This is a genomic window from Pseudomonas sp. Marseille-QA0892, from assembly GCF_054950135.1.
Genome location: NZ_CM143104.1, coordinates 1597630 through 1709451 on the forward strand (window position 1 = coordinate 1597630; position 111822 = coordinate 1709451).

Genomic DNA, 111822 nt, shown 5'->3' on the forward strand with positions numbered 1-111822 from the left:
CGCAGGCGCTTCAGCCACGATTGGCTGCTTCTCCCCTCTGTAGTGAGGCCATACATGACAGAAGACGTCACATTCCCCTACGGGGACGAACCCTTGTCTCCAGTTGAGATCCGAGTGCTGGGATGCTTGATCGAGAAGCAGCTGACGACACCTGAAAGCTACCCGTTGACGCTCAATGCTGTACTCCTGGCTGCCAACCAGAAGACGAGCCGTGACCCAATCATGACCGTCCAGCAGGGAGAAGCCGGAAAGGCGCTTAGACGGCTCGAAGAACGGGGCTTGGTTCGCCTCGTCATGGGCAGTCGCGCCGACCGCTGGGAGCAGCGGACCGACAAGGTGCTCGAATTGGTTGCCTCGCAGGTTGTGCTGCTGGGACTTCTGTTGCTACGGGGCCCGCAGACGACGGGTGAGCTATTGACGCGCAGCAGCCGCATGCACGCCTTCGACGATACTGACGAAGTAAAGCATCAGCTTGAGCGTCTGGCAGCACGCGGGCTGGTACAGCAGTTGCCCCGTCAGGTGGGCCAGCGTGAAGAACGCTACATGCATCAGATGGGCAATGCAGCGGATCGCGAGGCAATGGTCCAGGCCGCAGCAAACCGTACCAGCGGATCAGAGCAGCCCGTCGAGTCGGAGCGGATCGGTCATCTGGAAGAAAGGATAGCAACGCTCGAAGCCAGGCTGACCGCGCTTGAGCGGGCGCTTGGTGCGGACGCGAATGAATAAACAGCGCATTCGTGACCTGGATGTCGCGCTTCGGACTGGTGCTGAACGATGCGGGGTGTAGCGAGTGAAGAAGGAAAGGCGGGTGTAGCGGAGGGCAGGGCAGCCAGCGCGGAAGCGCTGGCGCTTAAGCGTTCAGCGACTTCCGAGCACGATCGATGATCTGCTCCAGACGACCATTACCCATGTACTGATCCGGGTAAACACGCTGGGTGTGGCAGGCAACGCCGTGTTGATTGACGATGGTGAAGCTGAAGCTTCCCTTGTTACCAGGTGCCTGGATGAAGCAGTTCAGCGGTGCAAACGCGCTGGACAGTGCGCTCATGGCGGCTTGTGCTTGATGTTGGATGGACATGTATCGATTACTCACTTCTGTGTGGCCCTTGCCACGGTACTGACAAAACGCTGATAGGCAACGTGTTGATTTGTCTATCGGACCGAGCGTAACTAACTTTAGTTCCGTCAGTCGATTGACCTGCTTTTCTCTGGATGCTATGGGGCTGACATGACAACCATGTGACGGAAGCCAAGGGAGCGCCCAGTGGCGCTCCCGTCAATCTCACGTCATCTGTGCTTGTATCAAAACGGCGTAGCCAACTGAAAGCAGGAACCATGCCAACACAGGTCCAAAGAGGATTCGCCAAACGCGGCCTCTCGGATCGAATCCCACGCCGTGAACGAAGCCGCCAGCGATGCCAAGCATGACGGACATGAGTTGGCTATGGTTGTAGTGGCCTCCGCCATCGAGCATCAGGGCCGGATAAATCAACAACACCAGCGCAAGTGGCGAGGCGAGCAGCAGCGAGAAACTCCGTGCCCAACCATTGGAAAGCCAGCTTCCCATCACTGTGGTACTCATGGGACTTCGTCCAGATTCTGCGTAGCTTCCAACCACATGGCATTGACGATAGCAAACGAACAGGCCAGCAGCACACCGAGTATCCAGGCGAAATACCACATTTCAATTCTCCCGTTGCGATCAGTAGAGGCCATGCGGATCGGCCGCGATGGTCTTGTGTGTCAGTTTTCCCCACATCCGGACATAGCCCCACAGCGTGTATGCCAGGATGATGGGTACGAAGATGCAAGCGACCACGAACATGATGCCGAGCGTGCGGTGGCTCGATACCGCGTCCCAAACCGTCAGGCTGGCTGCCGGATCGATGCTCGAAGGCAGAACGAAGGGGAAGAGTGCGAAACCCGCAGTGCAGATGGTTCCGACGATCGCGAGCGAGCTGCCGACGAATGTTGCGGCGGAGCGTCCGAGCGTCGCACTGGCCAGCGCAATCAGGCCACCCAGCAGACCGATGATCGGGGCCAGTATGGTCAAGGGGTATGTGCTGTAGTTGGCCAGCCAGCCCAGATTGTCGCGAGCCACTTCCTTGTGCAACGGATTGAGCATGGCCCCCGCATCGACATCGCTGACCATGCGGTACCCTTCGATACCGAGCACCAGCCAGGCGCCTGCACCCATGAAACCCAGGAGATAGACCAGGCCGCAGAGCTGTGAGGCACGGCGAGAGCGCTCGGCAAGATCGGCATCGGTTCGCATCATCAGCCAGGCACCGCCATGCAGGCTAAGCAGCGCCACGCTGATTACGCCGGCCAGAAGGGCGAATGGGTTGAGCAGGCCGAAGAACGAGCCGGTGTAGGTGGAGCGCATCATGCCATCGAGTTCGAACGGCACGCCCTGGAAAAGGTTGCCGAACGCGACACCGAATACGAGTGCCGGTACGAACCCACCAACGAAGAGTGCCCAGTCCCAGGACATCCTCCAGCGTTTGTCCTCGATCTTGCTGCGATAGTCGAAACCGACCGGCCGGCAGAACAGCGCGAACAGCACCAGCAGCATGGCCCAGTAGAACCCCGAGAACGCAGTTGCGTACACCATCGGCCAGGCGGCGAACAACGCGCCACCCGCGGTGATAAACCAGACCTGATTGCCGTCCCAGTGTGGCGCGATGGTATTGATCGCTACGCGGCGCTCCGTATCGGTGCGGCCCACGAATGGCATGAGAATCATCGCGCCCATGTCAAAACCGTCGGTGAGTGCAAAGCCAATCAGCAATACGCCGATCAACACCCACCAGATCATCTTGAGTACTTCATAGTCGAGCATGATCGGATCCTCAGCTAGGTTCGAGTTCGCGTGGGCGTGGCGTGACGAGGCTCTTGACCGACGCGGGCAGTTCGACTTTCTCGAAGTGGTAGCGGCCGGTGTGAAGGCTGCTTGGCCCAAGGCGCGCGAACTTGATCATCAGGTACATCTCGATAACCAGCAGCAGGGTGTAGAAGGCTACGAGCGCCAGAAGCGAGCCCATCACATCGCCCGCTGTCAGGCTTGAGGCTGACAGGTGGGTCGGCAGCACTTCGCCGACGGTCCAGGGCTGGCGGCCATGTTCAGCGACGTACCAGCCGGTTTGCGTGGCAATCCATGGCAGTGGAAGCGAGAACAGCGCAAACTTGAGCAGCCAGGGTTTCTTGTCTTCATTCTTGCGAGCCGAAGCCCAGAAGGCGCAAGCGAAAAGCACCAGCATCAGGAAGCCGCAGGCAACCATGGCCCGGAAGGTAAAGAAAAGGCTGGCGACGCCCGGCACGCTGTCCTTCACGGCCATGGCGATCTGCGCTTCGGTGGCGCTCGGAACGTCCTCAGTGTATTTGCGCAGCAGCAGCCCGTAGCCCAGGTCGCGCTTCACGTCGTTGAACGCATCGATCGTGGCCGGGGATTTGTCGCCGGCACGCAGCTGTTCGAGCAGCGCGTAGGCGGTCATGCCATTGCGCACCCGGCCCTCGTGCTCGGCCATCAATTCCTTGATGCCCTTTACCTCTTCAGTCACCGAACGGGTCGCAATCAGGCCAAGCAGATAGGGGATCTTGATGGCATAGTCGGTCCGCATTTCTTCCTGATTCGGAATGCCGAACAGCGTGAAGCTTGCGGGTGCCGGTGAGGTTTCCCATTCGGCCTCAATGGCGGCGAGTTTGGTCTTCTGAACATCGCCAATCTCATAGCCGGACTCGTCCCCCAGGACAATAACCGAGAGGATTGAAGCCAGGCCGAAAGCCGACGCGATGGCGAACGACCGGCGGGCGAACCCAATGTCGCGGCCCTTGAGCAGATACCAGCTGGATATAGCCAGAACGAAGACGGCACCTGTTACGTAGCCCGAGGCTACGGTGTGGACGAACTTGACCTGGGCAACCGGGTTGAAGAGGAGGGCGCCGAAATCCGTGAGCTCCATGCGCATGGTTTCGAAATTGAATTCACCGCCGACCGGGTTCTGCATCCAGCCATTGGCGACCAGGATCCACAGGGCGGACAGGTTCGAACCCAGGGCAACCAGCCACGTGACCGCCAGATGCTGGACCTTGCTTAGGCGATCCCAGCCGAAGAAGAACAGGCCAATGAAGGTCGACTCGAGGAAGAACGCCATCAGACCTTCGATCGCCAACGGTGCACCAAAGATGTCGCCGACGTAGTGGCTGTAGTAGGACCAGTTCGTACCGAATTGGAATTCCATCGTCAGCCCGGTGGTGACGCCCAGGGCGAAGTTGATGCCAAACAGCTTCCCCCAGAACTTGACCATGTCCTTGTAGACCTGTTTACCGGTCAGGACGTAGACCGACTCCATGATCGCAAGCAGGAAGGCCATGCCCAGGGTCAGCGGCACGAACAGGAAGTGGTACAACGCAGTCATCGCGAACTGAAGTCGCGATAAATCGACAACGCTTTCCGAGATCATCTCGGTGACTCCTCATCAGGTTTCAATCGGGTAGTAGCGGGGCGGAACAGGTGCTCGCTGACGAGTGCGGTACCGTTCTTCGGAACGGTGGGAGCGTCGAACCAGATCGCCTTGATGGTGAGGAGGATCGCCAGCTTGATGACCAGAATGACGGCAATCTCCCGAACGAGCGGAATGCGCCAGAGAGAAGGGGACGGGGTAGCCATTCGGGCGCCCTCCAGAAAGATGGAGGGAGCCTACGCGCGGCCATCTGGGCACTGTTGACGCGCGTCAATTAACGAAGCGGCGACAAGTGCGGCAGGGTGTCACAGGGCGATAGTGGAATTTGAAAGGGAGGACAATGTCGCCCAAGGTGTGCCCTGTCTCGCGGATGGCGTCAGCGGGAAGCTGGTCGCTCACGCGGGAGCTGGTTTTGGTGGCGACGGCCCTTTAGATAGCGATGATCTGTAGAAGGCTAATTCGCCAGGCGCACGATTGCCGCCCGGTTATCGTTTACACGCGCGGGAACGGCTCAATGTGGGGAAATCGATCAGATTGCGCGCGGACGATGCCGCGCGCATGGCATGAGGAAGGTGCGATCAGCGCTCGGACAGCGCGAAGGAGACCAGGCTATAGGTAGGAATCCCAGCATCGTTAAGCCGCTGCGAACCGCCAAGCTCGGGCAGGTCGACGATCGCTGCTGCTTCATGAACCTGTGCGCCCATGCGGCGTACCAGGTTGGCGGCAGCCATCAACGTGCCACCCGTGGCGATCAGGTCGTCCACGAGCAGTACCGAATCACCGTCGCACAGGGTGTCCTTGTGGACTTCGATAACCGAATCGCCGTACTCCGTCTGGTACACCTCCATCAGCGCTTCAGCCGGCAGTTTGCCTTTCTTGCGGAACAGGACCAATGGTTTGTTCAAGGCGTACGCGAGCATAGGCCCGATGAGAAACCCGCGCGCGTCCAGTGCAGCGATGTGCGTTACGTCTGCCTCCACATAGCGCTGGACAAGGCTGTCCACGACCATTCGAAACGCACGAGGCGATTGGAACAGCGGCGTGATATCCCGAAACACCACGCCCGGCTTGGGGAAGTCCGGTACGGCACGGATGTAGGGCTTGAGGGCGATTTCATCGAAGATCATGGTGAGGCCTGAAGTTTTACACGTTTGCCAATTGTGCCTGTCGCGCCGGCATCCCTCCAGTCTTGACGCCGCTTGAAGTATGAGCGGTGGGGGCAGGGGGACGCGAAGCAGGTTTTTTTGGACACGACCAGGGCGTGTATCGCCTTTTCTTCACCCGTTGGCCATCAAAAAACGCATCCGGGTGCACCGCCAAGCGCTTCGATTGACCCATTGATGTTTCAGCTGGCTAGACGGCCAGGCAATACATGCTTGCCGAGTGCCTGCTCAGTCCGGCCCTGCATCAGAGCATGGGCCGCGCCGTTACCTACCGGTGTTCCACTTGGGCCTACAACCGATGCCGTCAGCTGCCTTAGCGTCGTGTACGCGCAGGCATCAATACCCCGGCTGGCCTGGCTTACAGGCCGCTCTTTATCTTGGTCCAAGCCCGTGTCCGTGCACGCTCGGCGGCAGGCGGAAGCACCTCCAGCGTATAGAGCGTTTGCTTGCTGGCTTCGGTCGGCGTCAGGTTCGGATTATCGCGAATCTCGGCACTGACCAGGGGCGTGGCGTCCTTGTTGGGGTTCGGGTAGCCCAGGAAGTCGCTGTTCTGCGCGATCACCTTTGGGTCGAGCAGGTAGTTGATGAAGGCGTGTGCCTCATCGACATTCTTCGCGTCTGCCGGTATGGCGAGCAGATCGAACCATATTTGCGCACCTTCCTTCGGCTGGCGCCAGTCGACGACTACACCATTGCCCGCCTCTTTGGCACGGTTGCCAAACTGGAAAAAGCTACCCGAATAGCCGATCGCAACGCAGATATCGCCGTTGGCAATGTCATTCATGTAACGCGACGAGTGAAAGTAGGCGATGTTGGGCCGAATCTTCAGCATCAGCTCTGTTGCTTTGTCATAGTCGGATGGTTTGGTGCTGTTTGGCGGTAAACCCAGGTAATGGAGTGCAATCGGCAGAATGTCCGCAGGCGAGTCCAGCATCGCTACACCGCAAGACTTCAGCTTCTCGATGTTTTCCGGTTTGAAAATCAGATCCCAGCTGTCTACCGGGGCGTCCTCACCCAGCGCGGCCTTGACCTTGTCCGGGTTGAAGCCGATTAGAACCGTTCCATACATGTAGGGTATGGCGTGTTCGTTACCGGGGTCGTTCGACTCGAGCAGCTTCATGAGCTGCGGGTCCAGATGCTTGAAGTTGGGCAGCTTGGTTCTATCCAGTTTCTGAAAGACACCGGCCTGGATCTGTTTCGCAAGAAACATGTTGGATGGCACGACCACGTCGTAGCCGGAGTTCCCCGTGAGCAGCTTCGCTTCCAGCGTCTCGTTCGCATCGAAGACGTCGTAAATAAGTTTGATGCCGCTGTCCTTGCTGAAATCGGACAACGTCTGCGGCGTGACATAGTCGGACCAATTGAAGACCCTGACTTCCGCTGCGCTTGCCGACGTGGCGCTCAGAACACCAAGGCCGAGCAGCGCGGCCGCGGCAAGTGACTGGAACGGCTTCATGCGGGTTGCTCCTTTCATGCGCGTGCTCCTTCGAACCCTTCCAGTACGTTTACGGCGTTGATGCCAATTTCCGCCACGGCATAACCGCCTTCCATGACGAACAGTGTCGGTTTGCCCAATCGTGCGATGCGCTCGCCCATGCGCAGGTAGTCCGGGCTGTCCAGCTTGAACTGTGATATCGGGTCTTCCTTGAACGTGTCGACACCCAGCGAGACCACGATTACATCCGCGCCGAGGCGGGCGACGGCTTGGCAGGCTTTTTCAAGCGCATCGCTCCAGGTATCCCAATAGCTTCCCGCTGCCAGTGGAAGGTTAAGGTTGTAGCCTTCGCCGACCCCCGCGCCCGTCTCGTCGGCGTAACCCAGGAAGAACGGGAATTCGAAGCGTGGGTCGCCATGGATGGAGGTGACGAGAACATCGTCGCGCTCGTAGAAGATCGACTGGGTGCCGTTGCCGTGGTGATAGTCGACATCGAGAATGGCCACACGCTTGGCGCCGCCATCCAGGAATGCCTGAGTCGCGATAGCGGCGTTATTGAGGTAGCAGTATCCGCCCATGAGGTCCGCTGCCGCATGGTGACCCGGCGGCCGGCAGAGCGCGAAGGCGCTGTTCGCCCCGGCGGCGACGGTACCCTGGGCTGTCAAAGCCACTTGGGCAGCACTCCAGGCGGCCTGCCAGGTGCCAGCGGTGATAGGTGCACCGCCATCGAAGCTGTAATAACCCAGCTGCCCATGAAGATTGTCAGGGCGGACGCTACGTAGCGTTCGTGCTGGCCAGGTGAACGGAAGGAGGTCCGCGGTGTTACCCTTTTCCGCCCAGCGCGCCCACGCGCCCTCGAAAAAATCCAGGTAATCCTGAGTATGGATCCGGGCGATGGGTCCGCGTCCGAAGTCTTGCGGTTCGATGACCTGTCCGAGATCGCGTTGGCGCACGCGGTCGAGTACATGATCCGCGCGCGAGGGCATTTCAAAGCATGGCTTGAGTTCGCCATCGATGAGCTCACAGCGCCCGTGGTGAAGGCGATGGTCGTCGCTGTATACGGTCAGCATGGGGCAGTCTCTGCGTGGGTGGTTGCCCTCATTCTTGGACAGTCCGGCGGCCAGCGAAACGACCGATCCGGCCAATAGGGGATAGATGTGGCCAGAATGTATGGCCCGCGCGCTACCCCGCGCGCGGGTATCGGAAATGACGGGGACTCATCCCGCTCCAGCGTCTGAATGCGTGACGAAAGCTCGCGGTCTCGCTATAGCCCATGACTTCCGCCACATGACTGATCGGCAAATGCTCCTGGTGGAGTAGGGCGCGTGCCTGCTCGTAACGGACTTCATCGAGCAGCGCCTGATAATGAGTGCCCGCTTCCTGAAAACGGCGGCGCAGGCTTCGACTGGAGCAGCCGAGGGCCTGCGCGAGGTCCTTTAGCCCGAGCGCGCCTGGTAAGGTAGCTGAAATGATGCCACGCGCCCTGGTTATCAGGTCCTGACGCTGGACGAACTCGAGGTTCAGCCGATCGATGCGTTCCAGCATGTCGCGGTGCGTGACGGCGTCCGCCAGCGGTAAGCGTTCAGCCAGCAAAGACGCGTCGAATCCAAAGGCGTTTTCTGCGGTGCTGAAACGCGTCGGGCATCCGAAGGTATCTGCATAGCGCGCTCCATACGCGGGCTGCGTGTGCCGAAAGTGTGCAGCGCGTAGTGTGACGGCACGGCTAAGCAGATCGCCGCAGATCAGCTTCAGGGAAGTGAGGCAGAACTCAGTGTTGAATACCTCGAGCATTTCGGATTCTCGATAGCCCCGAGCCTCGATCCAGCCCGTGTCGCCATCAACCCGCAGACGGAGTTCGAACAGAGTTCCTAGTAGGGCGGGGTAGGCAAAGGCGATGCGCAATGCGTCACCCAAGGTAGCGGCGGACAACAGTGTGTAACCCAGCAATCCATAGGATGTGACATGCATGCGCGAGCCAATATCGAGACCGAGGTCTGGGTAGCGTGCGGTCGCATTGAGGAAGACCTGACGCTCCTGAGCCACCGTAATCCGCATGTCCGGGTACCTCAGTTGCGTGGGCTGAATACCGCTATTGGCCAGCAATAGATCAGGGTTTGGCATACCCCGTTCGCTTGCAAGTTCGAGCCCAAGGGCGACGGCATGCAGCGTGGTGAGATGAGAATGCGACATGAGGAAACGCTCTGCTAGGTCATGAGCGTTCCGAAGCAAGGCCCGTGCCTCGGTGACCCGTTATTAGCTTAAAATCAATAGGAATAAGCAGCTAGCTGACCAATAGCTATGAGATCTGTAAAATAGCTGACAGTTTTACTGGGTTATTTCAAGGTGCTTCGATGAGTGTATCCATTCCTTCGGCTGTTCCGGCGAACCCGTCCGGCTCGCCGCTCGTTGCTGGTCTACTGCTTATTGCAGGCGCGTTGGCGTTGACGCTGGCGGTGGACGGTCGCCAGGCGGCCTTGTTCGTCGTCGGCGGCGCGCTGGGCCTCGTTCTCTATCACGCGGCTTTCGGTTTCACCTCAGCGTGGCGAGTTTTCATTAACGAACGACGCGGTGCAGGCTTGCGTGCCCAGATGGTCATGCTTGCTATAGCTGTTGCACTGTTCTTCCCGGCACTCGCCTCTGGGACGCTGTTTGGCGAACCGGTCCGTGGTCTCGTCGCGCCAGCGGGCACTTCTGTCGTCGTGGGCGCGTTCATCTTTGGCATCGGGATGCAGCTTGGTGGCGGCTGTGCATCAGGTACGCTATTTACCGTTGGCGGCGGCAACGCACGAATGCTGGTGACGCTGCTCTTCTTCATTATTGGTGGCACGATCGCGACACACCACCTGCATTGGTGGTCGTCGCTGCCGAGCCTTCCAGCAACGTCCATCATCGACACGATGGGCCTATGGCCAGCGCTCGCGTTCAGTCTGGCCCTATTTGCGGCAATAGCAGCGGTGAGCGCGCGGCTGGAGCTACGTCGTCACGGTAGCCTAGAGGGCTCGAAGGCGAGCGATCGACAGGGTTGGCAGCGTTTTCTCCGCGGTCCTTGGCCGCTGGTGTGGGGCGCAGTTTTGCTGGCTTTGCTCAACTACGCGACGCTGGCGCTGGCGGGCCGTCCGTGGGGTATCACCTCAGCTTTCGCGCTCTGGGGGGCGAAAACGCTACAAGGCGTCGGCGTGGATGTCGGCAGCTGGCCGTTCTGGCAGCAGGCGGCGAATGCGAAAGCGCTTGCTGCGCCCGTTTGGGAGGACGTTACCACGGTCATGGACATCGGCATCATGATCGGCGCCTTGCTGGCGGCGGGCCTCGCGGGCCGTTTCGCGCCGAATCTGAACATACCGCTGCGTTCGCTCGTGGCGGCAGTCGTCGGTGGCTTGCTGCTAGGTTACGGGTCGCGTCTGGCCTACGGCTGCAACATTGGCGCCTACTTCAGCGGCATTGCGTCTGGCAGTCTGCACGGATGGCTGTGGCTCGTGGCGGCTTTCTTCGGTAACGCCGTCGGCGTGCGTTTGCGTCCCGTATTCTTTCCGGGCGAGCGCCGCGAAGCGAAGCTGACAGGCTGTTAAGTCTTCAGCAATAAAAAGCCGGGCTGTTCATGACAGTCCGGCTTTTTTATCACCGCTGATGCTGAAGATAGGCTGACTCGGCCCAGGTATCATGCTGACCAACGCGGCCTGCCGCTCGTCCACGCGTTGCAGCGGACGCCCGGCGTGCGGCGCGGTGCTCTGCGCGCTTAATGAGCGAATAGGTTGCCAACAGCGCGGCTACATTTGCCAGACCAATAGTAACCAGTACAGCCGTGGCAGGGTGACTCCACAACGAAACGAATAGCGCGGTCATCAGTTCCGGGCTCCTGCTCGTCCATGCTGCAGCGAAGTGCTGCGTAGTGACATCATCATTGGATAGCCCTGGCGTGTACGCAACTTCGCTTTGTGAAGGCAGGCGATGCGACTTGGCGCGAGAAGTGCGAATGCCGTCTCGTTTCAGGGCTGTTACAAAATCATTGAAGAATTTCCGACTGAGGCCTAAAAGTTTCTAGAAAAGCTTCCGATGTTTAAGGGAGCTGGATCACATCTTGAGGCAATACCTGATGTACATACGGAAACTGAACTTGCGGGCCCGGTCGGTCCTGTGCTTCGGAGCGCTGTGCGCACTTATGGTGCTGCTCGGGTTGTTCGCGCTACGCCAAGCTGCTGTGCTGAATGAGGCTGAGTCCTATCTGGAAACAAACGTGTTGCCCAGCGTCAATGCGCTCAATGCAATGGCTCTGGATCTCACGGCCATCCGGGGTAACAACGCTCGGTTGCGAAACCCCAACGAGTCGGCCGCGTTCCGGCAATCAGTGCGCGCAGACGTTGATGTGCTGGCCGCCGCTATGGTCGAAAACGGCAAGACGCTGTCTTCGCTGATCGTGACGCCCAGGGGCAAGGCACTTTTCGCTGAGTTTCAGAGCAAGCACGATAGCTTCCGCGCGTCCCAGGCTCGATTCCTGGCGCTGATTGATAAAGAGGATTATGTCAGTGCCATGGCGTATGCCGGGCAGGACCATCGTAAAGCAGCAGATGAGCTAGGCCAGACACTGAAAGCGCTCATAAGCGTCAACGATGAAAAGGCCCGCAACGCAGGCATTACGGCGCGGGCGGCGTATAGCTCGACGGTATTGTGGGTCTCGGTCTTGCTTCTCGCTGCGTTTGTGGCGGCAGTGGTTCTCGGCCTGATATATACACGCAGCGTGGCCCAGCCAATGAACGAGGCGTTGCATATCGCCGAACGGATTGCTGCGAACGACTTCACTCAGCGCATCGATGTGTCCGGAACCGACGAGGCTGCGCGTCTGGTAGCGGCAATGGCAAGAATGCAGGCAAGTTTGCGGGATGCCCTGACTGTCATTGCCGACTCGTCTACACAGCTGGCCACCACATCTGAAGAAATGCACGCCGTAACCGAGGATTCGGCCAAGGGTATGCAGCGTCAGAATGATGAAATCGAAATGGCGGCGACTGCCGTGAATGAGATGAGCGCTGCCGTGGATGAGGTCGCATCGAATGCTGCGTCGGCGTCCCAAGCGGCCGCCACATCCAGCACGACGGCATTCTCGGGTCGTAGCCGCGTGGAAGAAACCGTTACGGCCATCAATGAGATGGTCGCCAGCGTAGGTTCGACCTCGAACGAAGTAAAAGGATTGGCCGAGCGTGCAACGGGCATCAGCAAGGTGCTGGACGTGATTCGTGCTATTGCCGAACAGACCAATCTGTTGGCGTTGAACGCGGCGATTGAAGCCGCGCGAGCAGGTGAGGCGGGACGTGGCTTCGCAGTTGTGGCTGATGAGGTGAGGGCGCTGGCGCATCGCACCCAGGAGTCGACGCGCGAGATCGAGCAAATGATCAACGCGATTCAGTCTGGAACTGAAAGCGCAGTTTCGTCGATGCTTCACACCAGCGGTCAGGCACAGCGGACACTTGACCTGGCGCAGGCCGCTGGGCAGGCGCTTGCCGAAATTACCGACTCCATCGCGCAGATCAACGAGCGCAACCTGCTCATCGCTACGGCGGCTGAAGAGCAGGCACAGGTAGCCCGTGAAGTGGACCGTAGTCTGACGAGTATTCGGGATCTTGCTGTGCAATCTGCTGCCGGGTCACACCAGACATCGGTGGCCAGTGGGGAGCTCTCAAGCCTCGCCGTGGATCTGAACCGCCTGGTCAAGCGCTTTTCGTTCTGATCAGCGCACCTACCGATGGACCTTCTGCAGTTTCGTCGGCAGTACGCTCGCTAAGTGGGATCAGGCAGCCTGGTCCCGCTTAGCGAGCGAGTCGGCGCGAGGGACGGAATTGTTCTTGCGTAGGTCCTGGCGGCTGAATGGCTCTGAATTTCCTGCGATATAGGCACCAATGCGTTGCAGGATTCCATGTGTGGGTGCATGCACGCCATGGAACAACACGATGGGTGCGAGAAGCACCGCGGCCATCGCGAGCCGTTGCATGGACTTTTGGCTAACCCTAGGCCCGCGATAGAGGTAGTACGCTGATGCACTGAGGCCTATCAGCGAACCTGTCACCGCCTCCCAAGGCGAATGGTAGCCAAGGTGCACGCGAGACCAGGCCACCATGATCGCCAACACGGCGCCCAAAGCGGCGCCCGCCCGGCTCAGTCGCTCGGAGGGCTGGAACAATAGCCATCCCAGGACCGGCATCACGGCGGCGCCGAGCATCGAGTGGCCGCTGAAACCCGTGAAGTCCAACGCCCGTATCCCAACGCCCCAACCGAAGAAGGCAATCTTCGAAGCCGCCACGAGCAAACTCGCGGCAGCGAAGCATAGGTACCAACGTACAGCCTGCTGCCAGGACACGGTAAGCAATAGCCAGATGCCCATGAGCATGGCGCAAGGCAACATGATTGCTGAATCGCCGAGATTGGTAACGAAGTGCCAGAAGGCCATGGATGTCCTTTACATGGAAGGGAGGCGCGCTACTGTGAAGATCGGCCAACGACCGACGCACGCGTAATGCCAACAGGGGATAGCGCTTTGTCCTGAAAAAAACGCTCCGGTTCGATCCTGGCGGCGAATGTTTGTAACAGGCCGTCCGACGGTGCGTGTTGTTTGGATCGGTCAGAGCGGACGCTGCGGTAGAATCGACAACCCATTGAAGGGCTGCGAAGGGCCATCATTCTTTTGCGGAATGACCTGTCAGTCCGCTGCAACGGTCACGGACGCGGTTGGGCAGCAATCCACTCTACCAGTGCGCGAACCTTGGGAAGCTCATGCGCCTGCTCACCATGCGCCATGTAATACGCTCCGTCCGTGCGCAGCGCGAATGCGCTGGCTAGCACCAAGTTGCCTTGAGCCAGCTCTGCGTCTGCCATGAAGCGTGGTACGAGGGCGATACCGCAGCCCGCGACCGCCGCGTGAATGCACATGTAGAAGGTGTCGAAACGTGGCCCATGGTAGCTCTGGTCTGTCGTGTGTCCCTGCGCGGAGAACCAGTCATGCCATGCCTCAGGCCGCGAGGCGCATTGCAGCAGCGTATGGCCTTCCAGGCGTGCCGGGTCCTCCGATAGCCCGTCGAAGCGTATTTCAGGTGAACAGACAGCCACGACGCTTTCGCCGAACAGGGCATGGCACTGCGCGCCCGGCCAACTGCCCTGACCGTAGAAAAAGATCACGTCGGCCTTGCCTTGCAACAGATCGAAGGGTTCCAGCTCGTTATGGATATCCAGATGGATGTTCGGGTGCGCGGCTCCAAACCCTTTCAAACCGGGGATCAGCCAGCGCGCTCCGAAGGTTGGCTGCGTGGCCACGCGCAGCACTTGCGTTTCGCCACCGTAAGACAGGATGTAGCGGCTGGACATCTCGACTTGTGTGAGGATCTTCCCGACCTCAGCCAAGTACAACATGCCGGCGGGCGTGAGCTGGAGGCGTCGCCTCACCCGGTGAAATAGCAGGTGCTGGAGCATTTCTTCAAGCTGTGCAACTTGCTTGCTGACTGCGCTTTGCGTGAGGTGAAGCTCCTCTGCAGCTCGGGTGAAGCTCAGATGCCGCGCGGTCGATTCGAAACACTGCAACGCTGCCATCGAGGGCATGAGTCGCCTGGACATCAATACCGCCTCCTGGAAATCAGCCGAGCGGTAAGGGTCGGCTCGCTTATGGATGCGTAGAGCTTACTTCATGAGCAGGTGGAATGATGTAGTGAATAAAGGTCGTTTGTTGCCGCCAGGTCCCGTCATGAGAATGCGAGGCATCCATTTTCATTGCTGACGAACGGGAAGACGATCATGGTCGAGACGCTGTTGAAGAACCTTGGGGTCGATATCGCCCTGCGTGCAGGCGGTCATCCGGTCTATTCGCCCATCGATGGCAGCTGCATCGCGGAGCTGGCGCTCGAGCGTGGCGACGACGTGCGCACCATGATTGGCAACGCTCATGCAGCGTTCCTCGATTGGCGGGACGTTCCGGCACCGCGCCGCGGTGAGTTGATCCGGTTGTTCGGCGAAGTACTGCGCAAGCACAAGGCTCAGCTGGGCGAGCTCGTCTCGATCGAGGCCGGCAAGATCACCCAGGAAGGCCTCGGCGAGGTGCAGGAGATGATCGATATCTGCGACTTTGCGGTCGGTCTATCCCGCCAGCTCTATGGTCTCACCATTGCCTCCGAGCGCCCTGGGCATCACATGCGTGAGACCTGGCACCCGCTTGGCGTGGTCGGGGTCATCAGTGCGTTCAATTTCCCGGTCGCCGTCTGGGCGTGGAATACGGCGTTGGCGGTGGTATGCGGCAACGCGGTCGTATGGAAACCTTCGGAAAAGACGCCGTTGACAGCACTCGCGTGCATGGCGCTGTTTACCCGCGCGATGCAAGAGTTCGGCTCGGACGCACCGCAGGGGCTGGCACAGGTGGTCGTAGGCGCGCGTGAGGCAGGTGAAGCGCTGGTCGACGATCCACGTGTTGCGCTTGTCAGTGCAACCGGCAGCACGCGCATGGGGCGCGAGGTGGCGCCTCGCGTCGCTGCGCGGTTTGGACGGAGCATCCTCGAATTGGGCGGAAACAATGCGATGATCCTGGCTCCCAGCGCGGATCTGGATCTGGCAGTGCGCGGCATTCTCTTCGCCGCGGTCGGGACGGCCGGCCAGCGCTGCACGACGTTACGCCGGCTCATCGTGCATCGTTCCATTCAGTCCGAGATCGTCAACCGCCTAAAGGCTGCCTATGCGAAGGTTCGCATCGGCGACCCACGCAAGGACAACCTGGTCGGGCCACTGATCGACAAGGCCTCTTTCGATGCCATGCAGGGTGCGCTGAGCCAGGCCCGAGAACAGGGAGGAAAGGTGTTCGGTGGTGAACGGCAGTTGGCCGATACGTACCCCAACGCCTACTACGTGATGCCGGCGATCGCGGAGATGCCGGACCAGACAGAGGTCGTTCGCCACGAGACGTTCGCACCGATTCTCTACGTTATTCCGTATGACGAGTTCGACGATGCGCTGCGCCTGAACAACGAGGTGCCGCAAGGTCTGTCGTCCTGCATCTTCACAACCGATCTTCGCGAGGCCGAGCGTTTTCAGAGCGCATCCGGCAGTGACTGTGGCATTGCCAACGTCAACATCGGCACGAGTGGTGCAGAGATTGGCGGCGCCTTTGGCGGTGAAAAGGAAACGGGCGGTGGGCGTGAGTCCGGATCCGACGCGTGGAAGGCGTACATGCGCCGCCAGACCAACACCGTCAACTACTCACGCGAACTGCCGCTGGCGCAGGGCATCGTTTTCGATTGATCCGGGCGCCGCGACCGACGCGGCGAACCCCTGCTGTTTTCGTCGCGGCCCATAAGATCCAGGGCAAAAGGGGGCGGGAATGATCGAGTTGCGCAAGGCTTGTCTCTGGGAGGAAACGGCGCCTGTTACGTTTTCGACGCCGACACTCATGGAAGAGGTGAAGGCCGATGTGTGCGTGATTGGCGGCGGCATCACGGGACTATCGACGGCCCTGCATTTGCGCGAGCGGGGGCTCAGTGTCGTTGTGCTCGAAGCCTTCCTGTTTGGTACGGGCGGTTCGGGCCGTAATGTAGGGCTCGTGAACGCGGGGACCTGGATTCCACCCGATGAGGTGGAGGCAACGCTTGGAGAGGTCCATGGGCGCAAACTGAATACCTTCCTTGGCGATGCGCCGAATGTCGTATTCGACCTCATCCGACGCTATGGTCTGGACTGTGAAGCCCATCCCGAGGGCACCTTGCACATGGCACATAACCGCACGGGGGCGACAGACCTCGAGTCACGCTGCGCGCAGTGGCAGCGGCGCGGTGCCCCCATCGAACTGCTGACTGGCGCCCGCTGTCGCGAGTACTGTGGCACTGACAAGATCGAAGCGGCCTTGCTCGACCATCGTGCCGGCACTATCAACCCCATGGGTTATACGCTTGGATTGGCGCGCACGGTCGTGAATGTCGGCGGTGCGTTGTACCAGCATTCGCCCGTGACCTCGCTCACGCGCACAGACAACCAGTGGAGCGTGCAGACCCGGACCGGAACTGTCACGGCGGAGAAGGTGGTCATTTCGACTGGCGCTTACACGGCAGGCGAATGGGAAGGCTTGCAGCGCAATTACTTTCGCGGCTATTACTACAATGTGGCCTCGACGCCACTCGAGTCGGATGCGGCCCAGACGATCCTGCCGCATGCAAAGGGCTCCTGGGACACGCGGACGGTTCTCAGCAGCATCCGCCGCGACGACGCCGGCCGGCTGATTCTCGGCAGCCTGGGCGGTATGGATGCCAAGCCGGCCTGGTTCGTCAGGCGTTGGGCGGATCGGATCCAACAGCATTACTTTCCGGCACTCGGTCGCGTCGACTGGGAAATGCACTGGACGGGCTGTATCGACTTCACGCCCGACCATCTTATGCGGCTCTTCGAGCCGGCGCCGGGCTTGATCGCCGCGAACGGCTACAACGGGCGCGGAAATACGACAGGCACGGTCGTCGGCAAGGCGTTCGCGGATTATCTCGTGGGCGGCCGACGCGATGCATTGCCGCTTCCCTTTTCCGAAGAGCGTTCGCTGCGTACCGCGGCCATACGCAGCGCGCTGTATGAAAGCGGCTTCAGTCTTTACCACGCCGGGCAATGCCTGAAGGTCGTTCTGTAGCCTGCCTGAAAACACCTTGAGCTCGGCAGGCGCTCTGTTGGGTATGATGCGTCGAGGTAGGGTTTCGAGGTCACTTCATGAGTAAGTCCGGGCAGCGCGTACTGGCAGCACTTCGGCAGATGATCGCCAGCGGTGAGCTTGCCGCAGGCGAGCGCATTGCAGAGATTCCAACCGCCGAGCGTTTACAGGTGTCGCGTACGCCCATTCGCATTGCCTTTCGAACGCTCGAACAGGAAGGGTTATTGCGCAAGGCCGATGGGCGCGGTTACCTCGTCCGCGAGGTCACCGAAGCTGACATTGCCGGTGCCGTCGAAGTACGCGGCGTGCTGGAAGGACTGGCGGCGCGTCAGGCCGCTGAGCGAGGCCTCAGCGAAACGCAACGACGTGCGCTATGGGAGTGCCTGGAAGAGGGCGATGCACTGTTCGGTAAGGGGTACGTGACCATGGAAGAGCTGGAGACCTATCACGATCTGAACATGCGTTTCCATGCGGTCATCATCGAGGCCAGTGCCAACCCGGCCATCGCCATCGCGCTGGCACGGAACGACCATCTTCCATTTGCTTCGGTCAGCTCATTGGCGGTCGATGGCGCGATGATGGACCGTGAATATCGGCGTTTTAACTTCGCACATCTTCAGCATCACGCCGTATACGATGCATTGCTGAACCGCCAAGGCGCGCGGGCTGAAGGCATCATGCGCGAGCACGCGAACGCTACTTTGCGGTATGCGCATTTCGATGCGAGCGGTGGGTTGATGCATGAGGCCATGACGGTAATACGTCCTGACCGACGATAAAAAAAGGCGACCTTGTAGTCGCCTTTTTGCTTACAAGTCCAGCACGAGTCTGGGGCTCTTCGAGCGAGAACAACAAGGGGTGAACTGGTCGTTCGCGGCCTGCTCGTCCTCGGTCAGGAACAGGTCCCGGTGATCCGGTTCGCCTTCCAAGACTCGGGTAAGGCAAGTTCCGCAGATGCCCTGTTCGCATGAAACGGGTACCTCGACACCGACCTCGCGTAGCACGTCGATAACGGTCACGCCTTCAGGTACTGGCAGGACCTGCCCCGTGCTGGCCAGCTGGATTTCAAAGCCCTCCTGCGAGCCTTCGGCCTGGGGCTCGGCGGAAAAGTATTCGCGGTGCAATTGGCCGCTGTTCCAGCCCTGCGAGGCGGCAGTATCCAGGACGAAGGTCATGAATCCTGTGGGGCCACAGACGTACAGGTGATCGCCGGCAGTCGGTGCTGCGAGCAATGCAGGCACGTCGGCGCGAGGCTCCGTGTCGTCAAAATGCAGGTGTACGCGTGCTGCGAACGGCGATTGCTCGAGTCGATCAACAAAAGCCGCATGTGCCTTAGAACGGGCGAAGTAATGCAGTTCGAAATCCGCACCCGTGTGTGCAAGGCGTTCGGCCATGCAAAGGATTGGGGTGATGCCAATCCCGCCGGCGAACAGCACGCTGCGATTCGCGCCGTTTTCCAGCGGGAAGAGGTTGCGCGGCTCACTGATACGGACGGTCTGGCCGGCTGCCAGCCCGTGCATGCCGCGGGAGCCGCCGCGGCCTTCGGGCGCGAGGAGGACAGCGATCTGGTATCGCTCGCGTTCTTCGGGATGGTTGCACAGCGAGTACTGGCGGATGGCGCCGTCTGGCAAGTGCACATCGATGTGGGCACCTGCGCTGAATGGCGGAAGGGGCGCTCCGTCCGAGCGGGCAAGCTCGAAGCTGAGAATGTCACGGGCTTCGGGGTGAACGGCTTTGACGATGACGTCGATCACGATAGGAACCTCTGGTATCGACAGCACGCCCCGGTCGTCATTGGCACGCCGGGGCTGTCTGAGATGAGCATGGAAGGGCTATGTGCCGTGTCGGTCAACCGACCTGGCGCGCCTCGATGACGTTTCCACCTTCGCGCTCGGCGGCGATCAGACGGTCCAGAATGCGGCGAGATTGGACGCCGCCCGCATCGATATTGAGTTTCAGTAGCTGGCGCTCGGGCTGCCACAGCAGGTTCTTCTGCTGTTGTTCCAGCATGTCGAGATCTTCCGCGAAGATCTTGCCTTGCCCCTCGCGAATCGACGCCGTAAGTTCAGCGTCGCCAGGCTTGAAGTTGCGCGCCATTCCCCAGAAATACCAAATGGACGTTTCGGTTTCCGGTGTGATGAAGTCCACCACGATGGAAGACGCTTTCACTTCCGGCGGCGCCTCGTAACCGCCATGGCCAGCATGCGCAACGCCTACCTCGATCATGACGTGGCTCGGTGGTGTGAAGCGACAGATCTGCCAGCGATCCACTGGGACATCATCGGCCAGGCCGTTGCCCTTTAGTGCCATGCGCCAGAAGGGGGGCGCCATGATGTTTTCCATGTGCCGTGCGGTAATGACTTCGTCGCCTTCGACCGTAGTCTTCGGGGCCGCTTCGTCGATTTCCTTCTGCCCAATACTGGACGCGTGGACATAGGTCTCATGGGTAAGGTCCATGAGGTTGTCGATCATCAGGCGATAGTCGCAGGCAATGTGATAGAGCCCACCACCATAGGCCCAGTCCGGGCTCTCAGCCCATTCCAGATGATGGATCGTCGCAGGGTCAGCGGCATTCTGGTCGCCCGGCCACACCCAGATGAATCCATAGCGCTCGACTGCAGCGAACTGCCGGATGCATGGGAAGCCCCGGACGCGCTGGCCCGGCATCGACACGGTCTTCCCATCACACCCCATTTCGAGGCCGTGGTACCCGCATACGAGGTTGCCGTTCTGGACATAACCCAGTGAAAGGGGGGCGCCACGGTGGGGACAGAAGTCTTCGAGTGCGACTACCTGACCTTCGGGGCCACGGTAGAAAACCATCTTCTCGCCGCAGATTTGCCGGCCAAGTGGTTTCTCGACGATATCGTCAGGAGTGCACGCGACGTACCAGGCGTTTTTCGGGAACATGGATCAGGCCTCATTGTTGTTGTCGTATTGGATCCAATAATGGGCGGCTTGATTTGGAGCTGTCAACGCGGTCCCGCTAATCGTTAATAAAATAAAGAGTTCGATAAGCGAACAGGAAAAGTACGTTATATGCCTGGTCTGCAGCCCGCGCCGCAGCTGGGTTGGCCGGTGTCGTCAGCGGCTCGGTGTCCTGATACGCCGTCTATTCCGTTGGTTATGCCCGCCTGGAGCTCTTGCCGTTTGGATCCCAAAATGACAGCGTGCGCTCGTCTTCTGACAACAATAACGATAGGACCTCGACCATGATCGACCTGCATCTGGCGGGCCATTTGCCTGCGGCCCCATGTTTTCCTGGACCCTCTGCGGAGATAGCCTCCGAGCGTTTCGGAGGTCGCAATGAGTGACCTTAGAGCCGTACTCGACGAGACAGCCATGCGGCCATTTCAATACCTGGCTGTAGGCGTCTGCATTTGCCTCAATATGATCGATGGATTTGACGTGCTGGTGATGGCATTCACCGCCTCTTCGGTATCGCGCGACTGGGGGCTTACTGGAGGGGAGATTGGAATGCTGCTCAGTGCCGGCCTCCTGGGCATGGCAGCGGGCTCGCTGTTCATTGCGCCTTGGGCTGATCGATTCGGGCGGCGCCCCCTGATACTTTTCTGTTTGCTGGTATCCGGCATTGGCATGCTCCTGTCTGCCGCCTCGCAAACGCCGACTCAGCTTGCATTGCTGCGCGGGATCACCGGTCTAGGCATAGGCGGTATCCTTGCGAGCAGCAACGTCATTGCCAGTGAATACGCCTCAAAACGTTGGCGGAGCCTGGCCGTCAGCCTTCAGTCCACAGGCTATGCGCTGGGCGCTACGCTAGGCGGCCTGCTTGCCGTATGGCTGCTCACACAGTGGGGATGGCGGTCGGTGTTTCTGGCCGGCGGCTTGGCCACATTGGCGATGATCCCGGTGGTGATGCTTTGGCTACCGGAATCGCTGGACTTCTTGCTGGCAAAACAGCCAACCAAAGCCCTTGAACGCGTAAACACGCTGGCCGGCAAATTAGGACAGGCCCCTTTGCCGGTGCTGCCAGCCGTACCGGCGAAACCCGCAGTGGCAGGTGGCGCAGTAGGGCAACTCTTCGCACCGTCCATGCGTCGTACCACGCTGCTGGTCTGGCTGTTGTTCTTCCTCGTGATGTTCGGTTTCTACTTCATCATGAGTTGGACGCCGAAGCTGCTGACCTCAGCCGGGCTTTCCGAGCAGCAGGGTGTCACAGGCGGTGTGCTTCTAAGTATCGGTGGCATCTTCGGCGCTGCCTTCGTTGGTCTTCTTTCCGCGCGGTTTCCGCTCACTCGCGTCCTCGCCGGCTTCATGCTCGTCACGGCACTGCTGCTCATCATTTTCATGAACGTTGGCGGCTCCTATACCGTTGCACTCGGTATGGGCCTGCTGATCGGCATGTTCTCGAACGGCTGCGTTGCAGGTCTCTATGCGCTGTCGCCATCGGTCTACGGCGCGGGCATTCGCGCCACGGGTGTGGGCTGGGGAATCGGCATCGGCCGCGGCGGCGCGATTCTCTCGCCCACCGTCGCAGGGTTCATGCTAGACCAGGGCTGGGCGCCGCTGCAGTTGTACGGACTGTTCGCGCTAGTGTTCGTCGCAGCGGCGATCTTCGTGCTTTTCATGCGGCTCGGTGCGCAGCCGGTACAAGGCCTCAAGCCGGCGCATGCGTAAGGCTGTGCTTCCTGCATGCTGCTCTTCGGCACGATCAAGATTGGCAATGCGCTCGTCTGGTACTTGGTCAAACGAGGCGTCAACACGCGGCGCCTTGTTTCGCGCTTGGGTACGCAGGTGGTTGGCTGCGACCTGCTGTGGGGATGCTCGAGGGATGGCAAAAGCGTCACGTCGGCTCCTGAACCAAAAGCAACGGTCAGGCATCAACACGGGCCCATGCCCAGCCTTCTGCGCAATGCGCTGCGCTGCGCTACGTGTCGGCAAGTTCTAGCAAGATTCAACACAGCTGGCGGGTGTGTTTAGGTGCGTCAGCAGATAGGCGAACTGATCGCCGAACGGCATCTGCAGCATCTGTTCACACGCTTTTTGGCTGCGCCCCGTCAAGCAAAATGCTGTAGAGGTGCGAAGGGAAAGAGTCCGACCTTGCTGCCGCCGCCTTCTGCACAAGCGCTGTCTACTTAGCGCTTGTGCAGAGTGCCCCCAGCGGGCGCTAGGACAGCGCGCTGGGAAGGTGAGTCATCCGTGACTCGATTCGCTCATTTGGCGCCAGCGAACAGCGTCACCGTCCGGGGATGGCCCACGGCACTGCCTTTTAGCTTCGGTCCATTGAGGTAGACCGACATGTTGTTGCCGACGCTATAGACCGAGCCGACCTGGTAAACCTGACCATTGGCCATTTTCACCGAGGAGCCGACCTTGAACGCGTTCACGTTGGCGGTCGTTTTCGGGATCGAAAAGCCTGCCATGTTCTTGGCGATACCCTTGTCCCAGTTTTTGTCCGTGAAGTTGTTGATCGGTGCTTCGACGGTTTTGGTCGCAGGTTTGGGGGCAGGCGCTGGGGTTTTCACCGGCGTCGTTGTAGCTGGATTGTTTCCGGTGTTGGTATTCGAGCCGCTGCTTGGCTTGGTCGTATTCGAGTTGTTCGAACCAGACGACGGTTGCGGGCTGGCTGGCTTCCCAGTATTGGTAGCGGTGGCCAGTTTCAGCGTGTTCGGGTACCCCAGCTTCTTGCCATCAAGCGTGCCAGTGTCGAAGAACACCGACATGTTGTTGCCTACGATCTGAACGTGACGGATGTTGACGACCTTGCCGTCGCTAAGCACCACACCCTGGCCCGCAGTGAACGCCTTGATGTTGTTCGAGGTTGCAGGAATGGAAACACCCGCAGCCGTTCGGTAGACGCCTTTTTCCCAGTTCTTGTCGGTGAAGTTGTTGATCGTCGCAGTCGTTTCTTCCAGTGCAGGCTTGGCCGGCATCGTTGGTGCGACTGTCTGGACAGGCGCAGGCGCAGGCGCAGGCTTAGGTGTAGCGGCGGTCGACTTCGGACCGATGGCCGAGCAGCTGGTGTTATCAATGTACTTCTTGAGCACCGACCACTGCGGGCGGTCCGCGCCGTTTTTGGGTTCGATTGCCAGACGATAGTTGCCCCACGAGCGGCCTGCAGCCCAGTAGGTTGCTGGGATGCAGTTCTCTTTCAGGTAGGCGAGCATGCCTTCCATGATCGGGAACCAGCGCGGATCGTCGCCAGGCACACCAAACTCACCGATGAAACCCTTCTTGTTATTGTCCTTGAGCCACTGGACGAAAGGTTTGACACGTTCCACACCGTAATTGGCGTTTACGGTCGTCACGTCGAATTTCTTGTAGCTGCCGCCATCGTTTCCGTCGAAGTACAGGTGCGCCTGGAAGATCAGGTTGTCGGCCGGGTCTTTGAGATTAAGCAGCGATTTATTCCACCACGGCCAGTTGGCAGCACTCGCCCAGGCGTTGCCCTCGATCATGATCGGCTTCACGCGATCGATTTCGCGGATAGCGTCGATGCCATGCTGAGCGGCGATCGGCCATTGAGCATCGGCGTCATGCGGCTCATTCATGATGTCGTACGCGTAAAGCGACTTTTTGGAACTCCAGCGAAGTGCGATCTTGCGGATCAGATCCCGGTAGCTCGCATAGCTCACCTTGCCGGTGCCGATGACTTCGTTCCGGTAACGCATGTAGTTGTGCACGTCCAGGACGAGCTGAACGTTGTACTTATCGGCGAGCGCGAACGTCTGGTCGATATAACCGGCATAAGTCGCATCGAATGGCCCGTTCAGAACGGGCTGCAGACGCTCCCACAGAATGGGGAAGCGGATTAGCCGAATGCCCTTTGACGTCCATTGCTGGAAGTTGGCTTCCGTGGGGAAGAAATAGTTGGTGCCTTCCTTGCCCGGCAGAATCCCGGACGTGAACTCAGCACCCGCGAGGTTAATGCCAAGAAGCTCGACACCCGCAGCGTTGGCTTCGTTGGTCGGAAGCCAGGCCAGACCACAGGTGAGGGCGGCAGCCGCGATAAGGGAAGTGAAACTATGCTTGCTGCGTCCGTTGCGTCCTTTAATGCGTCGTCCAGACACATTGACTTCAAATAAGGACATATCAAACCACTATAAAAAAAGTTTAGAGAAACCCGTGCCAGTCGACCCCGGGTGGTAAAAACGGCCAGCAGCTTTAATTACTGACGCAACTAAGCGAATCCAACTTTGGCGCACCAAGCTCGGCTCACAGCATCGTTGTTGCGGTGCGAGACTCTAATGCAGTCAGCGCGCCAAAGTTCAGGCATGGCGATGAGCGGTATAAAAAAGATGGCGATATAGTGGCGAATTTCGGTATTGGCGGGATGTATTAGCTGGAATAACGGCGGAAACGTAACATATTATGCAATGATGATGGCAATTTGCGATTAATTGCTACGTCAAGAAATCGTTCTTTCCGTTAGTTGGTGCCTGGTATGTCAAAACTTCGGGGTGACAAATTTTGTCCAAAACCTGACGCTATGTAACCAACCCGTAGGCATACAACTAATACAGGCGCTGTCAGCGCGTAGGCGTACGAGTTCGTACCGCCCTCAACTGAGAGAAGCATGTCGGCACGTTTGCAGTTTTGCTTAGTTTTTGTGGCAACTAATGAGAGATATCGGTTAAGGAGGTAGAGCTACAGCCCGCCATTGCGGTGGGTCCCAGGCTAAGGAATGCAGGAGACTGTCAGTTCAGTTGGGACTAAGAGGAAGTAGGGCAGCGTAACCGACGATACACCCCAGGCGCATCGTCGGCGCGTGATGGGCTACCAGAGGGCGAGCGTATAGTCGATGTGCAACCGCAGTTGGTTTTCGTCGCGGAACGCCGCACCGCCTGGGAAATCGTTTCGGTAGATGGACTGGCGGGCCTTCAAACCGACCCCTCTGAGCGGGCCGCCTTGAACCACGTAGCCGATTTCCATTTGAAGCTCCCTTTCCTTCAGACCGTCAGCGTCGAACGCAGCGAGTTCGATGTTATCGCCACGGACGTAACGCAGGCGCGCTTTTAAACCCGGCAGCCCGGCGTTGAGGAAGTCATAGTCATAGATGGCCTGCCACACGCGTTCTTTTGCGTTCAGAAAGTCCGAGCTCATTGTGAACTCACCAATGACGCCAAGCTCGGTACCCGAGATATACGGCGTCGCCGTGTCGCCGCTCAGGTGCATGTAGCCGACGGTGAGCTTGTGGCCGCCCAGCGCATAGGCGAACTGGGCCGAGAGGTTTCGGTTGTCGACCTTGCCAGCCTTGGCGCTACCGATGTCGTCACTGAAGAACCCCCGGAAATCGCTTGTGAACGCCCCATCGCCAACCGGAAGGGTATGCAGGAGTGTGAACACGTTCTGTCCATACAGATCTGCTACCTCGGCACGGTAGGCACGAATCAGCCACTGGTCCGTTGGCCGGTAGTCGCCGCCGGCAAAGGTCATGTGAGACGTCGTCGCTGCAGGGTTGAACCGGCCGTTGGGCGAGGCAACGGTCATGGGTTCGTAGTCGGTCGAATTGCGCCGGTTGATACGGTCCAGGTAGCCACCGTGAAGCGTCAGGCCATCGATGTCGCGAGAGTAGGCATAGCCACCGCGAAACGTCTGGGGCAACAGGCGTGCTGGGCTGGCGATGGCGAAGGGAAGGAAGATGGCGATGTCGCCGCCCTTGATTTCGGTGTTGCCGACGCGGAGCTTCGCGGTGGGGGCGAGACGGGAGAATTCATCCGCCGCTCGGCCTGTGGTGCGTGAAACGGGAAGCAGCTCGGTGCCCGTTCGGTCTGGCGAGGAATCCAGCTTCAAGCCGACCAGGCCCATCGCATCGAAGCCGACGCCAACCGTACCTTCCGTGTAACCCGACTCGAACTTGGCGATAAATCCCTGGGCCCACTCGCGCGCAGCAGATTTGGCACCGTCATCCTTGAAGTCGCGGTCCATGTAGTAGTTGCGTAGCGTCAGCGACGCCTTGCTGTCATCCACGAAGCCTGCTGCGCCCGCAGCCAGGGGTAGCGACAATAATCCCCCAAGCATGAGCCTTAGCGATATTGGCGTAAGCGAAAGGGTAAAAGCGGACGAACGCGTGGCGTGTTCCATGAGGCGAATCCTTTTTGTTGTTGTTCTGTCACGATTGATCGAGCGGTCTCGATTGTCGCGGAGCATGGAAACGCGGCCATTAATGGTCAACGCGATTTGATCGATAATCGAACGTTAATTCTGTTAACGAATTAGACCGCTCTCGGCATGCATGTGCTATCTCATTGATCTCGATAGCAAAACCGTGATTAGGGCATTTTCCGCGGTTTTTCGCGCCGTTTGATTATGTTTGTTAATCTTCTGGTGCGCTCTGGTGAATCGGCTGAAACGAACCGGCGCGGGACACAACAACAATAAAAGCGAGGTCTACATGGATACGCATGCACGTCGCTCGACCCTCACGGTCGCGCTCTGTTTCATCGTCGCACTCATCGAAGGGCTCGATCTGCAATCCGCTGGAATTGCGGCTGCCGGCTTGCGGCAGGCCTATTCGCTCGACGCCGGGATGATGGGCTGGATGTTCAGCGCCAGTATTATCGGCCTGTTGCCTGGCGCCTTCTTTGGTGGTTGGGTTGCCGACCGGATTGGCCGCAAGAAAGTGCTCATCGGTGCGGTCATTCTCTTCGGCGTGTTCTCGCTCTGGACGGCCTATGCCGGCAACCTGACCAACCTGCTGCTGGCGCGGTTTTTGACTGGGCTCGGCCTGGGCGCAGCGTTGCCGAACCTCATCGCCCTGTGCGCCGAGGCCGTCGAGGAAAAGCGCCGCAGTACCGCGATCAGCATCATGTATTGCGGCGTACCGCTCGGAGGTGCGATCGCCGCACTCATCGGGATGGCGTCAGGCGAGCGTTGGGAAATGGTGTTCATCGTAGGCGGCGTCGCGCCGCTGGCCATCGCACCGTTGATGATGTTGCTGCTGCCGGAATCGAATGATTTCCGCGCTGCGCAGAGCCGGTCCGGCAGTCAGGACCGCATCTCCACAAGCACGGCACTGTTCGCCCAGGGCAGGGCGAGCGCAACCCTGGCCCTCTGGCTCAGCTACTTCTTCACCCTGACGGTGATGTACATGCTGCTGAACTGGCTGCCTTCGCTGCTCCTCGCCCAGGGGTTCACCAAGTCGCAGGCCGGCAGCGTGCAGATGTTGTTCAACATTGGCGGTGCAATCGGCTCGCTCTTGGGGGGGCTGCTTCTGGATCGCGCTAACCGCGGTCGTGTGGTGATCGGCGTGTATGCGGGTGTTTTGGCCTCGCTGGCTGGGCTTGGCTTCTCCAGCGGTATTGTCGCCATGGCAACGGCCGGTTTTGCTGCAGGGCTGTTCGTTGTGGCAGCTCAGCTTGTGCTCTACGCCCTGGCGCCGCCGGTCTATCCAACGGCAGTGCGAGCCACAGGGGTAGGCGCCGCGGTCGCGGTTGGCCGGCTTGGGTCCGTGTCCGGGCCGCTTGCGGCGGGGCATATTCTGGCGGCAGGGGCGGGTACCACAGGGGTTCTGCTGGCGGCGTCGCCTGGCCTCATTCTGGCGGCTGGCGCAGTCTTGCTCCTGCTACACCGGCCCGCGCCCGCTGCACTGCCGTCGACATCCGCGTGAGGAGGTGCATATGACTTACCGCGTTTATGCAGTCTTCGCGTTGCTCCTGGCGGTGGTGGTACCTACCAATGCCCGGGAGCCGCCACGTCTGGTCATGGAGCCGCTGGCGCGATTCTCCGTGGACTTGAGCGGCCCCGTCTGGGAGCTGGGGGAGGTTGGGTCGCAGGGACAGCGTCGAATCATCCCAATTACGGGCGGTCGGTTCGACGGGCCTGGGTTCAAGGGGCAGATCTTGAACAACGGAGCCGACTGGCAAATTGTCGATGGGGCGGGTACCGCTATCATCGATACGCGTTATCTGCTCCAGACTGACGATGGCGCGCTGGTCTATCTACAGACCAAAGGCTATCGGCATGGCCCAGCGGAGGTGCTTGCCCGTATCGCAAAAGGCGAAACGGTCGATCCGTCACTGTATTACTTTCGCGTCACGATGCAGTTCGAGACGAGCGATCCGAAATACACCTGGCTCAACGGCACCGTGGGTATAGGCAGTGCGGTGCGGCAAGCCAAGGCCGTGGTGTACGACGCCTATGTCGTGAAATAGCGATTCTAGATTGCGTCTTCGGCAGCCTTGCCGGCCGGGTTATCCCGCGTCGGCATGGCGAGGATCTCCGGCACCACTTCGCGCTCGAAAATCTTGTGCAGGCGACGCAATTCGGCCACCGGGTCCAGATGCTGGTCCACGCGAATATCCCAAAGCGGGTATTCCTCATTGTCGACGACGTAGACCGTTGCCGATGACTCGCCGTGACGATCGCCGCCCATTGCGTCTCCCGCGGCAATCGCTTCCATCAGGCGCTCAACCAGCGGGGCTTCGGTGTGTTCGACGAAGGCGTCCGCGACTGCCTGTAGTACCTCTACGCCAGCGAGACGATTGCCCTGGACCGAGAAACCGTCCCCCTGCAAGGCGCCGGCCCATGGCAGGCAGTCCTCGCCTGTCCAGACAGCCAGCCCGCCGCCGGAGTCAACGATGCCGACCTGACGCAGCTTCATGCAGGGGTCGATGCCATGCAGGCGCTGAAGGGCCTCGTCTGCAGAGCAGCCCTCACGCAGGAAGCGTAGGCCGTCTATGCCCAGGTAAGGGTTGATCTGGGCCTGCGTCGCCACCGCTCCGTATCCCGCGGCTGCGTGAGAAAGCAATTTACCGACAGCAGGCATCGCGGTGGCGGCTGCAACGCCGATCTGGCCAGTCCTGCCACATCGGGCAACGATCGAAAATGTCATGAAACCTCCTATGGCTATGCATTGGGCCGGATGCTCACCCCAACGTTCCCTGGGCGCCGCACCGCCTGGTCGTCTGGCGACGTCTGGACCCAAGAAAAGCGGCTCTTGCCACGCGCAAATTTGAGAAAATAGTTAATTGACATAACTAAATCCGAGGCGTAGCGTCAGGCCCATCGAGAACAACAAGAGATCACTTCGATGAGCAGCTATGAAGGTCGCTGGCAAACGGTCAAGGTGGATGTGGAAGAGGGGATCGCCTGGGTCACTCTCAACCGTCCGGAGAAGCGCAATGCAATGAGCCCGACCCTCAATCGTGAGATGGTCGACGTGCTCGAGACACTGGAGCAGGACGAAGACGCAGGTGTGCTGGTCCTGACGGGCGCAGGCGAATCGTGGACAGCAGGCATGGACCTCAAGGAATACTTCCGCGAGACCGACGCCGGCCCGGAGATCCTCCAGGAGAAAATCCGCCGCGAGGCGTCGCAATGGCAATGGAAGTTGCTGCGCATGTACGCCAAGCCAACGATCGCGATGGTCAATGGCTGGTGTTTCGGCGGTGGATTCAGTCCGCTCGTGGCATGCGACCTGGCAATCACCGCTGAGGAAGCAACGTTCGGCCTGTCCGAGATCAACTGGGGCATTCCACCGGGCAACCTGGTGAGCAAGGCCCTGGCCGACACCGTTGGCCACCGTACAGCGCTTTATTACGTCATGACAGGCAAGACCTTCACCGGGACCGAAGCGGCCGCAATGGGCCTCGTCAATCAGGCTGTGCCGCTTTCGCAGTTGCGGGAGGTCACCACAGCCCTTGCACGCGAGCTCCTCGACAAGAACCCGGTGGTCCTGCGCGCCGCCAAGATCGGGTTCAAGCGGTGCCGTGAGCTTACATGGGAGCAGAACGAGGACTACCTCTATGCCAAACTCGACCAGTCCCGGCTGCAGGATCCTGAGGGCGGTCGCGAGAAGGGCATGAAGCAGTTCCTCGACGACAGATCCATCAAGCCTGGCTTGCAGACCTACAAGCGATAACGTGCCGCGGCCAGGGAATGGCCGACCACGCGATGTACACCTGACGTATTCCGACAAAGACAAGAAAGAGGAATCATCATGCTGGACGTGCCCCTTCTTATTGGCGGCGAATCCTGCCCGGCTCGTGACGGGCGGACATTCGATCGTTGCAATCCCGTGACGGGCGAAGTCGTATCCCGCGTTGCTGCGGCGACACTCGAGGACGCCGATGCCGCTGTCGAAGCCGCACGCAAGGCGTTTCCCGCATGGGCGGCCCTGGCGCCGAACGAGCGCCGACGTCGGCTACTGGCTGCGGCAGACGCACTGCAAGCGCGAGCGCCTGAATTCATGGCGGCAACGGGCGAAACAGGCGCGATGGCGAACTGGTATGGGTTCAACGTCCATCTTGCGGCGGGCATGCTGCGCGAAGCGGCGTCCATGACAACGCAGATCAACGGAGAAGTGATTCCATCGGATGTGCCGGGCAGCTTCTCGATGGCGCTGCGGCAGCCCTGCGGCGTGGTGCTGGGAATCGCACCTTGGAACGCGCCAGTGATCCTTGGGACTCGGGCAGTGGCCATGCCATTGGCCTGCGGTAACACGGTGGTATTGAAGGCCTCAGAGCAGAGCCCGGCGGTGCACCGCCTGATCGGTCAGGTGCTGCATGAAGCAGGGCTGGGCGACGGGGTGGTCAACGTCATCAGCAATGCACCGGCAGACGCCCCCGCTATTGTCGAACGCCTGATTGCCAACCCGGCGGTGCGCCGGGTGAACTTCACCGGTTCTACGCATGTGGGCCGGATCATTGGCGAGATTTCTGCGCGGCATCTGAAACCCGCCTTGCTGGAACTCGGCGGCAAGGCGCCCTTCATCGTTCTCGACGATGCCGATCTGGACGCGGCGGTGGAAGCGGCGGCGTTCGGTGCTTACTTCAATCAGGGCCAGATCTGCATGTCGACCGAGCGGCTCATCGTCGATGAACAGGTCGCCGACGCGTTCATCGAAAAGCTCGCGGCGAAAGTTCGTACGCTCGAAGCCGGTGATCCCGCTGCTCAGAATACGGCGCTGGGTTCATTGATCGATGTCTCTGCCGGTGAGCGAATCCAGGCACTCGTCGATGACGCCGTTGGCAAGGGTGCCGTGCAGGTCACAGGTGGTGCCCGCTCCGGCAGCATCATGCAGCCAGTGCTGCTCGACCGTGTCACGCCAGACATGCGCCTGTACCGCGAGGAATCGTTCGGCCCAGTGGCCGTCGTGATGCGAGCAGGGGGAGACGACGCCCTGATCGAGCTGGCCAACGATTCAGAGTTCGGTTTGTCCTCCGCCATCTTCAGCCGCGATGTGTCACGCGCGCTCGCGCTGGCTCAACGCGTTGAGTCCGGCATCTGCCATATCAATGGCCCGACAGTCCACGACGAAGCCCAGATGCCGTTCGGCGGCGTCAAGTCCAGCGGCTACGGCAGCTTCGGCGCAAAAGCGTCGATCGAGCATTTCACGCAGCTGCGATGGGTCACGGTACAGACCGGCCCACGTCACTACCCCATCTGACATAAGCATAAGAAGAACAGCGACGCCGATCCGCTCGGCGTCGCTAGGGAGTTCGACGCCATGATCCTCGAGAATAACAGGGGGGCCGCCGCGCGTGCTCCGGCGGGCTATCGCGACGTTGCGATCGGCCGCCCGGAAGTGGAGGTCTTCGAGCAAGACGGATTGATGCACATGCGTTCGAAGGAGCCACTGGGCGAGTTACCTGAGCGCTTGCTGGATCGCTTGGTGCATTGGGCCGCCGTCAGGCCCACGCAGACCTTCATTGCGGCACGGCAACAGGGCGGTGACTGGCGACAGGTCAGCTATGCCGACATGCTCGCCAGTGTCCGCTGCGTCGCACAGCATCTCCTGAGATACGGACTTTCCGTAGACCGCCCGTTGGCGATTCTTTCCGGCAATGATATTGAGCACATTCAGGTAGCGCTGGGCGCCATGTATGCCGGAATACCCTATTGCCCGATTTCGCCTGCGTACTCGTTGCTTTCAAACGACCACGCGAAGCTTCGCCACGTCTGGGACGTACTGACGCCGGGGCTGGTTTTCGTCAACGATCCGGTGCCATTCCAGCGTGCGCTGTCTGCGGTGGTCGACCCGCAAACGCCCGTGTTATCGGTCGGTGGTGCGGTCGATGGATACCGCTGGACGCCGTTTTCCGAGGCACTCGACACCGTGCCGGGTCCTGAAGCCGAAGCTGCGTTCAAGGCGACCGGTCCCGATACCATCGCCAAGTTCCTGTTCACCTCCGGTTCGACCAAGCTGCCAAAAGCGGTCGTCACCACCCAGCGTATGCTTTGCGCGAATCAGCAGATGCTGCTGCAGACCTTTCCCGTATTCGGTGAGGAGCCGCCGGTATTGGTGGACTGGCTGCCCTGGAACCATACCTTCGGTGGCAGCCACAACGTCGGCATCGTCCTCTACAATGGCGGCACGTTCTATCTGGACGATGGAAAGCCAACGCCTCAGGGGATGGCGGAAACGCTGCGCAACCTTCGCGAGATCTCGCCTACGGCCTACCTCACCGTGCCGAAGGGCTGGGAAGAGCTCGTCAATGCGCTTGAGAAGGATGAAGCCCTCCGGACGCGCTTCTTTGCGCGGATAAAGCTGCTGTTTTTCGCCGCGGCGGGCCTTTCACAGAGCATCTGGGACCGTCTGGATCGGATCGCCGAGCAGCATTGTGGCGAGCGCATCCGCATGATGGCGGGGCTCGGCATGACGGAGGCGTCTCCCTCATGCACGTTCACAACCGGGCCGCTGTCGATGGCAGGGTACATAGGGCTGCCGGCGCCGGGCTGCGAAGTGAAGCTCGTGCCCATCGACGGCAAGCTCGAAGGCCGGTTCCGCGGGCCGCACATCATGCCGGGGTATTGGCGTGCGCCCGACCAGAACGCCGATGCATTCGACGAGGAAGGGTATTACTGCTCGGGCGATGCGCTCAAGTTGGCCGACCCTGCCGATCCGCACGTGGGCCTGATGTTCGATGGCCGCATCGCTGAAGACTTCAAGCTGTCGTCGGGTGTTTTCGTGAGTGTCGGGCCGCTGCGTAACCGCGCCGTACTCGACGGAGCCCCCTATGTACAGGACGTGGTCGTGGCCGCGCCTGATCGAGAGTGCCTGGGCCTTCTGGTCTTCCCGAGGCTTTACGATTGTCGCGCGCTCGCCGGCCTCGGTGCGGAGGCGAAAGACAGCGATGTATTGCAGCATCCGGCCGTCCGGGACTGGTTCTCCGAATGGCTCAAGCGTCTGAATCGGGAGGCCACCGGCAACGCGACGCGGGTGGAGTGGATTGCGCTGCTGGACGAGCCGCCGTCCATCGACCGTGGTGAGATCACCGACAAGGGCTCCATCAACCAGCGAGCGGTACTGAAGTGGCGCGCAGAAAAGGTCGAGGCGTTGTACCGGGGAGATGACCCTGCGCTGTTGCGGGCAGGCCCCAGGCCATGAAACCGGCCGGTCTCTATTCGACCTATGACGGCGTGGCGCTACTTGCCGCCCGCCGGACGCCATGGGCTGATCTGGGCGGCGCGCTCTCACGGGCCTCGCCCATTGACCTTGGCATTAGCGTCAGCCGTGCCGCGCTTCGTGATTGGGGGCATGAGGTTGGCGCTATCGATACAGTGATCGCGGGCTCCATGGCCCAGGCCAGTTTTGATGCGTACCTGCTCCCCAGGCACATCGGCCTGTACTGCGGGGTGCCGCAGAGTGTTCCGGCGCTGGCCGTGCAGCGCATCTGCGGGACAGGCTTCGAAGTGCTACGCCAGGCGGCCGAACACATCCGCGGCGGTGGTGATCATGCGCTCTGTGTGGGCACGGAATCGATGTCGCGAAACCCTATTGCCGCCTATACCCACCGCTCAGGTTTTCGGCTCGGCGCGCCCGTCGAGTTCAAGGACTTTCTGTGGGAGGCCCTGTTCGACCCGGCCCCGGGTATCGACATGATCGCGACGGCCGAGAATCTTGCGGTGCGCTATGGCACCGATCGCGAGCAGGCTGATGCGTTTGCGCTGATGAGCCACAACCGGGCGATGGCGTCCCAGCGAGAGGGGCGATGGATGGACGAGATCGCGCCGGTCGTTCGTGAAACTTTCGAATGCGGGACCTATCAGCCACGCGCAATCGAGCTGCCCCGTGGGATCGAGTCCGTAAGCGTCGACAGCCACCCGCGCGCGACGGACGCCGAAGCGCTTGCGCGTCTGAATCCAGTGCATCGTGGGGGTATTCAGACTGCCGGGAACAGCTGCGCCGTAGTAGATGGTGCGGCAGCAGCCGTCGTCGGGCGGGAGCGCGCGGGAGTACCTTCACTTGCACGTTTGTGTGCATCGGCCGTGGTCGGGGTCGCACCGGAGATCATGGGCATCGGCCCTGCGCCTGCGATCGAGTTATTGCTGGGGCGCAGCGGCCTGGTGTTGGACGACATTGCGATCTTCGAGATCAATGAAGCGCAATCGGCCCAGGTGCTTGCCGTTTCCCGTGCGCTTGAAATCGATCCCGAGTGTATCAACCGATGGGGCGGCTCCATTGCCCTTGGCCATCCACTGGCGGCAACCGGGCTTCGCCTCGCCATGACCGCCGCACGGCAATTGCACGCTTGCAGGGGGCGGTACGCGGTCGTAGCCGCGTGCATCGGCGGCGGGCAGGGCATGGCACTGCTCCTGGAAAACCCTGAATTCGGAAACTGAGGCAAGGCAAATGGACGTTTACAGGCCACCGCTGGACGACATGCGATTCGTGCTCGAACACTGGCTGGACGCGCCAGCTCACTGGGCACGTACCCCGGCGTTCTGCGATCTGGATGTTGCGCTCGCGGTCCAGGTGCTCGATGAGGCAGGGCGTTTCGCATCAGCCGTATTGGCACCGCTGAACGCGTCTGGAGACCGAGAAGGGTGCCGTCTTGTCGATGGTCGTGTAAAGACGCCCCGCGGTTTTCCAGAGGCTTACGCTGCATACGTCGATGCCGGCTGGCCATCGCTGGCGTGCGAGGTGGAAGATGGCGGCCAGGGGTTGCCCGGCACGCTCGACGCAGCCCTTCAGGAAATGGTCTATGGGGCAAATCATGGTTGGGCGATGTACACAGGCCTATCACACGGTGCTTATCAGTGCTTGAAGGCACACGCGCCAGCGTTCATTCGCACAGAGTATCTACCTGGCATCGTCAGCGGTGAAATCTTGCCGACGATGTGTCTCACGGAGCCTCAGGCCGGCAGCGACCTTGGTTTGCTGCGATGCCGCGCCGAGCCGGAGGGCGACGCCTATCGTCTCACCGGGACGAAGCGGTTCATCTCTGGCGGCGACCATGACCTGACAGACAATATTCTTCATTTGGTACTGGCCCGGCTGCCGGACGCACCCGCTGGTACACGGGGGCTGAGCCTGTTTGCCGTGCCGCGGTCCATCCAAGGCGCCGCTAACGGCGTAGTGTGCGAGGCCATCGAGCACAAGATGGGGATTAAGGGCAGCGCGACCTGCGAATTGGTATTCGAACAGGCATGTGGCTGGCTCGTTGGGGAGGCGAACAAGGGGCTGGCCGCCATGTTCGTGATGATGAACTCGGCACGGCTACATGTGGGGCTGCAGGGGCTGGGTCATGCAGAAAGTGCGTTGCAGGCAGCCGAGGCGTATGCCTTTGAGCGGCGGCAGATGCGCGCGCCCCATTCATTGACTGGCGAACGTCCGGCGATGCCGGATCTCATCAGCTGTCACCCGGCCATTCGACGGACCTTATTGGATTTGCGCGGGTGTACGGAAGGCATGCGTGCTGTCGGGTATTGGGCGGCCGACCTGATCGATGCCGCCGGACACGCCGAGACCACCGATATTCGTCAGCAAGCGAGTGAGCTCGCGGGCCTTCTGACACCCATGATCAAGGCGTTTTTCACCGAGAAAGGCTTCCTGCTCGCCAGCGACGCACTACAAGTATTTGGCGGTTATGGCTACACCGCGGATTATTCGATCGAGCAAACCTTGCGTGACAGTCGTATAGGCATGATCTATGAAGGTACGAACGAGATTCAGGCCATCGATCTGGTTGTCCGTAAGATCAACGGCGACGGTGGCGCTGCGTATGGGCGTCTACTCGGCATATTCGAGAGCGAAGCGGCCACAGGTTGCGAGCGCGAGCCCGATCGCCCGTTCGCAGAACGCTATTTGGCGCAGTGCGATTCGGTTCGAGCGCTCTTACGACAACTGTTGGCAACCGCTGAGTCGGATCCCGAATACCCCTACCGTATCGCACAGGATTTCCTACGGATGACGGGTATGCTGTCGCTGGGCTACGCCTGGCTGCGGACGCTTCGTTGCCTACCTGACCGGGAGAGCAGATGGGCGCATCGCAAGTACGAAAGCGCGCGTCACTTCTTCACCTATCTCTGGCCGGATGTCATCCGTTTTAGCGCACTTATCGAAGCGGGCCTGGCCCCTCTTGGGGACGTCGATCGGGATTAGGTGCGCCGTTAAAGCGGCTGGAGGCTTAGGCACCGGCCGCAGGGAGTAGGGGGGCTACTTACGTCTGCGGTTAACAGAGGGCAGGCCGTATCCAAGGATACGAGACCGGCATATTTGCCTGAAGCGCACCTAGCACGCTCACACGTTATCGAGCATCAGTGCTGGACGTGACCGACATGGCGCTCCGCTGGCTGGCAGCGCTTATGTCTGCTCAGACACTTCCGGTGTGGCTCGGTTGATCTTGTGCAATAACGCAAGCAAGTGCGCGCGTTCGTCCTCGTCAAGCGGTTCGGTTGCTTTACTGTCGCTGGCTTCTGCCAGCTTCTTGAGCTTGCGTAGCAGGGCCTTGCCTTCCTTGCTGAGGTAAAGGCCGTAGGAGCGCTTGTCCTGTTTGGCGCGCACCCGTTCGGCGAGCCCCCGGCTCTCCAGCTTATTGAGGAGAAGAACGAGCTGTGGCGGCTCTATCGCCAGCTTCCGCGCCAAATCGGCCTGCATGAGGCCTGGCTCCTGTTCAATGATGGCCATCGCGGTGAATTGCGCCGGTCGCAAGTCGTGCTGTGACAATTGGTCAACCAGATGCTGGAATACCTTCATCTGCGCGCGCCGAAGTGCGTAACCCACAAGGTTGTCCAGCCAGGGGGAGGGTGTTGCCGCACCGTCTTTGGCGGCAGCGTTCGATGAATTACGACTCATGAAAAGAGATAGTCCGATACGGCTGATGCCGTCGAATATTCGCACTTCGAAGGCCGAGCCGCCAGCGAATAGACGGGCTGCGTTGCGCGGCCTGCTTGCATCGCGCAGCATCAAAGCCCTGTTTACAAAGAAGAGGCGCGTATGCCGCTTGTAATATTTGGATTGGCGATGCTGGCTGCCAGTGCCGCTCAGGCACGTGATTATTCCAGCCTTATTGTATTTGGGGATAGCTACTCCGACAGTGGTGCCAGCCACGCCATCAGTGTCCGTCGTATTAACGAAGGGGTGTTCGGTGCAGAGCGGGTACCGAGCCCGCTCTTCTGGGAGGGTCGATGGAGCAATGGCCCGACGGCAGTCGAAGTACTTGCATCCCGGCTGGGTCTCGAACTGGAGAACCACGCTGTTGGCGGTGCGATGAGCGGTACGGGAAATGCCAACCCGTCGATGGATACATTTGGCGGCACGGGGATGCTTAGCCAAATTAACGTTTTTCGGGAAAAGAAGGGTCGCCTCGATCCTGATGCGCTTTATGTGCTGTTCGCGACAACGAACGATTTCCTTGCGGCGCCTACGTGGCCGTCCGACGATGTCGTACTTGCCACTGCAGATGCAGCCGTCGCCAACCAGCTTCAAGCTATCGAGCAACTGCGCCAGGGAGGTGCAGCACATATCGTTCTGGTTGGGCCGATCGACCTGGCTCAGGTGCCAATGGTGGTTAGGGCGGGACTTGCTGGCCAGGCGGTGTTGTTTCGGGACAGGGTCAACGACGGGCTCAAACGACTGCTGTCCGAGCGCAACGCGGGTGACATTCTGTACTTCGACCACATTGCGTTTTCGACGCCAATCATGTCGGCGCCCAACCATTACGGATTCGAAAACGTCACCCAGTCATGTATCCGGTCGACGGCGGAGGGCGACCAGCATGTCTGTCGGCGGCCGGATACGTACTATTTCTATGATGAGGTGCACCCGACGGCTCGGGTGCACCGGTTGGCCGGCGAGGCGTTGACCGAAGCCGTCCGCGGATGGCGGCGTTAGATCAGGCGCACCTTGAGGGCGCGGCCCTTTATGCGGCCCTTGTTGAGCCGTTTCAGAGCGTCCTGTGCGATGTCCCGATTCACGGCCACAAAGGCGTGGAAGTCGAAGATCGCAATCTTGCCCACCTGACTGCCGTCGATACCCGCTTCTCCCGTCAGCGCGCCCAGGATATCGCCAGGGCGCAACTTCTCCTTACGGCCTGCGCCGATTGCCAGGGTCCGCATTTGCGGCTGCAATGGTGAGCGGTCGTTGACCCTGACTTCGTCGATCTGGACCCAGGCCAGCGGGTTTTTCTGCAGGGCCTCGATAGCCTGCGCGCGGCTGGCCTCGGCAGGTGCAACCAGCGATAGCGCAAGGCCTTTTTCACCGGCGCGACCGCTGCGCCCGATCCGATGGATGTGCACCTCGGGGTCGCGGGACAGCTCGACATTGATGACGGCTTCCAGTCCCTCGATATCCAGTCCACGCGCCGCCACGTCCGTTGCAACCAGTACGGTCAGGCTACGGTTCGCGAACATCGCCAGTGTCTGGTCGCGGTCGCGCTGCTCCAGGTCGCCATGCAGCGCCTGAGCGGCGATCCCGCGGCTCGCCAGGTGCTCTACCAATTCCTGGCATTGCTGGCGCGTCTGACAGAACGCCACACACGATTGCGGGCGGAAACTCTGGAGCAACCGTTCGACGGCTTCGAACCGGGTTGCCGGTGATATCTCATAGAAACGCTGTTCGATCTGCCGGTTGTCGTGTAGTGATTCAACGCGCACTTGACTCGGTTCACGCATGAACGTCGACGACAACTCGCGGATCCCAGCGGGGTATGTCGCTGAGAACAACAGCGTTTGCCGACTGGGCGGTGTCTGGCCGATCACATCGGCGATGCTGTCGTAGAAGCCCATGTCGAGCATGCGGTCGGCTTCGTCCAGAACCAGTGTTTTCAAGCTGTCGACCACGAGCGTGCCTTTGCGTAGGTGCTCCTGGATACGGCCTGGAGTACCGACGATGACGTGTGCTCCATGCTCCAACGAGCCGACTTGCGGACCGAAGGGTACGCCACCGCAAAGCGTGAGCACCTTGATGTTGTCGGCCGCCCGCGCGAGACGGCGAAGTTCCTTGGCGACCTGGTCCGCCAGCTCGCGGGTGGGACACAGCACGAGGGCCTGACACCCGAAGTAGCGCGCGTGAACACGATGAAGCAGCGCGATGCCAAACGCGGCCGTCTTGCCGCTGCCTGTCTTGGCCTGCGCCAGGACGTCCTTGCCCTCGAGCATGATAGGAAGGCTTTGGGCCTGGATGGGGGTCATCTCGGTGTAGCCCAGCGCAGCGAGGTTGGCCTGCATGGCGGCAGAAAGAGGGAGGCGGGCGAAGGAGGACTCGGACACGGTGGTGCGCTCGGATATCAAACACAGCAGTTTAGCAGTGCCGTTCCATGCCGTCCGAAGTAATGGCAATGCTGCATGGCCTTTGGATGCATGGCGTGTGAGCGCGCCGCACCTTAGCACGCTGGATAGAGCCGGCTGGACGCAGCCCGGCTGAGCGCAGCCCGGCTGATCGCAGCCCGGCTGAATCCGAAAGGGATAGGGGCATGCTTCAGACATATTCATTTCGCAGGCCAAAAAAAACCCGTATCGCTCGATACGGGTCTTTTGCGTCACTCGCCGGTCGTTAGACCTTGGCGCGGGACTTGTACTCACCGGTGCGGGTGTCGATTTCGATGTGGTCATCGATCTCGCAGAAGTCAGCAACCTTGAGTTCAGTGCCGTTTGCCAGGCGGGCGGTCTTCATGACCTTGCCGCTGGTGTCGCCGCGAGCGGATGGCTCGGTGTACACGATCTTGCGCACGATGGTCGTCGGCAATTCGATGGAGATCACGCGATCGTTGTAGAAGATTGCTTCGCAAACGTCCTGCATGCCGTCTTCGACGTAGGCCAGCGCGTCGCCCAGGTCGTCTTTTTCGACTTCGTACTGGTTGAACTCGGTGTCCATGAAGACATACATCGGGTCAGCGAAGTAGGAGAAGGTAACTTCCTTGCGCTCGAGGATCACAGGCTCGAACTTGTCATCGGCCTTGTACACAGTCTCGGTCGCCGAACCGTTGAGCAGGTTCTTCAGCTTCATCTTGACCACGGCAGCGTTGCGGCCGGACTTGTTGAATTCGGCTTTCTGGATGACCCATGGCTCGCCGTTGATCATGGCCACTTGGCCGGCACGAAACTCTTGTGCGGTTTTCATTCGAATATCCGTTGTCTGAATTGACGGAAAAACTGGCCGCGTATCATAGCCGTTTTGCCTGCAAAGCACAGCTTTCGGTTGCCGAATGCCATGTTCTTCGACCGAAGGCGTGGCGCCAGGCCACGAGGCTCAATGGTCGGCGGTAAAACGTACCAGCTGTGCTGCCAGGTCTGCCTGCGTGCAAAGCGTGTCACACCAGGCGCGTGCGTGAAACTCGATCGTTTCCAGGTTCTGCTGCCACGCACCCCACACTGCCTGGTCCATTTGCTGGGTGTTCCAGCCCTGCCAAAGGTCACGAACACAACGTGCCACGTCCTCAGGAAGCGCATCGATATAGCGCGCAAGGAATGCGTCCAGCTTGTCGAGGTGCGCATCGTCGTCCTGCGGATAGATATGCCAGAGCATAGGGCGTCCAGCCCATTGTGCGCGGACGAACGAATCTTCGCCTCGCACGACGTTGAAATCGCACGCCCACAACAGGTAATCGAATTCCGGCTGGCTCATGAAAGGCACGACCTGAACGACAAGCGAGCCTCTTTCCAGAGTATCGCCGATCGCCAACGAGTTCCCGGCCCATTCGCAGATATCGTTGAGCGCCCGGCCTTCAGGTACCAGAACCTGCGTGGGCGAGGCACCCGCCACGAGTACGTCGAGCCACTGCGCCAATGCGGGGTTCTCGTATGTAAACAGCGAGACGAGCAAAGCGTCTTGCCGGCGCGTCACGCCGAGCCGAGCGAGAAATTCGCGCTGCGCAACCGGGCTTGCCCGAAAAATGTTCCGTCGCTCGATAAGGTCGTGCTCACGCAGGAGCCCGCCTGTGGCAGGTGTGAACCCTGGGAAGAAGAAGTACTTGGAGAGTCCGCCACCCTGGGGGGAGGGGAGCCCATGACAGGACTCGATCCACGGCTCGGCGCTGAGATATTCAAGATTGATCCAGCAGGGAGCTGGGCTCGCAGCGCGTAGTTCGTCTTCAATCGCCGCCGGCAGTTGGCAGGCGAACGCTTCGATCACGACGTCTACCAGATGACCGAGGCCGACGCCATCGACCCAGGCCCGGACTTCGACGCCCCGGCACGTTTGGCACGCCGCTTGGCCGTCCGCTTCTGGGCATAGGCGCTTGAATGCGTGCAGATCGTCGACCCACAAGCGGACCGCTTGCCCATGTTCTGCCACCAGTTGCCGAGCCAATCGCCATGTAACGCCGATGTCGCCGTAGTTGTCGACGACGCTGCAGAAGATGTCCCAGTGACGTGGCATCGGGGCCTCCTTTTTTGGCCTCCAGAAACGAAAAACCCCCGAACTGTTTAATCAGTTCAGGGGTTTTACTTAGCTGGCGGTGAGGGAGGGATTCGAACCCTCGATACGGTTTCCCGTATACACACTTTCCAGGCGTGCTCCTTCAACCGCTCGGACACCTCACCAGCGCTCTAGAAGCCGTTGGCTCCGTCGAGGCGCGCTAATGTAGTCGAACCATTTATCGAAGGCAAATTTTTTTTCAGCTGATTCATGCATTTAAGCGGCCCACTCCGTGAATGGCGTGGGCCGCTAGCGCTTTATTGGGCTGCGCCGCCGCCTACGCCGCCGCCCATTCCGCCAGTGCCGCCGGCACCCGAACCCGAGCCCATTCCGCTGCCGCCCATGCCACCGCCACCTTGACTGGAGGGGCCTGCACCGCCGGGGCTGGCTGGTGCACCGGTGCTACCGGGAGTGGTGGCCGATCCTCCCGTGCCCGGCGCGCCCATGCCGGGTAACTCGGTGCCCGGTGTACCCGGATTGGTCGAGGAACCATTGGTTGTCGGGCCGGACGGCGTTGTTGGTGCGCCCGGCATTGGCGCCTGACCGGGTGTGGTTGCGTCCGGCGTGGATGCTCCTGGAGTGGATGCTCCCGGAGTGGATGCTCCCGGAGTGGATGCTCCCGGAGTAGTCGCGCCAGACCCCCCCAGCGTGCCGGGCGCTCCGCCGACGGAGCTGCCGCCCTGTTGACGTTGCATCTCCATGTCCGCGCCGCTCTGCTGACGTTCCTGCTGCATGTTCGTGCCCGCATCTGCGAGTGCTGCCGTCGAAAACAGCATGCAAAGGGTTAGGGCAGGTATCCGTGTGTGCATGGTCGTTCTCCGCTATAGGAGCCGAAACGGCTCACTGCTTTGATATGCGAGTCTCGGCAACGGTGCAGGAACGTGACAGGTAACTCTCGACCGTTCCCAAAGCACTCTGCTTCTGTCGATCTCCACCCCTGGGGTGGGGTTTCTTCGAAAGCCCGCCGATCCGCCGCGGTTCAAGGTCTTGGGCATACGCCTTACTGGCTGGGTGCCAGCCACAGGACAAATGGCACCTTTCCAGATGTTTCATCTCGATTCTGGACGAACGGCAGCCGGGGGCCGGAGCGCGTCTGTTCCGCACGGTTCGACGTCATGAGTAACGCAGTCAGCGCCGGACACTGGTCGGCCGGATTCGGAAACACTGAACTCACCCGACACCGGTGCTCTCGATCAGAAGTGTGCAGGCGAACGCATCAAACGGCTGTTCGACGGTGAGATGGCGCGTCATGGTGCAATGGCTTGGCATTTGCTTGAACTCATTGAGTCCTGCCAGTAACGACCAATAACAAGGGCGTGGAGCGATGCGTAATTACCCAAAGAAATGGCGCCAGGCGAGCTTGGTGTTCTTTGTCATGATGATGGTCCTGATCATTCCCAATATCACCCGATTCGTTGGCTAGGCTAATGCCATTCCGTTCTCTTGGTAGACGGCTGGGGTGCGGGATGATGCGCGGGCAGAGCGTCAGACAGAATCGCGCGGCGTTCACTGTTCATACTGCGCGCGGAACTATCAGGTAACACAAACTTCCGACATCTGTATGCACGTGCAACCGGGCACGTCGAATCCTGATGACGGGAGGTTTGGATGTTTGAGTGGGACTGGTGGGTGAATCGTGGCGCGTGGGTCGATGCATGCATCGTGCTCGCCGTGGCGATGTTCAGCTATATCGTAATTCGTGCAATCGTCGGCGCGGTCCAGCGCCGGCTCGTGGCCTGGTCCAAGGGCAAGCACCAGCGCTTCTACCGCTTCGCCGCCGAAGTCGTTGGTAACACCAGCCGCCTGCTCATCCTCACCTTCTCCCTGATGATCAGCCTGAGGCTAGTCGAGCTGTCGCCCCGTTGGGAAGACTTGATGTCTCATGCCTGGTTCATCGTGCTGGCCATCCAGATTGCGCTCTGGATCGACACTGCGGTGCGGTTGTGGACAGAGAGCATGGTGTTCGGCGACAGCACCTTGCCACGTAACCCGGTGACCACCGTAATCATCGCCACCGTCATTCGCCTGATGGTGTGGTCGGTCATGCTGCTGTCGATACTGGCCAATCTGGGCGTGAACATCACGGCGCTGGTGGCAAGTCTGGGTGTCGGTGGTATTGCCGTGGCGCTCGCGGTGCAGACGCTGCTAAGCGACATCATCGCCTCGCTCTCCATCGGGATCGACAAGCCGTTCGAAACGGGCGACTTCGTCGTGTTCGGAGAGGTCGCAGGCACTATCGAACATATCGGTTTGAAGACAACACGCATCAGAAGCTTGAGCGGCGAACAGGTCGTCTGTTCGAACACCGATCTGCTCCGCCAGATCGTGCACAACTACAAACGCATGGATACGCGTCGGATCGTGTTCAAGTTTGGCGTCACCTATGACACGCCCCCGGAAAAGGTGCGCGAAATCGGGCAAGCCATGAAGCGCATCATCCAGGGCGTCGAGAAGACCCGCTTCGACCGGGCGCACTTCCTGTCATTCGACGACTGGCAGCTGACCTTCGAAGTCGTCTACATCGTGCTCAGCTCCGATTACAACGTGTACATGGACATCCAGCAAGAGATCAACTTGGGAATGCTGCGCGAATTCAACGAGATGGGCGTGTCCTTCGCATTCCCAACACGGACATTGCATGTCGGCAGCGAACTACCCGTGATCAACGTTGCGGGCGCACCCGGCCAAGACCGCGTGGAGCAAGGCGGGCAGAGCGCGGGGCCCGCCACATCGTGAGCTTGAGTGAACCGGCGCCGTACGTCGTGGCTCTAAGCCATGACGCATCAAGGCGTCGGCTCAGATGACGGAGGAATACAGTGGAACTGCCAAACAAAGACCTTGGAACCCTGTTCGAGCAGCTTGGGCTGGACTCCGAACCTGCTGCCATCGACGCATTCATCGCCCAGCACTACCCGCTGCCCGATGATGTGAAGGTGTCGGAAGCGCCGTTCTGGACCGCTGGCCAGGCAGCACTGCTGAAAGAAGAACTCCTTGAAGACGCCGAATGGGCGCCCATCGTGGATGAGCTTAACGTTCGGTTACACATGAACAAACAGTGACTGGCTCCCGGGCGCTGGCATTGCTGGCGCCTTGTTTTCTTGTTTACCGGTGGATGTGACGCGTTGCACATCGCAATGCCAATGGGCGGCATGGGGCGGACGGGCTACAATTCGGCACGCCGCTTTGCCTGAGGCTCGTTTGGACATCCATGGATGCCAGCGCCTGAAGGCAGGAAAGGAACTCAATGCGCGGGCGCCGGGTCTTTTCGCGACTCGGTGCAGCCGTCGTACCTTCTGGAGGTACCGGTAAGTTGTCTGGAGACTCGATGAGCGAAAACCTAACTTCCGGGCTGGTAAGGCGATTCGAACCGAACCTGCTTGGACGGGACTTTACAGTGGGCGATGTCCACGGACATTTCGAACTGCTGGAGGCGCTGCTTCGGCGGCTTCGCTTCAATACAAAGCGTGACCGTCTTTTCCCCGTGGGCGATCTCGTCGACCGAGGCCCGTATTCATCAGGCGTGCTGGAGTGGCTGAGCAAGAGCTGGTTCCACCCTGTGCGCGGCAATCATGAACAGATGATGATCGACAGCGTTCTGCATGATGACGACGCGCGCAGCCACCGGCGAAATGGCGGTGAATGGGCGTACGTTCTGCGTGCCGACGAGCGCCGGGAGATCGCAGAGCGTCTGAATGAGCTGCCGATCGCCATTGAAATTGCGCAGCCGGATGGCGGCGCTGTCGGCATCATTCACGCGCAAGCGCCTTTTCTGAATCGCAATGCACCATGGTCAATGGGCGTCGAGGCGCTCGAGGGTAAGCACGGCAAGGCGATCCAACAGGTGGCCGTCAACGAAGCGCTGTGGAGCCGCAGTCGGATCCAAAGCCAGGACCGTACGCCAGTAGAGGGCATACGCACGCTGTATGTGGGTCACAGCAGCGTTCGCGAGGTCATGCAGCTCGGCAATACGGCTTACATTGATACCGGTTGCGGTTACGAAGGCGGCAAGCTCAGCTTGGTCGAAATCGGCACCAACGCGGTGGCGTCGGTCGAGGTTGAATGATTGCCCGACGCGATATTCAGATATGGGTTGTGACCTCTGCGATTCTTCATCTGAAATAGCGCTGCATTGCCCGATTGTCACTCAGCTACGCTATACAGAGTCAGGGCGAGCGCGCGTACGGCACGCCTTACCTTGGGCGGCCGCGCCCGTCGCACTTTGAAGCCGTAACGAATACAACGCCTTTTTGGAGCACTACATGACTGTGACATCGGCCACTGCTGATCTGGATCTCGACGCGCGCTATGCGGCGGCGAAGGAAATTGCATCTGAGGCCGCGCAGCGCGGAATGGCCTATTACCGCCGACGCGAAGAGCTCACGGTCATGCAAAAAAGCGCCGATGCCACGGATGTAGTCAGCATCGCCGACCGTGAGCTGGAGGACTACATTCGCGCCGAGCTGAGCAAGCGTTTTCCAGGCGACGGTCTGCTGGGCGAGGAGCGTGGTGCGTCCGATCTGGATGCGCGTTGCCTCTGGGTCATCGACCCCATCGACGGTACGGCATGCTTCGTCAATGGCCTGCACAACTGGTGCGTGTCCATCGGCCTGCTGGTGGATGGCCAACCTACACTGGGCGCCATTGCGGATCCGAACCACAATGAGTTGTTCCATGCTCGTCTCGGTCACGGCGCTTTCGTGAATGACGCCCCGATGAAGGCGAGTGCGGCTACGCAGCTCAACCAGGGGGCTGTGGGCGTCGGAACGACGCATCGGCCAGGCAAGGAGCATTTCCTTCCATTCTTCGGGAAGCTGCTGGAGGCGGGCGGCATGTTCTACCGCGGTGGGTCGGGTGCGCTCACGACGGCCTACGTTGCCGCTGGCCGTTTGCTCGCCTATCACGAGACTCGCCTGTATGCCTGGGACTGCGTTGCCGGCATGGTCATGGTTCATGAAGCCGGTGGCCGGACCAACCATTTCCTTCGTGGCAACGCGCTGACTGAAGGTGGGCCGTTCCTGGCAGCGTGTCCCGGCGTATACGACGCGGTCCATGAGATGGTTGGAGCCTGGATCGACACGGAATAGCCGCGACGCACAGGCCACAACCTCGGTGTATGGCTTTTGAGCGTCTGATCCTGCTAACGCTTAACTGGCTTAGTGCGGTGGGCGCTCGCGCTCTTTCTCGTTGATCGCTTTGTCGGCGTGCTCCGTAGCGTTAGGGCCGGTCGTTTTGTTCGTTGCCGTCGTTGGGGCGTCGGAATCGGCCACCGTACGGGTCGCGCTCTTGTTGACGTCGATAGTCGGTGCATCCGACTTGTCGGACCCCAGCTTCTCCTCAATCTTCTTCTTGATGCCCACTGCTGCCTCCGCTACCAAAACGATGTGTCATATGTGACCGGCAATGCGCGCTACCGATTCATACATGAGCACGAGCCCCGACGGCCGGGGCACGTGCCGTATGGATCGACACGGCATGTGGCGATATGCGGTCGGGTGAGTCAATGGTCCTGTTTAAACTGCGCGAACAGTTGTTCGCCTGTCAGTTCTTCGGTCTGTTGGGCGAACGAGTAATATGCCGGCCGCTCTTCGACGAAGACCTGTTGGGTCATTTTCCAGTTCGCATCGCTGTCCAGCAGGCCGACCGGCACGGAATAGTGCCCGCCTGCCTTCAAGCGATAAAACAGATGGCTGCCGCAGCGCTTGCAAAACCCCCGTTCAGCCCAATCGGACGTGGCGAACACGCCCACGTCCTCTTCACTCTCGAACTGTATCGGTACATCACTTTCCGCGACCAGCAGCGGGCCGCCGCCCCAGCGTCGGCACGTCCCGCAGTGGCATGCCGCCACGCTGCGGTCACTTATTTCAAGCGTGAGATGTACGGCACCGCATACGCATGCGCCCCTGACTTCAGTATGGCCATTCATGAAGTTGCTCCTGGTTGGGTCCACTCAGCGACGCAGCGCCTCGACGGCTGCGCCCAGAAACGCATAGGTGTCCGATTCGCTTTCGTCCATCTCGGGCTCGGGCCACGCGCTCCATACCACAGCTACCATGTTTTCCTTGCGGTTGATGTAGAGAAACTGGCCAAAGATGCCCTGGGCTTCGAACGCACCGCCATCGTGGCCGCGCAATGCGGAGGCCCCGGTCGGAAATGTCCACCATTGGTAGCCATACCCGAGGGCGTATCCTTCATACAGTTTGCCTGGGGCCAGGTGGGAGCCGGGGTTGACCGCTGTCGCACGATCGATCCAGCCTGCCGGAAGGATCCGCTCACCCTCGATCACGCCGTCATTCAGGATAAATTGGCCAAAGCGTCCATAGTCGCGCAGGGTGGCTGAGAAGCCGCTGCTACCGATCTCCTGGCCGGCTTTCGAATCGAGCTGCCAGAACGCGTCGCGTTCCATGCCCATGCGGGCCCATATCCGTTCCGACAGATAGTCACTGCTGGTCATTCCGGTGACCGCATGAACCAGTTCGCTCTGCAGGTGCGATTCCCCGGTGCTGTACTTGAACGTGGAGCCAGGCGTGCTGCTGCGCTTGAGCGAGGCCATGTGCTTGAGAAGAGCACCAGGCTGATTCGCGAGTTGATATTCGAACATCTTGCGGCGATCCGACGTGGGATCACGGTAGGTCTCATTCCAGGCCACGCCCGAACTCATCTGCAGCACCTGTTCCACAGTGACGCCGTCATAGGCGCTCCTCTTGAGCTGTGGCAGGTAATGCGTGATCGGGTCCTTCACGCTATGGATTCGCCCCTGGGCGACTGCAGCACCCACGAGGGTGGACGAAATCGACTTCACGACACTGAAGGACGTCCAGCGCGTCCGATCATCATTCCCCAGGCCGTAGCGCTCGAGCACGACGCGGCCGTCTTTGATGATCAGCAGCCCGCCGACGCGGTTACGCTGCATGAAGTTCTCCACGTCGCCGCCGCTGTACTGGACCTCCAGCTCCGGGCCCTTCGGCAGTGGGCTGACCTTGGCGCCGCGATGCACATCACGCGTGAAATAGACCGAATCCATATTGCGGTAGGTACCCGGTTGATACGCTGCAGGCAGGTCATAGAGATCCTGAGCGCGCCCGATCAGGTCGTGCGGGGCAGGATCGCGTGTCGCGGTGTCCGTTGCGCATGCGGTGGTGAGCAGTGCCAGCGCGGCGATTGAGAATGATTTGGCAAGGTGCATGTTGCGTTCCTTGTTGTTGTTCGCTGTGTCGTTTGCAACCGTACCGTCGGCCCGCAAGCGTGTGTTGGCTCGAGCGGCATCCTGGTATCGACAATGGGGCAAGTGAGTGGTGCCGCGGCGCGCGAGTCGGAACGGGAAAAGGCGAGGGGAGGCGGACGAGCAAAAAAAAGCCCCGCAAGGGCGGGGCTCTTCAAGTCGGCAACCTGTCAATCAATCCTGGCGGCTGGTCACTTCGAGCAGGTGATAGCCAAACTGGGTTTTTACCGGACCCTGAACCTGATTGACCGGCGCGCTGAACACGACGGTGTCGAACTCAGGGACCATCTGGCCACGGCCGAAGCTGCCCAGATCACCGCCGCTGCGGCCGGACGGGCAGGAAGAATGCTGCTTCGCCAGTTCAGCGAAGTCCGCACCGCCTTCGATGGCGGTCTTCAGTTCGTTGCATTTCTCTTCGCTGGAAACCAGGATGTGGCGGGCGGTAGCACGTGCCATGTCATTTACCTCAGTGTGAAAACGGCCGAGCCTACAGGAACGCTCGCACGAACGAAACCGGGCCGTTCAGGGGGTGTGAAGGCTGACCGATGAGACTTATCCCGCCAGCGCCGCTTCGATGGCGAGCCCGATGGACAGCACCTTGCGATCTCGCCCGTTGGCGTCGGCCAACATCAGCCCCACCGGAGCGGTCCCAGGCGTATGGCATGGCAAGGAGAGGGAGCAGCCGTCCAGGAAGTTGATGAATGTCGGATTGCGGAGCATCAATCCGTTCATGCGGAAGTAGAGTGCCTCGTCGTCGATCAGATCCCGAATGGGTGGCGCGATCTGCGGCACGGTTGGCATCAACAAGCCGTCGAACGCAGCAATGCGTTGTTCCACTGAGGCGATCCAGGCCTTACGCGCTGCAATGAGATCAAGCAGGTGCGCCGCGGACATTTTTTCGCCCAGCGCGATGCGTGACACCACGCGCGGGTCGTATTCACTGGCGCGCTCGGCAATGTAGTGTCGATGGTAGGCCCAGGCCTCTGCCGCCGTGAAGCTGCCGTTCGCGTTCAGGGCGGGCAGGGCATCGAACTCCGGAACATCAATGTGCATGATTCGCGCCCCGGCTGTTTCCAGCGTCCGGCACGCCGCTTCGAATGCCACGGCCACGGTATCGTCGAGATCGTTCAGAACGGCGTTGCGTGGAACTGCGAACGTGCAGGTTTCGAGTGGCTTCATATCCATCGGCACGTACGCGTCACCCGCCATGACCGCGTCCAGTACGGCACAGCAACCGACCGACGCCGCGAGCGGCCCGATGGAATCCAGCGCCCTGGAAAGCGGTAGCACACCGTCCATTGGCACTCGGCTGGCAGTCGGCTTGAAGCCGGTCAGCCCGCACAAGGCAGAGGGTATACGCACGGACCCACCCGTGTCCGAGCCGATTGCAGCGAACGCCATGCCGTCAGTAACCGATACGGCTGCGCCGGAGGATGACCCGCCCGGTATGCGACCCGTATCGCGATCCCAGGGATTTTTAGGCGTGCCATAGTGCGGATTGATGCCCAGGCCCGAGTAGGCGAACTCGGTCATGTTGGTGCGGCCTACGATAACCGCACCCGCTGCACGAAGTCGGTCGACGACTAGCGCCGTGCGTTCTGCAACCGGCGCGCGGCTCAACAGCGTAGAGCCAGCCGGTGTTGGCTGGCCGGCGATGTCGAACAGATCTTTCACTGATAGGGGGACGCCCTCCAATGGCGAGCGTTGCAGCCCTGCGGCGCGAAGCTCATCCGACGCGGCCGCACTGGCCAGCGCTGCCGCTTGATCCAGGCGCGTGAATACGCGGGGCCCTTCGCCATGTGGGTCCATTGCACGCGCGAGCGCGGCCTTCGTCAGGCCTACCGATGTCACGCGTCCCGCGTCGAGCTCGGCAGAGATATCGTTGATTGTGGTGAGCATGAAGACCTCAGGCAACTTCCGGCAGGATGGTCAGTGAATAGCGATGACGAATGCTGCGCTGACGGCGTGGATCGTACAACTCCATTTCGAACACGGCGGCTGGCCGGATATTGCCAATCACCGCCACCGTGCCGCAGGTCATGCCGTCGCCATTCGCGAGCGCTGCGCCGCCGTTGTAGCGCTGAACCAGATCAGCAACCGTTCTCAGGCTGGCCAGCGTGCCATCCTGGTAAGCGACTTCCTGGCCGTTCTCGACGATTCGCGCACGGATCTGCAGCTCATCCCAGTATTCGATGACATCGTCCAGGCGCCAGGCGGTGCGGGCGACCGGCTTGATGCACAGCTGTTTGGACAGGGCAACGCTGTAGGCCTCCAGCTTCCGGTCGGTGTGATCAGAGGCGACGCTCAGGTATTGCACACCATCGACCGTGAAGACGAAGGCTTCCACCTCGCCCGAGGACTGGTCGCCCACGACCTGAACCACGTCGTCCTGCACCAGCTGGTTGCTTGCGACGCGATAGAAAAGCGGGACGGCGCTGGGGCGCGGTACGCCGATCTCGGCCAGTTCCTGGATATGGTGCTCAATGGCATCCATGTCGCGGCCGGCCCAGCCGGCAATGATCAGGTTGCGGATATCGGCCTGAAGCGTGCTGTTGCCGGTGTCAGTTTCGAGAGCGAAATCGAGTTTCATGGAAATGTCCTGAAGTAAGAAGGGCGCGTCACGCGCGGGTCATGACTGGAAAAGGGAAGGAAGCCACAAGGCGATCTGGGGGAAGAGCGCAAGCAGGCCGACCATGGCGAAAAGGCAGAGTACGAACGGCAGGCTGCCGATGATCACGGCCTGCATGGAGCCGCTTTTGCGCAGGCTCTGCACGACGAACAGGTTCAATCCCACGGGCGGGGTGATCAGTGCGGTCTCCACCAGCACGATGATCACGATGCCCAGCCAGATCGGATCGAAGCCCATGGCAATCATGATTGGCGCGACGATCGGGATCGTCGTGATCATCATCGACAGGGTTTCCATGAAGCAGCCGAGGACGACGTAGAAAATGACGATCATCAACAGCATCATCCATGGCGACAAACCAAGGCCGACGATTGTGTCCGTAAGCAGGGTCGTTAGCCCGGTGGACGACATGATGAAGTTCAGGAAGGCAGCGGCGATCACGATCAGCATGATCATTGCGCTGGCGCGCATGGAGTTCTCGATCACTTCCTTCATCATCGCAACGCTCAGCCGGCGAAAGAACGCCGCCAGGATGAGCGCGCCGACGACGCCCAGCGCAGCCGCTTCGGTCGGTGTTGCGAGGCCCGCGTAGATCGAGCCTACGACCAGAAGAAAGATGCCCAGTGGCGGAAGCAGATGGACAAGCCCGGTGACCCGGTCGCGCCAACTGGCCGTGACGCGGTGCCCGCCCCAGGAGGGTTTGAGCACACAGGCTACGACGATGACCAGCATGAATAACCCGGCGAGTAGCAGGCCCGGCACGATACCGGCCAGATACAGCTGGGGTACGGACGAGTTGGTCAGTACGCCATACAGGACAAGGTTGATCGAGGGCGGTAGAAGGATGCCAAGCGTGCCGCCTGCGGCGATGCTGCCCAGGAAAAGCGGTTCGTTGTAACCGAATCGCTTGATCTGGGGCAGGGCGACGGTACCGACGGTGGCCGCCGTGGCAACGCTGGAGCCGGACGTGGCCGAAAACAGGGTCGAGGCGCCGATATTCGCGTGCATCAGGCCGCCCGGCAACCATGACAACCACTGGCTCATTGATGCGTACATCCGCTCGGCGAAGCCCGCGCGCAACAGGATCTCGCCGAGCATGATGAACAGGGGAATGGCCACCAGCAGGAACTCGTTGTTGGAGTTCCAGGCCAGCTCGCCCATGGCCCGCGTGAGCGGCAGGAAGGAGTAGAGCGGGTCAAGTATGAGGCCGAGCAATCCGAGCGCTGCAGCGACAGGGATGCTCAATGCAATCAGCGCCAGCAACAGGATAAGGGCAACGGTGATCATGCCTGGCGCCCTCCGTTCACGAGGCGCGCACCCGTGGCGGCTTCCTCGTCAGCTTCTTCCTGGGCTGATCGAATGCCACACAGGGCCTTCAAGGTCTCGATATCGCCCGTGACGAGCGCGGTGCTCGCACGTATCAGCATCAGCGCAAGGACAACGGCGAACCACGCGAAACCTGCGACCCATAGCGTCTGCGGAATCCATAGTGGCGTGGCCAGTGGTGTGTTGGCCGCGGAGTTCTGCGACCACGACGTCATCGCGACGTCATATGCGTAATAGGTGAGGTACACCGCGAACACCGCCAGCGCGACCAGCGAAAGCAGGTCGAGCAAGGCGCTCACGCGCACCGGAAGGTACTGATAGACAACGTCGACACGCACATTCGCGCGTTCGAGCACTGTGAAGGCGAGTGCCCACGTTGTGCTAATGGCGAAGGCATAGGATGAGAGTTCATCAGCGCCGCCGACTGTAACGCCAAAAGCGCGGCGTACAACGACGTCGTAGGTGATGAGAAGAACGCTGGCGAGCGTCAGAGTGCCTGCCAGCCACACAGCGGCACGTGAGAGGGCGCGCGCAGCCGTAAGCAACCTTGCAAGCAAGGTAATACTCTGGGAATTCATGGTCGGATCTCCGGCCTGGGCAAAGCGGAACCGAGGGCCGAACCGGCCCTCGACGGCGGGTGTCACTTGTGGGCAGTGACGCCCAGCACCTTACCGACGGTGTCGTTGAAGTCAGTCACACATTGCGCCGAACAGCGGGCCGCCCACTTGTCGATCACGCTCTGGCGAATGTCAGCGAGTCGCTTCATGTCCGCGTCACTGGGCTGCACCAGCGTCATCTTGCCTTTGACAGAATTCGGGCAAGCGTCAGCGCCGGTATTGCAGTCGTAGCCCTGTTGCGTCTGCTCGGCAGCCGCGTCCCAAATCTGATCGACCAGCTCGGAGATGTTCTCCTGAAGGAAGGTCTGCACCTTCGGGTCGAGCGCGCTCCATGTCTTCTGGTTAACGGCGTGGATCTGCTGGTTCCAGTTGATAGGCAGCGCAAACAGGTGCGTCGAAACCTCGTACCACTTCGCTGAATAGCCAGACAGCGAGCCCGTGATGGCGCAATCGACAACCTTGTTTTGCAGCGCGGGCACCACTTCGCCGAACGCCATCGTCACGCTTGAACCACCAACCGCTTCGATGAACTCCGCCTGGGTACGACTGCTGGTGCGAACCTTTTTGCCTTTCAGGTCGGCCAGGCTATTGACCGGCGCGTTGCAGAACAGGACCTGTGCCGGGTAGGTGGAAATGCCCAGCACCTTGATATTGCCCGTGGTGGCGTAATGCTTGGCATAGATCGGTTCAAACGCTTCGGTCACCTTCCGAGACGAGTCGCGGTCCGGTGCGAGCCCAGCTAAATCGATAGCTTCATTGATCGGGTTGTCGCTCGCAAAGTAGGACAGGGTCGCCGTACCGAATGGCACGACCCCCTGAGTCATCAGGCGCAGCAACTCGGGCCCCTTGAGGCCCATCTCGTTGAAGCCCTTGATCTGGGCTGTAACCTGGTTATTGGAGCGTTCTGGAATGGTGTTGGTCCAGAACGGCTTTTCGTAATCCGTGAACGCAGTGAGATTACTAAGGCCCCCGACGACTTGAAGCTGCGTTTTCGGCAATTCCTGTGCTTGCGTGCTGGCGGCGAGCAGAGTGCCGAAGAGTGTGACGGCTATTTTTTTCATGGTTACCGATCCTCTAACGGTGCGGGATGTAGGAGGCAGCCAGGAACCCGCGTTTCCTGGATGCGGCAATCACCACTCGAGCGTCGGGGGCCGCCTCGGTGGATTCAAACGAATCAGCGCGGCATGTGCCGCATGCAATCTCCCTACAGTACGGCCAGGTTGCTGTTGAGCTGGTCCGTGACCAGCATGTGGCCCGGCGCATGCGTGATGCTGAACTCCGGTCTGGCGGCGGCGATGACAGATTGCGGCGTGACGCCACAGCCCCAGAAAACAGGGAGCTCCCCCTCGCGGATTTCCACAGGGTCGCCGTAGTCCGGGCGATCGAGATCGTCTATGCCAATGAGGCGAGGATCACCCAGGTGAAGCGGTGCGCCATGGACCGCAGGAAACCGCGACGTAATCTGAATGGCACGAATGGCCTCCGCTGCCCTCATCGGGCGCATTGATACGACCGTTGGCCCGGCAAAGACGCCTGCACGTTGGGTGGGGATGTTCGTGCGGTACATCGGCACGTTGCGTCCCTGGCTGATGTGGCGGACGTCTATGCCGTCGGCGACGAGAGCTTCTTCGAACGAGAATGAACAGCCGATGGCGAAGGTCACCAGGTCGTCTCGCCAATAAGGGCTGATGTCGGTGACTTCGTCTACAAGCTCGCCATGTCGCCACACACGGTAACGAGGCACATCGGTGCGGATGTCCAGATCGGCGCCAAGCGCCTCGATAGCGGTTTCCCCGGGTTCGGAGACGCCTACGAGTGGGCACGATTTCGGATTGCGCAGGCAGAACAACGTGAAGTCTGCCGCCAATGCCTTCGGCAGGATGGCGAGATTGGCCTGTACATGACCGGGCGCCAGATTGGCGGTGGGGCCCGTGAGTAATTGTTTTCGCGCTTGGTGACGTACAGCCACACTGGATGGGCTATGCATGTGCGTTCCTGGGCGTTGAGCTTGCCTGCATTTCATGCCGAAGGAAGAGGGCTGTCTATTCGGATGTTCGGATGACAGCTGATAAGCAATCCGAATCAGCTTCCCTTGAAAGGACCTCACATGGAACTTGCCTGGTGGTGGACTGACAGCCCCGCACGCAGGCGCAGTCGCAGGCGCTCGCACGGGTCGATTGCGCGTCAGAATGGACAGCTGGTTCACGCGTCACTGGCGGAACGATGCTCTGATGCGCTAGGCGGCGCCGTGGCCGTGGCTTTCTGCAATCTGGACGGCGAGCCTGGCAATCTCGGCGGCGGCGTAGCTGTCGGTTCCATTTATCCAGCTGGCGGTGAACGCAAGATCGGGCAGGGGCGCTGACTCAACCTCGACGATGCGAAGCCGGCCTTCCGCCAGCTCCTTGTCCAGGAAACCCGGCGCAATAACACTGACGCCGACGGCGTCCATGGCCATTCTCACGACCATGCTCAAGGACGCAGACCCATACATTCGGGGCGTTTTGACGCCGTGCTGGACCAGCATGTCGCGAACGACCTGATAAGGTCTACTGCTGGATGGATACGTGATCACCGGCCATCGCGCGATGTGTTCGAGCGGAATGGGTTCGGGTCCCAGGTCCAGTTGCGGGCTGGCCACCCACGCCAGCGGGTACCGACACAGTGAAAGGTTCTCTACGTTGGGTTCATTCAGGGGGCCCATGAGGAATGCGAGATCGATCTGCCGGTTCAGCAAGTGGGATCGCAGGATGGGCGTCGTTTCGACTTCGATTTCCAGTACCAGATCTGGGAACGTGTAGCTGAGTCGCTCAAGCAGCGCGGGCAACCAGGTCTGCACGATGGTTTCCGCTACACCGATGCCGAGCCTTCCGCTCACGGCGTTCTGGGCTCTGGCGATCAGGAGCATGTCGTGCTTCATCTGCACCATGCGTTCGGCATGGGCCAGTAGCGCTTGGCCCTTGGCGGTCAGCTTGAGGCCACGTTTGTCTCGGTCGAAGAGGCGAACGCCAAGCCCATTCTCGAGCTGGGCGATGCGCTGCGATACGGCTGGCTGGCTGGTGTGCATCTTGTCCGACGCCGCACGGAAGCTGCCTAGCGTGGCGATCCAGTAGAAGGTTTCGATGCCACGTAATTCGATCATGGTAGCGGCGGACTGTTGAATGGCCTCGCATTCTGTGCGGCGCCAATGCCCGGCGCAACCGGGCGCGCAGAGAGGGTTGAATCGGAGGAGGGCTGACAGATCGAACGGAGAGCCCGCCAAGCGGGCGGGCTCTGGAGCAATCAGCAGTATCGATCCAGGTAGGCGACGTGACTGCGACGTTGCGCGATCGGCCAGTGCTCCAACAGGCAGTCATATACCTTGCTGATGAACTGCTCATCCGCCGCGGCCTTGGGGCCAACGTAACCTGCACCACGATGGTAGGTCTTGAGGCGAAGGCGCATGCTGGGGCGCTGCTGGGCGAATGCTTGCGCATCCACGCCCGGCTGGACTTTGTCGATATGGACCTGACCGGTCTCACATACCCACAGCACATGATGATCGTTCTTGTCCCTCAGGCTTGCGAACAGGCGCTTTAGCTCCTCAGGGCGCGGCGTTTGCTTGAGATTCATGCTCTACCTCGGTCGATGTCGAAAGTGAACGAAAAAACCACGTAAGATCCGGAGCCAGCGCAGCGCAGGCTGCAGGTCATGCAGGCTGCGACCATCTGACTACTTGGGTAGCGGTGTGATTTCTACGCTACAAATCGGCTCGGCACGTCGCCGTTCCACTACGCCGTACCGCCGTTTTGCGGCAATCGGCATTGCGTTACGGCCCAAGAATCGCCTTTGTCTAAATCGCCGTCAATACGTTTGTAGTGAAATATTTAATTCGCTACAAACGACGATCACGTCGTGGATGGGTACGCCGAGCTAGGGCTGCCATGAGCACGGGCAAATGTTCTGAAGGTGCTAAGTGCAAGGTGAAACCGCGGGCAGCAAATATGTAACTGAATGAAACCTGTCTATTTCCGAGCTTTCGTCGAACTGTCGCGGATAAAAAGTAAGGTGGCCCGGTCATAACGCCAGCTTTAAACCTCGGTCTGGAGATATCCGTCATATGGATTGGTTGCAAATCCTCGTTTTATCCATCATTCAGGGCATCACGGAATTCCTGCCCATTTCGTCCTCCGCTCACCTCATCCTGCCGTCTCAGCTGCTGGGCTGGGATGATCAGGGTCAAGCCTTCGATGTTGCTGTCCATGTCGGTACGTTGGGTGCCGTGATCCTCGCGTTCCGTCATGAAGTTATGGCGGTCAGTCAGGGTTGGCTTCGCCAGGTCTTTCAACGTAAATCCAGTCCCGAGGCTCGCCTGGGTTGGCTCATTATTTTGGCAACCATCCCTGCCGGGCTCGCCGGGTTGTTCTTCGAGCACCTGATCGAGGAGTACACCCGCTCAATGCTTGTCATCGCCACCACGACGATTCTGTTCGGCTTTTTGCTGTGGTACGCCGATGCCAAGGGAAGCCGTAGTGTTCCAATGGAGCGAATGACCTGGACTCAGGGCCTGCTTATTGGATTGGCTCAGATGTTGGCGCTGATCCCCGGCACATCACGCTCAGGTATCACAATGACGGCCGCACTGCTGCTGGGTTTCAATCGTCAGGGTGCGGCACGGTTCTCCTTCCTGCTCTCCATCCCGCTGATTCTTGCTGCAGGGGGGCTGAAGGCAATTGACCTGGCCGCGAGCGGTGCCGATGCACATTGGGGGGACATGTTCTGGGGCATCGTGCTGTCGTTCGTATCGGCATACCTGTGCATCAAGCTGTTCCTGACCGCTCTGGACAAGATCGGCATGCTGCCTTTCGTGATCTACCGACTGGCGCTCGGCGTCTTCCTGCTGTGCGTCGCGCTCTAAGCTGATCGGAACTCGCCTGGGATGAACGCTTTGGCGGTAAGCGAAGCGTTCGTCGGGTTTTCAAAACTATCTGCCCACGTCTGCGCTCGAAACTATGAACCCGATAAAGACGTGAGGTGTTTCATGAGCAGCACAACCGACAACATCAAAGGCAAAGCGAACGAAGCTGCCGGCAAGGCCAAAGAGGGTATCGGCCGTGCTACCGACAACCATCGTCTCGAAGGCGAAGGTGACGCTCAGCAAGTCAAGGGTAAGGCGCAGCAGGTCAAGGGCGATGCCAAGGACGCCGTGAAGAAGGGCGTCGATCGCGCTTAAGCAACCTGCGATTGCGAAAGAAGGCCCGGGCTGTGCCCGGGCTTTTTTGTGTCTGGACGGTCGATCCTGGCGCGCCCTGCCGGCAAATTGCCTCCCCGGCAGGGGTTTGTCAGCATCTGCTGTTTCAGCAAGCGAGTTGCGTCAGCTATTTGTACTTCAACCCTGAGCATGGGTCATGTACCTGCTTTTAGCGCATAGGTGTACCGAGCTGCGCTTCGCAGTGGAACCGGTAATTCGCAGCGCAAGGAACCGCCCGTCACTCCTCTGAACTTCAATTTTTTGGATCTATTGTGAGCGCTGTCTCGGCGCGCGTAGAATCCGCGCCATTCACGACCGCTCGGTCTGATTGCCCACTACTACCGTCACGAAACCCGGCTGCGTGCGTTGCTGGGTTTCGTCCGTTGGTGCTGGTGGGGTAACAGGCAACCCGCAAATCCAATACGAGTGTGCGTCGCCATTCCAGACGACAAATTGCGTCTGCCTCCGTTTCGTTTGCCGGTGAGTCTCAATTCACCCGGTAAGCCGATTCATTGCGTTCGATACACACCTGCTCAAGAGATTTGCCCATGAATACGCATCCGGAAGCGCGCGAAGGCCGTTGGCTCAGCGTGATAGCGCTGGCGTTCGCCGCGTTCATCTTCAACACGACCGAGTTCGTTCCAGTGGCGATGCTCACTGACATCGGTGTGAGTTTCGCGATGTCGCCTTCGCAGGTGGGCCTCATGCTCACGATCTATGCGTGGATCGTCGCGCTGGCATCGTTGCCGATGATGCTGCTCACGCGTAACTTCGACCGACGCACGCTCTTGTTCATCGTTTTCGTCGTGTTCATCGCCAGCCATATCCTGTCCGGGATGGCGTGGAACTTCACGGTGTTAGTCATAAGCCGCATCGGTATCGCCTTGGCACACGCTGTGTTCTGGGCAATTACCGCGTCGCTTGCCGTCCGTGTAGCGCCTCTCGGTAAGCAGACGCAAGCGCTGGGGCTGCTTTCGACGGGCAGTGCACTGGCCATGGTGATGGGCATTCCGATCGGCCGAGCCATCGGTGAGATCCTGGGCTGGCGGACAACGTTCACGGTCATTGCCGTGGTGGCCGGCCTGACCGTACTGTGCCTGATGAAGACGTTGCCGCGCCTTCCGAGCCAGAACTCGGGCTCGCTCAAAAGCCTGCCGGTGTTGTTCAAGCGCCGTGCGCTGGTGACAACCTACGTACTGACCGCGCTCATCGTCACGGCTCACTTCACGGCCTACAGCTATATCGAGCCGTTTGCAAAAGCGATGGCGGGCCTTTCTGGTAGCAGCATCACTGTGCTGTTGCTTGTGTTCGGTGGAGCCGGCGTTATCGGTTCGGTTCTTTTCAGCCAGCTAAGCGGTCGGTTCCCGCGGGGGTTCGTGGTTTCGGCAATCGGCGTCCTGACGTTTTGCCTGCTGGCGCTGCTACCGGTTTCGGGCGATTTCGCCTGGTTGAGCATACTCGCTGTCATCTGGAGCGCGGCCATGATGTGCTTCGGTCTGACGATGCAGTCGCGGACACTGAACCTGGCCTCGGACGCTACCGATGTGGCCATGGCCCTCTTCTCGGGGATCTTCAACATCGGTATCGGCGGCGGGGCGTTGATGGGCAGTCTGGTGAGCGAACACCTGGGCATTGCGAATATCGGGCTTATTGGCGGGATGCTGGCGTTCGCCGGGCTGTTGCTTTGCATATTCACGACCTACAGTGTCATGCGCCCGGTGCGGGTCAAGCAGGACTGACCCGCAGCCCTAAGTCGACTTAGGCGATGTTGCGCCAGCGCGCAACATCCCGGACTGGTGGTGCGCCGAACTGGCGTGCGTATTCCCGGCTGAATTGGGATGGGCTTTCATAACCGACACGGTACCCGGCTGCTGCCGCCTCCAGACCTTCTGCGATCATGAGGCGGCGGGCTTCCTGCAAGCGCAGCTGCTTTTGATACTGCAACGGGCTCATGGCCGTCAGGGCCTTGAATCGGTGGTGCAAGGACGATGGACTCAGGTTGACGCGCCGGGCCAGGGCCTCGATGCTCAAAGGCTCGCGGAAGTTGCCATTGAGCCATTCAATGGCGCGCCCGATGCGGTGCGTCTGGCTGTCTGCGATGACGACGTCCCGTAGCAGCGCACCGTACGGGCCCCGCAACACTCGATATAGAATTTCACGAATTGCCAAGGGCGCAAGCACTGCAGCGTCCTGTGGTGAATCCAGAAGGCGCACGAGCCTTACCACGGCATCCAGCAGTGGCTCATCCAGACGATCGACGAAAAGACCTCGCGTTGGCGTGGCGCCAGGAGCACCGATGGGACTCGAAGTGTGGATGAGGTCCGCGATCAGCGCGGCGTCGATGTCCAGCTTGAGCCCCAGATAGGGTTCATCCGGTGTCGCGTCGATGACTTGCCCAGATACGGGCAGCGTGACCGAAGCGACAAGGTAGTTGAGCGGGTCGTAGTAGAACATTTCCTCGCCCAGCAGGACCTGTTTGCGACCCTGCACAATCAGGCACAGGCATGGCTGGTAGATCGCCGGCATCGGCAGACTGAGGCTCTCGCATCGCGACAGGCTGAGGGGGCCAATGGCTGTCTGATGGCTGCCATCGCTTGATGTGTTGCGTGCGATCGAGTCGGCCAGCTCGCGCCGCAGCGCTTCGACGCGTGTGACAAGGTCGGTAGGCAGGGTCACTGGATGTCCTCGATGAGTGCTTCGGTCTATACGTCAAGATGGATCAGGCAAGCGCGCTTGGCTAGTGAATTACTGTCGGAGGGTTGCCTGATCCTGCACTGATTGCCCCAGCGCGGCGCTGCTACGCCTTTGCCCGCTAAAGCCACGGTTCGTTTATATACAGAAGGAGCACTGTACGTCTCTGCAGGATCGTGCAATTCGATGGCAGGAATCGGATAACGGTGCCTGCCGCCAGCGCGTAGCCTTTCCGTATCGAATGACAATCCAGTGGGGTTAACCAGATGCAGCTCATCTCGCATGACCAGACGGGAAATGGATCGGTACGAGTACGGAAGCGCAGCGGGGTTGTCCGACCCGTCACTCGTACCTGCTTCGAGTTTCTTATCAAGGCGCGACCCACGCTGAGTGCACAGCTGGAGCGTTTCGTGGGCGAGCTCGTCGAAACACTTGCCCCGGTGCAGGGCGTTTCCCTGCATTTCAGGCCCATTGCCGGAGCGTCTTATCTCTGGCGGCTCGACCTCTTCGTAACGCAAGGATGCCCTGCGGTGCGTACGTTGCCGGAAGACCTGTTGAACCGGCTCATTCACCAGTCGGCCATTGAATCCATAGACCTACGTCATTACCGCTGTAGCGACCAGCACTCGCTACGCATTGCAGGCTGACGTATTCAGGCAATGCGTTTTCGAGGCGCGACGGGTAGGCTTGGGCTACTGCCCGCCACGGAGCCGAAGGGATGCGACACCTACCGATGACCTCATATTTCAGATGCGTCTTGGCCGCCCTTGCCCTATGCGGTGGGACCGCCTATGGCAACGATCAGACGGTCCAACTGGCCAATGGCATCAATGCGCTACGTCAGGAAGCAGGCGAGTGTGATGGCGTTCGTTTACCCCCATCCAGTGTCCTCGCGCCCGAGCCTCGCTTGGGCGCTCGCCGGGTCGAGTCGGCAAGCGATCTTGAAGCGATGCTTCGTGATCAGGGCTATCAGGCAGCCAGTGTCCAGCTCGTTGGGCTTAGTGGTATTCGCCATACCGGATCTGTCCTTGACCAGTTGAGTCAGGCGTACTGTCAGGTGATTCGCGATCCCCAGTTTTCAGAGATCGGCGTCTGGCGCCAGGGCGCGGTCTGGCAAGTCGTGCTCGCGCGGCCATTGCTCGACGCCAATATGAAGGACTGGCAGGGCGCGGGTCGCGATGTGCTCGAGGCTGTGAATCGCATTCGCCGAATCGGTGCCCAATGCGGCAGTCAGCGCTTTGATCCTGCACCCGCGCTGGCATGGAGCGATTCGCTCGCACAAGCTGCGTTGATGCATAGCGAAGATATGGCGCAGCACAACGTCTTCAGCCACACCGGCACGGACGGCTCGCTGGCAGGCGAGCGTGCAGACAGGGCCGGTTATAGCTGGCAGTTCGTCGGCGAGAACGTTGCAGCCGGCCAGGGAAGTGTAGATCAGGTGGTCGCCGGATGGTTGGCTAGCCGGGAACATTGCTTCAACATCATGAACCCCGAGTTCACCGAAATGGGAGCGGCGTACGCTGTCAATCCACGCAGCACGGCGGGCATCTACTGGACTCAGGTCTTCGGAACCCCAAGATAGTGTGCGAACTTGGCTGCAACGGCGGCCATCCCTGGCCAGCGCGGCATCACGTCGGCAGGATGCGATCCGCGCGCAAGCGGGTAAACAGGTCGAGCAGCGCAGCGCGCGTCTCACGGTATTCCATGAAGCCCAAATCGCGGCTCTTGGACATATCGTTCACGCATTCGACGGTGCGCCCCAGATCCGCGTCGGTATGCCACCAGGACACGAGCTTGTCGATGTCCGGCTCTACCAGCCCGTGCTCCTCGGCAAGTTCAGCCCAGCGGGATGCAGCATCGCCCATTCGTGCTTCCAGCGGCGATAGCTCATCCGGGCAGCCGCCGTTTTCCAAACCAAAATACTCGGCGATTTCGCCCCAGAGCCAGCGCCAGCGGAAGGTGTCGCCATTGACCGTGTTGAACGCCTGGTTCTGCGCACCGGGCGCAGTAGCCGCCCACTCCATGTGCCGGGCAAGCAGGGTCGCGTCGGTCATGTCCGTCAAGGCATTCCATTGCGTGGTCGAGCCGGGAAATACGAGGGGCTGCCCGGCCGCCTTGCAAAGCGAGGCATACACGCCAATGGTCACGCCGATATTCATGGCATTCCCGCGCGCATGGCCAATCACCGTATGCGGGCGATGGACGCTCCAGGTGATCGAGCGCTTCTGCGCCGTATCGAACAGGATGTCTTCCAGGCTGTAGTAGAAGTTTTCGCCGGGCTGGCGGGGTTCGCTTTCGCGAAACGGGGTTTCCGCACGGCCACTGCCGTAGTTTTCGAACGATCCCAGGTAATGCTTGGTGCCGGTCACCAGTGTTGCATGCTGGAGAGGAGCGTCGCTTAGCGCGCCGAACAGGTTCTGCATCATTGCGCTATTGGCTTCCACGTTTTCCCGCTCGGTGGAGCGACGTGTCCACGTGCAGAAGAACACATGGGTGATGGGCAAGCCCATGAGCGCCGGCCCCAGTGAATCCGGATCCATCAGGTCCGCAGCAAGCGGAATATAGGTGCTGTTCGCGGCAGGGCGACGGGCCAATCCATAAACGGACCAACCAGTCGCGGTGAGGTAGTTGGCCAGGTTGCCTCCGGTGATACCGGTAGCGCCGACGACGAGTGCAACGCCTTTACGCATGGAGCCTCCAGAGATATCGAGTGATACCCCTAGCGTAGAAAGGGGGCTTTGTTGTCACAATCGGCATATTCGGAAAACATTATTGCGGAGACCGAAACTTGGAGCTGATTGCGCTTCGGTTGTTCGATCACATTGCTGAGTCAGGCAGTTTCACGGCGGCTGCCACACATTTTCGTCTCGCAGTCTCTACGGTATCGCGGCAGATTGGTGCGCTCGAAGAGGAGGTCGGGCAGCGCTTGTTGTACCGGCATACCCGTGCTGTTAGCCTCACTGAGAGCGGGCGCCTGTTTCATGAAGACGTTCGTGAGGCGCTCCGGCGGCTGGATCAGGCCGCAGAAACCGTCGCCAGCCAGCAGGGTAGGATTTCTGGCCTGCTTCGCGTCAACGCCCCGGTCGCATTCGGCCGACGCCATTTCGTTCCATTCCTCACCGACTTCCAGACGACATACCCGGCGCTCAAGGTCGATCTCGTCCTGTCTGACGCTTTCATCGACCCGATCCAAGGCGGCACCGATGTCACCCTTCGCGTGGGAACACTTGCCGATTCGACCCTGGCCGCACGGCAGCTGGCGCCATTGCACTTCAAGGTGTGCGCAACGCCTGATTATCTGGATCGATTCGGCGTGCCCCGATCGCCCGCCGATCTTGCTGCACATAATTGCCTGGTCTATCGGGGTACGCGGGGGCTGCAGTATTGGTACCTGCGTGCGCGGCACACCCGGGATTGGCAGGCGGTCTCCGTCAACGGAGATCTGCACTGCAATGATGCCGACGCGCTCCTGGCGGCAGGCCTGGCGCACCGCGGGCTTATGATGTTTCCAACGTGGGTCGTTCACCGCGAACTTTGCAGCGGGGCGCTGCAGCCGGTACTTGACGAGTGGGATGCGAGTACGGAGCCGACCCGTACCGCCATCCACTTCGTATTTCCGTCGAGCCGTCTGCGATCGCCCAAAGTAGCGCTATTCATGGATGCGTTTCGCGAATACGTCGGCGAAACGCCGTATTGGGACGAGGGGTGCTGACGGCGCCTGGTGGCTAACGCTGGCGAGCGCTTAGGGCAACCAGGCGCGTGACCACCAGGGCGATGTACATCACGCCCGCGAATTGCTCGAGCATGACGACTGAACGTGCGAAGGGCTGCAAGGGGGAGATGTCGCTCAGGCCGACGCCAGAAAGCACTGCGAAACTCAGGTATAGCAGCTCGACCCAGGTACGGGCCGATTCGGGATTGATGCCTGCCGTAAAACTGTGCGGCGTGATCACCTGGCACGCGGCGTAGGTGTGCGCGAACGCCCAGGCGAGCAGCGTGAAGGTCGCACCCACGGCGAACAATTCATCGGTCGTCGCACGCAGGTCTTCAAGCATGTATCGGATCAGGCTAATGGCAGCGTAGAAGTAGAAGGCTGCGCTCAGGATCGGGAGTGTCGCCGTCAGGATGTCGCTGGACACGAACTCAGCAGCGATGGTCAATACCAGCACGAAGGCTGCCAGGATCAACGCGATCCACTGGGTGTTTGGGCTGCTTCTGACCAGGCGAATCGCGGCGACCAGCACCATGATGCCGAACGCCCCGACGATCGCTCGCCCGTGCTCCAGCGACTCCACGAACGGGTAAACGAGGATGGCGAGAAGCTGAACGAAGAGCAGGTGGGCAGAGGGGTAGCGTGCCAAATAGGGAAAGACGCCGATCATGGATCACTCGCGGGAAACGGAATGGGCGAAGCCTAACCCGGCCCAGCGCCCCTGCCTATCGCATCCTGCGTTGCGTTATAGGCGAGAGGCTTCGAGAATCATCAGTGCGGCAAGGATGAACGCGAGCAGGACCACATACCATGCGGCATCATCACTCATCGGATACACGCCGCCATCTCGCTTTACATAGATGCTGCCGGTGATGGCAATCAGGATGGTTGCGGGTGAGCAGAGCGCCAGCGTGCACAGCACGAACCAGCGGCGACGATAGAGTGGTATTTCGGCGTAGCCGGCGTCAGCCTGAAGATCGTTCGATCTCATCATCTTCCCTCCAGAGTCCGTTTCGCTCTTGTTCGGCACGGGCCTGGGCCCGACTGGATATTCGCAGTGCGTCGATGGACGGCGCATAGCATGGCGGGACAAGATTTCAATTCAGCGACGCGCCGAGGACAGACGCTGCGATTATGGCGACGAAGGGGGGCGCCAGTATGACTTCCATCAAGCGAAGCGCGGGAAAAGGGGAGGCATTGCTGGTGCCGGCTGATGGCGGCACGGTCGGGCGGGACGCCGGCACTCGGAAACTCGAGTGCCGGGGAAACGAGCCCGTGAACTCAGAGTGCGAAGACGGCTTCCAGGTGCGCCTGGTAGCGCTGGATGTCCTGTTCGATGTTCGGCACCTTCATGACATCCGTACACAGGAACGTTGGAAGCGCGCTCATCCCGAGGAACTGGTGAGCCTTGTGGAAGGGGAAATAAACCGCATCTACACCTTTGCCTTCGAAGAAATCGTCCGGATCGGTGAAGGCCTGGTCAGGCGCGTTCCAGGTCAGCGACAGCATGTACTGCTTTCCGTGGATCAGGCCGCCGCTGCCGTAACGCTGGGACGCATCGGAGCGTGTCCGACCATCGCTTGCATACAGTGAGCCATGGCCTTCGGTGAACACTTCGTCGACGTAGCGCTTGACGATCCATGGCGCTCCCATCCACCAGCCCGGCATCTGATAGATCACCGCATCAGCCCAGAGAAACTTCTGGACCTCCTCGGCAATGTCATAGCCTTCGTCGATCTGCGTAGTCTTCACCTCGAAACCCGTGCGGTCGAAGAACGCGAGCGCTGTGTCATGCAGGGTATGGTTGTAGCGTCCATTCGAATGCGCGAAGGTCTTCGCGCCATTGAGCAGCAGAATCTTTTGCATACGGGCCTCCGTTAAATCAGGGGCGCAGCGTAAAGCCGTCACTGCTTCTGAAAAAGCCAGGTACGGGCAAATGATTGTTGCTATAAAATCAACAATAGATGATCACGATGGCGTGCGACCGGAGGGACAGCCGCTCCAGTCGTGGAAAAACGCTTCGTTTTTGGCCATGCGCATTGGTTCGCGTTGGGGCTTTAACACTGTTAGGGGTTGAGCCTATAGGTTGCACGCAACGTAAGCTGCTCTACGCGCAGCCCGCGCTACCGACCTGGCCGGCTGCGGATGGTGGCCTTGAGATCGTCCGGCGAGATATGCCCGACCACTTGCGCCACGGCACTGCCGGGTTGGGGAAGGTCAAGAATATGGCCCTTGATCTTGCCCACCACGTGCATCTCGCAAGGCTTGCAATCGAACTTGAGCGTCAGGACTTCATCGCCATGCACAAGCTGCATCGGCGCGACTTTGGTCTTCACGCCCGTTACGCCCTTGGCCTGCTTCGGGCACAGGTTGAACGAGAAGCGCAGGCAGTGCTTGGTGATCATCACAGGCACGTCGCCCGTTTCTTCGTGCGCCTCGAACGCAGCGTCGATTAACTGCACACCGTGGCGGTGATAGAAGTCACGGGCTTTATGGTTGTAGACGTTGGCCAGGAAGGACAGATGCGCCTCGGGGTAGACTGGCGGCGGGGTGCTTTCAGGCTTGCGCGATCCGCGAGGATGCGCCGCGATACGTGCTGCGGTCAGCGCTTCGATCGCCTCCCGCCGTAGTGCCTTCAAACGAGAATTCGGGACGAAGTAGAGAGTTGGTGCATCGATATCGACGGACGTCGCGTGATAGTCAGTGGTGCCCAGCTGTGTCAGGAGATCCTGAAGCTGGTCGCGCGCCTGGTCGGGCTTATTGGCAACGCCGAAGGGCCCGTCGAGCGATACCGCTACACTGACGCCTTCCTCGCTCAACGCGGTGAGTGCAAGGCGCTCCCCGTTCAGCGCGACGTTCCAGCGAACGCCTACGCGGCGCTCTGCAGATGGCTTGAGCAGTGCCTGCTGCCAATCGTGATCGAGGTTACGGTTCAGCGTATGGTTCGGGCGCACGCGATGTAGCGCTTCAGGCATTTCGTTGGGCTCGATCCGGTAGCGCCAGCGGGGGGCGCCGTCCTCATCAAACTCGCCTTTCAATTCGGCGATATTGGCCCGAAAGCCTACGACCTCCCGCTTGACCAGCACGTTGAGCCCGTCGCCGTTCGAGAGCGGGGTTTCTGTCACGGCGATCAGATCCTTGCGGTTCACTTTCTCGACATGGCCGACTGCGAGCCCGGTAAAGGTCGGTGAGTCGAAGGCCCCGATGTCGACCTTGCGGTCAGTGACGAAATAGTCGGTGCTGCCGCGGTGGAACGTCTTGTCAGGGTCAGGTACGAAGAAGTGCGCCGTGCTGCCACTGGATGCGCGAGCCAGGTCGGGGCGGTCTTCGAGGATGCGATCCAGCTGCTGGCGGTAATAGGCCGTGATGTTCTTTACGTAGCCCATGTCCTTGTAGCGGCCCTCGATCTTGAACGACCGCACCCCGGCTTCGACCAGTGCACGAAGGTTCGCACTCTGATTGTTGTCTTTCATCGACAGCAAATGCTTTTCGAATGCGACGACGCGGCCCTGATCATCCTTGAGCGTATAGGGCAGGCGGCAGGCCTGAGAGCAGTCGCCGCGATTGGCACTGCGCCCGGTCTGTGCATGAGAAATGTTGCACTGGCCGGAAAAGGCCACGCAGAGAGCCCCGTGAATGAAGAACTCGATCGCGGCGTCGGTGTGATCCGCGATTTCCCGTATCTGCTGTAGATTCAGTTCACGCGCGAGCACCAGTTGCGAGAACCCGGCCTGGTCGAGAAACCGGGCGCGCTCGAGTGTGCGAATGTCCGTTTGCGTGCTGGCGTGCAGTTCGATCGGGGGAATATCCAGATCGAGAATGCCGAGATCCTGGACGATCACAGCGTCTACTCCGGCGTCGTACAGCTGATGAATCAGCGTCCGGGCTGGCTCGAGCTCATCGTCATGGAGGATTGTGTTGATCGTGACAAAAACACGTACATGAAAGCGGTGCGCAAACTCGACGAGGCGCGCAATGTCAGCGACCTCATTACAGGCATTATGCCGCGCGCCAAAGCTCGGCCCACCGATGTACACGGCGTCAGCGCCATGCAGAATGGCCTCGCGGGCGATATCAACGTCACGGGCGGGGCTGAGCAGTTCCAGATGGTGCTTCGGCAGAGACATGGCAAGGATCGGGTCGCGGCGAAAAAGGCGCACAGTTTAACGCTGTCTGAGCGCTGCGCCACGACCTTGAGTCGTATCGACGTTCGTAGCGCATTATCAAGGGTCGAAGTGATTCTGGTCACATCCGGGCCTTGCGAACCCTTGACCCGAATATCCCTCAGATGGATATGGTTTCCGATTCGATCCAATAGGAGTGCCGCATGACGATAACCATCAAGGCATGGTCGGACTTTGTCTGCCCGTTCTGCATGATCGGCGAAAAGCCGCTACTTGAAGCGGTCGAAGCGTCCGGCTTGGACGTCGACATCCAATGGATGCCGTTCGAGCTTCGTCCGTACCCGACGCCTACGCTACGTCCCGAGGACGAGTATTTGCAGAGCGTCTGGCCACAATCGGTCTATCCGGTAGCCGCCCAGTATGGTGTGGAGCTCCGTCTGCCGAGCGTGTCGCCGCAGCCATACACGGCATTGGCGTGGGAGGGGTACCAATTCGCAAGGGAGCGGGCCCTGGGAAATACCTATAACGACCGCGTTTTGAAAGCCTTCTTTCAGGAGGACCAGGACATTGGCCAGATTGACGTACTGGTCAACCTCGCAACCAAGATCGGTCTGGACGCCGCGGAATTTCGCAACGCGCTAGAAAACCGCACCTACCGTGACCAGCATCGCAAAGCGCTGGAAAGCGCACAGTCGGCCGGTATCCGCGCGGTGCCCACCTTCATGATCGGCCATCGCAAGCTGTCGGGTGTACAGACAAAGGAAACGCTATTGGCGGCGCTACATGAACTGGCAGGCCGCTGATCGACGGCGATTTTGCGTAGTTAAGGCAGAGCGATTGCGTATGCCCGTCGGTATTGCCCCACATCGCTCGTTTCAAGGCAAGGAGCGGCGACATTGACCTACAAGACATCACTGCTGTTGATAATGACAGAAGTTGTTGTCTGTAAAGTTTAGTCCGCACGCCCGGTGAGCACTGTGCTAGAGCGCTTCTCACTTTCTTCGCAGCAGCGCAGTGGTTGCGATGCATCAAATTCTTCATACGTCACGCCCGCCTGTCCTCAGCTAAGTTATCATCCTCACATTCTTCCTTTTGGAGCAATGAATACGGATGTCTAGAACTCAGGGGCCGGGTTTCGCTAGCAAGCGACACCTTAATGGGCAATTATCAGAGTTGATCGCATCAAGCATCAAGAAAGGAAGATTGAAGCCAGGTACTTTATTATTGGAAGGCGCCATAGCGGATCTTTTTGAAGTTAGCCGGTCGCCCGTTCGGCAAGCGCTTGCCCGGCTTCATGAGCAAGGGCTGATCAGTACATTTGACGGGCGGGGTTATCTCGTAGGCGATGGCTCGGTGGGCCCACTTCGTTCCAAGCTGGACGCAGGTGCTTTCGAGGCTTTGGAAGATGCTGGCCGGCCTACCAGAGTGCAATCATGGGAAAGCGTATACGACGATATTGAACGGACGCTTTTACATCATTCGCTTTTCGGTCCGAGTCGGATCAACGAACTAGAGCTTTCCCGGCATTTTGGAATTAGCCGGACGGTCTCCAATCAAGTACTGACTCGGTTACAGCTGATGGGGCTGCTGGATCGGGACGAGCGTCAGCGTTGGGTATTGCCGGAGTGGGATGAACGGCGGCTGGCGGACCTTTACGAGATCCGCCGCCGAATAGAGCCCTATGTACTCCAGCGCGCGGCTGAGTACCTGCCCGTAGCAAAGCTGGAACGTTTCATAGCCAGGCTCCATCAGGCAGTTGAGCAATACCCGGATATGGAGAGCCGCGCGTTTGACGATCTGGAAAGTGATCTGCATATACGTACTCTGGGCTATTGCCCGAACCGGCAAATGCTGGACATCCTTCAACGTACGCACTCATTGCTGCTATCCGGTAAGCACATACTCCTCGATAAGAGCTATTTCCCTGAGGATGAACCTTTCTTCAAAGAGCATCTGGAAGTTTTCGAGAGTCTGCAGCGAAAGCGACCAGATGAAGCCGCTGAGGCGATGGAACAGCATTTGATAATTGCTGAACGAAAGGTGGGGCACCGGATGATGCAATTCAAAACGAATAACCGCGTAGAACCAGTTGCCTTTCTCGAGCGGACTGAGTGAGTGATTCCATATAAGTTGAAATAAACTGACGGCGGTTATTGGAAATTCGCTTATGCCGCCGTCAGACTCAAATCAATTCAGGTAACTGCGCCTACAGGCCAAGGCACGAACTCATTGTCGCCGTAGTCATAGCTCTCACTACGGGACAGCTCTCCAGACGCTATCTGGATGATGGATTCAAATATCCGTTCACCCGCCTGCGCAATACTTTCGCGCCCTTCGACAATGCCTCCGCAATTGATGTCCATGTCTTCTTCAAGGCGTAGGAACATTTCACTATTGGTAGCCAGTTTAATACATGGAGCCGGCTTGAATCCGGACACCGAGCCTCGCCCTGTCGTAAAGCAGATGATGGTTGCGCCCGAGGCAATCTGGCCCGTGACCGAAACCGGGTCATACCCAGGACTATCCATGAAGACGAAGCCCTTTTCCGTAATAGGCTCGCCGTATTCATAGACTGCGTTCAGCGAAGTAGAGCCGCCTTTGGCAGCCGCGCCCAAGGACTTCTCCAGAATCGTAGTCAGGCCGCCTGCCTTGTTTCCAGGCGACGGATTGTTGTTGAGTTCAGCACCGTTGATAGCGGTGTAGTTCTCCCACCAGCGCAGCCGGTCGAGCAACTTCTCTGCTACTTCATGACTGATGGCTCGCTGGATTAGCAAGTGTTCGGCACCATAGATTTCTGGCGTTTCGCTCAGGATCGCCGTCCCGCCATTACGTACCAGCAAGTCCGCCGCATAACCCAACGCCGGGTTAGCGGTGATGCCGGAATAGCCGTCTGAGCCGCCACATTCCAAGCCCAGCATGATGTGCTCGACACTCTCTTCAGTGCGTTCCAGGCGTCCCACCGCCTTGGCCACGGCCTCCACTTGATCGATCGCCTTCTCGATACTTTTGCGCGTACCCCCGGCATTCTGGATGTTGAAGACGCGAAACGTATCGGTCTCCTCCAGCGAATGCTTTTTCATCAGCGACGAGATCTGATTGGTCTCGCAGCCGAGCCCGATAATCAGCGCACCTGCGATGTTGGGGTTGCGCGCATACCCCCAAATGCTCCGTTCAAGAAACTTGAACCCTTCAGAGTCGGTGTTGACGGCGCAGCCCCCACCATGGGTCAAGGCCACTACGCCATCGATGTTCAGCGAGCGGAGCAGGGGGGAATCCTTGAAGTGCGAAGCGACGGCGCGGGAAACAGTGGCTGAACAGTTCACAGTCGAAAGGATCGCGATGAAATTGCGGGTACCGACACGGCCATCGGCGCGCCGGTAGCCCATGAAGCGGCGGCGCTGCTCGGACGGCAGTACGGGAGTCCTGGGTATCGGTGGAGGCAACGCATCACTGGAGTGCGTGGCCGGCATTTCCACATTGTGCGTATGAACGTGTTCACCGGCGCGAATCGCGCGGCTGGCTATGCCGATCACTTGTCCGTATTTGAGTACCGGCGCGCCCGCAGCGATATCGCGCCGCGCGACCTTGTGCCCGCTGGGAATGTCTTCGAGCGCGGCGAGGCCAATTTCCTGGATTTCGGTGCCTTTGGCGATAGGCCGGCGTGCGACGGCGACAGCGTCGTCGTCGCTCAGGACGACAACGGATTGATGCGAAGTGATCAGTTGCATGGCGGCTGTTCTCGGTTTTGTTGTTATGACGTGGTGAGTGATCTTGGCAAAAATGAACATTGCATGCAATGTCTGCCGGTGCTAAGGTCGATTTCAATGGCGCTGACCGCCAGTCCACAAAAACAACAGGCAAAGGTCATCCCGCATGGTTACTACGCGTAGTAAAACCGCAGCTCTTATCTTGTTCAGTGGCGTCGAGCGTTTGGCCCCCGCAATTACTCGGAGGCTCGGCTGATGCAGCGAATCGTCGAAGCGTATTTCTCGCTACTGAAGCTTCTTGCTGTCCTGTGCCTGGTCACCATGGTCGTGCTGGTGTTTGGCAACGTCGTTCTGCGTTACGGCTTCAACCAGGGCATCACCGTCTCCGAAGAGCTCTCCAGATGGGCCTTCATATGGCTCACCTTCCTCGGCGGTATCGTGGTGCTGCGCGAGCGTGGCCACATGGGCGTGGATGTGCTGATAAGCCGTCTGCCCAGGCTCGGCGAGCGGATCTGCCTGATCCTCGCTCAGCTGCTGATCCTCTTTTGCTCACTGCTTTTCCTGAAGGGAAGCTGGGTGCAGATGCAGATCAACCTGAACTTTCCTTCGCCCGTCACCGGTTTCTCGATGGGATGGTTCTACGGATCAGGTGTGGTGTTTGGCGCTTCCGCGGCGCTTATAAGCCTGTACGAAATCGCCCGTCTGTTGGTGCGCAAAGACATCAAAGAACCGTCGCGCGACCTCGAAACGCATCTCTGATTTTCCTGATAACAAGAACAACGGAGTGAGGCCATGGCCATCATCGCCATATTCGTTTGCTCGCTGATCGGCACCATGGCCATTGGCGTACCCATCGCGTTCTCGCTGATCCTGTGCGGGATCGCCATGATGTATTACCTCGATCTCTTCGACGCCCAGATCATCGCCCAGAACCTGATTAACGGCGCCGACAGCTTTCCGCTCATGGCAGTCCCGTTCTTTATGCTGGCAGGCGAACTCATGAACGCCGGTGGCCTGTCGAAGCGCATCGTGAATTTGGCTGTCGCGCTGGTTGGCCACATCAAGGGTGGGCTGGGGTACGTGACCATCCTCGCGGCCTGCCTGCTCGCCAGTCTTTCTGGTTCGGCTGCGGCAGACGCTGCGGCGCTTGCCGCGCTGTTGGTACCGATGATGGTCAAGGTCGGCCATGACCGTGCCACCGCGGGCGGGCTGGTAGCGTCAGCCGGCATCATCGCGCCGGTGATTCCGCCATCGATTGGACTGATCCTGTTCGGCGTCGCTGGCAACGTCTCGATCACGAAGCTCTTTCTCGCAGGCATCGTGCCCGGCCTTTTCATGGGCGTATCGCTGTGCTTCGCCTGGTACCTGGTTTCCCGCCGCGAGACGATCCAGACAACGCCCCGTGCGTCGAAGCGTGAGGTTTTGAAAGCGCTTGTAGATGGAATCTGGGCGCTCATCCTGCCAGTCATCATTCTTGTCGGGCTGAAGGCTGGCGTTTTCACCCCGACGGAAGCGGGGGTTATCGCAGCGGTCTACGCGCTCTGCGTCTCGCTCTTCATCTACCGCGAACTGCGCATCAGCGACCTCTATGACGTGCTGCTGAGGGCCGTCACGACCACGGCAATGGTGATGTTCCTGGTGGCGTCGGCCATGGTTGCCGCGTGGGTCATTACCGTGGCAGACCTTCCGGGCGAGGTGATTGCGCTGATGGAGCCGCTCATGGACAGCCCTCGGTTGCTCATGCTGCTGATCGTCGTGCTCATCGTGCTGATCGGCATGGCCATGGATATGTCGCCAATCATCCTGATCCTCGCTCCGGTGATGCTGCCGGTGGCAGTGGAGGCCGGGATCGACCCGATCTACTTCGGTGTGCTGTTCGTCATGACGTGTGCCATCGGCCTGATAACGCCTCCGGTTGGGCTCGTGCTGAACGTGGTTGCTGGCGTCGCGCGAATCGACCTCGTCGCCTTGATCAAGGGCGTCATGCCCTTTCTCATCGCGGAGCTCCTCATTATCGGTCTGCTCATCGCCTTCCCTGACCTATTGCTTGTGCCGGCGGGCTGGCTGGGCGGCTGAACGAACAATGCCATTGGCCCATCGTTTCGCATGAGCGAAACGGGGTCAGCGACACATACCTGATCAAATGAAAGACACCAATAACAAGAGGAAGCTGTCGTGAAAATGATCCCTAAAGCGCTTACTGCACTGCTCTGTTCAGCTCTGATGTTCTCTTCTGCCAGCAACGCCGCCGAAGAGATAAACCGCCACAACTTCAAGATTGCCTTCGTGCAGGCCAAGAACCACCCGCACGGCCTGGGCGCTCAGAAGTTCTCCGAGCTGATGAAGGAGAAGAGCGACGGAAAGATGAAGGTCATGGTCTTCGCCAGTGGCACGTTGGGCGGCGATACCCAGGTCATCTCGTCACTGCAGGGCGGGACGGTCGACATGACACTGGTGACGCCCGGTCTGCTCACCGGAATTGAAAAGGGGTTTGGCCTGTACGGCATGCCGTTCCTGTTCCAGACCTCCCAGGAAGTCGATGCGGTTCTGGACGGCGAGGTAGGGCAGAAGTTGCTGGACCGCCTGCCACCGCATGGCTTGATCGGCCTTGGATATTGGGACCACGGCTTTCGCCATGTCTCCAACAACGCACGCCCGATCAAAACACTTGAAGACCTCAAGGGCCTGAAGATCCGCGTCCAACAGATCCCCACCGCCATCGAAACCTTCAAGGCACTCGGCGCCAACCCGGTACCGATGTCCTTTACCGAACTGTACACCGCGCTTGAGACCGGCACGGTCGACGGTCAGGAAAACCCCTTGGCCGCCGTCGAGACGTCGAAGTTCTACGAGGTACAGAAGTATGAGTCCCTGACGGGGCACTTCTACGACCCACTCGTTGCGATCTTCAGCAAGAAGACCTGGGACAAGCTCAATGAAACCGAGCGTCAGCTGGTGCGCGAGGCGGCGACCGAGGCGCAGGCCTACGAGCGCAAGGTGTCGCGTGAGATGGACGTCACCTCGCGTAAGGCCCTGACCGATGCCGGGATGCAGGTGAACGACGTTGCGCCCGAGGAGATCGAGCGGATGCGTGAGCACCTCAAGCCCGTTACCGAGCGTTTCACTCAAGAGTATGGCCCCGATCTGGTCGGCGAGGTGATGGCTGAGATCCAGAAGGTACGCGACAGCCAGTAATCACCTCGGCGGCCGGGCCAGCCTGGCCGCCAACCACGCGAGGACTGTTCCATGAAAGATTTGAAGGTGGGGTTTGTTGGCCTTGGGCTAATGGGGCGTGCCATGGCGGGGCATATCCTGCGTAATGGCTACCCGTTGAATGCGATCGCCAATCGCAATCGCGAACCACTCGAAGCGCTGGTCGCAGCCGGTGCGAAAGAGGCTGGCTCTGCGGCTGCGCTTGCCCGTGAATCAGACGTGATCCTGCTCTGCCTTCCGGGCTCGAAGGAAGTACTTGAGGTGCTGAATGCCGATGGCGGCCTTCTCGAAGGGCTGGGGCAGGGCAAAATCGTGGTCGACTGCAGTACAGGTGATCCGAGCCAGACAGCTGCCATCGCCGCTGCGGTAGCGGCAACGGGAGCTGGCTACCTGGATACGCCGGTCAATCGGACGCCCAAGGAAGCGGCTGAGGGGCGTCTGAACGTTCTCGCCGGTGGCGACCCTGATTTGCTGGCCCAGGTTCGTCCGATCCTGGAAACGTTTTCTGAAACCCTGCACCACCTTGGCCCCGTCGGGTCAGGCCACAAAGCCAAGGTCATCCACAATTTCATCGCGCAAGGGAACGCAGCCATTCTTGCCGAAGCGTTCACCGCGGCGGCTAAGAATCACATCGACCTGGCTGCGTTTGCCGACATTTGCAGTCTCAGCGGTGGATATAGCCGGACGTTCGAACGGATCATCCCGTTCGTGCTGAGCGGCGATGATTCCGGCCAGCGGTTCGCGATCGCCAATTGCGAAAAGGACATGCGCTACTACACCCAGCTGGCCAAAAGCTCGCCGTCTACAGGCATCGTCGCAGAGTCTGTCTACCAGACGTTCCTGCTCGCAAAGAGCCTCGGCCACGGGGACAAATATGTACCTCATCTTTTTGATGTCCTGGGCGAGATCAACCAGGTGCGCGTTCGAGCCGGGGAGGGCGACAAATGAAGTTCGTTAGATACGGCACCAAGGGCCAGGAAAAGCCTGGTGCGCTGGATGCTCAGGGAAATATTCGAGACCTTTCCAGCCTCCTGCCGGACATCACCGGGGCGGATCTGGCGACGGGGCGTCTGAGCGCCTTTGACGCGAGCAAGTTGAACACGCTTCCGATCGTCGAAGGTAACCCCCGGCTTGGAACCCCTTGGGGAGCCATCGGCAAGATCATCTGCGTCGGCCTGAATTACGCCGATCATGCCAAGGAGTCAGGCCTTCCGGTGCCCAGCGAGCCGGTCCTCTTCACGAAGGCAATCAGTGCGATCAATGGTCCGTTTGACGAGGTCATGCTGCCTCGGGATTCGCAGAAGACCGACTGGGAAGTCGAGTTGGGCATCGTGATTGGCAAGCGGGCGAGCTACGTCGATCGTGCCGCTGCGCTGGAGCACGTCTTCGGATACTGCATCGTCAACGATGTATCGGAGCGTGCCTTTCAGCTTGAAAGAGGCGGTACCTGGGACAAGGGCAAGGGCTGTGACACCTTCGCGCCGATCGGCCCCTGGTTGGTGACCGCCGACGAAATCAAGGATGTCCGGGATCTTGATCTGCAGCTATCGGTGAATGGTGAGATCTGCCAGAAGGGCAATACGCGAACCATGGTCTTCGGCGTTGACGAGATTGTGAGTTACATCAGCCAGTTCATGACGCTCGAACCGGGCGACCTGATTTGTACCGGAACCCCTCCGGGTGTGGGAGCCGGCATGCAGCCGCCCCGGTTCCTGGCAGCCGGTGACGTGATGCAGCTGTCCATCTCCAGCCTGGGCGAGCAACGTCAGCATGTTGTGACCTGGTCCCCCCGTACCTGACCAACCGGCGGCAACGCCGCCGACTCCTTTCGAGCAAAGCATGATCAAGAGAAGGCTTTATCCCGGCCGGGACTATCGTCGTGCCCAGAATATAGAAGAGCTGCGCGAGATCGCCCGACGCCGCCTCCCCAACTTTTCCTTCGAGTATCTCGAAGGCGGCGCCGATGATGAATTTACCCTCCGGCGCAACCGGTCCATTTTCGAGGCCATCACGCTGCAGCCACGAACGCTACGGTCCGTTGGGGCACGCGATCTTCGTCGCGATTTCTTCGGTGTCGAGTCGGCGCTGCCCTTCATGATCGGGCCGACTGGTTTCAATGGGTTGCTGACGCATCAGGGCGATCTGCGTCTGGCGGAGGCGGCCGCCAAGGCTGGCATTCCATTCGTATTGAGCAACGCGTCCACCATAGCCATCGAGGATATCGCGGCGGTCGAAGGCGTGCGGGCGTGGATGCAGATCTACCTCTATCGGACCCGTGACCACGTGGCCAAGCTCGTAGAGCGGGTATCCCGGCTAGGCCTCGAGGCGATCATGGTTACGACCGACAGCGCGATCTTCGGAAATCGTGAGTGGGATCGCCGCAACTATATTCGTCCGCTCAAGCTCGACTTTCGGAACCGGTTGGACACTGCCCTTCATCCGGAGTGGATCTGGGATGTTCTCGTCCCGCACGGTGTGCCGAGATTCAAAAACCTCGGGGATCTATTGAAGCCCGGCCAGGACTCTGTAAAAGGGGCTGCCAGTGCCCTTGCAGCGGAATTGGACCCGACGCTGGCGTGGGAGGATATCGCCTGGCTGCGCGACATCTGGAAAGGCAAACTCATCGTCAAGGGCATCATGCATCCAGCCGACGCACACATCGCGCTGAATTATGGCGTGGACGGGCTGGTGCTTTCGAATCATGGCGGCCGCCAGCTTGATGGCGCGGTCTCTGCCATGGAAACCCTTCCTGACGTTGCCCAGATCGCACGCGGTCGGATGCAGGTCTTCCTGGACGGAGGCTTTCGCCGCGGCAGTGATATCGCCAAGGCTTTGCTTCTTGGTGCTGACGGCGTGCTGATAGGGAGGGCAGGCCTTTACGGCCTTGCTGCAGGCAAGGGGCCGGGCGCGAGTCACGCCATAGACATACTGCGTACCGAGTTGGACCGGACCGTAGGGCTGCTCGGGTGCTCGAATCTGAGCGAACTGACGCCCGAATTGATCCACGCCCCGGCGTGGCAGGCAAAGGCGCAGGCGCTCCACGATGCAGCCGAGCCGGTACTGGAGCGGTGATCAATGCCGGGATGGCCTAGGGCGGCCATCCCGGCAAGCTTGCCTGCCGAAGCGGCTCGACACCTTGCTATAGGCGGGCCATTCGCGTGTTGCGTCTTCCCGACCCGTTCGAGCGGCTACGTTAGACGGTGCACTCAATCCCCGCATCGGTCGCTGCACCCCGTACAGCGTCGATCACGTCGTTAGGCAGTGGTATGCCTTCCTTGCGATATCGTTCCCGGCGCTGAAGACCAGCATGGCCCGGGAGGCGGACCGGCTGTCCCGGCGTTCTTGGTCGGCTGGCGCGGCAGCGCTCGACGAAATGGCTCATTTCGCCCTCGAATGCGTCCAGGCCTCCAAAGTGGCGCGGGTCAAGAACCATCACGCAAACAGCCGCACCCCAGCCGCTGGGCGCATCGCGACGGCCGAACCCACCCAGCCCCGCCGTCAGCGCTTCAACCATGGCGCCAAGCGCAAAGCCCTTGTGTCCGAACTCGAGACCGCCCAGAGGGAGGATGCTTCCCGGAGGGGTCGAAAAGAGCGCATTGGGGTCTCGGGTCAGCGCGCCCTGGTTGTCGAGCAACGTCGCATGGTCGAGCTGACCGCCGGTGGCGCGCGCCTTGTTTACCAGGCCGTTGGTGACGTTCGACATGCTCACGTCTATCAGGATCGGCTCATCACCATTAGGAATACCGATGGCGATAGGGTTTGGTGTGTACACCGGATCGAGTCCACCAAACGGTGCGACGGAGGCCACTGCGGGATCGGAGGTATAGATGATTGGCATCAGGCCTCGATCGGTATAGGGCTTCAAATAAGCGGCAAGGCACGCGATATGGTGAGAGCGACGGATATTCGCGACCCCGATTCCATAAACCTCTGCCGCGGCCGCGGCGGAGGTCAACGCGCATTCCACACTGTAGGGGCCTAACAGGTAGTTGGCGTCGTACTGCACAACGACAGGTGTCTGGCTAACGATGTGCAACGACGCTGCATCCGTCTTCGCATGGCCGCTACGGATATCCTTGAGGTAGCCCTGAGCCAGCTTCACGCCATGCGTGTGATGCCCCATCAGATCGCCTTCGAGGAGTATGCGAGTGACCGTCGACGCGACATCCTCTTCTGCCCCAGCCTCTGCGAACAAGCGGTAGATCAGGTTCTCCAGTCCAGCGGCATCTACGACAGTCATTCAGGCGTTCCCTCTATTCATGGGCTAATGGGGTGTGCCGCCGACGGTATCTCAGCCAACCGCGTGACAGTACCGGAAACAACAGGATCAGGATGACCAGCGCACCCAGGGTCGCGCTGATGGGCCGTTCGAAGAAGGCCAGGAAATTGCCATTCGACCTCATCATGGAGGTCATGAAATTGGTCTCCAGGATATTGCCGAGTACCAGACCGAGGATGGCCGGTGCGATGGGAAAGTCCGAGTTCGCCAGCAGGTACGCAACGACACCACACGCGAGCATGATCCAGATATCCGCTACCGAATTGTTGATGGCAAAGGCACCGACAATGCAGAACGCCAGGATGATCGGCATCAGTAGCTTGGCCGGGGTGACGGCGAAAACGTGTGCGCTTCGGATGGCCAGATAGCCAATCGGGATAAGAATGAGGTTGGCCACGAAGAACGCAGTGAACAGTCCGTAGGCCATCTCTGCGTTATCCAGAAAGATGGTCGGCCCAGGGTTCATTCCCTTCATGTAAAGCACACCGATCACAATGGCCGTGATCGAGTCGCCAGGAATACCGAAGACCAGTGCAGGAACCCAGGCACCGCATATCCCGGCGTTGTTCGCCGAGCTGGCATCGACGATACCTTCCATATTGCCCTTGCCATAGGTCTCGGGGGCCTTGGATCGCTTTTTGCTGATGGCATAGGAAATCCATGCCGCAATATCCGCGCCTGCGCCGGGGAGGGCGCCGATCAGGACGCCAAGCGTGCTGCCGCGGGTGAGGTTGCGCCAGTACTTCGCCAGGTTGCCTGGTACCTTCCCAAACACACTACCTGACTGCTGAAGCGTGGCGTTTTCGACAGGGTGGCGCCCGTCTTTCTGGCGACGGGCGTATAGCTTCATGACCTCATTGAGCGCGAAACAGCCGATCATTACCGGAATGAAATTGACGCCTGCCATAAGGTCCGGGATTTCGAAGGTGAAGCGCGGCGTACCGGTCACCATATCGAGGCCTACCGTGGCGAGCAGCAGCCCTAGCATCAATGACAGGAAGCCCTTGACCGGGGACCCCGGCGCGATGAACACGGCGCTACTCAACCCGAGCACGGCGAGCCAGAAGTATTCGAACGAGCTGAAGTTAAGCGCGAACTCCGCAAGCGAAGGCGCCACCATGATAAGGACGAGGGTGCCCGCAAGCCCTCCGATCACGGAGCAAATGAGATTGGTGCCAAGGCACTCGCGGACGCGACCCTGACGTGCGAGGGCATGGGCGTCGGTCACATACGCTGCAGACGCCGGCGTTCCCGGTATGTTCAGGTATGCCCCGGGTATGTCGCCGGCAAAGATGGCCATGGCGGCGGTCGTGATGATTGCCGCGATCGCAGCCGTCGGCTCCATGTAAAACGTGATCGGCACCAACAGCGCCACTGCCATCGTTGCGGAGAGACCGGGAACGGCTCCTACGAACACGCCGAATACGGCAGCGACAACTATGACCAGCATCGTTTGAAGGTTGAAGACCAGCAGCATGCCGTCCAGGATTTCTGCCATGTAAAACTCCTCAGATGCCCAGTGGGCCGAGCGGCAATGGCACCGATAGCAGTCGTGTGAAAGCGAGCGTGATGAGAATGGCAGCGGCTACGGCAAGCGACGCCGAGAGCAGCGTCTTCACGCCGCGGACGCGAAACAGTACGAACATCCCCAAGGCGAGCGTGGCGGCGGTTCCAAGCAGATCGACGACGAAGATGTAGCCCACCACAACCAGCACGGGCAGTACGACGGCGAGCGAAGGAAATTCGAAAGGTATAGCCGCCTGGCTATTGGCGTGCGTGCGGATGATCTGTCGCACCGACGTGGCGCTAAGCCATATGCCTCCGCCAACCATCCCGAAACCAATCAACGTCGGGAATAGATCGGCGCCATACTGCATACCACCAATCGCATCGAACGAACGCGCCATGACGATGACGGCGACGCCCAGCGCTGCGAACGCTAGTCCTAGAATCAGATCCTTCATGGATTCAAGCCCCGTCTTGGACGTGAAGAAAAGCGTGTCGCCAGGGTCACTTGGCGACACGGCCAGCTGCTTTATTTCTTCATGCCAATCTTCTCGATGATGCCGCCCATGTAGGCATCGTTTTCCTCGAGGAAGGTTTTGAAGTCCGTCGGGTTACGCCATTCCATTCCGAACCCTTGCTTGCTCATGTACTGCTGATACGTGTCGCTCTTGTACGCCGCTTCGAGAGCGGTACCCAGCCTTTCCACGATCGCAGGGTCCATGCCTTTGGGGCCTGCTACGCCTCGCCATTCGCCCAGCGAATATTCGCTACCGATACTTTCCTTGATGGTTGGAATATCAGGGAATGCCGGGTTGCGTTCCGGCGATAGCACGGCGAGGCCCTTCGCCTTCCCGGCGTCGATCATCGAGCGTGCTTCCGGGACGGAGGAGGGTACGATCTCCAGGTTGCCCGCCGCGAGTTCTACCATCGCTGGCGCTGCTCCTTGGCTCGGAATCCAGCGCACGTGGTCAGGGGCGATGCCCTGGTCGAGCAGCAACCCGGCGAATGCAACGTGCCAGATGCCGCCCATACCTGTGCCGGAAGCACTGAACGTACCCTTGGGCTTTTCCTTGATCGCTGCCAGTAACTCGCCCACGTTCTGGTAGGGTGCAGCCGCAGAGATTTGAACCCCGGCGTAGTCATAGTTAGTCAAGGCAAGCGGCGTGAAGTCCTCCCGGGTAATTTTCGTGAGGCCCTGCCAATGCAGCATGTTCAGCTCGCCGGTGATGAAGCCGAGCGTATAACCATCCGGCCGTGCACTGGCCATCGCCGTGTGGCCGACCACACCGCCGCCGCCAGGTCGATTGACCACGTTGATCGTCGTGCCCAGCTCTTTCTCCAGTGCCGCGGCGATGCCACGAGCAGCGGCGTCGCTTCCGCCGCCCGCTGCCCAGGGGACGATCAGCTGTATTGGTCGCTCGGGGTAGTCTGCGAATGCCAATGGAGACGTGAAGAGGGAGGAAAGCAGTAGTGCTTTCAGCGGGCGCAGAAGGAAGGGCCGACCCTTACGGTCTTTTGTATGCATCGACTGTCACCTATTGAAATTATTGTTAGTGATCCGGTCGGGCCGCGATTGAATCGCAGAGCCGGAGCTTGTCGCGTCGCGTCTTCCATGAGGGAGCGCACAGCCACACGCAACCCGAAATTAGGTGGCCGCTCCCGCCATGTCTAATGATCCTTTTTCATCGGGCTATAACATGGGGTTATTGCTATCAAGCGTTCCGGCAAGATCACGGAGAATTCGGGCGAAAGCCTCTGCGTTGGGCGACAGCGGCTGATCAATAGGGATCAGCAGCCCGTAGCCCAGGGTAGCCAACTGAAGCTCCGCGTTGAGCCTGCATAGCCGGCCACTGCTTAGCTGTTCGTCGATGATAGTCTCCGGCAAAAGGGCAATTGCCTGGCTTTTTTCAAGCACGCGCAGCGTCGTTTGCACGGACGTGGTATCCAGGCTGTTGTCGGGCAGGGCCAGCTTGTGATCGCCGAACGCCTGCTCGAGCATCCGCCGAAGGGGTGTATTCGGCGGGTAAAGAACCCATGGCCAACGACGTAGTTCGTCTGCTGAGATACCTGCCTGCCCCTGAAGCGGATGGCCTGCTGCTGCCGTCAGTACAAAGGGCTCATGGTAGAGCGGTTCGTAACTGAACAGCCTTTGCTGCAGTGGGTTCGTATATCGCCCCACCACGAGGTCCAATTCCTTGTGTTCAAGCATCGCAAGCAGGTAATCGCTGGTTTGCTCTACCAGTTCCACCGATAACAGGGGGCGCTCCTGCTTCAGCTTGAGGATAGCCTCAGGTAGTGCGCTGGCCGTTGCAGCAAAGATGGCGCCTACCCGGAGTTGGCCGAAGCCCCCGCGTCGCAGGTTCTCCAGTTCTCGGTCGAACCGGGTGCAGTCGTTGAGCGTGCGGCGTGCAAATTCGATGACCACCGCGCCGAGTTCCGTTGGCACCAACTCACGCGGCCTCCGATCGAACAGGGGCACACCCAGCAACTGTTCGATATCTCGAAGCATCTTGCTGACCGCAGGTTGACTCAGCCCCATCCGCTCCGCGGTGGAATGCATGTTGGCGGTTCGGCCCAGGGTATCGATCAGCACCAGATGCCGTAGGCGAAGCCAGTTCTGCAGCGCGGGCCGATGCACGTGGGTGCGCTTGTATCCGCTTGCATCGTCCGATAACGGATCCATATCGCTCCTTGAGGAATTGTCATTGGATGGCTGCGCCGTGCGCTGGCTATGGTCGCATAGCCCCTGGCCGATCTCTACGCACGTCCTGATTCCTGGCCAGAGGCATGTATCCGCAGATAAGGACAATAATTCAATGCCGAAGCCTCTTTCTCTCACCGTCGAAAACACACTGCCGCAGGATGGCTTCACCGGATTGCTAGTCGGCCGCGCCTGGCTCCCGGGCGCGGGACCTTCACCGATCCTGCTGAGCGAAGACGGCATCCACGACCTCACCGCGCTCGCGCCTACGCTTTCATCGCTCTTCGAGATCCCCAACCTTGCCGAAGCGCTTCGGCGTATCGAAGGTGCGACCGTCTGTAGCGTGGAAGCACTGCTGGGCAATAGTGGCGAGGAGCATGATGGGTCACTGCCGCGGCTGCTGGCGCCAGCGGACCTGCAGGTGGTCAAGGCGGCGGGTGTCACATTCGCATCCAGCATGGTCGAACGCGTCATCGAAGAACGGGCCGGCGGCGATCCCCAGAAGGCCGAAGAAATCCGTGCAAAGGTGCAGGCTGTAATCGGCGATAACCTGCGAGCCGTCAAGCCGGGCTCGGACAGTGCCAGCGCGCTCAAGCAGGTGCTTATCGATCAAGGCCTATGGTCGCAATACCTGGAAGTAGGCATTGGCCCGGACGCCGAGATCTTTACCAAAGCGCCGGTCCTTGCCTCGGTTGGCAGTGGTACGGAGATCGGCATACATCCCAAATCGGAGTGGAACAACCCGGAGCCTGAGGTGGTTCTCGTGGTGAACTCTCGAGGGGACGTGGTAGGCGCGACGCTGGGGAACGACGTCAATCTTCGCGATTTCGAGGGGAGAAGCGCGTTGTTGCTGAGCAAGGCAAAGGACAACAATGGCTCCTGCGCCATCGGGCCCTTCATTCGGCTCTTTGACGACAGCTTTGGCATGGACGACGTCCGTAATGCAGAAGTGGATCTGTGCGTTGAGGGTCAGGACGGCTTCGTCCTTAAAGGGCGTAGCTCGATGAGTCAGATCAGCCGAGATCCGCTGGATCTGGCGCGGCAAACCCTAAACGCCGACCACCAGTATCCCGACGGTTTCTTGCTCTTCCTCGGGACCCTTTTTGCCCCGACCGAGGACCGCGATCACCCTGGTGGTGGGTTCACACACAAGCTGGGCGACCACGTCAGCATATCGAATGCGTTCCTGGGCACCCTGCATAATCGTGTGAATCACAGCAACCGAGTCTCGCCATGGACGTTTGGCATCGGCGCGCTGATGGCGAATCTGGCGGGACGGGGCTTGCTTGTTGACCACCAGACGGCCCGGTAGTCCGAACGCCGAGGGAAATCAGGTGTACGAACCGAGTTCTGCCAGTTCCCGCATCAACAATTCTGCGGGTGGCGACAGTGGTACGCCGCGCCTGACGATGACACCGTAGGGTTCATTTCTGGCGGCAATCGTGAATGGCACACGTTTCACCAAGCCGAACTCGATACCGAATGTCGCCACCTTTGACGGCACGAGTGCCAGGAGCGTTGGATCTTCATTCAGCAGCGAGAGCATCGTGAATGTGGAGGCGGTCTCGATCCCGTATCGGGGTACGTCGAGGCCGGCCGCCGCAAACTCGCGCTCGAGCAATAGCCTCATGGGCATGCCGATGGGGTAGGTGACCCAGCTGTGCTCTGCCAGCGCTTCTATGGTGACATCGCCTCGAGCTGCCAGCGGATGTTCGGGATGCGCCACGATCTCTACGGCCTCGTCATGCAACGCCAGGCAATCATAGGCGTCGGGCCGACGGCTCACTGTGCTGCGGCAGATGGCGAGGTCGAGCCTGCCTTCGTCCAACAGAGCAAGGAGCCGTGCGCTTGTGTCTTCTACGATCTCGATCGAAAGGGCCGGCTGGCTCTGCCGCAGCCTTTTGACCATTTGAGTGAGCAAGGGGACGGCGCCCATGATCACACCCACCGATAGACGCCCACCCTGGCCTTCGAGAATACCGACCATTTCCTCACGCAGATGCGCAAGGTCACTGTGGATCAAGCGCGCACAGCGGATTACGCAGCGACCAAGGTCATTGGCCTGAAGGCCCTGGTTACTACGCACGAACAGGCTGGCACCAAACGCGGCTTCGATGTCGTGCAGCGCTTTGGTAGCGCCGGGTTGGCTGATGGAAACCAACTGCGCCGCTCGATGCAGCGAGCCCTGTTCGTCCAGCGCGATGAGCAGCCGAAGGTGCTTGAGCCGAAGCCGCGAAACGATAGCGTTCAGGGAGGAAAGCATGGTGATAAGGGGAGGTTATCGCTCAATCAGGAGCCGTCATTAGGCAGCAATCCGCAGGGTTTTTAAAGTGAAGGGGTACGCGGTATGCCCGCAGCCATAAGAACAAGGACTCTTTATGCGATTGGTGCAGTTTGAGAATGAGCAAGGCGAGCGTCACGTAGGCGTTGTCGACGGCGACCAGCTGGGGATCGTCAATGGGGTGGCCACGGTACGAGAACTGGCCCTGATGGCCATCCGTAGCGGGGTCGGTCTTGTTGCACAGGTCGAGTCCCTGGGTGTTGGGCCTGGGCCGCGCTACCGTGACCTGCTGGATGCCAACCGCGTATTGCCGCCACTGGATCATCCAGACCACGCGCATTGCTTGGTCAGTGGTACCGGCCTGACCCACCTGGGGAGCGCGTCTACGCGAGACAAGATGCATCAGCAAGCTGCGGTCGACGAGAACGTCACCGATACCATGCAAATGTTCCGCTGGGGGCTCGATGGCGGACGGCCCGCGGCCGGTGAGGTGGGCGCGCAGCCCGAATGGTTCTACAAGGGCGATGGCAGCATCGTGGTTCGCCCCGGCGAGGATTTCCCGGTCCCCGAGTTTGCGGAGGACTTCGGCGAAGAGCCCGAGCTGACGGGCCTGTACGTCATAGGCGATGACGGTAAGCCTTACCGCATCGGCTTCGCGCTCGGTAATGAGTTTTCGGACCATGTCACCGAGCGCAAGAACTACCTCTATCTGGCACATTCCAAACTTCGGTATTGCGCGTTCGGTCCGGAGCTACTGGTTGGCGAGTTACCGCGGCATTTGGCCGGCACCAGCCGCATCCTGCGCAACGGCGAAACGCTTTGGGAGAAAGAGTTCCTGTCAGGCGAGGACAATATGTGCCACAGCCTGGAGAACCTCGAATATCACCACTTCAAATATGCGCAGTTCCTACGTCCCGGAGACGCGCACGTACATTTCTTCGGGACGGCCACATTGTCCTTTGCCGATGGCGTGAAAGCTCAGCCTGGCGACACGTTCGAGATTTCGCTCGAGGCATTCGGCGAGCCATTGCGTAACGGTATACGGGTACATGCCGTCGCGACGCAGCCGGGCGGAGTCAAGTCGCTCTGAATGATAGGGCTGCGGCAGCGTAGGCCCAGCCCTATCAAGAAAACCGCTGCACCAACCGCTGCTTGCCCGGGCGTCTTGGTTAATGCGCACGTGCCGCTTGAACGGCACTGAAGAGAGGAAATGAAATGCCTGAGATCCTGGGCCACAACTATATTGGTGGTGCACGAAGTGCCGCCGGATCCGAAACCGTCAAGAGTTTCGACGCAACGACGGGGGAGGCACTGCCCTTTTCGTTTGCGCAAGCAACCCATGAAGAAGTCGATGCGGCGGCTAAAGCGGCTGCGTCAGCCTACGCGGTTTATCGAGCTCATCCGTCGGAGAAACGAGCAGCGTTCCTCACGGCCATTGCCGACGAACTGGATGCGCTGGGCGAAGACTTCGTCGAGCTGGTGACACGCGAAACGGCGCTCCCAGCGGCGCGCATCAAAGGCGAGCGCGCGCGAACGAGCGGGCAGATGCGACTGTTCGCGGAGGTGCTGCGTCGCGGCGATTTTTATGGCGCGCGCATAGATCGCGCGTTACCGGACCGTAAGCCACTGCCGCGGGTCGATCTGAGACAGTGCAGGCTGGGCATTGGTCCGGTCGCCGTGTTCGGCGCGTCCAACTTTCCATTGGCCTTTTCGACCGCGGGCGGAGACACCGCGGCCGCCTTGGCTGCTGGTTGCCCCGTAGTGTTCAAGGCACACAGTGGGCATATGGGTACGGCGGAGTATGTCGCGGATGCTGTCATGCGCGCTGCGAGAAAGACCGCGATGCCTGACGGCGTATTCAACATGGTGTACGGCTCCGGCGTGGGCGAGGCCCTCGTGAAACACCCGGAAATCCAAGCCGTAGGGTTCACGGGTTCGCTGAAGGGTGGACGTGCTTTATGCGACATGGCCGCCGCGCGGCCTACGCCCATCCCCGTATTCGCAGAGATGAGTTCGATCAATCCGGTCGTCCTACTGCCCGAAGCGTTGAAGGCTCGTGGGCCAAACATTGCCAATGAACTGACCGCTTCGGTCACGATGGGCTGCGGCCAGTTCTGTACGAATCCGGGCATGGTGATCGGGATTCGTTCACCCGAATTTACTGCGTTCCTTGAGCGTTTCGTGGCGACCATGGAAGAGCAACCACCGCAGACGATGCTCAACGCCGGTACGCTAAAAAGCTACCGGCGCGGGCTGGCCACGATGGAAGCGCACGCGGGGGCCCGCGGCATCGCTGGTAAAAAGGCGGAAGACGGGAACCAGGCGTCGGCTCATGTGTTTCAGGCAGACATGGCGTTACTGCTCGAGGGAGACGAACTACTTCAGGAGGAGATATTCGGACCGACCACGGTTGTCATCGAGGCGGCTGACCGTGCAGAACTCCTGCGTGGCCTAGGTGCGTTGCGGGGCCAGCTGACGGCGACCATCATTGGCGAGGAGAGTGATCTGTCCGGCGCGGGTGACCTGCTCGCGCTGCTGGAGCAAAAGGCCGGCCGTGTGCTGTTCAACGGCTACCCGACAGGCGTCGAGGTATGTGATGCGATGGTCCATGGTGGGCCGTACCCCGCAACGTCCGACCCACGGGGGACATCCGTAGGGACACTCGCTATCGACCGCTTCCTGCGACCGGTGTGCTACCAGAACTGTCCGGATGCGCTGTTACCGGACCCGCTGAAAAACGCGAATCCTCTCGGCATCCAGCGGCTGGTTGACGGAGAGGCAACCAGAGGCGCCATCTGAGCCGTCGCACGGGCGGGTGCAGGCATTCGGCGGCTTGAATCGCCTGCATTTGCCACTAACCTTCGCACTTTTAGCGCGCGAAGCCTGTCGCCATCGGCAAATGCCATGCTCGGAGGATGCATAGCCGGTTACCTCCGAGAGGCTTCGCTGGATACTGCCGCTGTACACCGTCAGCCAAACGACCAGCAGTGGTCAGTTTTCGTCAGGACTGAACATCGCCTGTGGCCCATCCTTCGTCAGCTCATCGATCAATAATTGGGCCGCGGGTGTACGGCTGACGCCGTGACGCGTAATGAGCTCATAGGGTTCGCTTGGATTGCGCAAGCATAAGGGCAGGATTGTGGTGATACCGAACCTGCTGCAAAAGCGCGCGACATCCAGAGACACCAATGCCACAAACGACGGGTTCTCCTGCAGCAAAGCGAACGTGGTAAAGGCAGAGGTCGTTTCCAGCAAATGAATGGGGAAGGGAAGCCCCGCATCGTGGAACTCCCGTTCAAGCGTGACACGCATCGGCATATTGGCCGAGTACACCACCCACCGTGAGTCGGCCAGGTCATTGAGAGCCAGCGAAGTGCGTCCGGCAAGCGGGTGCTCGCGGTTGGCGATGACCGCCAACGTTTCCTCCCGGATCGGCTGCGTGCAGTACAGGTCGGGCCGCCGACTGATGCTGGTTCTGCAAACAGCCACGTCCAGCCGACCCTGATCGAGCAGTTTCAGCAGCCTGACGCTGGTGTCTTCGACAATTTCGATCGATAACGCGGGCTGTTGTGCCAGCAACCTGCTCAGTGCATCGCTGAGGAAAGGGACCGCGCCCATTATCGTGCCCACCGCGAGGCGACCGCCTTCACCTTGCAAGATGCCGATCATCTCATCACGAAGGTGAGCCAGATCCGTACGGATCAACTTCGCGTACCGAATCGCGCAGTAGCCCAGATCGTTCGGCTCCAGGCCCCTGTTTGTTCGCTTGAACAAGGTTGCGCCGAACGTTGATTCGATTTCCTGAAGCGCCTTGGTTGCACCGGGCTGGCTGATCGCGACGTGCTCAGCCGCCTTGATCAACGACCCCTGCTCACCAAGCGCGATGAGCAATCTGAGATGTTTGAGGCGAAGGCGAGAAAAGATGGACGCAACGGATGGGAGCATTCTTGCTATAGCCTCTAGTTATATTTCTATCAGGGGCTCTCATTAGTCACCGCAGACGCCGGGCGCTAGGGTTCGTTCAGGTGCCGCACTGCCGCTTACTGCACATCCGTCGAGCGGAGCGGGCTCATTCAGTATAAGAACGATCAAGGAGTTCCCGTGGCTCTCATCAACTACCTTACCCAAGTTCAGTTCGGATTTGGTGCTGTAGATCTGCTTCAGCAGGAATGCGTACGCCTTGGCATCCACCGGCCCCTGATCGTGACGGATCAGGGCGTGCGCAATGCAGGCATTGTCGATCGAGTTCTCGCCACGCTGGACGAAGCCCGCGACGAGGCGATCTACGACCAGACGCCGTCGAACCCTAACGAAGCCGCCGTTCGCAACGCCTCCGCGATGTATCGAGAAGGCGGCTACGACGGCATCATTGCGATCGGCGGCGGCTCCTCGATTGACCTGGCGAAGGGGGTCGCGATCTGCGGCACCCATGACGGCCCGCTAAAGCAATTCGCAGTAATCGAGAATGGCATGGCGCGTATCACTTCCGCGGTCGCGCCGGTGATTGCCATTCCAACCACGGCCGGTACGGGCAGTGAAGTGGGCCGCGGCGCCATTCTGATTCTCGATGACGGGCGTAAGGTCGGCGTCCTGTCGCCGTATCTGATCCCGCGGCTCGCAATCTGCGATCCTGAACTGACCTTAGGCCTACCGCCGATGTTGACGGCAGCCACTGGCATGGACGCGGTTGCGCACTGCATGGAAACCTTCATGGCGCCCGGTTTCAACCCTCCGGCAGACGGCATCGCGCTCGATGGGCTGCGCCGCGCATGGGCCCACATCGAGCGGGCGACCCAGGACCCCTCCGACAGAGATGCCCGCCTGAACATGATGAGCGCTTCCATGCAGGGTGCCATGGCCTTCCAGAAGGGGCTCGGCTGTGTCCATAGCCTTAGCCACTCGTTGGGCGGAATCAACCCTAAGCTTCACCACGGCACGCTCAATGCCATATTCCTTCCGGCCGTTGTTGCGTTCAACGCGAGTGCGGAGACCATGGAAACGGAACAGAAGCTGCCGCGAATGGCACAAGCCATGGGCCTGGCAAGCGGCGATGATGTCATTCCGGCCTTGCGCGACATGAGGACCAGGCTCGGGCTTCCGAATGGACTCAGCCAGCTGGACGTAGACGATTCGCTATTCCCAAGGATTATCACCGGAGCGCTGGCGGACCATAGCCATAAAACGAACCCACGCGAAGCGACTAGCGAGGACTACAGGCAAATGTTGGCGTCGTCACTGTGAATGGACCCTGGCTTCGCTTCGCGGTATAGCTGGTGCTCTGACCAAAAAGGGTAATGGATATGGATCTGGGTATAGCGGGACGATGGGCGCTTGTATGCGGAGCGAGTCAGGGACTGGGCCGCGGCTGCGCTGATGCGCTCGCAGCGGAAGGCGCAAACCTCGTGATTAATGCGCGCCGCGTCGAGCCACTGGAGTCAGCCGCTGCTTGGCTGCGCGAGCGGCATCCTGACATCGAGGTAAGAACCGTCGCCGGCGACATCGCCCTCGCTGCGGTACAAGCGAGTGCGCTAAGTGCCGCGCCGCGTCTCGATATCCTCGTTACGAATGCGGGGGGACCACCCCCGGGTGACTTCCGCAGTTGGTCCCGCGACGATTGGCTCGCGGCGCTGGATGCGAACATGCTCACGCCAATCGAGCTGATCAAGGCATGCGTGGACGACATGGCAGCACGCGGCTTCGGCCGCGTCGTCAACATCACGTCGGGCGCGGTGAAGGCACCGATCGATATTCTCGGATTATCCAACGGCGCGCGCAGCGGTTTGACGGGCTTCGTTGCGGGTTTGGCGCGTCAGCCACAGCTGGCTGCCAACAACGTGACCATCAACAACCTGCTTCCTGGTGCGTTCGATACGGATCGGTTAAACAAGACCATCGCGGTATCGGCAGCTTCGAGCGGCGTGTCCGAAGAAGCGGTGCGTGCCGCGCGTGCCGATGGCATTCCGGCGCGTCGCTTCGGGTCGCCAGCCGAGTTCGGTGCATTCTGTGCATTTCTTTGCAGTAGCCATGCAGGCTATCTGACAGGACAGAACATCCTGCTCGACGGTGGCGCATACCCCGGCGTTCACTAACGCCGGAGCATGTTCAAGGAACCTACGCCGGCTCGCCGTAAAGCCGCTTCTCGCGATTGATCATCACGTTCGCCAGATACCAGTACGCCTCGCCCCATGCATCCAGAATTTCTTGTGTCGCAGCGTCGCCCAGGACGTCCTTGATGGCAGGCAGAAGGGCTTCAGCGACGGCAGGGTAGTGTTCGGCCTTGACGTGCGTCGCGACATGTCGAGCACAGATCTTGTCTACCGCGCCCTGAATGGCATCGAGGTTATCCGCGTTCTGGGCAAATGCCAGGATGGCGCCAGCAAGGCGACGGGGTTGTTCGCCAGACCGGTGAGCAGCCTCGTCGAACAGCTCTTTCACATCCGGGTGTGCGTGGAACAGGCGTTCATACATGCGGGTGGTAATGGCTACCCCATGTTCCTGCAGGGCAGGTGCAGTCGACTTGATCACGCTAATGGTCTGCGGGGAAAGGGTGTCGCTCATCAGGCTCGCTCCAGGCTAGGTAGTGGCCGGCGCCGCCGGGCTTGTCTGCCAGGTCGGCGCCTGCCGGTCTATCGGTCAGGAGTTACTGTAGCCGACACAGGGCAGGTTGGCAGCCCGCGTGGATTGACGGGCTGCCAACTGCCTTTCTCTCAAACTTCGAATTGCGCGACCTGGCGATCGAGTGACTCGGCGAGTCGCTTGATCTGCTGGGCATTGGTGGAAGCCGTATCGATGGAGTGGCTATTGATCTCGGCCATTTGTGCGATGCGCTCCACGTTGCGTGCGACGTCCTGGCTTGCGACTGTCTGCTGGCGAAGGGCAACCGAGATCTGATCCACCACCGAAATGACACGCTCCGAGCCATCGCGGATCTGTACGATCGCCTGGTTGGCCGAGCCGGCCAGTTCCAGGCCCTGGTCAACCTGCTGAACGCCCACCGACATGCTCTGTACCGCGTCATGGGTGCCGGTCTGGATCTTCTTGATCATGTCGGCGATTTCTTGCGTGGACTTGCCAGTGCGTTGGGCCAGCAGTCGAACCTCATCGGCGACAACGGCAAAACCGCGACCCTGTTCACCGGCACGCGCAGCCTCGATGGCCGCGTTGAGCGCCAGCAGGTTGGTCTGGTCCGCAATCTCGCTAATGACGCTAACAATCGAGCTGATCTGCTCAGCATGCTGGCCAAGCGCAGAGATCTGTGCGGCTGAGCCCTGCACGGTCCCTGCGATCTGCTTCATGCTGTCCAGGGTCTTCTGGATGACTGCGCCGCCATCGTCAGACTGGCGCCCGGAGTCACTGGAGATCTGGTGCGCTTCATTGGCGTTGTCCGCGACGTGGTTGATGCTAACGGTCAGTTCTTCGACCGTGGCCGCCATCATCGATGCCGAGTGCGACTGCTCCTGCGCAGCCGACGCGAGTTGCTTCGCAGTGCTCGATATCTCGTCGCCGGAACGAACAAGCTCCTGCGCTTGCTGCTTGATCTGCGTGATCATCTCGCGTAGGCGGGCCTGCATGGTCACGAATGCGGCGAGCAGGGTGCCGACCTCGTCTCCGCCCGTTTGGCTAATCGTATTATTCAAGCGGCCTGCTGCAATTGCGCGGGACAGATCGACAGCCTGTTGCAGGCGTCGCTTGATGGAACCCGCAAGCCCGGTCGCGATGAACATGGCGCAGACGGCAGCGATCAAGCCGCCAATGTTCAATGTCCAAAGCGCGCTGCGCTCCGCTGAAATCATGGTTTCGCGCCGCTGCTGCATCAGCTTTTCTTCATCTGCAGAGACGTCCGCAAGGATTTTGCGCATGGCGTCCATCTTGGCCTTGTCGCGCCCCTCGCTGATGCGTTGCACCATGGCGCCCATGGGCTGCTGGCCGTTGCTGATCGCGCGGCGAAGCGCGAGCGTGGGCTCTACGTCTTCAGCAAGCCACTGGCGCTGCAGGGCCTTGAGCGAGTCAAGCCGCTGCTGCTGGGTAGGGTTGTCGGACGTGAGGTTCTTGGCCTCATTCCAGTTTTCGTCAAAACCATCGCGCCCTGCCGTCAACGGCTCCAGGAACGCATCGCGGCCCGTCAGCGCAAACCCTCGCATGCCGGTTTCGCTGTTGATGAGGCTGGTAAGTAGATCGTTGGATGCGTCCAGGACCGAGTAGGTATGGATGTTCCATGTCACCGCATCATCTACTTTGTGGAAGCCTTGACGGGCAGCGAACACGAGCACACAGATGATGAGAACAATAATGCCGAACCCGGCATAGAGCTTCTTGGCGATACTGAGATTGGAAAACATGCCGCAGACTCCGACTCGATATTCAACGGCGTCCGTGCCAAGGGGATTGATGGATAGGCTATCGCTCGATTCTGTAACAACTTTAGTACCGGTTAGCGCCTTTGATCGTGTTGGAAAACGCACGATAGGGCTGGCAGGCGAAACGCATCTCAAGAACGCCTGATCCCCGGGGAGCGGGGTTCTCCGTGTCAGTGCAGTTGGCTTTTTAGTCGCGACAATGGAAAAATTCCGCGCCTATTTGGGGCCGTACGGCTGATTATTTCCCTAAGGGCACCCGCTACGGTGTGTTTCGTTTGGTTCGAGAGGTGTGTGTGAGAAAGAAAAAGCCCGTTGACCCAGTCCGTCAGGCACAAAAGAACCTGGCCCATCGCATTGGCTGGGCGATAGCGGCAGCCGGTATCGTCTGCGGCTTCCTGTTGGTATGGCTTGCACCGGCCTCTTGAGGCACTGGCAGGGACCGATCGGCGTGCTCATCAACACGCAGCTCGACCGCAGCCCCTTCGCAGGGAAGCGTTCGGCGCATGCGTCGGTGGGCCATTCGTCTCCGTGAAACCGCTCCGGTCGACCTCCTGAGGTCCGCGTTATGTCCTATCGCTTAACAGCACTATCTGGCAGCCGCCGGATTGCTGCCAAAAGCGAAGAGGGTAACCGTGAGATACGACGTCATTATTGTGGGAGGTAGCTTTGCCGGTTTGTCCGCTGGGCTGCCGTTGGCGCGGGCGCGGCGACGGGTGCTGGTTATCGATGCGGGCTACCGGCGTAACCGCTTCTCCGATGTTTCACATGGGTTGCTGTCCAGAGACGGCATCCCACCGGAGGTCATTGCCTCTGAGGGGCGCTCACAGCTGCTTGAATACCCGACTGTTGACTGGCACGAGGCTGAAGTCACGAATATCACACGTGATTCGGCTGGCTTCGAAGTGCTTGATGCAAACGGGCAGCGGCATTTCAGTCAACTGATGATCATCGCAACGGGTGTCCTGGACGAGCTACCGGACATTCCTGGCATCGAAGAGCGCTGGGGCCGAAGCGTCTTTCATTGCCCTTACTGCCACGGCTATGAGCTCGAGCAGGGCGCCATTGGCGTACTGGCTACATCAGCCACTGCCATGCACCAGGCGCTGATGCTGCCGGAATGGGGCGAGACGACGCTGCTGCTCAATGATGCGTTCGAGCCTGATGCAGAGCAGTTGTCGCAGCTGAAGACGCGCGGTGTGCATATCGAGCGCGGCCCCGTTGCCCGGCTTGAGGGTGATCCAGTGGAGGTCTGCCTTGCCGATGGCCGACGCTTGCCGTTCGCCGGAGTTTTCGTTTCCCCACACCTGCATCTGTCGCCTCTGGTCGCGCAACTGGGCTGCGAACTCGAAGAAAGTACGCACGGTGTTCACATCCGCACGGACGCCCACAAGGCGACCTCAATACCCGGGCTCTTTGCGTGTGGAGACGGCGCCCGGCCATCCGGCTCCGTCCCGCTGGCCGTGGGCGACGGTGCGCTGGCTGGGCTTTCTGCCCACCGGGCGCTGATGTTTGGTTGCTGAGCGTCGCCTCCCGTCGAACGGTGGGGGCGACACGAAGCAGGACGTGAACAGTGAAGTCTCAAGGATAGGGGCCACTTGCGGCTCCGAATCGAGGTGACCTATGGCAGGCGAAGGCGAAAACAGCGTAAGCACACTCTGGGCAGAACCGGATGACCGCCAGACCGAGATGAGCGCGGGCGGTACTCCAGAGGACGACGGTCAACAGGAGTCGACCCAAGCCCCGGATGACGGGGGGCTGACGGAGGAAGATATGGAAATGTTCGAGGACGACCCAAGCATTCCGACGGAGTAGGCGAGGGTTGGATACGCTCCGCCCGTTGGCACATGCGGGCGGAGCGGTATTAATGCCGGAGGTGTATCGAATATGGCTGACGGCCTCGCATCGTGAGGCGGCGCTCACCTACCGAGACATGACCAGCAGCCCCACAACCATGAAGGTTGCGGCGGCAAAGATGACCTGGTTTTTCCCGGCGGGCAGGAAACGGTAAACCTTGCCTTTGCTTTGGGCGTAGATTTCACCGGTCAACGGGATGGCGATCGTGGCCGGCAGCAAGAACAACATGGTCAGCAGTAGAAACCAGCGGCGGCGATAGAACGGCACTTCGTCGTAGCACAGGCGGGTAGGCGCAAATCGTTTCGGATCCATTCCGAGCTTTCTTCCCTATCGAAAAACGTCGCGCATTCTAAATACGCCAGCGCACAGTTACTGCGAACCTCATTCCGTTCGCCACAGCGCGGGAACACATTATGGGCAAACTACTGATCATTCTTGGCATCGTCGCAATCATCGCCGGCCTGCTTTGGCCATGGCTGAGCAAATTGCCGTTTGGCCAGATGCCTGGTGATATTGCCGTCCGGAAGGAGAACTACTCGTTCTACTTTCCGATCACGACGATGATCATCGTTAGCGCCGTGATCTCGGCGCTAATGTGGCTCTTCAATCGTTGAAGACCATTGCCGCCAGCCGCCGGGTAGATGTCAGCGGCTTCCATGCACCGTTATCAGCGCTTGCCCATCGAGCGGCGGGTGCCACGAGGCGCAGGGCCGGGACGCTTGTCGTGGCCGGAAGTATCGCCGCGCTGATGCCAGGGCTTTTCCTTCTTGTTGGCCGGCGCGTAGGCCTCGGGCGAAAACGGGAATTGAAATGAGGGCACGGCAGACGATTTTGAACCGGACGCCGTTGGCTCGGGCGTAGACGGCTCACTGGCGGATTCCGTGGCGTTTTCGGAGGCGGTATTGGGGGGCGTGAGCGTCATGATCGTCGTGGTGTAGTGAGAGGGCGGCGCATTATAGAGGCAGTCCCAGCGAACCCGTTAACACCGCCTGGCGGCTATCGGCTGCGCCCATAGTGCAAGGGTCCTCTTTGAAGCCTTGGCAGCACTCTTCCCATCGTCGATCCCAGACGTGCCAGCGGCGCGGTATCCCGCGCCGCTTAGCCTTAACCCACCAACGTTGCGCCACGGGTATTAACGAACAGCGAATAGATGCTGTGGCTGCTAGCCATGAACAGGCGGTTGCCATTGTCCCCACCGAAACAGAGGTTCGCGCAGCGCTCCGGCAAATGGATATGGCCGATGGCCTTGCCCTCCGGGTTGAAAACCCGGACTCCGTCGAGCCCTTCTGGGTTGGCTTTTGGAGACCCGCTGCTCCCCCAGCCGCACCACAGGTTTCCGGATTCGTCACACTTGATGCCGTCGAGGCCACCATAATCAAAGGCTTCGATGTGCTGGCGGCGCTCTCCTAGCGTGCCATTGTCATTAACCGAATACGCCCAGATAAGACGGTTGGGCTTGGCGCGACCCTCAACGATGTACAGCGTTTTTTCATCCGGCGAGAAGCACAGCCCGTTCGGGCCGGCTATATCGTCGATCACGCGCGTCACTGCCTGTGTGTCGCCATCGATGCGATAGACGCCGTGCGGTAACTCAGGCTTGATCTTGTGGCCTTCGTAGTAGCCGCCCGTTTGAAACGGTGGGTCTGTGAACCAGATCGAGCCGTCGCGTTTCACGACGATGTCATTCGGCGAGTTGAAGCGCGTACCTTCGTAGTTGTCGGCCAGCACGGTAATCGTGCCGTTGTGTTCGGTTCGGGTAATACGTCTGCCAACATCCTGCGTTGTCGACCCTTCACAGGCGATCAGCCGGCCCTGACGGTCACGTACGAGGCCGTTGGAGTGGTTCGAGTGTTCGCGATAGACGCCCAGCGTCTGGCTGATCTCGTCCCAACGGACAATTCGATTATTGGGGATGTCGCTGACCAGCAGATAGCGGCCATCACCAAACCAGACAGGGCCTTCCGCCCAGCGAAGCCCATCTGCGAGCTTCTCGACGCTAGCATTGAAGACCCGTAGATCAAGGAAGCTGTCGTCCAGGATTTCGATGGCGGGATCGGGATAACGGTTGTTCAAGACCTCGACGGCGCCTGCCATACGCGGCATGACCGCCGCAGCGCCCAGAGCAGCGGAGCAGAGGAGGGACGACTTGAGAAATTGACGGCGACCACCGTCCTGAGGCGTTTCTTCGTTCATGACGTGTCCTTCTTGTTGTTGTTTACCGTCCAAGCGGTAGGCGCGTTATATGACGTATGACAACATTTGAAAAGAGATTGTTCGGGCTTGCCGTAGCCTGGGACGCGACAATGGCGGGTATTTATCGCCCCCCTCCGCGCGTTATTGGGTGAAGTTGTCCGACGACACTTCGTCGATCAGGAAGATGGGCGACGGGCGCGGCGCTCCGGGTGAGTAGCGCCCCCGATTTCCTTTGGCGGCACCGAGTCAGCGAGCCGGACGCTGTTGCGACCGCCGCGCTTGGACGCGTATAGACCGATGTCGCCTTGCTCGATCAACTCGGTCAGGCCTGCTGGTGGCTGATCGAAGAGGCTGGCGCCGATGCTGAGCGTGACCGGATCCGGCGTGGTGAAGCGTACCGCGCGTTCCTGGAAGCGTTCGCGCAGGCGATTGCCGACTTCGATCACCTGCGTCGCCGACGCGTTCTGCCAGAGGACGATGAACTCGTCTCCCCCCAAACGCGCGGCAAACGCGTCGTTTGGTACCGTCGAGCGGATGAGCTCGCCGAGTAACTGCAGGAGTTCATCCCCAGCGCCATGCCCATGGAGATCGTTCACCTGCTTGAAATTGTCGACGTCGATAAGAAGCAGACCGCCGGGCTTGGACGCGGTCACGGTGTCGACCAGACGCGGCGCGAACGCTTCCAACGCACGGCGATTGAAGAGCGACGTCAATGGATCACGCGCAGCGAGCTGCTCGATACGTTGTTCCCGTCGATATCGGACCGTTCCCGTCATGGAAAGGGCAATCAGCATGAGCACCATGACGCCCTCAACCAGCGAAATCTGAATGATCTCGCCGCGAAAGGCCGTCAGGTCAATAAGCGTGCCGGGCACGATACCGGGGATTGTCTTGGTGAGATAGAAGATCCCGTGCGCCATCAGCACATACCGCAGCTGGGCGGCACCCGTCGTCACGGACCGGCCCAGTGGTCTCAACAAGACGCTTGCCTTGATGGATATCGCCGCGATGATTACCGACTGAACGACCAGCATCGTCTTCGACCAGGACGGATCGCTCGGCAGCAGTAGCATACCGAGCCAGACGCCGAAAGCGAGATACCAGCGCTTGGGCACACGCGTTTCGGTAAACCGCGCTACGCCCAGCAGGAAAAGCCAGTGCACGACGATGAGCATGCCATTGGCACCCCATACGCCAATCAATGTCATGCCACTCATGCGCAATAGCGACAGCGTGCTGCCGACGGACACCAGCGCGAACGCGGCACTCCAGAGCACAAGCGATCGGTCACGGACCGTCAGCCATTCGATCGCCAGGTAAAACGCTGCGGCTGCCGCAAGGGCAACGGTCATGACGAGGAGGGTGACTGGATCGAGCGTCATGGTGTCAGGTCAGCAGCAGAAACGAGGAGAAAGAGCCTCGGCGGGGCGGTGGGAGGCCGGCGCGGAGTGCCACGGGCGTGTTATCGGCGCGGATTATAGGGACTTGAGGCGGCTTGTCGCGGGTTGTTTGTGTCCGTGCAGTCGAGCGCTGACGCAGCAGGATCCGATAGGCGTCGGCGGGCCGCTTCTGACCTGACAGTCACGGCTAACGAATAGTCGATTTCGACGCAGGTGGGTAGGCAGCGCGGTCTACAGATTCGTTGTCTGGACCGCGTCTGGCTTGACGCCTGCACTGGTCAGTTGAGCAGTGGCACGATCTCCGGCATCGCCGATGAGTGATGGCTGGTAATCAGCCATTGCCCCTGCTCTGGGAACCACCGGTAGGTGAATGTGTAGCGCGCCTTTACCGTGTGCTGATCTTCGAAGGTAAACGTGTAGATCCCTGCATCGAGCGCAGTGTTACAGTCGATCTGCACCATGCGTTCATCGACCTTGCCAGTGGGCTTCTGCTCCAGGAAGTGGACGAAGTAGTCCTTCTTTTCATCTTCGGTGCGGCGCGGCACGTTGGAAAGCGTCGGAAGTAGGATCGATTCAGGGGCGTAGTTCTCGACAACCTTGTTCGGGTCGCCCGTACCGAGATCGTCGTTCCAGCGCTCGAACAGCCCTTCGATTTCCTGTTCAGTCGCGGCGTGACATTGCTGGGTCTGGGGCTCGGCGGCCTGTGTAGTAAGGACAAACAAGCCGCTGAACGCAAAGAGAATGGGCAGCTTACGGTTCATGTGAAGGTCCTCTGGTTGGATCATCAACGACGCGCAGCGAACCACTATCATTTTTCGGTCACGCTTCTTTAACGACTTTTGTAACCGGGGCGGGATTCGTCCGGAGAGACGAGCGGCTAACGCGCCGCATAGAACCGATAATGGCGCGTTGTATAAGCGATGCGGCTGGTCTCAAGCGCGGCGTCATTCCTCAAACCGCTCAGAGCAACCCAGGGAACTGGCATTTCCGGCGTCAGCGCCAATTGAGCCCAAGCCTTGACTCACATCGGCCGGGCCAGGCGCCGCCCCCTGTCGTCAAATGTCATGGACCTGGGACGGGCTTCGGCTATGATGCGCGCCCCTCGTTATCCAAGACCTTCCACGATGCCCGGCAATGCCCTCTATACCGATCTGTCGGGTTACTACGATCTGATGTGCGCGGATATCGACTACCGTGCTCAGAGCCACTGTGTCCATCGCCTGCACACGCTATTTGGAAACGGCGGTACACGGCATCTGGATCTGGCGTGTGGTACCGGCCCGCATATCAGACATTTACTCGACGCAGGCTATAAAAGCGCAGGGCTCGACATCAATCGGCCGATGCTGGACAAGGCAGCGGCTCGTTGCCCGGAAGCCGTATTCAGCGTAGGGGACATGTGCGCTTTCGCAACGGACGTGCCTTACGACCTGATCACGTGCTTTCTGTACTCGGTGCACTACAGCGGCACCCTGGCCAGATTGCAGGCCTGCTTTGCAAGCGTTCATGCCGCGCTGGCCGGGGGCGGGGTGTTCTGTTTCAACGCCGTCGACAAGTCAGCCATCGACAATGCGCTATTCGTTTCGCACACAGCTACGCACCCGGACGGGCTGTTCACCTTCAGTTCTGGCTGGAGTTACCCCGGCGAGGGCGAGCGGCAGTGGCTGAAGCTTCGTATCGAAAAGACGTCTGCCAGCAACGAAAAGCAGCGCTGGAGCGACGAGCATCCTATGGTGGCTGTTAGCTTCGACGCGCTGCAAGAGCTGCTGCGACCGTACTTCGATGTGCATGTGCTCGAGCACAGCTATGAAAAGCTGGTGCCGTGGGACGGCGTGTCCGGCAACGCATTGCTTGCGTGCATCAAACGCTGAGGTCAGCGATGAGCTCGGTAGGGCCCTGCACGCACCGATGGCGAAGTGGAGCGAGCGTCCGGGCGTTGTTCATACGTGACAGTGCGCCCGGGTCAATTGAAGTCAAAGTTCCTTGGCAAAACGCCCCACTGCGCTGACGACCTGTTTTGCTCCGTCCTGAATTTCCACGATTACCGCCCCGGCCTCGCTGGCCAGTTCCAACCCCTGAACCGCCTGTTCGCGGCTCGCAAACATGTTGCGCACTGCCTCGTCGGCAAGTGCCTGGTTTTGTTGCACCACGGTGACAATCTCTTCGGTCGCTGCGCTGGTACGGCCGGCCAGCTGCCGAACTTCATCCGCTACCACGGCAAATCCGCGGCCTTGCTCACCGGCGCGGGCAGCTTCGATGGCCGCGTTGAGTGCCAGCAGGTTCGTCTGCGCGGCGATGCTGCCAATTGTCTCCACCATTGAGCTGATCAGCAGGGACTGTTTGCCAAGGGCTTCGATTCCATTGGTCGCGAGTTCCACCTGCTCGGCAATTCGCTCCATGGTGACGAGCGTGTCCTTGACTACGCTCGCGCCGCGTTCGGCGCTGCCGTCGGTCTGCAGCGAAATGTCATAGGCGACGCCTGCTGCTTCTCGCACCTCCAGCTCTCGAGCGACCTGAGCCGAAACCAATGTCGCGAACTTGACGACCTTGTAGAGTTTGCCTTCGGTGTCATGCACCGGGTTGTAGGTCGCCTCGAGCCACACGTCCCGGCCATGGCGGTCGACACGCTTGAAGCGCGCCGCCACGTACTCGCCGCGATTGAGCTTTTGCCAGAACGCTTTGTAGTCCGGCGACGCTGCTTCTTCACGGGTGCAAAACATACTGTGATGCTTGCCTTTCACCTCTGGGAGCGAATAGCTCATCGTCTGCAGGAACTGATCGTTCGCTGTAACGACGGTCCCGTCCAGGTTGAACTGGATGACGGCCGTCGAGCGCAGCAGTGCGGCGATGAATGCCTCGTTTTCCTTGGCCTGATTGACCGCTTCGCTGATGTCGCTGCCGTAGCCCTGTACGTGCGAAAGCTGGCCGTTGGGCCCGGAAATCGGATACCAGTGCATCTTGATCCAGGCGAGACTGCCGTCGGCGCGTAGATAGCGGTAGTTGTCACTGACCGGCTCCAGCTTCGCCACGGCTGCGCGAAAGTTGTGGAAGCAGGGGAGCGTTTTTACATACGACGGTACGACCTCGGCGTGCGGGCGCCCTTGGATCGCGTCGCGTGAGTAACCCAGGGTCTTGATGAAGCGGTCGTTGAATGCGGCGAGGGAAAAATCCTTGTCGAGCGTGACAGTGATCATGTCACTGTCCATTTTGCTCAAGAGCTGGCGCAGGGCTGCCAATTCGGCGTCCTTCGCCTCCAGTTCACTCTTCAAGCGCTTGTTAAACATTCTTGGGCCTCACGCCTCGCTGCAATGAGTCGGTATATCGGCCGTTAGGCGCTCTACTTTAGATGTTTCAGCAATAAAAGCCGGAGTGAGTTACGTCTACAGGTGCCACGAAAAGCCTCGACTGTCGGGCGTTTGCGCATCGGATCAATGCACCCGGCTCACCGCGGCTGAGGTCTCTACGAGATGACGGGCCTGCCGGGCCAGCTGGTCAAGCAAACGGTCGCGTTTTCGTTCGGCGTCGCCCATGGCCCCGGCGCCATGTTGTTGCACAAGATAGGTATGGATTTGCCTGACTTCCTGGGATTGGAAGATGGGCTCCAGATCCTGTATGGCCAGGGCGCCGTTGGAGGGCTGGCTGCGCGTGTTCATGACGACCTGTGGCCCCCTCGCCGACAAGGGTTGAAACCCCAGCGCCTGGAAATACGGCACCTTTGCAGCCACACAGGCCGTCTCGGCATGGGGGTAGCGCGTCACGATCTGCTCGACCATGGCGCGGCCGATGCCTTGACGGCGATGGCTCGCGATTACGGCCATGTAGAGCAGAGCGCACACGTCCGGCGAATCGATGGCAGGCAGGTACAGCGCGAAGCCGAGCAAACGTGCCGGATCGTCGTCGTCGAGCGCCATGATCAGCTCGGGCTTGCCTGCCTGCGCACCGTCCATGCTGTCGATATAGCGATGCACTTCGAGACCGACGACGTACTGGTACAGCGGGTAAAGCGGATTGCTCGGCGTCAACGCCACTGCGCTGATGTCAGTGAAATAGTCCACCACCATCTGCAATACCTGGCTCTTCATGGATTCGGGCGGCGGTGTATCGAGGTGGGTGAGGGTGAACATGGGCGTTCCGGTGCAGAGGGGAGTCGCATAGTGTACCGGGCCGTGCTGGTTGGTCGGGAACTTCGACTTTGCCGATCGGGAAGCGCCCGGCCATGTTCATGAAGCTGTAGCTTAGGGTGGATACGCTTCGCCCTGTTCGCACTCTGGATAAAAGCTGGGGTTCGCCAATGGTCCACGCGGCTCCACTACAATTCGAACACGAGGCCTCATGTCCCAGACGTACTTCTTGAGTTCAGCGCAGCGGTGGTGGGTAAAACTGTCCTCGGCCAGGCGTAAATACACCTTCGCAGCGGTTCTTGGTGCTGTGTTCGGCGTCGCATTGGTTGCGTTTTTACTTCATCCACCCGAGATAGCTGACCTTTCCGAGGAAAGCCGTCACGAGCTCCCCGACCTGCTAGCGCAATGGGACAAAGGCAATGTGATCGTCCTGCTCAGGCATCTGGAACGCTGCGACAAGGAAGACTCCCCTTGTCTGGAAGGTACCGAAGGGATCACGGCGCGCTCGGTGGGTATAGGCCAGCTTCTCGCGGACAGCTACACGCGGCTAGGCCTTGCAAACACCACCATCCTGAACAGTCCCCTGACCCGTACGGCGCAAACGGAATCGATCGTCTTTGCCGACGTCGGTGCGGACATGAACTGGCTGTATGAGTGCCGCAACACGATGTTGAGCGACGCCCTGGCCCATAAGGCGCCTGGTAAAAACCTGGTACTGGTTACGCATAGCAGCTGCATCGAAGCGTTCGAGCAGGCGCTTGGCTATGACAGCGATACACCAGCCTATGGCGCCTCGCTTTTCTTTTCCGCTGACGCGCGATCTGGCTCGTTGCGGGTCCTTGGCTACCTTGATGCGGATGACTGGGACATTGCAGTGGGCCCGTCGTCGACGAGCGTGGCAAATCGCGACCGCCTGCAAACTGAAGAGGGCGGCGTCCTGTAATGGCGGGTGCCCCGCTTTGATTGTGAAGGTGCACCCCGCTGGCCGTCAGATACAGGAAAGCCACGAACCAAGGTCCGTGGCTTTCGTTTTTCACGCCTTCCTTGCGGAGCGTTACAGCGCCATATCGTTCGCTGGCGTGCTCTTCACGGGGGCGGCTTCGATGGGCTCGGCCACAGCGGCGCCGTCGATCACCGGCGGCTTGCGCAGCTGGAGCACTTCCGCGGTGTAGTTCCACTCCTTCTGTACCGCTTCCGGCGAGTCGTTCAGCTTGGTGCCATAGCTCGGTACGATCTGGCGGATCTTGTCCTGCCATTCCGGCGTAGCCACCTTCTCCTTGAACACCTTCTCAAGCACGGTCAGCATGATCGGCGCGGCGGTCGAGGCACCTGGCGATGCGCCCAGCAAGGCAGCTACGGTACGGTCTTCGGACGCGACGACCTCAGTGCCCAGCTTCAGAACGCCACCCTTGTCAGCATCACGCTTGATGATCTGGACGCGCTGGCCGGCTTGCCACAGGCGCCAGTCTTCCTTCTTGGCATGCGGGAAGTAGGTTTGCAGTGCCGCGAAGCGATCATCATCCGACTGCATCAACTGGCCGGCGAGGTATTCCACCAGCGGGTACTGGTCGATACCGACGCGCGTCATCGGCCAGATGTTGTGGGTGGTCATGCTGCTAAATAGATCAAGCAGCGAGCCGTTCTTCAGGAACTTGGTTGAGAAGGTCGCAAACGGCCCGAACAGGATGACACGCTTGCCATCGAGCACGCGGGTATCCAAGTGCGGAACGGACATGGGTGGCGCACCGGTCGAGGCGATGCCGTAGGCCTTGGCCATGTGCTGCTCGGCCACTTCGGGGTTGTCGGTCACCAGGAACGAACCGCCAACGGGGAAGCCCGCATATTCGTTGCCTTCCGGGATTCCCGTTTTCTGCAGCAGCTTCAGTGCGCCGCCACCTGCACCGATGAACACGAACTTGGCGTCCGTACCGTACTCGGTGTTGTCCTTCAGGTTCTTGTAGGTGACGCGCCAGGAGCCATCGTCATTGCGGGTGATGTCCTTCACTTCGCTGGACAGCTGAAGGTCAAAGTTTTCCTTCGACTTCAGGTTGCCAACGAGCTGGCGCGTGATTTCGCCGAAGTTCACATCGGTGCCCAGCGGCGACCAGGTGACGGCCAGCTTCTGGTTCGGGTCGCGGCCTTCCATCATCAGCGGGACCCACTTTGCGATCTGCTCGTGGTCCTCGGAATACTCCATACCAGCGAACAACGGGCTCGCCTTCAGCGCCTCGAAGCGCTTCTTCAGGAAGGCAATGTTGTCATCACCCCAGACGAAGCTCATATGTGGCGTGGAGTTGATGAAGGAGCGGGGATTCTTCAACACGCCCTGGCGTACCTGCCAGCTCCAGAACTGGCGGGAGATCTGAAACGACTCGTTGATCTCGATCGCCTTGGAGATATTGACGTTGCCGTTCTCGTCTTCCGGCGTGTAGTTCAGCTCGGCCAGCGCGGAGTGGCCGGTACCGGCATTGTTCCAGCCATTGGAGCTCTCTTCGGCGACGCCGTCGAGGCGTTCGACCATCTGCATGGTCCAGCCTGGTTCCAGCTCGTTCAGCCACGTGCCCAGGGTGGCACTCATGATGCCGCCGCCTATCAGCAGGACATCGACTTTCTTCGCCTCTTCGGCATGCACGTTCGGCAGCGCGGCTGCGCTTATTGCCAGCGCCATCAGCGCCTTGTTCATCTTCTTCAGCATTGCGTCTTCCAATAAAAAGTACGATTGCCCCCGGTGCGCGTTGTCCGCGTGTGATGCGTGCATTTGTAAGGCGAGCGACACTGCCGTGAGGCCAAAACGCAGCCACTACGGTTCGGAGGTGACGTGACCTCGCATGTACGTTCTCGCGGGATTTTTATTGGAATGCAGAAGAGGGTGCTGGCGCTACGGCGAGGCGTTTCTCACCGCGTTGGCGACGGCACCGGTACTGGCCTGAAGGCATTTCGGAGCGGTTACTCGGACAGCCTGGCCACGGCGGCGCGGATGGTACCAGTTCACAGTCTGAGGTGGAACGTCGCAGGGACAGGATGTCGCAACTTCGTATTCGCTCCAAAGTGCGGATGGGATCAGGCCGCAGAGCCTACCTGTCGGAACAGCGATTTGAGGGCTAAGGCGTGAGGCGCGGCCTACAACGGCTGGTCAGATTCGGTAGCCCGGAGAGCGGGGATTCCTTATCCTTGCCGGCTTTTCATGAAAGGCCGGACCCAATCCATGTTTGAAACAACGCTTTCCCAACTCGAACAAGCCGTCTCCCAACTGCTCGAGCAGAATCAAGCGCTCCAGAGCCGCTGCACTGAGCTGGAGTCGCAGCTGAACCAGGTTCGGGAGGAAAACGACACGCTGCAACTCGCCGCCCTTGAACAGGAAGAACAGCAGAGCGCCTCGTTGGCTCGTCTCCAGGCGTTGCTGCAGCGCACCGGAGCTGGTGAGGTCGCATGAGTGACGTTCGCGTACTGAATATCTTCGGGCGCGATTACTCCATCCGCACCACCGAGGCCGAGCAGGAAACCCTCGCCCGCGCCTCGCAGTTGCTGCAAGTGCAGCTGCAGGAAAGCCGTGAGCGCTTTCCCCGCGCGACGGCAGAAGAACTGCTCGTGCTAACCGCGCTCAACCTGTGCGTACCCGTCATCCAGCAGGATGACCGCCTGAGCGGCGCAGAGCAGCGCTTGAGCGAGACAGTAAGGCGGATAACGCAGCAGCTGGGGAATGCAGCAGAGCCGCATTAGCAGCGTACTGATCGTTCCCACGCTCCGCGTGGGAACGCAGCCTCGGACGCTCCGCGTCAAAGCTACCAGCGCCCCTCGATCAATCCCGCTTTGATCGTTCCCACGCTCCGCGTGGGAACGCAGCCCCCGACGCTCTGCGTCAAAACCACCAGCGCTCCACCTCGATCAATCCTGCTTGCCCTGCGTAGTTACCGGCACTGGAGTAGCGCCAGTGTTCCCCCAGATCGACATAGCCGCGCTTGACCCTGTAGTCGAGCTCGATCGTTCCCACGCTCCGCGTGGGAACGCAGCCCCTGACGCTCTGCGTCAAAACTACCAGCGCTCCACCTCGATCAATCCTGCTTGCCCTGCGTAGTTACGGGCACTGGAGTAGCGCCAGTGCTCCCCCAGATCCACGTAACCACGCTTGACCGGGTTGTGGTGTATGTAGTCGAGCTTCTGCCGCATCACCTCGGCGCTATAGACCAGCTCCGCATGCGATCCTTCCTGCCAGAGCTGGTAGACGCGATCGGCCTTGTGCGCCCGCTTGGCAAAGCGCAGCCGTTCCAGCACGCGTTCTGCTCCTCGCGCCTGAAGGTGATCAATGATCTTGCGTGCGGTAAACGACTTGAAGCTGCTGACGCATCTACCCAGGTCAGGCGCTTGCGCGATGAAATGCAGATGGTTTTCAAGAACGACGTAGCCATAAACGCGTAACCCCTGATTGGCCTGCTGATAACGCCAGCAATCAAACAGGATGCCGACCAGGGCAGGGCGAGTGAATAGCGGCAGCCATTCCAGCACCGTACAGGTCAGGAAGTGTGGCTTGTCTGGTTCGGTGATGACGTAACGGCTGCGGCCCATGGATTCTTCCCTGAATCGGATGGTGGTGGACTGATGTTACTCTGGATAAAAAAGGCAGATTGCGAACTCGCCCGGCCAGCTCGATACAGCGATAGCTTCCACGCTAAAGAGTGGCAGCCAACCCAGTGCTCTGCGTCATCCTAGCCTCCAACGATTAATGCCGCACACAATGGCAGGACAGATACTGACATCAGACATTTGGCGATCTTGCGCATCCGTGACTCTCGCTGGTTGAGACGTTACTAAGTGGCGAGCCAAGCGCGCCTGTATTGGCCGCTATATCGGCGGGACTTGAAGGCGCATGATCCACGGATTGGCGCAGGCTGTGCGTTGTCACGTAGACAACTGGCATGCGATCCCCATCAATGCCGCTATCGTCCGCGCGCATGATGAATACGACCACACGCGTTACACTGCTCCCTCATTAGATTAGTGTTCGCCATTGTGGGAGTAGCTGAGCAATGAGGGGCCAGCGTTGGAACCTGCAGGAGCTGAAGCTGGCTTTCTATCTGTACTGCCAGTTGCCTTTCGGCCGTCTGCATGCCCGCAATCCGGAGATCATTGACCTCGCGACCATGCTTGGGCGCACACCTTCGTCTGTAGCGATGAAGCTGGTGAACTTCGCCAGTCTCGATCCCGCCGTTACCTCAACGGGCCGAAAAGGTCTGGACGGAGCTTCACGTCTGGACCGCGAGATCTGGGATGCCTTCCATGCGGACTGGGAGGGGCTCGCCGTCGAATGCGCCGCGCTCAAGCTGGATTGGGCGGCCTCGGCTGAGCCCGCTATTGCCGAGATGCCAAGTGAATACTTCGTCGGTGAGACCCGCGCGGCCGTCGTCCAACAGCGTGTTCGCCAGCAGTTCTTCCGGCGCGCTGTGCTTAGTAGCTACCGAGGCCGTTGCTGCATGTCCGGTCTTGACGAACCTGCGCTCTTGCTTGCGAGTCACATAAAACCATGGCGTGAAGACAAGGCCAACCGACTCAATCCGGCAAACGGCCTTTGCCTTTCCGCGTTGCATGACAGGGCATTCGACCAGGGGCTGATCTCTGTGTCGCCGGAATACACGGTCATCGTCTCCCCGCGTTTGGCGATATCCGAGCAGCCATTTGTTGCTCAGGTGTTCAGCAAATTGCAATCAAGGCTGCTCGAATTACCCGAGCGATTTCTGCCTGATCCGGCGTTCCTCGCATGGCATCGAGCAAACATTTTCGAGGGATCTTTGGCCGAGTAAAGGGGCGACCCAGAGCCTGTCGAAAGTGTCATCATTGCCACGGCTGTATCGCCCGCTACGCCTATCGCATTTTCACGTAGGGCAGGAAACCGAGCAGCCTTTCCCACGCGGCGCGGACATCCAAGCTACCTCGCTTCCTTTTGGTGTGAACTCGCGGTTTCGATGTTGTTGCCGATACCGGTTCCGCTCTTACAGCGACTCACTTTTTTCAGACGCCCTAAAAGTAAGCAAAAGGTTTGGCCCCTGGCATCCTGCCCTGCGTCGCAGGGTTCCCTCGTTTCATCGTTTGATCGTTCCCACGCTCCGCGTGGGAACGCAGCCTGTGACGCTCTGCGTCAAAGCGACCAGCGCTCCATCTCGATCAATCCTGCTTGCCCTGCGTAGTTACGGGCACTGGAGTAGCGCCAGTGCTCCCCCAGATCCACATAGCCTCGCTTGACCGGGTTGTGGAGTATGTAGTCGAGCTTCTGCCGCATCACCTCGGCGCTATAGACCAGCTCCGCATGTGACCCTTCCTGCCAAAGCTGGTAAACCCGATCGGTCTTGTGCGCCCGCTTGGCAAAGCGCAGCCGTTCCAGCACGCGTTCTGCTCCTCGCGCCCGAAGGTGATCGATGATCTTGCG

105 protein-coding genes, 1 tRNA gene and 5 pseudogenes (1 of these 111 only partly in view) are annotated in these 111822 nt (G+C 60.0%); 47 read left to right on the forward strand and 64 right to left on the reverse strand.

Features of this window, described 5'->3' with window-relative positions; translation table 11 throughout:
* Window positions 1–54 precede the first annotated feature (54 nt).
* Entirely contained in the window at window positions 55–726 is a 672-nt protein-coding gene (locus tag ACY8D3_RS07380) for a YceH family protein (RefSeq protein ID WP_462382961.1), read from the forward strand.
* A 124-nt stretch (window positions 727–850) separates the two neighbouring features.
* Here ACY8D3_RS07380 and ACY8D3_RS07385 read toward each other — a convergent pair whose 3' ends face one another.
* The 10 genes from ACY8D3_RS07385 to ACY8D3_RS07430 form a co-directional block, all read right to left on the reverse strand.
* On the reverse strand, window positions 851–1078 hold the full coding sequence (locus tag ACY8D3_RS07385; RefSeq protein WP_462382963.1) for a hypothetical protein: 228 nt from the start codon (window positions 1076–1078) through the stop codon (window positions 851–853).
* Window positions 1079–1282: 204 nt separating this feature from the next.
* Window positions 1283–1582: a cyd operon YbgE family protein gene (locus ACY8D3_RS07390; RefSeq protein ID WP_462382965.1), complete on the reverse strand. Its 300-nt coding sequence runs from the start codon at window positions 1580–1582 to the stop codon at window positions 1283–1285.
* Window positions 1579–1683: a cytochrome bd-I oxidase subunit CydX gene (gene cydX / locus ACY8D3_RS07395; protein ID WP_462382967.1), complete on the reverse strand. Its 105-nt coding sequence runs from the start codon at window positions 1681–1683 to the stop codon at window positions 1579–1581. The genes ACY8D3_RS07390 and cydX overlap by 4 nt, the downstream gene beginning before the upstream one ends.
* A gap of 19 nt (window positions 1684–1702) precedes the next feature.
* Window positions 1703–2842 carry a cytochrome d ubiquinol oxidase subunit II gene (cydB, locus tag ACY8D3_RS07400; protein WP_462382968.1) on the reverse strand — a complete coding sequence of 380 codons (1140 nt, stop codon included), beginning with the start codon at window positions 2840–2842 and terminating at the stop codon, window positions 1703–1705.
* Window positions 2843–2852: 10 nt separating this feature from the next.
* Window positions 2853–4463, reverse strand: coding sequence for a cytochrome ubiquinol oxidase subunit I (locus tag ACY8D3_RS07405; RefSeq protein ID WP_462382970.1), 1611 nt, complete (start codon window positions 4461–4463; stop codon window positions 2853–2855).
* A complete protein-coding gene (cydP, locus tag ACY8D3_RS07410) occupies window positions 4460–4669 on the reverse strand; it encodes a cytochrome oxidase putative small subunit CydP (RefSeq protein WP_462382972.1) in 210 nt (69 codons plus the stop codon). The genes ACY8D3_RS07405 and cydP overlap by 4 nt, the downstream gene beginning before the upstream one ends.
* A 372-nt stretch (window positions 4670–5041) precedes the next feature.
* Window positions 5042–5590: an adenine phosphoribosyltransferase gene (locus ACY8D3_RS07415; protein WP_462382974.1), complete on the reverse strand. Its 549-nt coding sequence runs from the start codon at window positions 5588–5590 to the stop codon at window positions 5042–5044.
* A 394-nt stretch (window positions 5591–5984) separates the two neighbouring features.
* Window positions 5985–7100, reverse strand: a complete 1116-nt coding sequence (locus ACY8D3_RS07420; protein WP_462382976.1) for a polyamine ABC transporter substrate-binding protein — start codon at window positions 7098–7100, stop codon at window positions 5985–5987.
* Window positions 7097–8131 (reverse strand): histone deacetylase family protein, encoded by a 1035-nt coding sequence (locus ACY8D3_RS07425; RefSeq protein WP_462382978.1) that lies wholly within the window; start codon window positions 8129–8131, stop codon window positions 7097–7099. Before ACY8D3_RS07425 ends, ACY8D3_RS07420 begins: the two co-directional genes overlap by 4 nt.
* 112 nt (window positions 8132–8243) lie before the next feature.
* Entirely contained in the window at window positions 8244–9251 is a 1008-nt protein-coding gene (locus ACY8D3_RS07430; RefSeq protein WP_462382980.1) for an AraC family transcriptional regulator, read from the reverse strand.
* A 161-nt stretch (window positions 9252–9412) separates the two neighbouring features.
* Here ACY8D3_RS07430 and ACY8D3_RS07435 point away from each other — a divergent pair, with 161 nt between their 5' ends.
* The 3 genes and pseudogenes from ACY8D3_RS07435 to ACY8D3_RS07445 all read left to right on the forward strand — a co-directional run.
* Window positions 9413–10627 carry a YeeE/YedE family protein gene (locus ACY8D3_RS07435; protein ID WP_462382982.1) on the forward strand — a complete coding sequence of 405 codons (1215 nt, stop codon included), beginning with the start codon at window positions 9413–9415 and terminating at the stop codon, window positions 10625–10627.
* Window positions 10628–11217: 590 nt separating this feature from the next.
* Window positions 11218–11877 (forward strand): annotated as a pseudogene (locus ACY8D3_RS07440) (MCP four helix bundle domain-containing protein); the annotation flags it as partial.
* A gap of 306 nt (window positions 11878–12183) precedes the next feature.
* Window positions 12184–12780: pseudogene (locus ACY8D3_RS07445) on the forward strand (methyl-accepting chemotaxis protein); the annotation flags it as partial.
* A gap of 60 nt (window positions 12781–12840) precedes the next feature.
* Here the strand turns inward: ACY8D3_RS07445 and ACY8D3_RS07450 are convergent.
* Together ACY8D3_RS07450 and ACY8D3_RS07455 are read right to left on the reverse strand one after the other, a co-directional pair.
* Window positions 12841–13497: a phosphatase PAP2 family protein gene (locus tag ACY8D3_RS07450; RefSeq protein ID WP_462382984.1), complete on the reverse strand. Its 657-nt coding sequence runs from the start codon at window positions 13495–13497 to the stop codon at window positions 12841–12843.
* Between the two features lie 266 nt (window positions 13498–13763).
* Window positions 13764–14654 carry a LysR substrate-binding domain-containing protein gene (locus ACY8D3_RS07455; protein ID WP_462382986.1) on the reverse strand — a complete coding sequence of 297 codons (891 nt, stop codon included), beginning with the start codon at window positions 14652–14654 and terminating at the stop codon, window positions 13764–13766.
* 177 nt (window positions 14655–14831) lie between these two features.
* Between ACY8D3_RS07455 and amaB the strand changes: the two genes are divergently transcribed.
* The 3 genes from amaB (at window position 14832) to ACY8D3_RS07470 (ending at window position 18485) form a co-directional block, all read left to right on the forward strand.
* Window positions 14832–16322: an L-piperidine-6-carboxylate dehydrogenase gene (gene amaB, locus ACY8D3_RS07460; protein ID WP_462382988.1), complete on the forward strand. Its 1491-nt coding sequence runs from the start codon at window positions 14832–14834 to the stop codon at window positions 16320–16322.
* A gap of 79 nt (window positions 16323–16401) precedes the next feature.
* On the forward strand, window positions 16402–17688 hold the full coding sequence (gene amaA / locus ACY8D3_RS07465) for an L-pipecolate oxidase (RefSeq protein ID WP_462382990.1): 1287 nt from the start codon (window positions 16402–16404) through the stop codon (window positions 17686–17688).
* A 77-nt stretch (window positions 17689–17765) separates the two neighbouring features.
* Window positions 17766–18485 carry a GntR family transcriptional regulator gene (locus tag ACY8D3_RS07470; protein ID WP_462382992.1) on the forward strand — a complete coding sequence of 240 codons (720 nt, stop codon included), beginning with the start codon at window positions 17766–17768 and terminating at the stop codon, window positions 18483–18485.
* Window positions 18486–18515: 30 nt separating this feature from the next.
* Here the strand turns inward: ACY8D3_RS07470 and ACY8D3_RS07475 are convergent, their stop codons facing one another.
* On the reverse strand, window positions 18516–19460 hold the full coding sequence (locus ACY8D3_RS07475) for a PDR/VanB family oxidoreductase (RefSeq protein ID WP_462382993.1): 945 nt from the start codon (window positions 19458–19460) through the stop codon (window positions 18516–18518).
* 94 nt (window positions 19461–19554) lie between these two features.
* Complete coding sequence (locus ACY8D3_RS07480) at window positions 19555–20616, reverse strand: aromatic ring-hydroxylating dioxygenase subunit alpha (protein WP_462382994.1); 1062 nt, start codon at window positions 20614–20616, stop codon at window positions 19555–19557.
* Window positions 20617–21012: 396 nt separating this feature from the next.
* Between ACY8D3_RS07480 and ACY8D3_RS07485 the strand changes: the two genes are divergently transcribed.
* Complete coding sequence (locus ACY8D3_RS07485) at window positions 21013–22344, forward strand: MFS transporter (protein ID WP_462382996.1); 1332 nt, start codon at window positions 21013–21015, stop codon at window positions 22342–22344.
* 536 nt (window positions 22345–22880) lie between these two features.
* On the opposite strand, the gene ACY8D3_RS07490 is transcribed toward ACY8D3_RS07485, so the two are convergent.
* Together ACY8D3_RS07490 and ACY8D3_RS07495 are read right to left on the reverse strand one after the other, a co-directional pair.
* A complete protein-coding gene (locus ACY8D3_RS07490; RefSeq protein ID WP_462382998.1) occupies window positions 22881–24758 on the reverse strand; it encodes a cellulase family glycosylhydrolase in 1878 nt (625 codons plus the stop codon).
* A gap of 685 nt (window positions 24759–25443) precedes the next feature.
* Window positions 25444–26751, reverse strand: a complete 1308-nt coding sequence (locus ACY8D3_RS07495) for an OprD family porin (protein WP_462383000.1) — start codon at window positions 26749–26751, stop codon at window positions 25444–25446.
* Window positions 26752–27061: 310 nt separating this feature from the next.
* On the opposite strand from ACY8D3_RS07495, the gene mhpT reads away from it, so the two are divergent.
* Both mhpT and ACY8D3_RS07505 read left to right on the forward strand, forming a co-directional pair.
* Window positions 27062–28276 carry a 3-(3-hydroxy-phenyl)propionate transporter MhpT gene (gene mhpT / locus ACY8D3_RS07500; RefSeq protein ID WP_462384288.1) on the forward strand — a complete coding sequence of 405 codons (1215 nt, stop codon included), beginning with the start codon at window positions 27062–27064 and terminating at the stop codon, window positions 28274–28276.
* A 10-nt stretch (window positions 28277–28286) separates the two neighbouring features.
* Entirely contained in the window at window positions 28287–28820 is a 534-nt protein-coding gene (locus ACY8D3_RS07505) for a DUF3237 domain-containing protein (protein ID WP_462383002.1), read from the forward strand.
* A gap of 5 nt (window positions 28821–28825) precedes the next feature.
* Here ACY8D3_RS07505 and ACY8D3_RS07510 read toward each other — a convergent pair whose 3' ends face one another.
* The gene (locus ACY8D3_RS07510) at window positions 28826–29500 is read right to left on the reverse strand and encodes a DUF1028 domain-containing protein (RefSeq protein WP_462383004.1); all 675 of its coding nucleotides are present in this window, start codon (window positions 29498–29500) and stop codon (window positions 28826–28828) included.
* 198 nt (window positions 29501–29698) lie between these two features.
* On the opposite strand from ACY8D3_RS07510, the gene ACY8D3_RS07515 reads away from it, so the two are divergent.
* From ACY8D3_RS07515 to ACY8D3_RS07535, 5 genes are all read left to right on the forward strand, one after another.
* A complete protein-coding gene (locus tag ACY8D3_RS07515; protein ID WP_462383006.1) occupies window positions 29699–30529 on the forward strand; it encodes a p-hydroxycinnamoyl CoA hydratase/lyase in 831 nt (276 codons plus the stop codon).
* Between the two features lie 78 nt (window positions 30530–30607).
* Complete coding sequence (locus tag ACY8D3_RS07520) at window positions 30608–32056, forward strand: aldehyde dehydrogenase (protein WP_462383007.1); 1449 nt, start codon at window positions 30608–30610, stop codon at window positions 32054–32056.
* A 60-nt stretch (window positions 32057–32116) separates the two neighbouring features.
* The gene (locus tag ACY8D3_RS07525) at window positions 32117–33997 is read left to right on the forward strand and encodes a feruloyl-CoA synthase (RefSeq protein WP_462383009.1); all 1881 of its coding nucleotides are present in this window, start codon (window positions 32117–32119) and stop codon (window positions 33995–33997) included.
* Complete coding sequence (locus tag ACY8D3_RS07530) at window positions 33994–35232, forward strand: thiolase family protein (protein ID WP_462383010.1); 1239 nt, start codon at window positions 33994–33996, stop codon at window positions 35230–35232. Before ACY8D3_RS07525 ends, ACY8D3_RS07530 begins: the two co-directional genes overlap by 4 nt.
* Window positions 35233–35242: 10 nt before the next feature.
* Window positions 35243–36994, forward strand: a complete 1752-nt coding sequence (locus ACY8D3_RS07535) for an acyl-CoA dehydrogenase family protein (protein ID WP_462383012.1) — start codon at window positions 35243–35245, stop codon at window positions 36992–36994.
* Between the two features lie 201 nt (window positions 36995–37195).
* Here the strand turns inward: ACY8D3_RS07535 and ACY8D3_RS07540 are convergent, their stop codons facing one another.
* The gene (locus ACY8D3_RS07540; RefSeq protein WP_462383014.1) at window positions 37196–37687 is read right to left on the reverse strand and encodes a MarR family winged helix-turn-helix transcriptional regulator; all 492 of its coding nucleotides are present in this window, start codon (window positions 37685–37687) and stop codon (window positions 37196–37198) included.
* 141 nt (window positions 37688–37828) lie between these two features.
* Between ACY8D3_RS07540 and ACY8D3_RS07545 the strand changes: the two genes are divergently transcribed.
* Window positions 37829–38725, forward strand: a complete 897-nt coding sequence (locus ACY8D3_RS07545; RefSeq protein ID WP_462383016.1) for an SGNH/GDSL hydrolase family protein — start codon at window positions 37829–37831, stop codon at window positions 38723–38725.
* Here ACY8D3_RS07545 and dbpA read toward each other — a convergent pair.
* From dbpA to ACY8D3_RS07570, 5 genes are all read right to left on the reverse strand, one after another.
* Window positions 38722–40101: an ATP-dependent RNA helicase DbpA gene (dbpA, locus tag ACY8D3_RS07550; RefSeq protein WP_462383018.1), complete on the reverse strand. Its 1380-nt coding sequence runs from the start codon at window positions 40099–40101 to the stop codon at window positions 38722–38724. The genes ACY8D3_RS07545 and dbpA overlap by 4 nt on opposite strands.
* A 283-nt stretch (window positions 40102–40384) precedes the next feature.
* On the reverse strand, window positions 40385–40951 hold the full coding sequence (gene efp / locus ACY8D3_RS07555; protein ID WP_462383019.1) for an elongation factor P: 567 nt from the start codon (window positions 40949–40951) through the stop codon (window positions 40385–40387).
* 129 nt (window positions 40952–41080) lie between these two features.
* A complete protein-coding gene (gene earP, locus ACY8D3_RS07560; RefSeq protein WP_462383021.1) occupies window positions 41081–42208 on the reverse strand; it encodes an elongation factor P maturation arginine rhamnosyltransferase EarP in 1128 nt (375 codons plus the stop codon).
* 74 nt (window positions 42209–42282) lie between these two features.
* A tRNA-Ser gene (locus tag ACY8D3_RS07565) sits at window positions 42283–42372 on the reverse strand.
* Window positions 42373–42504: 132 nt separating this feature from the next.
* Window positions 42505–43056: a hypothetical protein gene (locus ACY8D3_RS07570; RefSeq protein WP_462383022.1), complete on the reverse strand. Its 552-nt coding sequence runs from the start codon at window positions 43054–43056 to the stop codon at window positions 42505–42507.
* A gap of 799 nt (window positions 43057–43855) precedes the next feature.
* Between ACY8D3_RS07570 and ACY8D3_RS07575 the strand changes: the two genes are divergently transcribed.
* The 4 genes from ACY8D3_RS07575 to ACY8D3_RS07590 all read left to right on the forward strand — a co-directional run bounded on the left by ACY8D3_RS07575 (window position 43856) and on the right by ACY8D3_RS07590 (window position 47331).
* Window positions 43856–44983, forward strand: a complete 1128-nt coding sequence (locus tag ACY8D3_RS07575; protein ID WP_462383024.1) for a mechanosensitive ion channel family protein — start codon at window positions 43856–43858, stop codon at window positions 44981–44983.
* Window positions 44984–45063: 80 nt separating this feature from the next.
* Complete coding sequence (locus ACY8D3_RS07580) at window positions 45064–45306, forward strand: DUF2789 domain-containing protein (protein ID WP_462383025.1); 243 nt, start codon at window positions 45064–45066, stop codon at window positions 45304–45306.
* 266 nt (window positions 45307–45572) lie between these two features.
* Window positions 45573–46310 (forward strand): metallophosphoesterase, encoded by a 738-nt coding sequence (locus ACY8D3_RS07585; RefSeq protein WP_462383026.1) that lies wholly within the window; start codon window positions 45573–45575, stop codon window positions 46308–46310.
* A gap of 196 nt (window positions 46311–46506) precedes the next feature.
* Window positions 46507–47331, forward strand: coding sequence for an inositol monophosphatase family protein (locus ACY8D3_RS07590; protein ID WP_462383027.1), 825 nt, complete (start codon window positions 46507–46509; stop codon window positions 47329–47331).
* 69 nt (window positions 47332–47400) lie between these two features.
* Here the strand turns inward: ACY8D3_RS07590 and ACY8D3_RS07595 are convergent, their stop codons facing one another.
* The 12 genes from ACY8D3_RS07595 to ACY8D3_RS07650 form a co-directional block, all read right to left on the reverse strand.
* Window positions 47401–47604, reverse strand: coding sequence for a hypothetical protein (locus ACY8D3_RS07595; protein WP_462383029.1), 204 nt, complete (start codon window positions 47602–47604; stop codon window positions 47401–47403).
* 140 nt (window positions 47605–47744) lie between these two features.
* The gene (locus ACY8D3_RS07600; protein WP_462383030.1) at window positions 47745–48170 is read right to left on the reverse strand and encodes a GFA family protein; all 426 of its coding nucleotides are present in this window, start codon (window positions 48168–48170) and stop codon (window positions 47745–47747) included.
* A 24-nt stretch (window positions 48171–48194) separates the two neighbouring features.
* Window positions 48195–49430: a serine hydrolase domain-containing protein gene (locus tag ACY8D3_RS07605; RefSeq protein ID WP_462383031.1), complete on the reverse strand. Its 1236-nt coding sequence runs from the start codon at window positions 49428–49430 to the stop codon at window positions 48195–48197.
* 210 nt (window positions 49431–49640) lie between these two features.
* Window positions 49641–49922 (reverse strand): peptidylprolyl isomerase, encoded by a 282-nt coding sequence (locus tag ACY8D3_RS07610; RefSeq protein WP_462383032.1) that lies wholly within the window; start codon window positions 49920–49922, stop codon window positions 49641–49643.
* A 96-nt stretch (window positions 49923–50018) separates the two neighbouring features.
* Window positions 50019–51365 (reverse strand): amidase, encoded by a 1347-nt coding sequence (locus ACY8D3_RS07615; protein ID WP_462383034.1) that lies wholly within the window; start codon window positions 51363–51365, stop codon window positions 50019–50021.
* A 7-nt stretch (window positions 51366–51372) separates the two neighbouring features.
* On the reverse strand, window positions 51373–52056 hold the full coding sequence (locus tag ACY8D3_RS07620; RefSeq protein ID WP_462383035.1) for a DUF2848 domain-containing protein: 684 nt from the start codon (window positions 52054–52056) through the stop codon (window positions 51373–51375).
* Window positions 52057–52095: 39 nt separating this feature from the next.
* Window positions 52096–53382: a TRAP transporter large permease gene (locus ACY8D3_RS07625; protein WP_462383037.1), complete on the reverse strand. Its 1287-nt coding sequence runs from the start codon at window positions 53380–53382 to the stop codon at window positions 52096–52098.
* On the reverse strand, window positions 53379–53999 hold the full coding sequence (locus ACY8D3_RS07630; protein WP_462383038.1) for a TRAP transporter small permease subunit: 621 nt from the start codon (window positions 53997–53999) through the stop codon (window positions 53379–53381). Before ACY8D3_RS07630 ends, ACY8D3_RS07625 begins: the two co-directional genes overlap by 4 nt.
* A gap of 62 nt (window positions 54000–54061) precedes the next feature.
* Window positions 54062–55099 carry a TRAP transporter substrate-binding protein gene (locus ACY8D3_RS07635; RefSeq protein ID WP_462383039.1) on the reverse strand — a complete coding sequence of 346 codons (1038 nt, stop codon included), beginning with the start codon at window positions 55097–55099 and terminating at the stop codon, window positions 54062–54064.
* Between the two features lie 143 nt (window positions 55100–55242).
* Window positions 55243–56025 (reverse strand): putative hydro-lyase, encoded by a 783-nt coding sequence (locus ACY8D3_RS07640; RefSeq protein ID WP_462383040.1) that lies wholly within the window; start codon window positions 56023–56025, stop codon window positions 55243–55245.
* 249 nt (window positions 56026–56274) lie between these two features.
* Entirely contained in the window at window positions 56275–57177 is a 903-nt protein-coding gene (locus ACY8D3_RS07645) for a LysR family transcriptional regulator (RefSeq protein ID WP_462383041.1), read from the reverse strand.
* A 140-nt stretch (window positions 57178–57317) separates the two neighbouring features.
* Window positions 57318–57647: a hypothetical protein gene (locus tag ACY8D3_RS07650; protein ID WP_462383042.1), complete on the reverse strand. Its 330-nt coding sequence runs from the start codon at window positions 57645–57647 to the stop codon at window positions 57318–57320.
* A gap of 487 nt (window positions 57648–58134) precedes the next feature.
* On the opposite strand from ACY8D3_RS07650, the gene ACY8D3_RS07655 reads away from it, so the two are divergent.
* The 3 genes from ACY8D3_RS07655 (at window position 58135) to ACY8D3_RS07665 (ending at window position 61004) form a co-directional block, all read left to right on the forward strand.
* On the forward strand, window positions 58135–58932 hold the full coding sequence (locus tag ACY8D3_RS07655; RefSeq protein WP_462383043.1) for an undecaprenyl-diphosphate phosphatase: 798 nt from the start codon (window positions 58135–58137) through the stop codon (window positions 58930–58932).
* 123 nt (window positions 58933–59055) lie between these two features.
* Window positions 59056–59247 (forward strand): CsbD family protein, encoded by a 192-nt coding sequence (locus ACY8D3_RS07660; protein WP_462383044.1) that lies wholly within the window; start codon window positions 59056–59058, stop codon window positions 59245–59247.
* Between the two features lie 566 nt (window positions 59248–59813).
* Window positions 59814–61004 carry a sugar transporter gene (locus ACY8D3_RS07665; protein ID WP_462383046.1) on the forward strand — a complete coding sequence of 397 codons (1191 nt, stop codon included), beginning with the start codon at window positions 59814–59816 and terminating at the stop codon, window positions 61002–61004.
* 19 nt (window positions 61005–61023) lie between these two features.
* On the opposite strand, the gene ACY8D3_RS07670 is transcribed toward ACY8D3_RS07665, so the two are convergent.
* On the reverse strand, window positions 61024–61941 hold the full coding sequence (locus tag ACY8D3_RS07670) for an AraC family transcriptional regulator (RefSeq protein WP_462383048.1): 918 nt from the start codon (window positions 61939–61941) through the stop codon (window positions 61024–61026).
* A gap of 281 nt (window positions 61942–62222) precedes the next feature.
* Here ACY8D3_RS07670 and ACY8D3_RS07675 point away from each other — a divergent pair, with 281 nt between their 5' ends.
* Window positions 62223–62603 (forward strand): hypothetical protein, encoded by a 381-nt coding sequence (locus ACY8D3_RS07675; RefSeq protein ID WP_462383050.1) that lies wholly within the window; start codon window positions 62223–62225, stop codon window positions 62601–62603.
* A gap of 110 nt (window positions 62604–62713) precedes the next feature.
* On the forward strand, window positions 62714–63538 hold the full coding sequence (locus ACY8D3_RS07680) for a CAP domain-containing protein (RefSeq protein ID WP_462383052.1): 825 nt from the start codon (window positions 62714–62716) through the stop codon (window positions 63536–63538).
* Between the two features lie 46 nt (window positions 63539–63584).
* Here the strand turns inward: ACY8D3_RS07680 and ACY8D3_RS07685 are convergent, their stop codons facing one another.
* Window positions 63585–64646 (reverse strand): SDR family oxidoreductase, encoded by a 1062-nt coding sequence (locus tag ACY8D3_RS07685; protein ID WP_462383054.1) that lies wholly within the window; start codon window positions 64644–64646, stop codon window positions 63585–63587.
* A 98-nt stretch (window positions 64647–64744) separates the two neighbouring features.
* Here ACY8D3_RS07685 and ACY8D3_RS07690 point away from each other — a divergent pair, with 98 nt between their 5' ends.
* Window positions 64745–65668 (forward strand): LysR family transcriptional regulator, encoded by a 924-nt coding sequence (locus ACY8D3_RS07690; protein ID WP_462383056.1) that lies wholly within the window; start codon window positions 64745–64747, stop codon window positions 65666–65668.
* A gap of 13 nt (window positions 65669–65681) precedes the next feature.
* On the opposite strand, the gene ACY8D3_RS07695 is transcribed toward ACY8D3_RS07690, so the two are convergent.
* From ACY8D3_RS07695 to ACY8D3_RS07710, 4 genes are all read right to left on the reverse strand, one after another.
* The gene (locus ACY8D3_RS07695; RefSeq protein ID WP_462383058.1) at window positions 65682–66338 is read right to left on the reverse strand and encodes an ion channel; all 657 of its coding nucleotides are present in this window, start codon (window positions 66336–66338) and stop codon (window positions 65682–65684) included.
* 75 nt (window positions 66339–66413) lie between these two features.
* Window positions 66414–66662, reverse strand: a complete 249-nt coding sequence (locus ACY8D3_RS07700; RefSeq protein WP_462383060.1) for a hypothetical protein — start codon at window positions 66660–66662, stop codon at window positions 66414–66416.
* A 287-nt stretch (window positions 66663–66949) separates the two neighbouring features.
* Complete coding sequence (gene mdaB / locus ACY8D3_RS07705; RefSeq protein ID WP_462383062.1) at window positions 66950–67534, reverse strand: NADPH:quinone oxidoreductase MdaB; 585 nt, start codon at window positions 67532–67534, stop codon at window positions 66950–66952.
* Between the two features lie 257 nt (window positions 67535–67791).
* Entirely contained in the window at window positions 67792–69795 is a 2004-nt protein-coding gene (locus ACY8D3_RS07710; protein ID WP_462383064.1) for a peptidase U32 family protein, read from the reverse strand.
* A gap of 200 nt (window positions 69796–69995) precedes the next feature.
* Between ACY8D3_RS07710 and ACY8D3_RS07715 the strand changes: the two genes are divergently transcribed.
* Window positions 69996–70595: a DsbA family oxidoreductase gene (locus tag ACY8D3_RS07715; RefSeq protein WP_462383066.1), complete on the forward strand. Its 600-nt coding sequence runs from the start codon at window positions 69996–69998 to the stop codon at window positions 70593–70595.
* A gap of 400 nt (window positions 70596–70995) precedes the next feature.
* The gene (locus ACY8D3_RS07720; RefSeq protein WP_462383068.1) at window positions 70996–71907 is read left to right on the forward strand and encodes a GntR family transcriptional regulator; all 912 of its coding nucleotides are present in this window, start codon (window positions 70996–70998) and stop codon (window positions 71905–71907) included.
* A gap of 77 nt (window positions 71908–71984) precedes the next feature.
* On the opposite strand, the gene ACY8D3_RS07725 is transcribed toward ACY8D3_RS07720, so the two are convergent.
* Complete coding sequence (locus ACY8D3_RS07725; protein WP_462383070.1) at window positions 71985–73520, reverse strand: UxaA family hydrolase; 1536 nt, start codon at window positions 73518–73520, stop codon at window positions 71985–71987.
* 234 nt (window positions 73521–73754) lie between these two features.
* Here ACY8D3_RS07725 and ACY8D3_RS07730 point away from each other — a divergent pair, with 234 nt between their 5' ends.
* The 6 genes from ACY8D3_RS07730 to ACY8D3_RS07755 all read left to right on the forward strand — a co-directional run bounded on the left by ACY8D3_RS07730 (window position 73755) and on the right by ACY8D3_RS07755 (window position 79784).
* Complete coding sequence (locus ACY8D3_RS07730) at window positions 73755–74258, forward strand: TRAP transporter small permease (RefSeq protein ID WP_462383072.1); 504 nt, start codon at window positions 73755–73757, stop codon at window positions 74256–74258.
* A gap of 33 nt (window positions 74259–74291) precedes the next feature.
* Window positions 74292–75575, forward strand: a complete 1284-nt coding sequence (locus ACY8D3_RS07735) for a TRAP transporter large permease subunit (protein WP_462383074.1) — start codon at window positions 74292–74294, stop codon at window positions 75573–75575.
* 105 nt (window positions 75576–75680) lie between these two features.
* A complete protein-coding gene (locus ACY8D3_RS07740; protein WP_462384290.1) occupies window positions 75681–76694 on the forward strand; it encodes a TRAP transporter substrate-binding protein in 1014 nt (337 codons plus the stop codon).
* 51 nt (window positions 76695–76745) lie between these two features.
* A complete protein-coding gene (locus tag ACY8D3_RS07745; RefSeq protein ID WP_462383076.1) occupies window positions 76746–77660 on the forward strand; it encodes an NAD(P)-dependent oxidoreductase in 915 nt (304 codons plus the stop codon).
* Complete coding sequence (locus ACY8D3_RS07750) at window positions 77657–78511, forward strand: fumarylacetoacetate hydrolase family protein (protein WP_462383078.1); 855 nt, start codon at window positions 77657–77659, stop codon at window positions 78509–78511. Before ACY8D3_RS07745 ends, ACY8D3_RS07750 begins: the two co-directional genes overlap by 4 nt.
* A 40-nt stretch (window positions 78512–78551) precedes the next feature.
* Complete coding sequence (locus tag ACY8D3_RS07755; RefSeq protein WP_462383080.1) at window positions 78552–79784, forward strand: alpha-hydroxy acid oxidase; 1233 nt, start codon at window positions 78552–78554, stop codon at window positions 79782–79784.
* Window positions 79785–79905: 121 nt separating this feature from the next.
* Here ACY8D3_RS07755 and ACY8D3_RS07760 read toward each other — a convergent pair whose 3' ends face one another.
* The 5 genes from ACY8D3_RS07760 to ACY8D3_RS07780 all read right to left on the reverse strand — a co-directional run bounded on the left by ACY8D3_RS07760 (window position 79906) and on the right by ACY8D3_RS07780 (window position 85180).
* Entirely contained in the window at window positions 79906–80952 is a 1047-nt protein-coding gene (locus ACY8D3_RS07760) for an Ldh family oxidoreductase (RefSeq protein ID WP_462383081.1), read from the reverse strand.
* 13 nt (window positions 80953–80965) lie between these two features.
* Window positions 80966–82489 carry a tripartite tricarboxylate transporter permease gene (locus ACY8D3_RS07765; RefSeq protein WP_462383083.1) on the reverse strand — a complete coding sequence of 508 codons (1524 nt, stop codon included), beginning with the start codon at window positions 82487–82489 and terminating at the stop codon, window positions 80966–80968.
* Window positions 82490–82499: 10 nt separating this feature from the next.
* A complete protein-coding gene (locus tag ACY8D3_RS07770; protein ID WP_462383084.1) occupies window positions 82500–83015 on the reverse strand; it encodes a tripartite tricarboxylate transporter TctB family protein in 516 nt (171 codons plus the stop codon).
* Window positions 83016–83026: 11 nt separating this feature from the next.
* Window positions 83027–84022: a tripartite tricarboxylate transporter substrate binding protein gene (locus tag ACY8D3_RS07775; protein WP_462383086.1), complete on the reverse strand. Its 996-nt coding sequence runs from the start codon at window positions 84020–84022 to the stop codon at window positions 83027–83029.
* Between the two features lie 165 nt (window positions 84023–84187).
* Window positions 84188–85180 (reverse strand): LysR substrate-binding domain-containing protein, encoded by a 993-nt coding sequence (locus ACY8D3_RS07780; protein WP_462383088.1) that lies wholly within the window; start codon window positions 85178–85180, stop codon window positions 84188–84190.
* Between the two features lie 133 nt (window positions 85181–85313).
* Here ACY8D3_RS07780 and ACY8D3_RS07785 point away from each other — a divergent pair, with 133 nt between their 5' ends.
* Window positions 85314–86510 carry a fumarylacetoacetate hydrolase family protein gene (locus ACY8D3_RS07785; protein WP_462383089.1) on the forward strand — a complete coding sequence of 399 codons (1197 nt, stop codon included), beginning with the start codon at window positions 85314–85316 and terminating at the stop codon, window positions 86508–86510.
* A gap of 18 nt (window positions 86511–86528) precedes the next feature.
* On the opposite strand, the gene ACY8D3_RS07790 is transcribed toward ACY8D3_RS07785, so the two are convergent.
* The gene (locus ACY8D3_RS07790; RefSeq protein WP_462383091.1) at window positions 86529–87461 is read right to left on the reverse strand and encodes a LysR family transcriptional regulator; all 933 of its coding nucleotides are present in this window, start codon (window positions 87459–87461) and stop codon (window positions 86529–86531) included.
* Window positions 87462–87576: 115 nt separating this feature from the next.
* Here ACY8D3_RS07790 and araD1 point away from each other — a divergent pair, with 115 nt between their 5' ends.
* Together araD1 and ACY8D3_RS07800 are read left to right on the forward strand one after the other, a co-directional pair.
* On the forward strand, window positions 87577–88569 hold the full coding sequence (gene araD1 / locus ACY8D3_RS07795; RefSeq protein WP_462383093.1) for an AraD1 family protein: 993 nt from the start codon (window positions 87577–87579) through the stop codon (window positions 88567–88569).
* 125 nt (window positions 88570–88694) lie between these two features.
* A complete protein-coding gene (locus ACY8D3_RS07800) occupies window positions 88695–90278 on the forward strand; it encodes an aldehyde dehydrogenase (NADP(+)) (RefSeq protein WP_462383094.1) in 1584 nt (527 codons plus the stop codon).
* 192 nt (window positions 90279–90470) lie between these two features.
* On the opposite strand, the gene ACY8D3_RS07805 is transcribed toward ACY8D3_RS07800, so the two are convergent.
* A complete protein-coding gene (locus tag ACY8D3_RS07805) occupies window positions 90471–91424 on the reverse strand; it encodes a LysR family transcriptional regulator (protein ID WP_462383096.1) in 954 nt (317 codons plus the stop codon).
* A gap of 156 nt (window positions 91425–91580) precedes the next feature.
* On the opposite strand from ACY8D3_RS07805, the gene ACY8D3_RS07810 reads away from it, so the two are divergent.
* Complete coding sequence (locus ACY8D3_RS07810) at window positions 91581–92720, forward strand: iron-containing alcohol dehydrogenase (protein ID WP_462383098.1); 1140 nt, start codon at window positions 91581–91583, stop codon at window positions 92718–92720.
* Between the two features lie 59 nt (window positions 92721–92779).
* Entirely contained in the window at window positions 92780–93568 is a 789-nt protein-coding gene (locus ACY8D3_RS07815; RefSeq protein ID WP_462383100.1) for an SDR family oxidoreductase, read from the forward strand.
* 22 nt (window positions 93569–93590) lie between these two features.
* Here the strand turns inward: ACY8D3_RS07815 and ACY8D3_RS07820 are convergent, their stop codons facing one another.
* From ACY8D3_RS07820 to ACY8D3_RS07830, 3 genes and pseudogenes are all read right to left on the reverse strand, one after another.
* Entirely contained in the window at window positions 93591–94037 is a 447-nt protein-coding gene (locus tag ACY8D3_RS07820) for a globin domain-containing protein (RefSeq protein ID WP_462383102.1), read from the reverse strand.
* A gap of 149 nt (window positions 94038–94186) precedes the next feature.
* Window positions 94187–95050, reverse strand: coding sequence for a methyl-accepting chemotaxis protein (locus tag ACY8D3_RS07825; protein ID WP_462384291.1), 864 nt, complete (start codon window positions 95048–95050; stop codon window positions 94187–94189).
* Window positions 95051–95089: 39 nt separating this feature from the next.
* Window positions 95090–95818, reverse strand: a pseudogene (locus ACY8D3_RS07830) (CHASE3 domain-containing protein); the annotation flags it as partial.
* Between the two features lie 650 nt (window positions 95819–96468).
* Here ACY8D3_RS07830 and ACY8D3_RS07835 point away from each other — a divergent pair.
* The gene (locus tag ACY8D3_RS07835; RefSeq protein WP_462383104.1) at window positions 96469–97356 is read left to right on the forward strand and encodes an NAD(P)/FAD-dependent oxidoreductase; all 888 of its coding nucleotides are present in this window, start codon (window positions 96469–96471) and stop codon (window positions 97354–97356) included.
* A gap of 100 nt (window positions 97357–97456) precedes the next feature.
* Entirely contained in the window at window positions 97457–97648 is a 192-nt protein-coding gene (locus ACY8D3_RS07840) for a hypothetical protein (RefSeq protein WP_462383106.1), read from the forward strand.
* A gap of 108 nt (window positions 97649–97756) precedes the next feature.
* Here the strand turns inward: ACY8D3_RS07840 and ACY8D3_RS07845 are convergent, their stop codons facing one another.
* Complete coding sequence (locus ACY8D3_RS07845) at window positions 97757–98002, reverse strand: hypothetical protein (RefSeq protein WP_462383107.1); 246 nt, start codon at window positions 98000–98002, stop codon at window positions 97757–97759.
* 101 nt (window positions 98003–98103) lie between these two features.
* Here ACY8D3_RS07845 and ACY8D3_RS07850 point away from each other — a divergent pair, with 101 nt between their 5' ends.
* A complete protein-coding gene (locus ACY8D3_RS07850; RefSeq protein WP_462383109.1) occupies window positions 98104–98304 on the forward strand; it encodes a DUF2905 domain-containing protein in 201 nt (66 codons plus the stop codon).
* Between the two features lie 53 nt (window positions 98305–98357).
* Here the strand turns inward: ACY8D3_RS07850 and ACY8D3_RS07855 are convergent, their stop codons facing one another.
* The 4 genes from ACY8D3_RS07855 to ACY8D3_RS07870 form a co-directional block, all read right to left on the reverse strand.
* Window positions 98358–98612: a hypothetical protein gene (locus ACY8D3_RS07855; RefSeq protein WP_462383111.1), complete on the reverse strand. Its 255-nt coding sequence runs from the start codon at window positions 98610–98612 to the stop codon at window positions 98358–98360.
* 182 nt (window positions 98613–98794) lie between these two features.
* Window positions 98795–99883, reverse strand: a complete 1089-nt coding sequence (locus ACY8D3_RS07860) for an SMP-30/gluconolactonase/LRE family protein (protein WP_462383113.1) — start codon at window positions 99881–99883, stop codon at window positions 98795–98797.
* A gap of 176 nt (window positions 99884–100059) precedes the next feature.
* Window positions 100060–101265: a GGDEF domain-containing protein gene (locus ACY8D3_RS07865; RefSeq protein ID WP_462383114.1), complete on the reverse strand. Its 1206-nt coding sequence runs from the start codon at window positions 101263–101265 to the stop codon at window positions 100060–100062.
* Between the two features lie 296 nt (window positions 101266–101561).
* Complete coding sequence (locus ACY8D3_RS07870; RefSeq protein ID WP_462383116.1) at window positions 101562–102044, reverse strand: SgcJ/EcaC family oxidoreductase; 483 nt, start codon at window positions 102042–102044, stop codon at window positions 101562–101564.
* 363 nt (window positions 102045–102407) lie between these two features.
* Here ACY8D3_RS07870 and ACY8D3_RS07875 point away from each other — a divergent pair, with 363 nt between their 5' ends.
* Entirely contained in the window at window positions 102408–103154 is a 747-nt protein-coding gene (locus ACY8D3_RS07875; protein ID WP_462383118.1) for a class I SAM-dependent DNA methyltransferase, read from the forward strand.
* 102 nt (window positions 103155–103256) lie between these two features.
* Here ACY8D3_RS07875 and ACY8D3_RS07880 read toward each other — a convergent pair whose 3' ends face one another.
* The 3 genes and pseudogenes from ACY8D3_RS07880 to ACY8D3_RS07890 form a co-directional block, all read right to left on the reverse strand.
* A complete protein-coding gene (locus ACY8D3_RS07880) occupies window positions 103257–103886 on the reverse strand; it encodes a methyl-accepting chemotaxis protein (RefSeq protein ID WP_462384293.1) in 630 nt (209 codons plus the stop codon).
* Window positions 103872–104567 (reverse strand): annotated as a pseudogene (locus ACY8D3_RS07885) (PAS domain-containing protein); the annotation flags it as partial. The pseudogene ACY8D3_RS07885 and the gene ACY8D3_RS07880, both read right to left, overlap by 15 nt.
* Window positions 104568–104711: 144 nt before the next feature.
* Window positions 104712–105407 (reverse strand): GNAT family N-acetyltransferase, encoded by a 696-nt coding sequence (locus ACY8D3_RS07890; protein ID WP_462383120.1) that lies wholly within the window; start codon window positions 105405–105407, stop codon window positions 104712–104714.
* A 208-nt stretch (window positions 105408–105615) separates the two neighbouring features.
* Here ACY8D3_RS07890 and pmrG point away from each other — a divergent pair, with 208 nt between their 5' ends.
* Entirely contained in the window at window positions 105616–106347 is a 732-nt protein-coding gene (gene pmrG, locus ACY8D3_RS07895; RefSeq protein ID WP_462383122.1) for a lipopolysaccharide core heptose(II)-phosphate phosphatase PmrG, read from the forward strand.
* Window positions 106348–106458: 111 nt separating this feature from the next.
* On the opposite strand, the gene mqo is transcribed toward pmrG, so the two are convergent.
* Complete coding sequence (gene mqo / locus ACY8D3_RS07900; RefSeq protein WP_462383124.1) at window positions 106459–108099, reverse strand: malate dehydrogenase (quinone); 1641 nt, start codon at window positions 108097–108099, stop codon at window positions 106459–106461.
* 510 nt (window positions 108100–108609) lie between these two features.
* Here mqo and ACY8D3_RS07905 point away from each other — a divergent pair.
* Window positions 108610–108837, forward strand: coding sequence for a hypothetical protein (locus tag ACY8D3_RS07905; protein WP_462383126.1), 228 nt, complete (start codon window positions 108610–108612; stop codon window positions 108835–108837).
* Window positions 108834–109124 carry a cell division protein ZapA gene (locus ACY8D3_RS07910; protein ID WP_462383128.1) on the forward strand — a complete coding sequence of 97 codons (291 nt, stop codon included), beginning with the start codon at window positions 108834–108836 and terminating at the stop codon, window positions 109122–109124. The genes ACY8D3_RS07905 and ACY8D3_RS07910 overlap by 4 nt, the downstream gene beginning before the upstream one ends.
* A 139-nt stretch (window positions 109125–109263) precedes the next feature.
* Here the strand turns inward: ACY8D3_RS07910 and ACY8D3_RS07915 are convergent, their stop codons facing one another.
* The gene (locus ACY8D3_RS07915; protein WP_462383130.1) at window positions 109264–109395 is read right to left on the reverse strand and encodes a hypothetical protein; all 132 of its coding nucleotides are present in this window, start codon (window positions 109393–109395) and stop codon (window positions 109264–109266) included.
* Between the two features lie 41 nt (window positions 109396–109436).
* Window positions 109437–109967 (reverse strand): REP-associated tyrosine transposase, encoded by a 531-nt coding sequence (locus tag ACY8D3_RS07920; protein WP_462383132.1) that lies wholly within the window; start codon window positions 109965–109967, stop codon window positions 109437–109439.
* A 461-nt stretch (window positions 109968–110428) separates the two neighbouring features.
* Between ACY8D3_RS07920 and ACY8D3_RS07925 the strand changes: the two genes are divergently transcribed.
* Window positions 110429–111199, forward strand: a complete 771-nt coding sequence (locus tag ACY8D3_RS07925; RefSeq protein ID WP_462383134.1) for an HNH endonuclease — start codon at window positions 110429–110431, stop codon at window positions 111197–111199.
* Between the two features lie 335 nt (window positions 111200–111534).
* Here ACY8D3_RS07925 and ACY8D3_RS07930 read toward each other — a convergent pair.
* Window positions 111535–111822 (reverse strand): annotated as a pseudogene (locus ACY8D3_RS07930) (REP-associated tyrosine transposase); it runs 248 nt beyond the window's last position.

Excerpts from the sequence above, each read along its gene's own strand:
- ACY8D3_RS07380 (WP_462382961.1), top strand. The coding sequence starts at position 55 with ATGACAGAAGACGTCACATTCCCCTACGGGGACGAACCCTTGTCTCCA.
- ACY8D3_RS07385 (WP_462382963.1), bottom strand. The coding sequence starts at position 1,078 with ATGTCCATCCAACATCAAGCACAAGCCGCCATGAGCGCACTGTCCAGC.
- ACY8D3_RS07390 (WP_462382965.1), bottom strand. The coding sequence starts at position 1,582 with ATGAGTACCACAGTGATGGGAAGCTGGCTTTCCAATGGTTGGGCACGG.
- cydX (WP_462382967.1), bottom strand. The coding sequence starts at position 1,683 with ATGTGGTATTTCGCCTGGATACTCGGTGTGCTGCTGGCCTGTTCGTTT.
- cydB (WP_462382968.1), bottom strand. The coding sequence starts at position 2,842 with ATGCTCGACTATGAAGTACTCAAGATGATCTGGTGGGTGTTGATCGGC.
- ACY8D3_RS07405 (WP_462382970.1), bottom strand. The coding sequence starts at position 4,463 with ATGATCTCGGAAAGCGTTGTCGATTTATCGCGACTTCAGTTCGCGATG.
- cydP (WP_462382972.1), bottom strand. The coding sequence starts at position 4,669 with ATGGCTACCCCGTCCCCTTCTCTCTGGCGCATTCCGCTCGTTCGGGAG.
- ACY8D3_RS07415 (WP_462382974.1), bottom strand. The coding sequence starts at position 5,590 with ATGATCTTCGATGAAATCGCCCTCAAGCCCTACATCCGTGCCGTACCG.
- ACY8D3_RS07420 (WP_462382976.1), bottom strand. The coding sequence starts at position 7,100 with ATGAAAGGAGCAACCCGCATGAAGCCGTTCCAGTCACTTGCCGCGGCC.
- ACY8D3_RS07425 (WP_462382978.1), bottom strand. The coding sequence starts at position 8,131 with ATGCTGACCGTATACAGCGACGACCATCGCCTTCACCACGGGCGCTGT.
- ACY8D3_RS07430 (WP_462382980.1), bottom strand. The coding sequence starts at position 9,251 with ATGTCGCATTCTCATCTCACCACGCTGCATGCCGTCGCCCTTGGGCTC.
- ACY8D3_RS07435 (WP_462382982.1), top strand. The coding sequence starts at position 9,413 with ATGAGTGTATCCATTCCTTCGGCTGTTCCGGCGAACCCGTCCGGCTCG.
- ACY8D3_RS07450 (WP_462382984.1), bottom strand. The coding sequence starts at position 13,497 with ATGGCCTTCTGGCACTTCGTTACCAATCTCGGCGATTCAGCAATCATG.
- ACY8D3_RS07455 (WP_462382986.1), bottom strand. The coding sequence starts at position 14,654 with ATGTCCAGGCGACTCATGCCCTCGATGGCAGCGTTGCAGTGTTTCGAA.
- amaB (WP_462382988.1), top strand. The coding sequence starts at position 14,832 with ATGGTCGAGACGCTGTTGAAGAACCTTGGGGTCGATATCGCCCTGCGT.
- amaA (WP_462382990.1), top strand. The coding sequence starts at position 16,402 with ATGATCGAGTTGCGCAAGGCTTGTCTCTGGGAGGAAACGGCGCCTGTT.
- ACY8D3_RS07470 (WP_462382992.1), top strand. The coding sequence starts at position 17,766 with ATGAGTAAGTCCGGGCAGCGCGTACTGGCAGCACTTCGGCAGATGATC.
- ACY8D3_RS07480 (WP_462382994.1), bottom strand. The coding sequence starts at position 20,616 with ATGTTCCCGAAAAACGCCTGGTACGTCGCGTGCACTCCTGACGATATC.
- ACY8D3_RS07485 (WP_462382996.1), top strand. The coding sequence starts at position 21,013 with ATGAGTGACCTTAGAGCCGTACTCGACGAGACAGCCATGCGGCCATTT.
- ACY8D3_RS07490 (WP_462382998.1), bottom strand. The coding sequence starts at position 24,758 with ATGTCCTTATTTGAAGTCAATGTGTCTGGACGACGCATTAAAGGACGC.
- ACY8D3_RS07495 (WP_462383000.1), bottom strand. The coding sequence starts at position 26,751 with ATGGAACACGCCACGCGTTCGTCCGCTTTTACCCTTTCGCTTACGCCA.
- mhpT (WP_462384288.1), top strand. The coding sequence starts at position 27,062 with ATGGATACGCATGCACGTCGCTCGACCCTCACGGTCGCGCTCTGTTTC.
- ACY8D3_RS07505 (WP_462383002.1), top strand. The coding sequence starts at position 28,287 with ATGACTTACCGCGTTTATGCAGTCTTCGCGTTGCTCCTGGCGGTGGTG.
- ACY8D3_RS07510 (WP_462383004.1), bottom strand. The coding sequence starts at position 29,500 with ATGACATTTTCGATCGTTGCCCGATGTGGCAGGACTGGCCAGATCGGC.
- ACY8D3_RS07515 (WP_462383006.1), top strand. The coding sequence starts at position 29,699 with ATGAGCAGCTATGAAGGTCGCTGGCAAACGGTCAAGGTGGATGTGGAA.
- ACY8D3_RS07520 (WP_462383007.1), top strand. The coding sequence starts at position 30,608 with ATGCTGGACGTGCCCCTTCTTATTGGCGGCGAATCCTGCCCGGCTCGT.
- ACY8D3_RS07525 (WP_462383009.1), top strand. The coding sequence starts at position 32,117 with ATGATCCTCGAGAATAACAGGGGGGCCGCCGCGCGTGCTCCGGCGGGC.
- ACY8D3_RS07530 (WP_462383010.1), top strand. The coding sequence starts at position 33,994 with ATGAAACCGGCCGGTCTCTATTCGACCTATGACGGCGTGGCGCTACTT.
- ACY8D3_RS07535 (WP_462383012.1), top strand. The coding sequence starts at position 35,243 with ATGGACGTTTACAGGCCACCGCTGGACGACATGCGATTCGTGCTCGAA.
- ACY8D3_RS07540 (WP_462383014.1), bottom strand. The coding sequence starts at position 37,687 with ATGAGTCGTAATTCATCGAACGCTGCCGCCAAAGACGGTGCGGCAACA.
- ACY8D3_RS07545 (WP_462383016.1), top strand. The coding sequence starts at position 37,829 with ATGCCGCTTGTAATATTTGGATTGGCGATGCTGGCTGCCAGTGCCGCT.
- efp (WP_462383019.1), bottom strand. The coding sequence starts at position 40,951 with ATGAAAACCGCACAAGAGTTTCGTGCCGGCCAAGTGGCCATGATCAAC.
- earP (WP_462383021.1), bottom strand. The coding sequence starts at position 42,208 with ATGCCACGTCACTGGGACATCTTCTGCAGCGTCGTCGACAACTACGGC.
- ACY8D3_RS07570 (WP_462383022.1), bottom strand. The coding sequence starts at position 43,056 with ATGCACACACGGATACCTGCCCTAACCCTTTGCATGCTGTTTTCGACG.
- ACY8D3_RS07575 (WP_462383024.1), top strand. The coding sequence starts at position 43,856 with ATGTTTGAGTGGGACTGGTGGGTGAATCGTGGCGCGTGGGTCGATGCA.
- ACY8D3_RS07585 (WP_462383026.1), top strand. The coding sequence starts at position 45,573 with ATGAGCGAAAACCTAACTTCCGGGCTGGTAAGGCGATTCGAACCGAAC.
- ACY8D3_RS07590 (WP_462383027.1), top strand. The coding sequence starts at position 46,507 with ATGACTGTGACATCGGCCACTGCTGATCTGGATCTCGACGCGCGCTAT.
- ACY8D3_RS07600 (WP_462383030.1), bottom strand. The coding sequence starts at position 48,170 with ATGAATGGCCATACTGAAGTCAGGGGCGCATGCGTATGCGGTGCCGTA.
- ACY8D3_RS07605 (WP_462383031.1), bottom strand. The coding sequence starts at position 49,430 with ATGCACCTTGCCAAATCATTCTCAATCGCCGCGCTGGCACTGCTCACC.
- ACY8D3_RS07610 (WP_462383032.1), bottom strand. The coding sequence starts at position 49,922 with ATGGCACGTGCTACCGCCCGCCACATCCTGGTTTCCAGCGAAGAGAAA.
- ACY8D3_RS07615 (WP_462383034.1), bottom strand. The coding sequence starts at position 51,365 with ATGCTCACCACAATCAACGATATCTCTGCCGAGCTCGACGCGGGACGC.
- ACY8D3_RS07620 (WP_462383035.1), bottom strand. The coding sequence starts at position 52,056 with ATGAAACTCGATTTCGCTCTCGAAACTGACACCGGCAACAGCACGCTT.
- ACY8D3_RS07625 (WP_462383037.1), bottom strand. The coding sequence starts at position 53,382 with ATGATCACCGTTGCCCTTATCCTGTTGCTGGCGCTGATTGCATTGAGC.
- ACY8D3_RS07630 (WP_462383038.1), bottom strand. The coding sequence starts at position 53,999 with ATGAATTCCCAGAGTATTACCTTGCTTGCAAGGTTGCTTACGGCTGCG.
- ACY8D3_RS07635 (WP_462383039.1), bottom strand. The coding sequence starts at position 55,099 with ATGAAAAAAATAGCCGTCACACTCTTCGGCACTCTGCTCGCCGCCAGC.
- ACY8D3_RS07640 (WP_462383040.1), bottom strand. The coding sequence starts at position 56,025 with ATGCATAGCCCATCCAGTGTGGCTGTACGTCACCAAGCGCGAAAACAA.
- ACY8D3_RS07645 (WP_462383041.1), bottom strand. The coding sequence starts at position 57,177 with ATGATCGAATTACGTGGCATCGAAACCTTCTACTGGATCGCCACGCTA.
- ACY8D3_RS07650 (WP_462383042.1), bottom strand. The coding sequence starts at position 57,647 with ATGAATCTCAAGCAAACGCCGCGCCCTGAGGAGCTAAAGCGCCTGTTC.
- ACY8D3_RS07655 (WP_462383043.1), top strand. The coding sequence starts at position 58,135 with ATGGATTGGTTGCAAATCCTCGTTTTATCCATCATTCAGGGCATCACG.
- ACY8D3_RS07660 (WP_462383044.1), top strand. The coding sequence starts at position 59,056 with ATGAGCAGCACAACCGACAACATCAAAGGCAAAGCGAACGAAGCTGCC.
- ACY8D3_RS07665 (WP_462383046.1), top strand. The coding sequence starts at position 59,814 with ATGAATACGCATCCGGAAGCGCGCGAAGGCCGTTGGCTCAGCGTGATA.
- ACY8D3_RS07675 (WP_462383050.1), top strand. The coding sequence starts at position 62,223 with ATGCAGCTCATCTCGCATGACCAGACGGGAAATGGATCGGTACGAGTA.
- ACY8D3_RS07685 (WP_462383054.1), bottom strand. The coding sequence starts at position 64,646 with ATGCGTAAAGGCGTTGCACTCGTCGTCGGCGCTACCGGTATCACCGGA.
- ACY8D3_RS07695 (WP_462383058.1), bottom strand. The coding sequence starts at position 66,338 with ATGATCGGCGTCTTTCCCTATTTGGCACGCTACCCCTCTGCCCACCTG.
- ACY8D3_RS07700 (WP_462383060.1), bottom strand. The coding sequence starts at position 66,662 with ATGATGAGATCGAACGATCTTCAGGCTGACGCCGGCTACGCCGAAATA.
- mdaB (WP_462383062.1), bottom strand. The coding sequence starts at position 67,534 with ATGCAAAAGATTCTGCTGCTCAATGGCGCGAAGACCTTCGCGCATTCG.
- ACY8D3_RS07710 (WP_462383064.1), bottom strand. The coding sequence starts at position 69,795 with ATGTCTCTGCCGAAGCACCATCTGGAACTGCTCAGCCCCGCCCGTGAC.
- ACY8D3_RS07715 (WP_462383066.1), top strand. The coding sequence starts at position 69,996 with ATGACGATAACCATCAAGGCATGGTCGGACTTTGTCTGCCCGTTCTGC.
- ACY8D3_RS07725 (WP_462383070.1), bottom strand. The coding sequence starts at position 73,520 with ATGCAACTGATCACTTCGCATCAATCCGTTGTCGTCCTGAGCGACGAC.
- ACY8D3_RS07730 (WP_462383072.1), top strand. The coding sequence starts at position 73,755 with ATGCAGCGAATCGTCGAAGCGTATTTCTCGCTACTGAAGCTTCTTGCT.
- ACY8D3_RS07735 (WP_462383074.1), top strand. The coding sequence starts at position 74,292 with ATGGCCATCATCGCCATATTCGTTTGCTCGCTGATCGGCACCATGGCC.
- ACY8D3_RS07740 (WP_462384290.1), top strand. The coding sequence starts at position 75,681 with ATGATCCCTAAAGCGCTTACTGCACTGCTCTGTTCAGCTCTGATGTTC.
- ACY8D3_RS07745 (WP_462383076.1), top strand. The coding sequence starts at position 76,746 with ATGAAAGATTTGAAGGTGGGGTTTGTTGGCCTTGGGCTAATGGGGCGT.
- ACY8D3_RS07750 (WP_462383078.1), top strand. The coding sequence starts at position 77,657 with ATGAAGTTCGTTAGATACGGCACCAAGGGCCAGGAAAAGCCTGGTGCG.
- ACY8D3_RS07755 (WP_462383080.1), top strand. The coding sequence starts at position 78,552 with ATGATCAAGAGAAGGCTTTATCCCGGCCGGGACTATCGTCGTGCCCAG.
- ACY8D3_RS07760 (WP_462383081.1), bottom strand. The coding sequence starts at position 80,952 with ATGACTGTCGTAGATGCCGCTGGACTGGAGAACCTGATCTACCGCTTG.
- ACY8D3_RS07765 (WP_462383083.1), bottom strand. The coding sequence starts at position 82,489 with ATGGCAGAAATCCTGGACGGCATGCTGCTGGTCTTCAACCTTCAAACG.
- ACY8D3_RS07775 (WP_462383086.1), bottom strand. The coding sequence starts at position 84,022 with ATGCATACAAAAGACCGTAAGGGTCGGCCCTTCCTTCTGCGCCCGCTG.
- ACY8D3_RS07780 (WP_462383088.1), bottom strand. The coding sequence starts at position 85,180 with ATGGATCCGTTATCGGACGATGCAAGCGGATACAAGCGCACCCACGTG.
- ACY8D3_RS07785 (WP_462383089.1), top strand. The coding sequence starts at position 85,314 with ATGCCGAAGCCTCTTTCTCTCACCGTCGAAAACACACTGCCGCAGGAT.
- ACY8D3_RS07790 (WP_462383091.1), bottom strand. The coding sequence starts at position 87,461 with ATGCTTTCCTCCCTGAACGCTATCGTTTCGCGGCTTCGGCTCAAGCAC.
- araD1 (WP_462383093.1), top strand. The coding sequence starts at position 87,577 with ATGCGATTGGTGCAGTTTGAGAATGAGCAAGGCGAGCGTCACGTAGGC.
- ACY8D3_RS07800 (WP_462383094.1), top strand. The coding sequence starts at position 88,695 with ATGCCTGAGATCCTGGGCCACAACTATATTGGTGGTGCACGAAGTGCC.
- ACY8D3_RS07805 (WP_462383096.1), bottom strand. The coding sequence starts at position 91,424 with ATGCTCCCATCCGTTGCGTCCATCTTTTCTCGCCTTCGCCTCAAACAT.
- ACY8D3_RS07815 (WP_462383100.1), top strand. The coding sequence starts at position 92,780 with ATGGATCTGGGTATAGCGGGACGATGGGCGCTTGTATGCGGAGCGAGT.
- ACY8D3_RS07820 (WP_462383102.1), bottom strand. The coding sequence starts at position 94,037 with ATGAGCGACACCCTTTCCCCGCAGACCATTAGCGTGATCAAGTCGACT.
- ACY8D3_RS07825 (WP_462384291.1), bottom strand. The coding sequence starts at position 95,050 with ATGCAGGCCCGCCTACGCGAGATGATCACGCAGATCAAGCAGCAAGCG.
- ACY8D3_RS07840 (WP_462383106.1), top strand. The coding sequence starts at position 97,457 with ATGGCAGGCGAAGGCGAAAACAGCGTAAGCACACTCTGGGCAGAACCG.
- ACY8D3_RS07845 (WP_462383107.1), bottom strand. The coding sequence starts at position 98,002 with ATGGATCCGAAACGATTTGCGCCTACCCGCCTGTGCTACGACGAAGTG.
- ACY8D3_RS07850 (WP_462383109.1), top strand. The coding sequence starts at position 98,104 with ATGGGCAAACTACTGATCATTCTTGGCATCGTCGCAATCATCGCCGGC.
- ACY8D3_RS07855 (WP_462383111.1), bottom strand. The coding sequence starts at position 98,612 with ATGACGCTCACGCCCCCCAATACCGCCTCCGAAAACGCCACGGAATCC.
- ACY8D3_RS07860 (WP_462383113.1), bottom strand. The coding sequence starts at position 99,883 with ATGAACGAAGAAACGCCTCAGGACGGTGGTCGCCGTCAATTTCTCAAG.
- ACY8D3_RS07865 (WP_462383114.1), bottom strand. The coding sequence starts at position 101,265 with ATGACGCTCGATCCAGTCACCCTCCTCGTCATGACCGTTGCCCTTGCG.
- ACY8D3_RS07870 (WP_462383116.1), bottom strand. The coding sequence starts at position 102,044 with ATGAACCGTAAGCTGCCCATTCTCTTTGCGTTCAGCGGCTTGTTTGTC.
- ACY8D3_RS07875 (WP_462383118.1), top strand. The coding sequence starts at position 102,408 with ATGCCCGGCAATGCCCTCTATACCGATCTGTCGGGTTACTACGATCTG.
- ACY8D3_RS07890 (WP_462383120.1), bottom strand. The coding sequence starts at position 105,407 with ATGTTCACCCTCACCCACCTCGATACACCGCCGCCCGAATCCATGAAG.
- pmrG (WP_462383122.1), top strand. The coding sequence starts at position 105,616 with ATGTCCCAGACGTACTTCTTGAGTTCAGCGCAGCGGTGGTGGGTAAAA.
- mqo (WP_462383124.1), bottom strand. The coding sequence starts at position 108,099 with ATGCTGAAGAAGATGAACAAGGCGCTGATGGCGCTGGCAATAAGCGCA.
- ACY8D3_RS07905 (WP_462383126.1), top strand. The coding sequence starts at position 108,610 with ATGTTTGAAACAACGCTTTCCCAACTCGAACAAGCCGTCTCCCAACTG.
- ACY8D3_RS07910 (WP_462383128.1), top strand. The coding sequence starts at position 108,834 with ATGAGTGACGTTCGCGTACTGAATATCTTCGGGCGCGATTACTCCATC.
- ACY8D3_RS07920 (WP_462383132.1), bottom strand. The coding sequence starts at position 109,967 with ATGGGCCGCAGCCGTTACGTCATCACCGAACCAGACAAGCCACACTTC.
- ACY8D3_RS07925 (WP_462383134.1), top strand. The coding sequence starts at position 110,429 with ATGAGGGGCCAGCGTTGGAACCTGCAGGAGCTGAAGCTGGCTTTCTAT.